The sequence below is a fragment of the Bordetella genomosp. 1 genome, from assembly GCF_002261335.1.
GTDB lineage: Bacteria > Pseudomonadota > Gammaproteobacteria > Burkholderiales > Burkholderiaceae_B > Bordetella.
On sequence record NZ_NEVL01000003.1, the window covers coordinates 388,869 to 499,212 of the forward strand.

The window sequence follows — 110,344 nt, forward strand, 5'->3', positions numbered from 1 at the left end:
GCGCGAGCCGGGCTGGCGCGCCCACATGCGTCGCCTCAGCCGCCGCACGGCCGGGCACTGGCGCGACCATGCCAACGGGCCGGACCGCCATGCCTTCATCGCGTGCGCGCTGACCCGCATGCGGCTGTGCGGTTGTGCGGGCGAGTTGCATTTCAGGGCCGCCGCCACCCCCGGCCACTGGCCGGCCGGCAGCATGCCGTGGTTCGACGCGCCGCGGCGCGCCGATCGCCGCCTGACGGTGCTGTTCGGGCACTGGGCCACGCTAGGCCTGATGGTCAGGCCCGATGCAATCTGCGTGGACACCGCATGTGTGACCGGCGGCGCGTTGAGCGCATTGCGCCTGCCGGACCTGAAGCTGGTGCAGGTGTCGAGCACGGCGGGCGGACATCCGGCGCACCCGGGCTGAACCCGACTTGCATGATGGCCAGGCGTGCGCAGGCGGGTGGCGCGGGCCCTCGCTCGGAGGGAGGGCCCGCGCCGGCGCATGTCAGTCGTCGCGGTCCGGCGTGGCGGCGGGGCGGCGCTCGGCCGCGCGTTGGGTGTCGGGACCGCCGGGCAGCGTGCCGTCGCGAGCCTCTCTTTCTTCGATCGCCTCGGCATGGTCGAAGCCGGTGCCCCGACGGCTCTGCGCTTGTGGCGGGTGGTCGATATCCGGGCCGCTCGCGTCGGCCGGCATCTTGCCGGGACGCAGGGCGCCTGCGTTGGTGTCGGGCTGGCCGGGCAGCCGGTCGGGTCGGCGGGTGTCATCGGGCATGGTTGGATTCCTCCGCATCGCGCTCGTTTCAGGAAAGCAGCGTCACCGGGCGCGTGGCCCGGCGAAAGTTGTGTGCGCAAGCATCAGCGCGTGTCGCTAGTGCCGCCCGAGCCGGACGAGGCACCCGAGCCGGGCATGCCGCCCTGGCCGGTGGAGCCCGTGGTGGCGCCCGAGCCGCCCTGGCTGCCGCGCGTGTCGCTGCCGCCCTGGTGCTTGCGGTCGGTGTTGGCGCCGTCGCGGTCCGGCCGCGCTCGGTCGGTGGGCTTGGGCTGGGTGTTGCCCACGCCCTGGTTGGCGTTGCCCGAGGCGTCGGACGGTAAGGATTGCCGCGTGCCGTCGTTTTTACCGGCATTGTTCTGGCCGGCGCCCGTGGCACCCGACTGGGTCGCGCTGCCAGCCCCGTCGGCCGCACCGGAGCCCGCCGCGCCCCCGGCGCCCTGGGCCTGCACCTGCGCCATGGGCCAGGCCAGCAGCAGCGCGCAACATGCGCCCGCCAGTTTTCGATTGTTAAACATGATTGGACCTCGCGATCGATTGGAACTAGAAAGGGACGATTGGGCCTGGGGGCCCTGCGGACGGGGTTTGCAAGCGCCATGCCGGGCAAGGGGCTTGCTGACGGGGCCCGTCCCCACACGGAGCGTGATATGGACCCGATTAAGAAGGCGTCACCCGTGATTCCCATCGTGGCGGCCGAAGCGCCCAGCCGGCCTGGTCGGCGCAACGTGCTCAAGGCGCTCACGCTCGGGGTGCCCGGCGCGTTGGCGCTGCCGGGCGCGCAGGCCCAGACCGCAGCGCCCGCAGGCGCTGCGGCCGCGCCGGCCGAGGCCGTGGCGGCGCCTTTGCGGTTTTTCAACGAGCGCGAGGCCACGCTGATGGACGCGATCGCGGCGCGCCTGATTCCGGCCGACGCGCTCGGCCCGGGCGCCAAGGAGGCCGGCGTCACGCGGTTTCTCGACGGGCAGCTCGCGGGCGCGTGGGGCGCCGGCGATCATCTCTATCGGCAAGGGCCGTTCGAGGCCGGCACGCCGGAGCAGGGATACCAGTTGTCGTTCACGCCCGCCGAGATGTACCGGCGCGGACTCGCCGCATTCGACGAGGCGGTGCGCAAGCAGGCCGGCAAAGCGTTTGCCGAGCTCGACGCGAAGGCGCAGGACGAATGGTTGACGGCGCTGCAGCAGGGCAAGCCCGACCTCGGCCCGCTGCCGGCCGCGGTGTTTTTCCAGGCGCTGCTCGAGGGCACCATGGAGGGCTTCTTCAGCGACCCGCTGTACGGCGGCAATGTCGACATGGTGGGCTGGAAGCTGGTGGGCTTCCCCGGTGCATATGCCAGCTTCTCGAACGATATCGAACGCCACGGCGTGGTGTGGCAGGGGCAGCCGGTGTCGATCGCGCAGGCGCGCGCGCATCACCATGCGCCCGGGGAGGGGCACGCGCCGCCTCCGGGCCAGGCACCCGCTGCGCAAGGAGGCCGGCATGGCTAAGACACTGCCCGCCGTCGATGTCGCCATCGTGGGCGGCGGCTGGACCGGCGCCATCATCGGCAAGGAGCTCGCCGCCAACGGCCAGCGGGTGGTCGTGCTCGAGCGCGGCGAAGCGCGCTGGCCCGCCGACGACTTCCAGGGCCCGACGGTGCACGACGAGCTCAAGTACACGCGCCGCCACGCGCTGCACCAGAACACCGCCACCGAGACCTTCACCTTTCGCAATCACGACGGCCAGAAGGCGTTGCCGATGCGGCGCTGGCAGTTTGCGTATCCGGGCACCCACCTGGGCGGCGCCGGCAACCACTGGTCGGGTGCCTACTATCGCTTCGATCCCACCGACTTCCGCATGCGCAGCCATTACACCGAGCGCTACGGTGCGAAGATCTTCGACGACGACCTCACCTGTCAGGACTGGGGCATCGGCTACGACGAGCTGGAGCCGTATTTCGACCGCTTCGATTACCTGATCGGCGCGTCCGGGGTGGCCGGCAATCTGCGCGGCCAGAAGCAGGAGGGCGGCAATCCGTTCGAGCCCTGGCGCTCGCGGCCCTATCCGAATCCGCCCATGAAGGTGCCCTATGCGCCGGCGCTGTTCGGCGAGGCGGCGCGCAGCCTGGGCTATCACCCCTACGTGCAGCCGTCGGCGCTCTGTACGCGGCCCTACGTCAACACGGAGGGGCTGCACATGAGCGCCTGCGTGTACTGCGGCTTCTGTTCCAACTTCGGCTGCGAGCACTATGCCAAGGCCTCGCCGCAGGTCTGTGTGCTGCCGGTGGCGCTCAAGCTCGACACGTTCGAACTGCGCACGGGGGCCCACGTGCTGCGGGTCGAGCTGTCGGAAGATCGCAAGCGCGCCCGCGGCGTGACCTATATCGATGCGGCCGGCACCGAGGTGTTCCAGCCGGCCGAGATCGTGGTGCTGTGCGCCTTCGGCATCAACAACGTGCGCCTGCTGCTGCTCTCGGGCATCGGCAAGCCCTACGACCCGGCGACCAACACCGGCGTGGTGGGCCGCAACTACACCCACCAGACCACCTCGGGCGTGAATCTGTTCTTCGACGAGAAGACGCACATCAACCCGTTCATGGGCGCGGGCGCCGTGGCGGTGACGATGGACGACTTCAGCGCCGACAACTTCGACCACGGCCCGCTGGGCTTCGTGGGCGGCGGCTATCTGCAGATCCAGGTGGTGAGCGGCGCGCCCATCGGCTACCACCCGGTGCCCAAGGGCACGGCGGCGTGGGGTGGCGCGTGGAAGGAGTCGGTGCGCCGCTACTACAACCATTCGGCCTCGATCACCATCACCGGTTCGGCGCAGCCGACGCGCGGCGGCTACCTGAGCCTGGACCCGACCTACAAGGATGCGTGGGGGCTGCCGCTGCTGCGCGTGACCTACGACTTCCCGGACAACGACATCCGCATGTCGGCCTTCCTGACCGCGCGGGGCGACGAGATCGGCAAGGCCATGCGCGGCGTCGTCCAGACCGAGCCGGGTCCGCGCAAGAAGCCCTTCACCGCAGCCGCGTATCAGTCCACCCACCTGACCGGCGGCGCGGCGATGGGCGCCGATCCGGCGACCAGCGTCGTCAATTGCTACGGACAGGTGTGGGACGTGCCCAATGTGTTCGTGACCGGCGCGGCGCTGTTTCCGCAGAACTCCGGCTACAACCCCACCGGCACGGTCGGCGCCACCGCTTACTGGATCGTCGACAAGATCAAGGCCGACTACCTGAAGTCGCCCGGTCCGCTGGTCACCTGAGGCCCACGCCAGGAGTGTTTCATCATGGCATCGCATCGCGGTATCACTGTGGCAGTGGCGCTGATGTTCGGCCTGCCCATCATCACGCTCATCGCCACGGCCTATCAGATGGTCGGCACGGGCGGCGACGGCCTGATCCTGCCCGCCAAGGTGGCGCAGCCGCCGGCCGTGGCGGCGCCACAGGCGTCCGGGGCGGCCGCGCCCGCTGGCCAGACGGCCTCGTCGGGGGCAGCCCAGGCCCCGGCGCTGCCGGCCGTGGTGGCGGCCGGCAAGGCCCCCGCCGTGCCGGGCCGCAGCGCGCTCGACTTCAGCACGCCGGGCCCGGCCTGGCAGGCCGGTCTCGCCAAGGGCGACATCGACGCGGGCAAGCGATTGGCGCGCGACGGCAAGCAGGTCACGCGCGATGGCAAGCAGCAGACGCCGGTGCAGGCCTGTGTGACCTGCCACGGCGCGGCGGGCATCACGCCGCTGGGCGGCGCGTTTCCGAACCTGGCGGGGCTCTCGCAGGAATACCTGGCCAAGCAGCTGTGGGACTTCCGCGAGGGCACGCGCCCGCATCCGCTCATGAGCGGGATCGCGAAGGCGCTGGACGAACAGGAGATCGCGGACCTGGCGCGCTACTACGGCAGCCTGCCCCATGCCGCGCCGGACGCGGACCGCGGGCCGGCGGCCAACTTTCCGCAGGCCGCGCGGCTCGACGTGACGGGCGACGGCCCGCGCGCCTTGCCCGCCTGCGCCAATTGTCATGGCCTGCAGGGGCGCGGCGAGGGCGTGCTGCTGCCGCGCCTGGCCGGCCAGCCGGGCGTGTATTTCGTCGATCAGATGAACGGCTTTCGCAGCGGCCAGCGCCAGAACGACGACGTGGGCGTGATGCGCGCGTTCGCCCAACGGCTCACACCGGAAGAGATCGTGGCGCTGGCGCGCTATTACGAGAGCATGGGTACGACGCAGCAGAATGCGGGCGCAGATAACCCGGGCGCGGCACCAGGGGCGGCGGGAGCGGCGCCTGCCGCAGCGGCGCCCGCCGCCGCGCGGCCCTGAGGCGCGCCGTCCTGTCATGGGGCGATGGTGTGATGGCGCAAGCGCGCCTTGTCCAATGACGCGGCGCTTTGGCGCGGGGCGCTGTCCGGCGCGGCGCTATCCAGCGCGGCGCTTTCCTCATTACACTGTCGCCCATTCATGAAACAGCGGATCACCACGATGCAACTCGACGACGCCCTCCACGAACAGATCAAGACCCTTTGCGCAGAGGGCGATGCGCACGTGGAGGCGGGCGAGCTCGACGACGCGCTGGATTGCTACGACGAGGCCTGGGACCTGCTGCCCGAGCCCAAGCAGCGCTGGGAGGCGGCGACCTGGATCCTGGTCGCGATCGGCGACACCTGCTTTCTGGCGGGCGACGGCGAGGCCAGCGCCGAGACCTTCGGCCTGGCGTTGCAGTGTCCGGGCGGCATCGGCAACCCCTTCATCCACCTTCGCCTGGGCCAGCTGGCGTTCGACGCCGACCAGCTCGATGCCGCGGCCGACGAGCTGATGCGCGCCTACATGGGTGCGGGCGCGGAGATCTTCGAGGACGAAGAGCCCAAGTACCTCGAGTTCCTGGGCACGCGCGCCCGGCTGTAGGCCCGCGCGGTCGGAAGGGCAGGAAGGCCGGGTGCGTCCCGGCCTTTGTCGTTGTGAAAGGTCGCGGCTGCGACGCTGCGCCTGTTGCGTGTGTCGCGCGTCTCGCCGGCAAGGCGGGCCGGGCGGCTCAGCGCCGGGCGGCGTAGCCCTGCAGGGTGTTGACCACGTTCACGCCGATATCGTCCACCATGTAGCCGCCCTCCATCACGAAGACCGTCGGCAGGCCGGCGCCGGCGATGAGCTCGCCGAGGCGGATGAAGTCGCCATTGGTGAGGCGGAAGTGGCTGATCGGGTCGCCCTCGAAGGTATCGACGCCGAGCGAAACCACGAGCACGTCGGGCGCGTGCTCCCGGATGCGGCCGAGGCCGTGCGCCAGCGCCTCGCGGTAGGCTTCCCATTCGGTGCCCTGCGGCAGGGGGTAGTTGGCCGTGTAGCCTGCTCCCCGGCCGGCGCCGGTCTCGCCCAAGTAGCCGGAGAAATACGGATAGCAGACGTGGGGGTCGCCGTGCAGCGACACGAACAGCACGTCGTCGCGCTCGTGGAAGATGTTCTGCGTGCCGTTGCCGTGATGGAAGTCCACGTCGAGGATGGCCACGCGCGCGGCGCCCTTGCTGAGCGCGCGTTCGGCGGCGATGGCGGCGTTGTTGAGATAGCAATAGCCGCCCATGTATTCGCGCGCGGCGTGATGGCCAGGCGGCCGACACAGGCCGAAGGCGCCCGCCTGCCCGGCCAGCACGCGGTCCATCGCGGTGAGGGCGACATTGGCGCTGGCGCTGACGGCGGCCCAGGTGCCAGCCGTGATGGGCGCGCCCGCATCCATGGCATAAAAGCCCAGCTTGCCATCGATGAAGCCCGGCTCCTCGTCGATCGCGAGGTCGCGCACCGGCCAGATCAGGGGCAGCGCGTCGTGGCTGCGGCCGGTCGCGGCCCATTCGGACCAGGCGTGTTCCAGGAACGACACGTAGCGCTCGCTGTGGGCCGCCACATAGCAGGCGCGGTCGAACGTGTCCTCGCGGATCACCTCGCCCAGGCCGCTGGCCCGCACCCGGGCCAGGATCATCTCGGCGCGATCCGGCGCCTCGAAGGAGGGCTTGACGGCGCCATCCTTGAGTTCGGAACCATGGTGCAGGCGGTGGTCGGGGCTGTAGACGGTGAGCATGGGGCGGGCAGGAGCGGGGTTGCGGGACCCGGAATGGTCGCCCACCGGCCTGGAAATGTCTTTGCTATATTCGCAGCCATCGCGCCTGTGGCGCAAAGACTCTCGCATCAAGGTTCGATATGAGCAAAGACTTTGCTTCCGAAACGCTCGACACGGTGGATCGTGCCCTGTTGGCCCGGCTTCAGCAGGACGGCTCGCTGTCGAGCTCGGCCCTGGCCGAGGAGCTGTCGCTCACCGTCACGCCTTGCTGGCGACGCCGCAAGCGCCTTGAGGAGTTGGGCGTGATTCGCGACTACCCGGCCAATCTCGACCGCCGCAAGCTCGGCTTCGACGTGCTGGCCTACGCCCAGGTGCGCTTCGGCGACCACTCCGGCGATGCCCCCGACCGCTTCGAGAAGGTGATCCAGGCCCTGCCGCAGGTGCTGGCCTGCCACAAGGTGACCGGGGAGGCCGATTACGTACTCACCGTCGTCGCGCGCGACCTGGAGAGCTACGGCCGCTTCGTCGAAGACGTCCTGCGCCGCCAACCCGGCATCGCCGCCATCCAGTCCAGCCTCGCCCTGCGCGAAGTCAAGGCCGAAACCCGCATCCCCGTCCTCCCCGACTGACCCCCGCGCCGCAGCCGCCCCAAACAAAGGTGTCAGACTGCAATTTCCCGGGCCGCGCCCCACAGAACAAAGGTGTCAGACTGCATTTTCTGAGAATGCATGCCGCCAAACAAAGGTGTCAGACTGCATTTTTCGAGTCGGCGTCCGCCCCAACAAAGGTGTCAGACTGCAATTTCCGCTGCGCCTCGCGGCGGGGCTTGTACGGCAAAAATGTAGTCTGACACCTTTGTTTTGGGGCGCGGAAATTGCAGTCTGACACCTTTGTTTGGCACCGGCGCCAGGCGGACGGCGGGCGTGCTTTCCTGGATCGGAGCCGCTGCCCGGGCGGAACAGGGTGTTCCAATTCTGTTGGTCTTGCCGGGCGCCGCGCCCCGGCGATACCCCGGCGGCGGGTGCGTGTTTTCGGTGAGAGTCGGAGGGATGCGTTACCCTTCCGACATTGCGTGCGCCGCACGGGCGATTTCGACCCGGCTGAGCGGCGCGCCAGGCGGCCGCGTGCTGCCCGCAACACCCACATCATCTCCAAGTTTTCGCCGTGACCGCTGTTACTCCGCAAATCCCCGCTCTTCCGCCGTGCGCCACCGTGCGCGCCACGGTGCAACTGCCGATCCGCCTGGAAGATGCCAGCGAAGCCTCGGCCGTCTCATTCAGCTTCGACGGGCTGGCCGATGGCAAAGAGCACGTCGCGCTGCGGTTCGGCACGCCGGGCGCCGTGCCGCTGGTGCGCCTGCACTCCGAATGCCTGACCGGCGACGTGTTCGGCTCGCTGCGCTGCGATTGCGGCCCGCAGCTCCAGGAAGCGTTGCGCGTGCTGAAAAAGGAGGGCGGTTATCTGCTCTACCTGCGCCAGGAAGGGCGCGGCATCGGCCTGTATTCCAAGCTCGACGCCTACCGGCTGCAGGAGCAGGGCCGCGACACCTACGCGGCCAACCTTGAACTGGGCCATGGCCTGGACGAACGCGACTACACGGCCGCCGCCCAGATGCTGAAGGCGCTCGGCGTGAGCCGCATCGAGCTGCTCACCAACAACCCCGACAAGCGCGCCCAGCTCGAAGCGCTGGGCATCGCCGTGGACGCCATGCGCCCGACCGGCGTGTTCTCCAGCGTCCACAACCTGGCCTATCTGCAGGCCAAGGTCGAACGCACCCGCCATCTGATCCAGCTGGACCAGGACGACTGGTAAGCACGGGCGCGCAGCCCGCGCCGTTCAGCGCATGGCCTCGGCCACCAGCACGTGCGAGCGCGCGCGCTGCGCCGGATCGTAGATGCGGCTGTCGATCATCAACTCGTCGGCGCCGGTGCGCGCCACCACGGCGTCGATCCAGGCGCGCACCTGCGCCTTGTCGCCGGCCACCGTCATGGCCAGGACCTGGTCCATGACCTGGCGTTCGTGCTCGTGCAGGCCGGCCACGTAGTTCTCCATGGGCCGCGGTAACAGGCCCATCCGGCCCATGTGCAGATTGAGCATCCACTGCCGATGCGAGCTGGCCAGGAATTCCGCCTCCTCGCGGGTGTCCGCCGCGAAGATGTTCGCGCCCACCATCACATACGGCTGCGCCAGCCACTTCGACGGCCGGAAGGTCTTGCGGTAGATGTCGACCGCCTGGTCCAGAAAGCGTGGTGCGAAGTGCGAGGCAAAGGCGAACGGCAGGCCGAACGCGGCGGCGAGCTGCGCGCCATAGAGACTGGAGCCCAGGATCCATACCGGCACCTCGTGGGTGCCGGGCACGCCGTGGGCGGCGCGCCGGCCGTTGTTGGCTAGGTAGTCCATCACCTCGGCCACGTCATCGGAAAACTCGGTCTCGGGCACGCCACGCCGCAGGGCGCGCACCGCCGCGCCCGCGCTGCCGGGCGCGCGGCCCATGCCCAGGTCGATGCGGCCGGGGTAGAGCGCGTTCAGGGTGCCGAACTGCTCGGCCACGGCCAGCGGCGCGTGATTGGGCAGCATGATGCCGCCCGAGCCGACGCGGAGGGTGCGCGTCGCCGCGGCGATCCGGTCGATGATGAGCGAGGTGGCGGCCGAGCCGATGCCGGGCATGTCGTGGTGTTCGGCGATCCAATAGCGCGTGTAGCCCTGCGGTTCGACCGCCTGCGCGAGCTGGGTGGATTCGTCGATGGCGGTGGCGAGGTCTTTGCCTTCGCCGATCATCACCAGATCGAGAATGGATAGGGCGGGCATGATGGGATTCCTGTGTTGAGTCGTGGCAATCGGGCGGCGGGCGCTGCGTCAGGCAGCGGTCCGGCTCGCGGAATAGGGGGGATAGTCGGTGTAGCCGCGCTCGCCGCCGCCATAAAAGGCCTCCTTGCCGGCCTCGGCCAGCGGCCAGTCGTGGCGGATGCGGGCGACCAGGTCGGGATTGGCGATGTAGGGCCGGCCGAACGCCACCAGATCGGCGGCGCCGGCCGCGATGGCCGCGCTTGCCGATGCCGGGGTGTAGCCGCCCGCCAGCATGAACGCGCCGCCGAAGGTCTTGCGCAGATCGCGCTGGAAGGCCGCCGGACCCAGGTCGCTGGCGTGCAGGTAGGCGATGCGCCGCTGGCACAGGGCCCCGGCCAGGCCCAGCCAGGTCGCCTTCTCGGCATCGAAGGGGCCGAGGCCGCCGAGGTGGCCGAAGGGCGTGATGCGCACGCCCACGCGGGCACGGCCGATGGCGTCGACCACGGCGTCGACCGTCTCGAGCAGGAGTCGCAAGCGGTTCGCAATGGGCGCGCCGCCGTAGGGATCTTCGCGGGTGTTCAGGCCCGCGTTGATGAACTGTTCGAACAGAAAGCCGTTGCCGGCGTGCAGCTCGACGCCGTCGAAGCCGGCCGCGACCGCATTGCGCGCGGCCTCGCGGAACTCGGCGATGACCCGGCGCATGCCGGCCAGGTCCAGCGCCAGCGGCGTGGCCACGGGCACTTGCGCCGGCGTGCCGTCGGCGCCGTAGCCATGCACCGTCGCACCGTCGGCGGCCACGGCCACCGGGCCCACGGGCGCGTGCCCGGCCGGCAGCAGGCTGCCGTGCGACAGCCTGCCCGCATGCCAGAGCTGGACGACGATGCGGCCGCCGGCCCGATGCACCGCGTCAGTGACCGTGCGCCATCCGGCGATCTGTGCGGCGGTATGGATGCCCGGCGTATCGCGCTGGCCGCGGCCCTGCGCCGACACCTGGGTGCTCTCGGTGACGATGAGCCCGGCGCTGGCGCGTTGCGCGTAGTACCGCGCCATGCTCTGCGCCGGCAACGTGTCCGGCGAGCGGGCGCGCGTCATGGGCGCCATCACCACGCGATTGGGCAACGCCAGGCCGCCGAGTTCGAACGGGCTCAGGAGGGTTGGCATGACGTCGCCTCAGCCGTGCGCCGGAAAATCCGGCGGCAGCGAGCCGGCCAGGCCGTCGACCTGGGCTGGCGTCGGGCGTGCGGGAGGGGTGTCGAGCGGCGGGAACCGGCGCGGTGTCAGCGCGGCGGGCCGCAACAGCCGGCCGAAGCCGGCGGGGTCGGCACGGTCGATGGGCGGGGGAGCGGCGAGGGAGAAAGCAGCCATGGCATGCGGATCGGTCAGGGAACTGTGACAGTCTGATTGAATCCGCCGCGGGGATAAACCCACGATCACGCCCGACACTCGGGAACCAGATTCCCCAATCAGCCCTGGGGAGCGGGGGCCGGCGGCGGAGCCGCGGTGGGTAGCCGTCGTCGGAACCCGCGAGCGCGCGGCGACGTTCACCCTGCCTGAGAGGCCGGCATTCAAGCCGCGCCGGAACGGGCACGCCGTGGTCAGGATGGGCAAGCGCAGTGCACGACGACGACACCGTGACGCCCAGGGACGAAAAGATCGTTGCGGCCGCTTTTGCGCGCCGTGCGCGACGCCTTTCGGCCGGGACCGAGCCGGCTCAGGAGGGCATCGCGGCGATGACCGCGCTGTGGCCCGCGACCTCGACCTCGACGGCGGCGCTCTCGATCCGGTTGCGCCCGGTCTTCTTGCCCCGGTAAAGCGCGGCGTCGGCCTGCCTGAGGGCGTCCTCCAGGCCATCGGCACCGCGGAACGGCGCCGAGACGCCGATGGTCACCGTGCAGCGCAAGGGGGCGTCGGCGCCCGTGACCTGGATGGCCTGGTGTTCGACGCTGGCGCGCAGCCGCTCGGCCAGTGCGAGGGCCTCGGCGCCCTGCGTCTCCAGCACGACCGCCACGAACTCCTCGCCGCCGATGCGGCCCGTGAGGTCGCCCCGGCGCACGGTGGCGCGCAGCAGATTGGCGATGTGGCAGATGACCTCGTCGCCGGCCTGGTGGCCGTGGCCGTCGTTGATCAGCTTGAAATGGTCCACGTCCACCAGCAGCAGACAGGCGGGCGCCGCGTGCCGGGTGTCGAAATACCGCTTGAGCGCATCCTGCAGGCCGCGGCGGTTGAGCAGGTCGGTCATGGGATCCCGCGCCGCCATGTTGCGCAGGCTGTCCGTGAGGCGCCGCAATACCAGCCACACGATCGCGGGCGGCAGGATGGTCGCCAGCGTCGACATATAGATGTAGAAGATCATCTGGAAGCGGCTGTCCATCTGCAGCGCGTCCAGACCGCCGTCCAGGATCTTCAGAAACTTCAGCGCGTTCAACACGCAGATGCCGCCGATCAGCAGGGCGAAGAAGAACATCTCGCCGTACAGGTCTTTGGCAAAGGTCCGCACCCCGTAGATGACGGTGAGCGCCATCACGAAGAACAGCAGGGTCGCCATCGCGGCGAGCATCGCGTAGCGGGCCGCGGGGCCGGCGGTTTCCTGCACCAGCCATTGCGCGAGCGCGTAGGCCACGGAAAACGCCAGCAGCGGCAGCCACAGCCGCACCGGGCGCCCGAAGAAACGCATGGCGCCCAGCCAGTAGGCGATCGGTGCCGCCAGCGTCAGCGTGTGATTGAGCACGCTCATCGCGCTCCACGCCGGACCGCCCTCCAATAGTTGGAGGATGTAGGCCAGCGCCAGCAACAGATTGCCCACGGCAAAGAAGTCCATCCCCATCCTGTTGCCCGGCAGGCGGCGGCTGATCAGCAGGAACATGCCCGAGAAGCACAGCAGATGTGCGCACAGCATGCCGACGAGGGTGGAGGCAACCATAAGGGCAGGGCAGGAGAGGGTCCGGTCCGCGCGCGGCCGACCCGAACAAAGGTGTCAGACTACATTTTCCAGTCCGCCCAAAACAAAGGTGTCAGACTGCAATTTCCAACAATGGTGTCAGACTGCATTTTTCGGCCGAAATTGTAGTCTGACACCTTTATGGGTGGGGCGGCGCTAGCTCATCTTCTCCCACGGCACGCCGTCCTCCCAACACGCCACCAGCAGGTCGATGAACGCGCGGGTGCGTGGCGAGAGGTGGCGCTTGCTCGGGTAGATCAGGCGGATCGGGTCGGCGGGCGGGCGATAGGCTTCGAGCACCTCGACGAGGTCGCCGCGGCGCAGGTCGTTGCCGGTGATGTAGGTGGGCAGGTGGATCAGCCCGAACCCGGACAGCGCGGCGGCGCGCAGCGCCTCCGAGCTGTCGATGTTCATGCGGCCCGGACCGTCGCAGATCTCGAGCACGCCCGCATGCTGAAAGCGCCACGGCATCGGGCGCTGGCCGCTGAGAAAGAAAATGCGGTCATGCTGCGCCAGTTCGGCCGGGGTGGCCGGCACGCCCTTGTCGGCCAGGTACTGCGGCGAGGCGCAGGTCACGAACTGCTGGCCGCCGATCGTGCGCGACAGAATGCGCGCGTCGTCCTTCACGCCGCCGATGCGAACGGCCACATCGATGCCCTCCTCGATCAGGTCCACGTAGCGATCGGTGAACCAGACGTCGGCCTGCAGGTCGGGCCACTTTTTCACGAAGGCGTTGAGCACCGGCAGGATGTGGCGCTGGCCGAACGACAGCGGCGCGGTGAGTCGCAGGATGCCGCTGGGCTGGCCGCGGCGCTGCGCCATCGTGGCGTCGACCTCGTCCAGGTCGTCGAGGATCTGCACCCAGCGCTCGAACACCACCAGGCCTTCGTCGGTCACCGCGAGCTTGCGCGTCGTGCGGTGCAGGAGCCGCACGCCGAGCCGCGCTTCCAGCCGCGCGACGCTCTTGCCGACGGCCGAACGCGTCAGCCCGAGCGCGGCGGCCGCGGCGGTGAAGCTGCCGTGCTTGACGGCCGAGATGAAGGCGAGCATGTCGCCGAAGCGGTTGGATTCCATGGAGACCCGGAGGACGGGCGGCCGAGCGCCGCATGTGCGGATCGTAGTCGAAGTGGGGCGGACGAGCGTCTGATGGCGCGCGTATCGTCGGTGATCGTGTCGGAAGGAAATCGACCAGGGATCGACAAGGAGTCGACGAAGGATCGACGGACGACCACCAACGTGCCCGTCATGCAGAACGGAAGTAGCGTGCCGGTGTGGTGCCGAACATGGCCTTGAACGCGGCCACGAAGCTGGAGGCCGATTCATAGCCGACCTCCAGCGCCACGTTCGTCACGCTCTCGCCATAGGCCAGTTGTTCGAGCGCCAGCAGCAGCCGCTGGCGCTGGCGCCAGGCGCCGAACGACATGCCGGCCTGCGCACGGAACAGGCGTTCCAGCGTGCGCGCGCTTGCGCCGGCGCGCGCCGCCAACGCGGCCAGCGGCTCGCGGTTGGCGGGCTCCCGGCGCAGGATCTCCGCCACGCGCAGCGCGCGCGCATCGTTGGGGAAGGGCAGGTCCACGGGCGACTGCGGCACCGCGCGCACCTGGTCGATCAGCACCGCCGCGAGCCGGGCTTCGGGGCTGTTGGCCGGGTAGTCCCAGCGCGCCTCGGCGCAGGCATGCACCACCTCGCGCATGAGCGCAGACACGCCCAACACCAGGCAATAGGTCTCGCGCGGCATGTCGCAGGCGGCGGGATCGATGTAGAGCACCTGCGTGTGGCAGGGCCGGCGCACGCGTGTGGCGTGCTCGGTGCCGGCGCTGATCCAGATCGCGCGCGTGCTGGGCAGCACCCATTCTCCGACCGCCGTCATCACGTGCAGCACGCCGCGGGTGGCGCACAGCAGCTGGTGGCGCCGGTGCACGTGCGGCGGCTGCTCGGTCGGCTGCCAGATCTCGGTGCGGCCTACGACCGGCGCGGGGGCGACGTCGGGGTCGGCGTCGGCGTGGGGATCGGCGGCAGGATTTGCGGCAGGATCGGCGGAACGGCGGCTCATGAAAATGCAGTCTGACACCTTTTCAAAAATGCAGTCTGACACCTTTTCGGAGGGTGTGGCGGATTATCGACATTATTCGGCTTAGTGTAGACAGAACCGCCGGCGCGTCGCGGGTAAGGTGAGGGCTGGCGTTATCGGGTATCGAGGAGTGGCAGTGGTGCAGGTCGACACCGCGCGCGGGCAGGCAGGGCCGTCCGACGCGCAGCAGGTTCAATCATTGAGGGGGCCCCGGCGGGCCACGCAGCTGGCGTTTTTCATCGCCGGCTTCGCGCTTTCGTCGTGGGCGCCGCTGGTGCCGTTTGCGCAGCAGCGCCTGCAGGCGGACGCGGCCACGCTCGGCACGGTGCTGCTGTGCCTCGGTCTGGGCGGCGTGATCGGGATGCCGGGGGCGGGCGCGCTGGCCAGCCGGCTCGGTTGCAAGGCGCTGATTCTTGCCGCGGGCGCGATGCTCACGCTGGCCTTGCCGGCCCTGGCCTGGGTCGACACGCCGCTGGCGCTGGGCGTCTGCCTGATGCTGTTCGGCGCGGCCATCGGCGCCATCGACGTGGCGGCCAACATCCACGGCACCGAAGTGCAGCACCGCGCCCGCCAGCCCCTGATGTCGGGATTCCACGGGCTCTACAGCATCGGCGGGCTGATCGGCGCGGCCGCCATGACGGGCGCCATCGCGGCCGGCGCCTCGGCGGCCGCCGCCGCCCTGGGCGCCGGCGTGATCATCGCGCTCTGCCTGATCGTGGCCGCGCCCGGCTTCCTGGCCACGCGCTCGGTGGACAAGGCGCCGCTGCTGGTCGTGCCGCGCGGCGTGGTGCTCGTGATCGGCCTGCTCGCGATGGTGATGTTCCTCGCAGAGGGGGCGATGCTCGACTGGGGCGCGTTGCTGCTGTCTCAGGCCAAGGGCGTGCACGTGGGTGTGGCCGGCGCCGGCTATGCCGTATTCGCCTGCGCGATGACGCTGATCCGCCTTGTCGGCGACCGCATCGTGGCCCGCTTCGGCCCGCGCGCGGTGCTCACGGCGGGCTTCGTGTGCACCGCCGCCGGCCTGGCCACGGCCGCCCTGAGCGGCGCGCTGCCGCTGGTCTACGCGGGCATCGCGCTGGCAGGCCTGGCCTGCGGCAACGTCGTGCCGGTGCTGTTCTCGCTGGCCGGTCAGCAGAAGATCATGCCGGCCTCGCATGCGATCGCGGCGGCCAGCATCCTGGGCTATCTCGGCGTCCTGGCCGGGCCCGCGGTGCTGGGCTACGTGGCGCACGCCGTGGGCCTGGTCGACGCCTTCGTCGGATTGGCCGTGCTGGTGCTGCTCACGGCCCTGGCGATTGCGCGCGTGAGTGGCGCGCGCGGGCGAGCCTAGTCGAGTCCGGCGCGCGGCACGCCCGCGGCGCGCATGACCGCGCCCCACAGCCGGACCCAGACGGCGCCGGTGGCCCAGAGCGCCGCCAGGCAAGCGGAAGCCCTGCAACCGCCGGTTCGCGTTCGATCCGGGCGCAAAGCGGGGCGAAGCGCGGGCAGAACGTCGGTCCGAGAGGAGGGTTGAACCGCACATGACGCGCGGTTGTGGCCGCGCCGCAACCGAGTGGCCTCCGCGCGGACGTGGCACGGCGCTCCCGCCGCCGCAATCGGCCCGCTCGGCTATGATGTCATCAGTGCGGTCGCACCCGGGATCGCGGCAGTGCCGGTCCCGTCCGGCCCCGCCCGCTCTCACGGCCGCGATTCTTCGCCTCCAACTCCTTCTGCTGCCACCCCAGCCGCCGTCTATGAAGACCATCAACAAATCGAGCAAGTTGGCTCACGTCCTGTATGACATCCGCGGACCGATCATGGATCGGGCCAAGCAGATGGAGGACGAGGGCCAGAAGATCGTCAAGCTGAATATCGGCAATCTGGCGGCGTTCGGTTTCGATGCTCCCGAAGAGGTCCAGCTCGACATGATCCGCAACCTGCCGAATTCGGCGGGCTACTCGGACAGCAAGGGCAACTTCGCGGCGCGCAAGGCGGTGATGCACTACTCGCAGGAGCAGGGCATCAAGGGCGTCACGCTCGAAGACATCTACCTCGGCAACGGCGCCTCCGAGCTGATCGCGATGGCCACCAACGCGCTGCTCGACGACGGCGACGAGCTGCTGGTGCCGATGCCCGACTATCCGCTCTGGACGGCCGTCACCAGCCTGTCGGGCGGCACGCCGGTGCACTATCTCTGCGACGAGAGCCGCGGCTGGATCCCCGACCTGGCCGACATCCGCAGCAAGATCACGCCGCGCACCAAGGGCATCGTGGTGATCAACCCCAACAACCCCACCGGCGTGCTGTATCCGGAATCGGTGTTGAAGGAGATCGTCGAGGTCGCGCGCGAGCACGGCCTCGTGATCCTGGCCGACGAGGTCTACGACAAGGTGCTGTACGACGACGTCAAGCACACCGCGCTCGGCAGCCTCTCGACCGACGTGCTGACGTTGACCTTCAACTCGCTGTCCAAGAGCTATCGCGCCTGCGGCTATCGCGCCGGCTGGCTGATCGTCTCGGGCGACAAGAGCGCGGCCAAGGACTACATCGAAGGCCTGGACATGCTGGCCAACATGAAGCTGTGCGCCAACGTGCCCGGCCAGTGGGCCATCCAGACGGCGCTGGGCGGCTACCAGAGCATCAACGACCTGGTGGGCGAGGGCGGCCGCCTGCGCAAGCAGCGCGACCTGGCCTACGAACTCATCAGCGCGATTCCGGGCGTGACCTGCGTCAAGCCGCAGGCCGCGCTCTACATGTTCCCGCGCCTCGATCCCAAGGTCTATCCGATCCAGGACGACCGCCAGTTCTTCCTCCAGCTGCTCGAGGCCACGCGCGTGATGCTGGTGCAGGGCACGGGCTTCAACTGGCATGCCCCCGATCACTTCCGCATGGTGTTCCTGCCCTACGAACACGATCTGCGCGACGCAATCGGCCGGGTGGCGGCGTTCCTCGAAGACTACCGCAACCGCCATGCGGCGGGTGCGCCGGCGGTGACGGCCGCCGAGGGCGCCGCCGTCACGCCGCTCAAGAAGGCAGCGCGCTGAGGCGCGAGCATCGTGCACGATGAAGAGGCCGCTTTCGAGCGGCCTCTTTGCTTTGGTGCACGGCGTTTGCCGGGGGGCTGACGCGCACGGGCGGGCGCGATACCGGGCCGCGTGGTGGAGGCCCGCGCGTCGCCCCGGGGATCGGGCGGCTCGCCGATCCCGTCACGCGAGCCGTTTCACGCGAAATCGTAGAGCCGGGCCGCATTGTCGACCAGGATGGCCTGCCGCTCGCGCGCGTCCACCCAACCGCAGAACGCGTTGAGCTGCAGGCCGTCGTCGATCGGGTGCAGCGGCTCGCTGGTGGCGAGCTCGCGCGGCCGGCCGGGCCAGGCGCCGCTGTGCGGCCAGTCGGTGCCCCACAGCATGCGGTCGAGCCGCGTGTCGATGAGTGCGCGCGCAACTTCCCGCGCGGCGCTCGGCGGCCGGCCGTCCTCCCAGGTGGTGAGCCGGTAGGGCGCCGACAGTTTCACGTACACGTTGCCCGCGCGGATCACGTCCAGCAGGGCTCGGAAGCCGGGCTGCGCGACGCCATGCACCGCGCTGGCTAGCGCGAAATGGTCGATGACGACCGGGACGGTGCAGGCCGCCAGCGCGTCGGCCAGCGCCGCCACCACCGGCAGGGTGGTGTAGATCTGCACGTGCCAGCCGAGATCGGCCACCTGTGCGGCGGTGCGCGCCAGGGCCTGGCGCGCCACGTCGGGGTTGGTCTGGCCGTACGACTGCAGATTGACGCGGGCCCCGCGCACCCCGGCCCGGTGCAACGCGCGCAGGCCGGCCGTGTCGATGTCGGGCGCGAGCACCGCCACGCCGCGCGAAGCATGGCCGGCCGCATCCAGCGTGGCGAGCGCATCCGTCATGCAGCGGTTGTCGGTGCCTTGCGGGCTGGCCTGCACGACCACCGCGCGCTCGATGCCCAGGGCGCGGTGCAGCGCGAGCAGCTCGTCGGTGGTGGACAGGCCGGGCGTGAACACGCGGTCGGCGGCCAGGGGATACTTGTCGAAGGGGCCGAAGATGTGCACGTGGCAGTCGCAGGCGCCGGGCGGGACGTGCGCGTTCACCGGGCTGTGCGTGACGCCAAGAACGGTGCGGGCCTTGGCGTCGAGGGTCGGGTTGCTGCTCATGGGGGAAGCGTCTCGTCAGCGGGCCGCGCGCGGCCCGGGGTCGTCGGGGTCGGCATGCCGGGGCGCGGTCAGCGCCCCGGCGCCGCTCAGCGTGCGTTCTTCAGGCCGGCCTTGTCGATCACGGCAATCCACTTTTCGCGGTCGGCCTGGTAATAGCGGGTGAACGCCGCGGGGCTGAAGTCCGACAGCGCATAGCCCTGGGCCACCAGCTTCTCGCGGACGTCGGGCAGCTCGAGCACGCGCCGCACCTCGGCGTTGATCTTCTCGACCATGGCGGGCGGCGTGCCCGCCGGGGCGATCAGGCCGAGCCAGGTCGATACCTCGAAGTCCTTCAACCCGGCCTCCGACACGGTGGGCAGCTGGGGCGCGAAGGCGGCGCGCTGCGTGCTGGTCACGGCCAGGGCGCGCAGTCGCTTGTCCTGGATGTAGGGCAGGGCGGTGGAGGCGTTGGCGAACATGAACGGCAGGCGCTCGGCCAGCATCTCCGTGATGCAGGCCTGTTCGCCGGCGAACGGAATGCTGTGCAACTCGATGCCGGCGGTCTGCGCGAACAACACGGCGGTCATGTAGGGCGAGGTGCCGATGCCGCCCGAGCAAAAGTCGATCTCGTTGGGCTTGGCCTTGGCCTGGGCGATCAGCTCGGGCACCGAATTCGCCTTGAGCAGCGGGCCGGCCAGGAGCACCTGCGGCGCGCTGCCGATCAGCGCCACGCCGGTGAAGTCCTTGAGCGGATCGAAGCTGGTCACGTTCTGCAGCGTGGGCGCCACGGCGATGGCGGTCTGGCTCGCGAGCAGCAGCGTGGCGCCATCGGGCCGTGCGCGCGCCACGTACTGCGCCGCGATCACCGAGGCCGCGCCGTTCTTGTTTTCGATCATGACCGCGCGGCCGTCCACCTTCATGTGTTGCGCCACGATGCGCGCCACGGTGTCGGGCGCGCCGCCCGGCGGGGCGCCAACCACGACGCGGATCGCGCCACCCGGCGCCTCCGGTTCGGCGTGGGCCGGCGCGGCCAGGGCGGCCGTCAGGCCGGCGGCGCACAACAGGGAAAGCAGCTTGCGTTGCGACATGGTCTCCTCACTGAAGTGAGCGCCGCCAGGCGCTGCGGGCGGGCCCGGCGCTGGCGTGCATCGTTATGTGCGGCAAGTGTCGGACGGATCCATTGATATGATCAAATATATAAATTGCGTTGTTTCATATGGGAAGCGATATGACGTGTCACGGGAAGCCGGCATGAATCAACGGGAGATGTCGCTGTTCGAGGCCGTGGCCCGCACGGGCTCGGTGACGCTGGCCGCGGCGGCGACGCGGATGTCGCAACCGGCCGCCAGCGCCATGCTCAAAGCCCTCGAAAACAAGCTCGGCTTCGCGCTGTTCACCCGCGAGAAGCGCCGGCTCGCGCTGACCGCCGAGGCGCGCATGCTGTTGCCCGAGATCGTGACCGCGCTGGCCGCGATGGACAACGCGGAGCGCATGGCGGCCAGCATGCGCGGCAGCGGCCGGCTGCGGCTGCAGGTGGGCGCGGTGGCCGCCGTGGGCGCCAGCATCCTGCCCGGCGCCATCGCGCGCGTGCAGGCGCAGGATCCCGGGCTGCGGGTGTCGGTGCGCACCGACATGACGCTGGGCGTGGCGGGGTTGGCGGCCGACGAGCGCATCGACATCGGCGTGGTGATCGGCAACGCCGTGCTGCCCAACGTCGGCCAGCGCACGCTGGGCCGGCTCGGCATCAACGCGGTGATGCGCGCGGACCATGCGCTGGCGGCGCGCGCTACGCTGTCGCTTGGCGAGCTGGCGCGGGTGCCCTACATCTCGCTCAGCCGCCACCTCCAGGTCGGCGCGCTCACCGCGCAGCATTTCGACGCGGCGCAGCTCGTGTTCGAGCCGGTGATCGAGGTCAACCAGTATTCGGCGGCCTGCGCCTTCGCCGAGCGCGGGCTGGGCGTGGCGATCCTCGACAGCCTGAGCGGCCTGTACGCGCGGCGCCACGGCCTGCACGTGGTGCCGGTGGCGATCGAGCGCACGCTGTCGTTGGACATCGTGTGGCCCCTCAATCGCGGCATGGGCCGCGCCGCGCGGCAGCTCGAGGCCGGCCTGGCCGAGGAACTGGCCGCGCTGGGCGCGCCCGACGCCGCAGGCCCTCAGGCGGCGGGCAGGGTGCCGTAGAGCAGGTGGTCGATCAGCTCGCGCACCGAGCGCATGGCCTTGCCGAACGGCAAGGTCGACGCGCCGCGAAAGAACAGGCCCCGGCCGACGTCGCCGCGCAAGGCGGCCGCGAGCTTGAGGTCGATGCAGAACTGGCCGAACCGGGCGATGCCGTCGCGCAGGCCGCAGGTGCTGAGGCAATCCATGCGCTGGCTGCAGCGGCGCGGGTCATTGCGCGTGCCGGCCTGCAGCGCGGCTTCCTGTTTGAGATAGCGCGCCAGCCAGGGCGTATTCACGGCGCGCGCCGGCAGGCCCGCCACGCTGACGAACTCGGCCATCTGTTCGGGCTCCGCGTCGATCAGCACGCGCTTGAAGTTCTCGTGCGCGTCGCCTTCCTGCGTCACCGCGAATGCGGTGCCCACCTGCACGGCGTCGGCACCATGCGAGAGCCAGTGCCGCACCTGGTCGTGACTGCCCACGCCGCCCGCCACGATGAGCCGGGGTGCGTCCTTGCCCAGGCCCAGGTCGCGGAAAACCTGCAGACAATCGCCCAGCACCCGTGCGAAATCGAAGCGCGCGTCTTGGAGGTCTTCGATGCGCGCCGCGCCCAGATGCCCGCCCGCATGTCCCGGATGCTCGATCACCACCGCCTCGGCCACGCGGCCTTTCTTGAGCCACTTGCGCAGCACGGCGGCCACGCCGCGCGCTTCCGACAGGATCGGAATGAGCGCGACCTTCGGATGGTCGGCCGTGAGCTCGGGCAGGTCCATCGGCAGGCCCGCGCCCATCACGATGGCGTGGGCGCCGCTGTCGCAGGCCTGGCGCACGAGCGCCGCGTTGTCGCGCACGGCCTTCATCACGTTCACGGCGACCAGGCCCTGGCCCTCGGCCAGCGCGAGCGCGGCGCGGATCTCGCGGTCGAGCGCCTCGCGATTGGCGGCGTCGATCAGGTCGCGGTCACGGCAGCGCAGCGTGCGCTCGAGCAGGTCGGGATGGTGGTGGCGCAGATCGACGCTGGCGATCGTGCCGACGGCGTTCTGGCGTGCGACGGCGCCGGCCAGGCGGTGGGCCGACACGCCCACGCCCATGCCGCCCTGGACAATGGGAAGCAGGTCGCGGCCGGCCAGACGCAGGGAGTTCGGGCGGTTCATGGGCGCCTCCGGGAAAGCGGTTGCGGGCGCAACGGGCCCGGGCTGATCGTGCTGGGGATGTGTCATCGGCATTCGAAGGTGGGGAAGAGGGCACGCAGCGCGTGCTGCATGGGCGTGCTCAGGCGCGCCGGCGCGGCGCGGGTGGCGTCGGTTCTTGCGTTCTGTACGGCAAAGCGGCGCACGCCCCGGCCGGACAGCTCGGTGGCGAGCGCCAGCAGGCGGGGTTCGTCGAGCCAATCGGGATGCCAGGTGATGCGGCATTCGGCGTCGCAGCCGCTCGCAAGCAGGTGCGCCAGGCTCTGCACGGCGGGCCCGGCGCTGTTGCGCCGGCCGGTGATCGCGTCGTAGCCGGCGGCGTCCGCCTTGATGTCCAGGCCGACCCAGTCCAACGCGGGCAGCAGGGCGGCCAGGCGCGCCGGATAGATGCCGGCCGTGTGCAGGCCGATGCGAAAACCCAGCGCGCGCGCCGTGTCGACCATCTCGTAGAGGCGCGGTTCGGACAGCGGTTCGCCGCCGGAGAACACGACGCCGTCGAGCAGCCCCCGGCGCGTGGCCAGGAAGCGTTGGACGTCGCGCCAGTCGTAGTCGGCGCCGCGCGTCTGCAGCGCCGGATTGTGGCAATAGTGGCAGCGCCAGGGGCACCCGGCGATGAAGACGACGGCCGAGAGGGTGCCGGGCCAGTCTGCCGTGGAGAAGGGCGTGAAGCCGCCGATCGCGGGCGCGTGGCGCGGCAGCGGTCGGGTGGCCGGGCAGGGCGGCGAAGCCAGCGCACGCCGCGGCCCCGCCACCGGGCGCTCAGCGAGGCTGTTCGACGAAGAAGCGGCGTTCATTGAACTCGCCTTGCTTGCCGGTGTTGAAGGACGACACCGGCCGGTGATAGCCCATCACGCGGGTCCAGACTTCGCAGCGCACGCGCTGGCTGTCGTCGAGCGCGGGCTTGGGGGTGTTGACGCAGGTATTCATGGATGGAGCTCCTTGAAAGAACGCGGGCGCACGGCCCGCGCGTGGTGGCGCGCTACGCGGCCGCGCAGCACGCGGTTTGCCGGGCCAGCAGCTCCCCGTCGCACTTGGGGCAGAACTCGTGGTGGCCGGAGAGATAGCCGTGCACCGGGCAGATCGAGAATGTCGGGGTGACGGTGATGTACGGCAGGCGGAAGTTCGTCAGCGCGCGCCGCACCAGCGCCTTGCACGCGTCGGCCGACGAGACCGCCTCGTTCATGTAGAGGTGAAGGACGGTGCCGCCCGTGTACTTGCCTTGCAGCGTTTCCTGCAGCGCCAGCGCCTCGAACGGATCGTCGGTGTGGCCGACCGGCAGTTGGCTGGAGTTGGTGTAGTACGGCTGCGCCGCGGTGCCCGCCTGCAGGATCGCGGGATAGCGCTTGCGGTCCTCTCGCGCGAAACGGTAGGTGGTGCCCTCGGCCGGCGTGGCCTCGAGGTTGTAGAGATGGCCGGTGGCCTCCTGGAACTCGGTCATGCGGGCGCGCACGTGGTCGAGCAGCCGCTCGGCCAGCGCCAGGCCTTCGGGCGTGGTGAGGTCGTGGGCGTCGCCGCTGAAGTTGCGCACCATCTCGTTGATGCCGTTCGCGCCGAGCGTGCTGAAGTGGTTGCGCAGGGTGCCCAGATAGCGGCGCGTGTAGGGATACAGGCCCTGGTCGATGTAGCGCTGCACCACCTTGCGCTTGGTCTCCAGCACGTCGCGGCCGAGCGCGAGCAGCCGATCGAGGCGGCGCAACAGGCCGGCCTCGTCGCCCGCGTGCAGAAAACCGAGCCGCGCGCAGTTGACCGTGACCACGCCCACCGAGCCGGTCTGTTCCGCCGAGCCGAACAGGCCGTTGCCGCGCTTGAGCAACTCGCGCAGGTCGAGCTGCAGGCGGCAGCACATCGAGCGCACCATGTGCGGCTCGAGGTCGGAGTTCAGGAAGTTCTGAAAGTAGGGCAGGCCGTAGCGGGCCGTCATCTCGAACAGCAGGGCGGTGTTGGGGTGGTCCCAATCGAAGTCGGGCGTGATGTTGTAGGTGGGGATAGGGAAGGTGAACGCGCGACCTTTGGCGTCGCCCTGCATCATGACCTCGATGTAGGCGCGGTTGATCATGTCCATCTCGGCCTGCAGGTCGCCGTAGCAGAACGGCATTTCCTCGCCGCCGACATAGGGGATCTGCTCGCGCAGGTCGGCCGGGCAGGTCCAGTCGAACGTGAGATTGGTGAAGGGCGTCTGCGTGCCCCAGCGGCTCGGCACGTTGAGGTTGTAGATCAGCTCCTGCATGCACTGACGCACCGCTTCATAGCGCATGCCGTCGCGGCGGATGAAGGGCGCCATGTAGGTGTCGAACGAGCTGAACGCCTGCGCGCCGGCCCATTCGTTCTGCAGCGTGCCGAGGAAATTCACGATCTGGCCGATCGCCGCCGACATGTGGCGTGCCGGCGTCGCCTCGACCTTGCCGGGAATGCCGTTGAAGCCTTCCACCAGCAGCTGGCGCAGCGACCAGCCGGCGCAGTAGCCGCTCAGCATGTCGAGATCATGGATGTGCAGGTCGCCATCGCGGTGGGCCTGGCCGGCTTCGGGTGCGAAGACGTTGGATAGCCAATAGTTGGCCGTGACCTTGCCCGCGACGTTGAGGATCAGGCCGCCGAGGCTGTAGCCCTGGTTGGCGTTGGCGTTCACGCGCCAGTCGCGCTGGTCCAGGTATTCCTCCATGGCGCTCTCCACGTCGACCATGGCGTGCTTCATGTCTCGCAGGCGGGCGTGCTGTTCGCGATAGACGATGTAGGCCCGCGCCGTGCGCCAGTAGCCCGCGCGCACCAGGGCTTCTTCAGCGGCATTCTGGATCGCTTCCACGTCGGGTAACGGGGTCTGCGCCACCACCTCGACCACGTCCAGCGCCACGCGCCGCGCGGTCGCGAGTTCGAATTCCCCCGTAGCCGCCCCGGCCGCCGCCAGGGCAGTGACGATCTTCTCAGGCTCGAACGCCACGTTGCGACCGTCACGCTTGCGAATATGCTTCAGATTCATCGTGGGCACCATATGTAGTTGGTGAGAGCCAATCTATCACCACATATAGCGCCCCACACGATTCAATCGCGCGCGCATCCCGTCCCACTTGACGTGCATCAAACCCACCCCCGGCAGCTCGCACCGTCCCACCCAAAACAAAGGTGTCAGACTGCATTTATCTGCATAGCCCCGAACCAAACAAAGGTGTCAGACTGCATTTGTCCGTGCGGGCGCATTCCAAACAAAGACAAAGGTGTCAGACTGCATTTTCCGGTGCAGGCCAGGGGCCGAGGAAAGGTGTCAGACTGCAATTTTTGGGACTGCCGGCGGGCTGTAAATGCAGTCTGACTCCATTGTTTTGCGTGTCGAGCCGTTGGACTCGCGATTGGCGGGAGCCGGGAATGGCTCTTGGAGACGTCGTGGGCGTTGCAGCGAGATGCGGCTGCGGAATGCGGCCGTGGCGTTGCCGCGATTGCGCGATACGCCGAAGGATTGCGGTGTGATGCGTGGTGAGCAGGATCAGCACCGCTTGCCGGCAGGCATTGACGCAGCGCGATCAGGAGGAGCAACTGCGCAGATCATGGAGTACGCGACTGACGGCGCATCGGAAAATGCAGTCTGACTCCATTGTTGGGTTCGCGCCTGCGCAGATAAATGCAGTCTGACACCTTTGTTTGGGCGGCCGGCGGCGCGAAAAATGTAGTCTGACACCTTTGTTTTGGATTGCGAGGTACGAGGGGTAAGAAGCTTGGTGGGATGGGTCGAGATCGTCTTCTGCTCCCAGGGACGAAATGCGCATAATGTATATTATGTAAAGTAGAGGTTGGACGTTGCGGAGGGATGGATTGGGGATTCGGCCTGCTCCGTCTGCTGTCCGGCTGGTACTTCAATGCGCCCTGGTCTGCCTGGTCATGCCGTCGTCCTTACGGTTCGGGTCCGGCGCTTGCTCTGGGCAGTTTTGCCGGCGTGCGATTCGGGGTGCTGCCTCGATCGTTGCGCGGCATTGGTCAGCCTTTGGCTGCTATCGCGTGCCTTGACCCTGCCCAGGGAGATCATCATGCAAATAACCTCCAGCGTTTCCCGGAATGCCGTGCGCCGCTGCGCGCTTGCCCTCGTCGTGGCGTTCGCCGTGCCGGGTGGCGCGGCGATGGCGCAAGGCGCGCCGCAGTCCATCACCGCCAAGCGCGTTGACGTGGTCGAGCTGGCCACGGGCTACCGCGCCTCCAAGTTGATCGGCGCCGAGGTGATGAACGGCGACAAGGACCAGATCGGGACGGTCGACGACGTGATCGTGAGCCCGGCGCAGGAGCCGTATGCCATTTTGTCCGTAGGCGGCTTCCTCGGCATCGGCACCCGGCTCGTCGCGGTGCCCTTCAAGGATCTGCAGGTGGCCGACAAGCGGCTGCGGATGGACGGTGCGACCAAGGACAGCCTGCGCGCCCTGCCTGAGTTCCGCTACGCGAAGGACTGACGCCGTTTCGATTCGGCGGCCTCGTCGGGCGCGGCGTCGCCACTACGGTGGCGTCGCGGCGCCGGGCCGGCCCGCCGCTGTACGCACCGCGCGCTGTTTCACCGCCCGCCTGCGCCACCACAGCCAGATGCCGCTGATGCCCACGCCACCCAATGCCAGCCCTGCCAGGGCCACGATGGCTTCGCCGGGCGCGCCGAACAGCTCGCCGGTGTGCAAGGGATAGACCACCGAGTTGATCCGGGTGCCGGCATCGAGCGCATCCCAGCGCTGCGCGGCGAGCACGCGGCCGTCGCGCGGGTCGAGCCAGACGGTGGAACGGCCGTTGGGATGGGGGTCGTCGGGCACGCGCAGGCGGATCGCCATGGGCCGGTCGAGATTGGGCGTGTAGAGGATGAAACCGATCCGGCCTTCGGGAAACGCCGCCAGCGCGGCCGCCGCCATGGCGTCCAGCGAGGCGGACGCAGGCCCGCCGCCCGTCGCGGCCGAGGGTTTCGGCGTGGCCAGCCGTTCCGGCGCGGCCGGCAGCCTCGGCGCCAGCACGCGCTGCTCGCCCGCGGCCAGCGTGATCCAGTTGCCTATCGGCCGCCAGGCCAGGTAGGCCCCGGTGGCAATGCTCACCGCCAGCAACAACGCCAGCACCGCGCCGCCGTTGCGATGCAGGTCGAACAAGGCGCGCAGCACGCCCTTGTCGAAGGCGATCCGCAGCGACGGCGGCCATTTGCGTGGCCACCAGACGACGAGACCCGAGATCATCAGCACCAGATAGGCCAGCGCCGTCACCGCGAGGATGGCCTTGCCGGTCTGGCCGAGCATCAGCGCGCTGTGCAGCGTATGGACGATGGCGACGACGCCTTCCTGCTCGCCGCGCCTGCCCTGCTCCCGGCCGCTGGCCGGATCCAGGTACAGCGTGCCGCGCCACTGCCCCGCCCTCACCCGCACCTGCAGCGTCTCGCCTGCCGCGCGCGGCGGTCCGAACGTGAAGGACGCACGCGGCCCGAACTCTGCCGCCAGCGTGCGGCGCAGCGATTCCCACGCCTGCGGCCGGGCCGCGGGATCGCCCTCGGCCACGAACAGCGCCGGATGCAGCGCCCGATCGAGCGGACGCGCCACCACCAGCAGCGCCCCGGTCAGCCCCGACAGGATCAGAATCCCGCCCAGGCCCAGCGCGAGCCAGCGATGGCCGGCGAGCCAGACGCGCCGCGCCATCAGTAGGCCAGGCGCGCCTGCACGTAGACCATGCGCGGCGCCCCAACCATGCGGCCGCCGTTGGTGTCGACGTTGCGGGTGTAGTAGCGGCGATCGAACAGGTTGTTCACGCCCACCGCCACCTCGCTGCCCTTCCACTGCGGCAGCTTGTAGCTCAGTTGCGTGTTCCACACGCTGAAGCCCGGCACCCGGCCATTGCTGGCGTCGGCCGTTTCGCGCTCGGTATTCGCCGTGTCGGAATACTGGCCGCTCTGCGCCGTGGTGTAGAGGTTGAAGGTCCAGTGGTCGCGGGTGTAGCGCCCGCCCAGCGTGCCGGTCTGGCGCGAATAGAACGGCACGTCGTTGCCTTCGAACTCGCCCGACTTCTGGATCGCCCGCACGTAGGTGTAGTTGGCGTAGAGATTCAGGCCGGCCAGCGGGCCCGCCTTGTCGAAGTCGTAGTCGATCGCGAATTCCACGCCGTTGTGCGTGGTGGCGCCGAGGTTGCGGAACACCGCCGGATTGGTGCCGGGGATCGACAGGATCTGGTTGTCGAAGCGCAGGTTGAAGACCGTGAATTCGGTGTGCGTCTGCTCACCGGAGTAGCGCATGCCGGCTTCCAGCGTCTTGGCCACCTCGGGGCTCAGCGGATTGGTGGCCGACATCGAGTTCAGCTGCGTGTACTGCACCGCGCCGAACGAGGTGCTGTAGTTGGTATAGAGCGTGAGCGCGTCGTCCACCAGATACGCCACGTTCAGCGACGGCAGGCCGCGGCTGTTGCGCACGTCGAACGGGGTGTCGTTGCCGGTGCCGCTGGGCTGGCGGTTGCTGCGAATGTGTTCGTAGCGCACGCCCGGCGTCACGCGCCAGCGGCCGAACGCGATGCGGTCGTCGAGATAGATCGACTGCGCCTCGGTTTCGTTGTCGAACACCTGGGCCGCGCCCGTGCGCAGGCCGGTCGCGAGCGACACGGCGTAGCGCCGGTCCTGGCCGGTTTCCTTGATATAGCGATAGCCCACCGTCACGTCATGCGTCGTCGGGCCCCATTCCAGGCGCTGCGTATAGCGCGGCTCGATGCCCAGCACCTGGTTGTTGCGCGGCTGGAAATCGTTGCGATTGGCCGCGGCGTTGATGAGCGAGCTCTGGCGCGAGCTGTCGTAGTGATAGACGCGCGCCTCGAATTCCTGGGTTTCCGAGATCGAATTCAGGTAGCCGACATCGACCTGGTCGCGCTGCCCCTTCCAGTAATCGGTCGTGTGCGTGTTCTGGAACGGATCGTCGCGGTACTGCGCCACCGTCAGGCCGCCCGGCGTCATCGACTTCACGTCGTAGTGCGCAAACTTGCCGTAGATCTCCGAGCTGGGCGTGAGCTCATAACGCCATTTCAGGGCGACATCGTTGTAGCGGTCGTGGCTTGCGTCGCGCCATTGCTCGCCGTTCATCCCCGAGTACATCAGCGCCACGCCCAGGCCGTTGTCGAACTGCGTGCCCAGGAAACCGGTGTACTGGGTGTTGGTGCCGCCGTGGCCGAACACGTTGTAGCGCGCCGAGGCGTCTGCCGTGATGTCGCTGGTGGTCGGGATCGCGCGGGTCTTGAAGTTGATCACGCCGCCGACGTTCTGCGGGCCGTAGCGCACCGCGCCGCCGCCGCGCACCACGTCGATGGCCTCGATGTTGCCCAGGCTCGTGGGCGACATCACGAGGTTGGGCTGGCCATAAGGCGCCATGGCCATCGGAATGCCGTCGAGCAGCATGGTGGTGCGAAAGGAGTTGCGCGGGTTGAGGCCGCGGATGCCCACGTGCAGGCCCACCGAGCTGCCGCTGGCGCTGGTGCTGCCACTGATTTGCACGCCCGGCACGCGGCGCAGCGCATCCGCCACGCTGGTGGCGCCGCTGTTCTGGATGTCTTCGCGCTTGAGCAGCGTGCGGGCGCCGCCGAAGGTCTGCACGCTGTTTTCCAGGCCCGTGCCGAGCCAGTCGCCGCTCACCTGGATCGACTCCAGCGTGTTGGCGCCGCTCGCCGCGCCATTCGAGGCCGTGGTCGCGGCCGCGGCGGCGCCGGGCGCGCGCACCACGTAGCCCTGCCCGCCCTGCGGCACGGCCACCAGGCCGGTGCCGGCCAGCAGTTTCTCGAGGCCCTCGTCCGCGCCATACCGACCTTCCAGGCCGGCCGTGCTCAACCGGCGGGTGTCTTCTGGCCGGAACGAGACCGTGATGCCGCCCGCCTTGGCGAACGCGCTCAGCGCCTGGTCGAGCGGGCCGGCCGGGATGCGATAGTCGTGGACGGCGACGGGCTCCGCCGTTTGCGCGCGCGCCTGGGGCGCCGCCGCGAACGCCGCGGCCAGGCCCAGGGTCAGGCCGGCCAGCCGCAGGAGGCGCTGCGCGTTGCGCGGCTGGGGGTAGTCTCGAAGTGCCACGGGTCACATCCCTTTCTGTTCATCAATGCGCCGTATGCCGGATGAGCGCAGGCAAAAGGGACACGCGCAGGTGTAACGCTATGAAACTGCGGGCGCGCCGCAGGCGACTCGGTTCAGGGTGCGAGCGTGACCCAGTAACGAGTGCGCGCCACCACGCGCAGGTCGAGCGTAGTGGCCACGATGGCCAGCAGCGCGTCGGTATCGTCGAGGCGGAACACGCCGGAGACGCGCCGCGCCGCAACCGCCGGGTCGCAGCGCACGAACCCGTCGCGATAGCGCGTAACCTCCGCCAGCAGCGCGTCCAGCCGCATGTCGCTGGCCTCGATCACCCCGCGCGTCCAGCCGGGTTCGGCGGCCGGGCGGATCGCGGTGGCGTCGGGATCGCGCTGGAACGCGCGCGCCGTGAAACGCAGCGACTCGCCGGCGCCCACGATGCGCGTGCCGGGGCCGTCCCGCAGTGTTACCGCGACCCGATGCTCGAGCACCGTCAGCTCGGTGCTGGGCTCGCCCGCGTCCCATTGCCGCACCACGAAGCGTGTGCCGAGCGCTCGCAGAAAGCCCTGCGGCGTCTCCACGATGAAGGGCCGCGCCCGGGCGGCCGCGTCGGGCGCCGTGCGCACGTACACCTCGCCCGCGCGCAGCTGCACCCGCCGCGTCTGCTCTGAATACTGCACCTGCATCGCGGTATCGGTGTTGAGATGGACCTGGCTGCCATCGGCCAGCCGTACTTCGCGGCGGTCGCCCACCGCGGTGCGATAGCCGCCTTCGGCCGCGCCGTTCACACGGTGCGCGACCCAGGCCGCGGCCGGCACGGTGAGCCCGAACGCGGCCAGCGTGCGCAGCACCGTGCGCCGGCTCACGCGCGCGCTCCGCGTGAGCAGCGGCACGCCGAGCGCGGCGGGCACGGCATCGAAATGCTGATTCAGGCGTTGGGCGCGCTGCCAGGCGCGCTCGCGTTCCGGGCTGCCCTCGCGCCAGCGCTGGAAGGCGGCATGGTCGTCGGGGCCGGCCTCGCCGGAGTGCAGGCGCACGAGCCAGCGGGCCGCCTCGCGTATGACGGCCGCGTCCAGCGGCCTCTGATCGGCGGCGCTCACGGCTTCAGTGCTCCATCATCGTGAGGCAGATCTCGAACCCCTGGGCCATGTAGCGCTTGACCGTGCGGTCGCTCAGCCCGGTCCGGGTGGCGATCTCCAGATAGGTGAGGCCTTCGAGCTGGGACAGCACGAACACCTCGCGCGCCTGGGGCGCCAGGTTGCCGAGCATGCGATCGAGCTGCTGCAGGGCCTGCTGCACGGCCAGCAGCATCTCGGGCGACGCCTCCAGTTCGGGCGGCATGGCCGCCACGGCCTGCATCCAGGCGCGCTCGAGCGAGCGGCGGCGCCAATGGTCGTTGAGCAGCCCGCGCGCGATCGTCGTCAGATAGGCGCGCGGCTGGCGCAGCGTGCGTACCGCTTCGGGGTTGCGCAGCACCCGCAGAAAGGTGTCGTGCGCGAAATCCGCGGCCTCGTCGCCCTGCCCGAGCTGATGCCGCCACCACTGGCAGAGCCATTCGTAGTGGTTTTCGCACAGGAGCTGCAACGGCTGGAGGGGGTTGGACATGCTATCGAGCGCCCGACGTGCGGCGCGGTGACACACAGAAAAGCCGCCTGCCCGGAGGCCGGGCCGGCGGCGAACACGGCGCAAATGATACCAATAACCGTTCGCAACTTCGAGCCCGGCGTGATCGGCTGTTGCGCGGACGCGTCTTGGTCCCGCTCAACCGGGCAAGCTTCTGCGCTGGGCGACCCGCAGCCGCATCAGTGTTCAGCGAGCCATGGGCGCGTCGCCTGCGCGCCGCCCAGTCGTTTGGCGCTGTGCGAACGCAGTCAGGACTCGTGCCGCGCCCGGCATCGATCGTGCATGCAATGGAGCGCGGAAAGCAATACGGGGACGAGGGCCAGGAAGCCCAATAACGTCGGGATCCGGGCTGCTCCAGCAATGTCCCCTGCCCGGCCGATGAACGGCAGCCAGACCAGGAGCAGCAGCCGAGTCACGGATGAGTTCAATGACTCCGCGGTGGCAAACAGGGCTTCTGACTGGGTCCGCTGGAAGCTCGCGTATAGGTGGATGTGGGCGAGCTTGATGAAGAAGAATGCCAGGCAAAGGAAGCCGGTCGATAGAACCAGCCTGAATGGACCGGCCGAGTGCGGAATCAGGAAGAAGCAAAGCGGCATTCCCAGTGAGATCATCACCATCTGCGTTCTGGATGCCGCGAGCTTTGTCGCGACGTGAGCGGCCGCGGATTGCGCCAGCAGAATGCACAGGAATACGAAGCCGTAGACGTACCCAGACCGATCAAATGCTTCCCCGCCAAACAGGATGGGCTGCCAAAATTGGATGATCACCTGAAACAGCAGCGCGGTCGTCGCGGTACTCCAAAACAGCAAGGCCGAGCCGGAAGAGAACAGTACACGCTTCAGGGCTGCGCCGAGGCCGGAGAATCGATGAACGCCGGTGACAGGGGCGCCAGCATCGATCCGGTCATCGCTAAGCAGTCCGCCAAGTCCCAGCATGGCCACGACTATGAGACCGGCAGCCCACCACCAGACGGTCGAGTGGGTTGCGGAAAATAGGGACGAACCTGCGAATGCGGCGATGCCCATCAGCAGGAACTGCCAGCGGTAGAACACGCCGATGACATTTTCGTAGTTTTTGTTGTTCTGCTCTTTCTCGTGGGTTGCCAGCAGCAGTGACGTAAACGCACCGCTGAACAAGGCCATGGACAGCGCGTTGAAGACCTCCGCAATCAGAAACGTGAGGAAAGCATCTCCCGCCGCAGTCATAGCGAGCCAGATTATCGTGAACACCGTGCTGAGCAGGACGGCAGCCTTGCGGCTGTACCTATCGGCGAAGTAGCCAAACGGGACGTCGGCGACGAGGATGACGAGCGCCTGAGTCGACTTAATGATTGCGAGATCGCCGATGCTCAAGCCCTTCGACATGAGGTAGATGCTAGAAGTTGCGCCGACCATCATCCTGATGGAGTTTGTAGTGAGGCCGTAGGCCATTGTTCCTCGGCTACCACTCAAGTTTGCGCACATGCTTGGCAGCTTCCACTCTTGTTGCAGTCCTGCACCTCGATTTGGAGACTGCGGGTGTGAATGCCGATTCGCTTGTTGGCAGATAACGGCTCAGCGTAACCGCCCAGATATCGCAGAATGTCGTTGGTCGCCATTGCTGCTGCAATGGCGTTAACCGCAACGAAGGACGGGGGCTTTGAGTTCTGATTGATCGACCCACAGTAGGCCTTCGAGAGCGTGTCGGTCAGGCTCAGGTCCTGCGTCAGGTTAGCGTTGCAACAGTAGCAACCCGTCCGGTTCGGGATGTAGAAGGGACCGAATACGGCAATATCGCCAACGTATCCAATGACCAAGTACGGAAATTTTCCCCTGATTGCATAATCGTTGACCCAAATCGCAATGCTTTCAGGGGTGTCGGCGGATAAAGCGATGACATCGGCTCGAGGAAGCAACTCAAGCGATTCAGTTCCACTGATTGCCAGCGCGATCCGATCGACTGACACCTCGCTATTTCTTTTTTCTAGCTCGCGCGCGAGCACGTCGACCTTCGGTTCGCCCAAGTCGCTTTCGCAAAACATATGCTGGCGGGTCAGATTGGATAATTCGATTACGTCGTCGTCGACCAACGTGAGGTGCCCAATGCCGGCAGTTGCCAAGTTCACTGCGAGATGATTCCCTATGCCCCCGCAGCCAAGAATCACGACATGACTCTGCGCTAGGTTCTGTTGGACGTCCGCAGGATCGTATGACCAACCGCCGTAATAGAGCAGATGCCTGTTATATCGTTCGAGTGACGCGCTCTCGGCGTCGTCGTAATAGACGACGTGATGTTTTTCGACGAGAAAATTGATTGCTTTCAATGCCGAACTCTCCGAGTGCCCCTGCTGTGCCAAATGCTGCAGGACAGCGGCAATGTGCTGCGGTTTTTTCCAGAAACTGATTGCCTGAAGAATCGGCTCGCAGTCCTTCAGTGTTGGGAAGACAGTTTGTCGTCCTCCAAGCCCGACAATGCACTGGTCACCCGAAAATCCGATGAATACGTCCCCTGCGGCTACGAATTTTTTGGGCATGAGCATGACACTCTCTCGAACAAGGGCTTCAAACAATCGGAGAAAAAGGAGGATGCGTCTGTTTAACAAGAACGCACCTCCAGGTTGCATTGATGGTTCAATTGTTGGCAGTGAAGCGCATGGCGACCTCCGTAGGTGGGTGAGAGAATCAAAAGCGAGAGTTTTCCTTTTCCACGAATTGATCGATGAAAATTCACGCTGCGAATTGAATCTACGTTTCGAGGAAAATGCGGTCAATGCGAACGAGGCTGACTTTCGAATTTTCCGGACGTGCGCACGTCAGATCTGCGTTAGAGATCCAGGATTTTCGAAGACGCTTTAGCCTGTGGCACCCAGCGCCGCACTCTCACTTTGAGCGACAGACTCGGTGGCTAGACACAGAATCCGATAAGCGCCTGTTCTGGCGAGCTCTCGGTAGCCGTCACCGTGCGAGAACCTTAGGGTCTTTGCTTTGACTATCTAACTATCGGCGGCAAGGCGAGAGCCCGCGGTGACTCATGCGACTACAGGCCGCGCGGCCCGGTCGTGCCACCACCTGCCCGTCAACTCGGGCTTGAGTTCGAAGAAGGGCCGCCAGCCCTCGATCCAGTGTTCCGGATCGCGGGCGGCCTCGAACACCGCTTACGGGATGAAGGGCACCGGCCCGGCATCGGTGCCGGCGTCGACGCGCTGGGTCACGGCACGATCCTCATTGACGCGTCCCGGCCGCTGCGGGCGTCACCGCCTGGCGCAGCAGGTCGTAGGTCGTGGCGCCGGGCAGGCGCGAGAAGAAGTCGTTGCGACTTTCGTTGTCGGCCCAGGCCGACCAGAGCGACACCACCACCAGCAGACCGTCATGCCAGGTCACCCGGGCCTCGAGGTCGCCGGCGCTCTCGCCGGCTTTGTCGGCCACGGTGAAGCGCAACCGGCGCGCGTCGATGCCCTGCTCCGCCAGCTCGGCGTCGGGCGCGTTCGATACCAGGGTCAAGGGGCGCGCATCGGGCGTCTGCTTCGAGAAATACTGCTGCAGCATCCGGGGTGCGGCGGTCTCCAGGTCCGGCGCATTGTCCATCGGTTGCATCCACAACCAGATCAGCCCCACGTCCCTGCCCTGGCTGCGCCGCACCATGTGCAGTTCGGCCGGCAGGCTGCCCTTGAAATCATTGATGGGGATCTCCCAGCCCGGCGGCACCGCGATCGTGCGGGTGCGTGCGCCCAGGCGCAGCGGCACCGCCTGCAGCCCGCCGCCGAAGTTGGCCTGCTCGCCATCCGCAAAGCGCAGCGGCCGCATGAAGGCCACCGCATGGGCGTCGACGTCGCGCAGCTGCGCCTGCCCGGCCTCCGGCGAGCGGCCCTCGCCGAGATCGGCCACGAAGTGAATCGCGAGCGCCTCCCGGCCGCGCGCGAAACAGTAGCTGATCAGCGCGCTCCGGGGCTCGCCCTGGGCCGGCTTCATGGCGTAGACCTGCGCCTCGGTCTGGTCGGGGGCGACCCGCGTGATGCGCGGCGCGTAGCCCGCCACGCGCGCCTCGTAGGTGCAGATCCGCAGCGCGGCGCCCGGCGAACGCAGTGCGTAGCCGACGATGGTGGTCTCGATGGGGAGCGCGGCGCCGGGCTGGGCGGCGATCTTGCCGATGATCTTGACGCGGCCCAGCGTGCCGGCCTCGGGCGGCTCCATCGGCACGGTTTCCACCTTGGCCTGGCCCGGCACCGCGGCGCGGAAGTTGAGCGAGGGGATGCCGAAGTCGAACGTGTGCGCGGTCCAGCCGGGGGCGATGTCGTCGCCGTCGGCTGCCACGCGCTCTGCTGCCGCGACCTGCGTCTCCGCCGCGACCTGCGCCGCGCCCGCCAGCAGCAATGCCGCGCCCACGAACGCGGCCCATGGCGACGCCGCGCGCCGTATGCGCCGAGGCACAAGCGGTGAGCGCTGCGGGCGGCTCCCGCGACGAACGCGGGCCGGGTCGGCCTGGAGTCGGTGTTGCGTCATTCCGTATCCTGGTGCGGCGCGGGCGCGCATGGCCCCTGCCCTGGGTCTTCGAGCATAACCGAGCTCGCGCGCCGCGGCCGCACGAGCGCCCCGGCTGCGGCTAAGATGCGCAAGTTGCGCGCGCAACCGCGCGTGTCCCACCCGTCGGCTCCGTCGACACGCGCGCCCGCTCGCGCCATCTCATCCAGGCACCATGACCGATTCCGATCCGCACGGCTCCGCTACCCTCGCCCGGACGCTGGCCATCGCCAGCGCCGTCGTCATCGGTCTCGCGTGGCCGCTCAATCTCACGCGCTATTGGTCCTTGCTCAGCACGGCGGACGTGCTGCGCTCGCTGGCGCCCCTGCCCGGCGCCATTGCGCTGGGCGCGGCCATCGTCTGGTGGACGAGCCGGCGCCGCCTCGCCGCGCACGGCCACCCCCGTCTGAGCGTGCGCGCCGTGCTGCCCCTGTTCCTCGTGTTCCAGCTGCTCGCCGTCGTGTTGGACGTGCTGGCCGGGGCCTCCGGGCAGCGGACGGTCGGCCCGATCATGGCGGTGCTGCGCGCGCTCGGCGCGGCCTCGTGGATGTCGGACGTCGCGTGGATGACGACGATCCTCAGCGTGCAGCAGATGCTGCTCTGCTGGCTGCTGCCCTGGCTTGCGGCGCGCGCCACGCTGGCGCTGTGCCTGCGCCGCGGCGCAGGCGGGCCGCCGAGCGCGTGGGCGCCGTCAGCGGCCGCGTTCGTCGCGTCGGCCACGGCGGTCTTCTATTTCTGGAAGCTGTTCGTCGCCAGCGCCGGCCTGAATCAGGTGGCGCTGCCCGACGCGCGCCTGGCGCCGCTGGTGGTGGACCTGTACGTCGTGCCGCTCATCACCGCCGCCATCGTCGCGGCCGTCCTGAGCCGCTGGGCGCCGCTCGCCACGCGCAGCCTGGGCGCGGGCCGGGCGGTCGCGCTGGGCAGCGCCATCTGCGCGCTGACCATCGGCTTTGCCGTGCTGCTGCTCATCGTGGCGTTGTGGCTGCTGCCCCCGCTCACCGGCCTCAAGCTGCTTTCGCTGGTGGTGGGCAAGCCGCTGCCGATGCTGGCGCTGCACGCGTCCCTGGTGTGCCTGTCGGCCGTGGTGCTGGCGCGGCTGTTGCTGCGTCCGCGGCCGCGCGCGGCACAGCCCGCCGTGGTTTGACGCGGATACGCGCGTTGCGTGTCCGGCAGCGCCCCACGGCTGCAGCCGGACCTCAGTCCCAGCAGACGGTGTAGACGGTGTAGCCCTCGGGCGTGTCGGGCGCGGCGGCGTGCTTGCCATAGGGCCAGCCGGTGATGATGCCGTCGGCCTCCAGGCCGTCGAGCCATTGCTCGGCGACCTCGGGCGGCGCGCTGGAGATCACATGGATGTTTTCGGCGGCCGGCCAGTCTTCGCATTCCAGCGCCATGACCCAGTCGCCGTGCAGTCCCACATAGACGCCGAGCACGTCCGGACGTTGCGCGATGGCCTGGAAATGCGCGTGAATCGCGGCCAGCGGCGGGCGCCCTTCGCCCCATTGATTGGGCGCGATCGACTCTTCCTGGTCGTTGCCCGTGAAGTACGCGTCGAGCGTCACGATGGGCAGATGGTCTTCGTCGCGCGCGTCCAGCGCTTCGAGTTGGTCGAGCAGGGTCTTGCGCGGGTCCATCGGGGCTCCTGTAGGCGGGCGCGCGCAGCGCGTGTCTGCGCGGCGGGGGGCCGCAAGAATACCGCAACGGCGCGGGGAATCGTGCCGCTCAGCGGCCGAAGGCCTTGCGCAGCCGTTCGGCTTCGGCCAGATTGAGCCGCCGCGCTTCCTGCTCCGCGTAGTCGCGTTCGCCGCTTTCGTAGCTGCCCTCGTGCATGCACAGGCGGCGACTGATCTTGCACTGGATATCGGCGCTCGCGGCCGAGGTGGTCGGCCCGGCGGCATCGGCCTCGCGCTTGGGACTGGACGAGCAGCCCGCCACCAGCAACACGAGCGCGGCGGCCGCGCCCAGGTGGTTCAACAGTTTTACTGCCATGCGTGGTCAACCCTGAAAAAAGGCGGTGAATCCCCGTTTATAACAAGCGTTGCGTGAAATTCGCGTCACGTTTGCGCTGCGCGCGGTCGCGGAAACGCGCTGGCAGCACGGCGGTCACTGTTCAGTGCAATACGCCGCCCGTCGCTCAGGCAGGCGAACCGCGCGGCGCGTCGGGGGACGCGGTGGCGCCCGAGGCGTCCTCGCGCAGGCTCGGCTCGAAGTACAGCACGTCGGTCCAGTACAGCCCGAGCGGATACTCGGTGCTGCGATCGCGGGTGTTGTCGCAGTCGTCGTCCAGGCGCAGGCCGTGAAACGCCTCCAGCGGGCCGGCCGTGCGCGTGGCGCAGGCCTCCCTGAGCACGCGCGCGGCGTCGCGCAGGTCGGCGGGCAGCGCGTCGAGCGCCTGCCCCGCCGCCACGCACAGCGCCAGCTCGGCCTCGGCGCGGGCCCGCAAGACATCGGGATCGCTCTCGGACATGATTTCCAGCTCGATGGTTTCGAGCTGCACGCGCCGGTCGCGGTGCTGCGCGAGAAACGCGAGGGTTTCGTCGAGCAGCCCCGGCAGCAGGTCGTATGCGCCGCGCGCAGCCTGCGGCGCCTGTGCCGGCGCGGCCGTGCCGAACCAGCGTTTCAGGCTGGCCACCAGTCCGCCAGTGTGCAAAGACGCGTGCGCAGCGGCATGCGCAGCGGTGTGCGCAGCGGCGGGCATCGTCTCTTGGGCGATGTGCTCGCGCAGGATCGCCACGAAGCGCTGGACGCGCGCGTAGCCCGCGTCGAAATCGGCATTGATGGCGTACAGCGGCACGGGCTCGTCGTCCAGGCCGTCCGACAGCAGCGAGGCCGACAGCCGGGCGTCGGCCGACGCCAGCAGGCGGAAGCTGAACGGCACGGCGTACGGCCATTCGGACAGGCCTGCGCAGCTGCGCGGCCGATCCGCGTATTCGGCGGGCTGGTTGTCGAGACTGTAGAGATATGACCGGTTGGCCATGGCGTGCTCCGGGTCGAGATCCGCGCCGGCAACCTCGCGGCCGCCCGCAGCCAGTGGCGCGCGAGGCGCCGGGGAAGCGGCGCCGTCTGGCTCGACGGCGTGCGGCGCCCATTATGCCAAAGCCGACGCTCCGGCGGCGTCACACCGGACCGGCGCCTCCACGCGGCGCACGGCGCGCATTGGCGCCGGCCGAGATTCGATGCGACGACATGGATACGTGCTGTGCAACAGGATTATTTATATCGTCATGCGACATACACTACACTCGTCCGTATGCCCCGCTCCCACCGCTCCGCATCCCGCCCGCCGCTGGCCCCCGCCGACTACGCCCTGCTCTCGGATTTCCGCTATGCCCTGCGCAACTTCATCGCGTTCAGCGAAGACGCGGCGACCGCGCTCGGTCTCACCCCGCAGCAGCACCAGGCCATGCTGGCGGTCAAGGGCGCCGGCGGCAGTCTGTACGTGGGCCAGATCGCGGAACGCCTGCACATCAAACCGCACTCCGCCGCCGAACTGGTGTCGCGCTTGGAGCGCCAGGGCCTGGCGGAGCGGCTCCCCGACGCGGAAGACGGCCGGCGCGTGAGCGTGGTGCTCACCGGTCAGGCCGAGCATCTGCTGGCCGAGCTCTCCGCCGCGCATCTGGAAGAGCTGCGCGCCATCCGCCCCTTGTTGCAGCGCCTGCTCGGCCGCACCGGCGCCGCCTGAGCCCGGGCCGTTCCCCCTCCCCCGCCCCTGCGTGCCCGCCCGGCTTGTCCGCGCGGGCCGGCGGCGCTACCGTGGGCTTGTGGCCGCGTGCCCTCCCGACCGCCATCCGCGGGGCGAAAGCGTGCGGCACGGGGCCTGCCGCGGCCCGCTGAGCGGCTTAAGGTATACTCCACCATAGTATCCACCGACATGGACGGCGAGCCTCATGCCCCATTCCCCCGAAGAAAAGAAGCGCGTGCTGGTGCGCGTGCGCCGCATCCGCGGCCAGTGCGACGCGCTCGAAAAGGCGCTCGAGGCCGGTACCGACTGCGGCCCGGTGCTGCAGCAGATCGCGGCCATCCGCGGCGCGATCAACGGCCTCATGTCGGAAGTGCTGGAATCCCACATTCGCGAGGACCTCGGCAGCCCCGCCGACTCGCAGGCGCAGCACGACGAACGGGTCAAGGACCTGCTCGGCCTCGTGCGCGCCTACCTGAAATGACCCTTTCATCCGAATCCCCCACGATTCCCCGTTCCCTCTTCTTTACGGAGCCCACCCAATGAAATCTCGCGCCGCCGTTGCCTTCGCCGCTGGCCAGCCCCTGCAAATCGTCGAGATCGACGTTGAACCGCCCCGCAAAGGCGAAGTGCTGATCAAGATCACCCACACCGGCGTCTGCCACACCGACGCCTTCACGCTGTCCGGCGAAGATCCGGAAGGCCTGTTCCCGGTCGTGCTGGGCCACGAAGGCGCCGGCATCGTGGTGGAAGTGGGCGAAGGCGTGACCAGCGTGCGTCCGGGCGACCACGTGATCCCGCTCTACACCGCCGAGTGCGGCGAGTGCCTGTTCTGCAAGTCGGGCAAGACCAACCTGTGCGTGGCGGTGCGCGCCACCCAGGGCAAGGGCGTGATGCCCGATGGCACCACCCGCTTCTCCTACAACGGCCAGCCCATCTATCACTACATGGGCTGCTCGACCTTCAGCGAATACACCGTCGTGGCCGAGGTCTCGCTGGCCAAGATCAATCCCGATGCGAATCCGGAACACGTGTGCCTGCTGGGCTGCGGCGTGACCACCGGCATCGGCGCCGTGCACAACACGGCCAAGGTGCAGGAAGGCGATTCGGTCGCCGTGTTCGGCCTGGGCGGCATCGGCCTGGCCGTGCTGCAGGGTGCGCGCCAGGCCAAGGCCGGCCGCATCATCGCGATCGATACCAACCCCGACAAGTTCGGCCTGGCCAAGGTGTTCGGCGCCACCGACTGCCTCAACCCCAAGGACTACGACAAGCCGATCCAGCAGGTGATCGTCGAGATGACCGGCTGGGGCGTGGACCACTCGTTCGAATGCATCGGCAACGTCAATGTGATGCGCGCGGCACTGGAATCGGCCCACCGCGGCTGGGGCCAGTCGGTCATCATCGGCGTGGCTGGCGCGGGCCAGGAGATCTCCACCCGCCCGTTCCAGCTGGTGACCGGCCGCCGCTGGCTCGGCACCGCCTTCGGCGGCGTGAAGGGCCGCAGCCAGCTGCCGGGCATGGTCGAAGACGCCATGGCGGGCAAGATCGAGCTGGCGCCGTTCGTCACCCACACGATGGGCCTGGACGACATCAACAGCGCGTTCGACCTGATGCACGAAGGCAAGTCGATCCGCAGCGTGGTCAACTACGCCTGAGCGGTCGCGACGCCGCATGAAAAAGCCGGGATGGTACATCACCATCCCGGCTTTTTTCATGTTGCCCTGCCCTGCGCCGCTCAGCGTTCGGGCACGTCGTAGCTCACGGCCACGCGGTTGAAGTTGGCGCCGTACTGCTTCACGTCGTACTTGTAGGGGGCGCTCTCGCCTGGCTTGAGCTTCTGCACGCGCAAGCGCTCCGAGCGCGCGCCCGTCACCTGGTTCTTGCCGTCGTAGAGCGTGAAGTAGAGCCGCACCTGCTCGACCGTCTCCTCGCTGGTGTTGGTCACGCGGCCCTCCACCGTGACGTACTTGTACTGGTAGCGCGTCGTGAAGTTGAGCGTGCCGGTGCCGATGCCCGCCTCGGTACGATCCAGGGTGATGTCGAGCTTGGGGCGGATGCCGGGCAACGGCGCCTGCCTGGCGGGCAGCCAGTCGGTCTTGGCCTCGGTCACGCGCGCGAAATTGCGCCCTTCGAGCTCCAGCGGCACGCGCTGGCCCGGGTACAGCTGTTCGGGCAAGGGCCAGTTCGGCCGCAGTTCGAGCTTCTGGGCGCCGTCGTAGATCGCGAAGCGCGGCGTGGGCGCGAGCACGATCATGTCGCTGCTGTTGTTCACCACCTCGGCGTACAGGCGCGCGCGGCCGATCTCGTCCTCGAGCCGGCGCAGCGGCGTGATCTCGAGCTGGCTGTTGTCGAACAGCTTGAAGTTGTCGTCGAGCAGCTCGGCAGCCGTCAGCCGCACGTGCTCGACCACGCGGATCTCGGCCGGCTCCACGCGCACGATGCGGCTGGGCTCCACCCGGGCCGCGGGTTTGGCCGGCTCGGCCGTGGCGGCGCCGCGCGGCGGCTGCGGCTTGAGTTGCTGCCAGCCCGCGTAGCCGGCCGCCGCCACCACGATCAGCGACACCAGGATCACGAGCCGCCGGGCCGGCGCCTGACGGGCGGGAGTGGGCTTACTTTTCACTTTGCACCATATATTCGTACGCGGCGATACGCCCTTCGCGATAAAGCTTCAAGTGCACCTCGAACGTGGTCGTGGCCTGCGGCGCCAGGCGATTGGCCTTGGCGTAGCCGGTGCCGGTGCCGATGATGCGGCCGTCCTCGCCATAGAGCACCGTCGTGATCTGCGAGCCGGTGGTCTCGGTGGTCGACTGATTGGTGAGCAGGCCGATCAGGCGCAGGCTGTTGTCGTTGCGCACCAGCTGCACCTTGCTTGCCTTCACGTCGAGCTGGTGCGAGCGCGAGGCCGTCGGCGTGTTCACCTGCAGCGTGTAGCCGCTGTGCGCCTCGCTCGGCACCGAGATCGTGACGGGCGTGTATTCGCCCGGCTGCAGCGTGCGCGCCAGCGGCGAACCATAGGCCGAACCCAGCGCGACCTCGCCCTGGCGGAACGTCGCGGTCACGCGCGGCGCGTCGATGCGACGGCCGGTCTCGTTGTGGATCATGAACAGCAGCTCGCGGCGGCCGCGCTCGCCCACCTCCTGCACCTCGCCCAGCCGGACCAGACTGGCGTCGATCGGCGGCTCGCGGTGGACCGGAGTGGGCGTCGGGCGCGAGGGGGTGAGCAGCGACACCAGCACCGGCACCAGGGTGGTGGCGGCTACGATGGCCACCAGGGCGATCAGGGCGCCCTTGCCCAGCGTGCGCGGCGCGGCGGCCGGCTGCATGTTGCGCAGGATCTTCTCGAGCCGCTGCGCGACGTCGTCTTCGACCAGGGTGGTGGCGCTGCAATGGTTGCAGCGATATTCGTTGGGGGCCAGCTTGGTGAACGCGCTGCTGCCGCAGGCCGAGCAGGTCAGCGTCACCGTGTTGATGGTGGTTGGCTTGGGCGTCATGGTCATGCGCCGCCGGGCAATCGGCGGGCAGAATGGAGTCTGTAAGCGGATCGGAGGCGCGCAAGAATAGCGCGAAGCAGGCCGGCCTGTGGCCACGCGGTGGCGCGCGGTGACAACCCCATCGCGCCCCACCCTCCCCGCCAGGCTGGCGTCGCAATGCCGTCAGGGTGCCGGAATGGCCGCGATTTCAAGGCCTTGCGACACGCGCGCCGGCCCCCCGGAGCACCGCAAGGCCGCGCCGGGGGCTGCCGCAACTGGTTGCACGTGCAACAAACCCGCGCCGCCCCGCGCCGACTCGCCGGCGTGCCGGCTCACTGGTCGCGCGACCAGCCCACGCGGTAGATGCGGCCGGTCTGCGCGCCCTCGGCGCTCTTGGCATAGGCCAGCGCCGCATCGGCCGCCGGCACCGGCTTCACACCGCGGAAGTACGGCCCGTACGAAGGCAATGCCTCCTCGATCACGGTCGGGCTCACGGCGTTGATGCGCACCCCGCGCGGCAACTCGATGGCCGCGCCGCGCACAAAGCCGTCGAGCGCGCCGTTGACCATCGCCGCCGAGGCGCCGAGCCGGATCGGGTCGTCGTTGAGCAGGCCGCTGGTGAGCGTGAAGGAGCCGCCGTCGCGGATCGTGGCCAGGCCCAGCATGACCAGGTTGACCTGCCCCATCAGCTTGTTGCGCAGGCCCACGTCGAACTCGGCTGCCGTGAATTCCGCGAGCGGGCCGAAATGCACCGAGCCGGTGGTGCTGACCAGCGCGTCGAACGCGCCGGCCTGGGCGTACATGGCGCGGATGGACGCCGCATCCGTGATGTCAACCCGCAGGTCGCCGCTGCCGCGGTTGATGCGCACGACCTCATGCAGCTGGGCGAGTTCGGCCTGCACGGCGCGGCCGATGGTGCCGCTGGCACCGACGAGAAGAATCTTCATGGAAAGGCTCCTTGGGATGAGAGGGATCAGGCGCCGATGGCGCGCTCGCGGCCGGCCAGCGCGCCCATCGCGGCGCCGATCAGCGCAAGCGCGGCGCACAGCAGCAAGGGTGCGGCCCAGCCGCCGGCGAGGTCGTGCAGCTTGCCCATCGCGATCGGGCCGGCCGCGGCAAGCAGATAGCCCACGAACTGCGCCATGCCCGACAGCGCGGCGGCCTGCGAAGCGTGGCCGGTGCGCATGGCGATGAACGAAAGGCCGAGGATGATGCCGGCGCCGGTGCCCACGCCGAACAGCACGGCCCAGAGATAGGCCAGCTGCGGCGCGCCCGCCAGCCCGGCAAGCGCCAGCGCCGAGCACAAGGCCGCGCCGGCGGCCAGGGCACGCTGGTCGCGCAGCCGCCTCATGAGGGGGCTGATCAACAGGCCCGGCACCGCCGAGGCCAGCTGCAGCGTGCCGTGCACCGAGCCCGCCTGCGCGGCCGTCATGCCGCCGGACGCCAGGATCGAGGGCAGCCAGCCGACCGCCACGTAGTAGATCGTGGAATTCAGGCCCAGATACAGCGTGACCTGCCAGGCCAGCGCCGAGTGCCACACCCGGCCGCCGTGCGGCGGCGTGGCGGCATCGCGGCTCGGCGCGGTGCGGTTGCGCAACTGCGGCAGCCATGCCACCAGGGCCACCGCGGTGAGCAGCGCCAGCAGCGCGAGCGCGCCGCGCCACGCGAAGCGCGACGCCAGCGGCACCATCAACGCCGAGCCGGCCGCGGCCGCCACGCCCATCGCCAGCGCATACGCGCCGGTGAGCGCTGGCACGTGGCCGGGGAAGTCGCGCTTGACCACGCTGGGCAGCAGCACGTTGCCGGCGGCGATGCCCATGCCGATGATCCAGGTGCCCACATACAGAAAGCCGGTGCCGCCGGCCGAGCGCAGCAGGATGCCGGCGCCGATCACCACCAGCGCGCCGAACAGCGCGCGCTCCAGGCCGTATTCGCGCGCCAGCAGCACGCTGAACGGCGACAGCAGCGCAAAGGCCAGCAGCGGCAAGGTGGTGAGCGCGCCGGCCGCCACGGTGTCCAGCCCCAGGTCGCTCTGGAGCGTGTTGAGCAAGGGCGGCAGGCCGGTGACGGGCAGCCGCAGATTGGCGGCGATCAGCAGGATGCCGGCGATCAGCAACATTGGATGGGCGGGAACACGAGAAGCAGAGGGAGTCACGGAGATGAGGGCAAGGTGCGTGGAGCCCCCACTGTACGAACACCGGGCCGTGCTGTAATAGAGAGGGATAGACAATTAATCGCTAAAACATGACAGCGCGTGCCTCGCTCACCGAATCGCTGTGCCGCTTCGACCCGGACGCCGACACCCGCGCGGCCGTGGCGCTGCGCGTGGAGGTGCCGCAGCGCGAGGCGGAGCAACCGCTGCACCGCCATCGCAAGGGGCAGCTCGTGATGGCGCTGCGCGGCGGCGTGACCTGCTCCGTGCCCAAGGCCATGTGGATGGTTCCGCCGCAGCATGCGGTGTGGATCCCGGGCGGCATGCCGCACAGCAACCGCGCCACGGATAACGCCAGCATCTGCTTTCTGTTCATCGAGCCCGGCGCGGTCGCCCTGCCCGACGAGTGCTGCACGTTGTCGATCAGCCCGCTGGTGCGCGAGCTCATCCTGCACCTGGCCGACCAGCCCACCGCGGCCGTGCCCGACGAGGCCGGCGCGCGACTGGCGCAGGTGCTGCTCGACCAGGTCGCGGCATGCCCGCTGGAGTCGCTGCACCTGCCCGTGTCGGGGCATCCGAAGATCCGCCGCATGGTGGACGCGCTGGCGGAGGATCCGGCCAACCGCATGACGGTGGCCGACTGGGCCGCGCGGCTCGCGCTCAGCGACCGCTCGCTCGCACGCCTGGTCAAGCGCGAGACCGGCCTGACCTTCGGGCGCTGGCGCCAGCAGTTGCACATGATCGTGGCCTTGCGCCAGCTCTCGGCCGGCATGTCCGTGCAGCAGGTGGCGGGCAACCTGGGCTACGACTCGGTCACCGCCTTCATCACGATGTTCAAGAAGGCGGTCGGCCAGCCGCCGGGGCAGTACTTCGCGGCCCTGCGTTAGCGCCCGCGCGCCGCCCTGCCCTCAGCCCGCCGCGGCGTCGAGGTAGGCGGCAAGCCGGGCGCGAAAGGCCGGCTCCACGACGGCGCCCACGTTGCAGCGCGACCAGGGCGAGCGCGCGGCCGGGTCGACGCTGAACACGCGCCCCGGCGCCATGATGACCTTGTGCGGCATCAGCCCCTCGGCCAGCGCCAGAGAATCGTCGAAGCCGGGATAGCGGCACCACAGATAGAGCGAGCTGGACGGTCGCGTGAACACCGTGGCGCCGAGGCCGTCGAGCACGTCGAGCGCCTGGGCCGTGGCCGCCTCGAGGCGCTGGCGCAGCCGCACCAGATGGCGCGCGTAGTGGCCCTCGCGCAGCATCACGTCGACCATGCGCTCGCTGTACTCCGAGCTGCTCACGTGGATGAGCGCCTTGAGATCGGCCAGGTCACTCGCCAGCGCCGTGCCGCAGGCGATGTAGCCCACGCGCAGCGCGGCCGAAAACGATTTGGAGAAGCTGCCCAGGTAGATCACCCGCTCGAGCTGGTCGAGCGCGGCGAGGCGCACGGCCGAGGTGGGCTTGAAGTCGGCCAGCGGGTCGTTCTCCACGATGGTCAGGTTGTAGCGCTCGGCCAGCTGCAGCAGCTTGTAGGCCTTCGCAGGCGACAGGTCGGAGCCGGTGGGATTGTGCGCGAGCGACTGGGTGAAGAACAGGCGCGGCTTGTGGCGCTGCAACTGCGCTTCGAGCGCGGCGAGGTCCGGCCCGTCGGGCAGGCGCGGCACGCCCACCATGCGCACGCCGGCCAGCTTGAGCTTGCCGAACAGCGGGTAATAGCCCGGGTCGTCGAGCAGCGCCACGGCGCCCGGCTGCAGGAAGTAGCGGATCACGAGGTCCATGGCCTCGTTGGCGCCGTGCGTGAGCACCAGTTGCGAGGGCGCGGCGCTGATGCCCACGTCGCCCAGCTTGCGCACCAGGCTTTCGCGCAAGGGCCGGTAGCCATAGCGGCTGCCGTAGCGGAACAAGGCGCCCAGGCCGGTGCGCGTCACGCGCTGCTGATAGCGGTCCATGCGCATGTCCGCCAGCCACGCCACCGGTGGAAAGCCATCGCCCGCGGCCACCGCGTCGGGCTGGGTCCTGAGCTGTTCGCGCATCAGCCACACGATGTCCATCGCGCGGCTCAGCTGGCCGCTCTCCTCGTCGGGGCGGGCCCGCGCGCCGGCATCCTGCGTGACGTAGAAACCCGCGCCGCGGCGCGGCGCCACCAGGCCCTGCGCCACCAGGATCTCGAACGCCACCACCACCGTGTTCTTGGCGTAGCGGTGCAACTGCGCGAGCTCGCGCAGCGAAGGCAGCTTGTCGCCAGGCCGGTACACGCCCTCGGCGATCTGCCGGCCGATGAGCTGCGCCAGGCCCTCCGCGATCGGGGCGCCGCGGCGCGGGCGCGCGCCGGAATGCGGGGGTGTGGAGGTGTCGTCCATGGCGATGAATTGGTGCAGTGCAGCGGTACTGTTTGCGCAAACTGTACCTCTCTAGATTGGTACAGTCTACCTAGAATCAGCCCCACGGATACCGATATGGAGACAACAAGCCGTGGCTGATTCCCGTTTGCCCAATTTCCGCGCCCTGGCGCCCGCCGAGCGCCTCGCGGCCCTCGCCGCCCGGTGCGACCTCACGCCGGACGAACAGGCCCTGCTGGCCAACCCCGGCGCGCTCGACCCCGCACGTGCGGATGGCATGATCGAGAACGTGATCGGCACCTTCGAGCTGCCGCTGGGCGTGGCGGGCAACTTCCAGATCAATGGCCAGGACGTGCTGGTGCCGATGGCGGTGGAAGAGCCCTCGGTGGTTGCGGCCGCAAGCTATATGGCCAAGCTGGCGCGCGCCGGCGGCGGCTTCCAGACTTCCAGCACGCGGCCGCTGATGCGCGCCCAGGTGCAGGTGCTCGGCCTGGGCGATCCGCGGGGCGCGCGGCTGGCGCTGCTGGCCGAGCGCGAGCGCATCGTGGCGCGCGCCAATGAGCGTGACCGCGTGCTGATCGGCCTGGGCGGCGGCTGCCAGGACATCGAAGTGCAGGTGTTTCCCGACACGCCGCGCGGCCCGATGCTGGTGCTGCACCTGATCGTGGACGTGCGCGACGCCATGGGCGCGAACACCGTCAACACCATGGCCGAGGCCGTCGCGCCCCTGATCGAAGAGATCACCGGCGGCCGCGTGCGCCTGCGCATCCTGTCGAACCTGGCCGACCTGCGCCTGTCGCGCGCCCGGGTGCGGCTCACGCCGCAGACGCTGGACACGCCCGAGCGCAGCGGCGCCGAGATCATCGAGGGCGTGCTCGACGCCTATGTGTTCGCCGCCGTGGATCCCTACCGCGCCGCCACCCACAACAAGGGCATCATGAACGGCATCGATCCGGTCATCGTGGCGACCGGCAACGACTGGCGCGCCATCGAGGCCGGCGCACACGCCTACGCCTGCCGCGACGGCCGCTACACCTCTCTCACCCACTGGGAGAAGGACGCCAGCGGCGCGCTGGTCGGCACCCTCGAAATGCCGATGCCGGTGGGCCTGGTCGGCGGCGCCACCAAGACCCACCCGCTGGCGCGCCTCGCGCTCAAGATCATGGGCGTGCAATCGGCGCAGGCGCTGGGCGAAGTGGCGGTGGCCGTCGGCCTGGCGCAGAATCTGGGCGCGCTGCGCGCACTCGCCACCGAAGGCATCCAGCGCGGCCACATGGCGCTGCACGCCCGCAACATCGCGCTGGTGGCGGGCGCCACCGGCAACGAGATCGACATCATCGCCCGCCGCATGGCCGAAGAGCACGACGTGCGCACCGACCGCGCGCTGGCGCTGCTGGAGGAGTTGCGCCAGCCCGCATGAGCAAGACCAGGGCAGCGGCGGCCGGCGCAGGAGCGGGCCGCCGCGCCCTTCCCGCGCCGCCTCGCAGAAGGCGTCCGTATAACTAGGAGACAGGCATGAAGCAAGACAAGGGGACGCCCGAGTGGCGCCTCGCGGAGGTCTGGAACGACACCGTGGATCTGCGCCAGCTGGCGTGGGCCATCGTGATCGGGGTGGGCATCAGCGTGACCGCATTTTTTCTCGCGAGCCGCTGGCTGCGCGGCGTCGTCGCATCGCCCGAGCTGGCGCATGCCTATGCCATGCTGGCGGGGCTGGCCGGCTGCGTGCTGGCCGGCGTGATCTGCGCCAAGCGCTTTCCGCCCAAACGCGTGGTCAATGAAGAAGGCGCGGTCGACGACCGGGCCTGGCGCGCCGAGGTGCTGGCCGAACTGGCCGCGCAGCCGGGCGGGCTGGGCACGGTCGCCGACCTGCCCCCCGCCACCGTGCAGGAGCTCAAGGAACTGGGCCTGTACGCGCTCTTCGCCGAGCCGGCCGACGCGCCCGCGCCCGCCGCAGCGGCCGCACCCGGGGCCCGCGCCACGCCGCCGGCCCGCACTGCGCAGAATGCCAACCCGGTCCAGGAGGCCCTGACATGAGCCCCGCCTTCATCGATACCTTTCTGGTCGCCCTGGGCATGGGCCTGCTCGGCGCCGTGGTGTTCGCCGCCATCGGTCTGGTGAGCGGCACCGACGAGACCACGACCCTGGCCCCGCTCACGCTGCTGGTGGTGCTGCTGGGCGTGCCGCCCGCCGGCGTCTTCACCTTCTTTCTCGCCGGTGCGGTCGCCAAGCACATGACCCATGCGGTGCCCACCGCCCTGCTCGGCATCCCCGGCGACACGCTGGCCACGCCGCTGCTGCAGGACGCCAACATGCTGCGCCGCCTCGGCGTGCCGCACATCGCGTTGCGCAAGATGGTGTCGGGCGCCATCGTGGCCGCCTTCGTGGCGGTGCCGCTCGCGGTGCTGTTCGCAGTGCTGCTGGCGCCGTTCGGCAGCTTCATCACGCAGACCGCGCCCTGGATCTTCCTGGTTGCGGCGATCCTGATCGCCTACTTCTCGGCCGGACGCTGGGCGGCCGTGGCCCTGCTGGTGCCGTTCGTGGTGGTGATCATCGCGCTCCAGAGCCTGACCGCCAAATACGGCGTGAAGCTGAGCATCAGCTACTTCCTGGGCATCGCGATCGGGCCGCTGATCGCGGATCTGTTCTCCGTGAGCTCGCCGCAGGGCCGCGACAAGATGCGGCGCGACAAGGTGCGCACGTTCTCGCTGGCGCCCGACGTCAAGAGCTGGTCGGGCTACTTCCCCAACCCGCTCAAGGTGATGGACGCGGCGCAGACCCGCTGGACGCTGGCCACGGCGACCATCTCGAGCGCGACCTTCGTGTTCAGCCCGGTGGCGATGACCGTGGTGCTGGGCGAGCTGGTGGGCTCGCGCATCAAGCATGCCTATCACCGCCTGACCACGGTGCTGAGCGCGCGCAACGGCGTGACCGAGGCGACCTACATCGCCGAGGCCCTGATCCCGCTCATCGCCTTCGGCCTGCCGCTCAGCCCGGTGGCCGCCGGCCCCGCCGCGCCGCTCTTCAATGCCCCGCCGCGCTTCACGGTGGATGCCGCCACCGGCCAGACCCACAACCTGCACAACCTGCTGACGCACTGGGAATTCCTGGGCTACGGCATGCTGGCGGTGCTGCTGGCCGCGGTGGTGTCGTATCCGTTCGCCATGAACTTCGCGCGCCGCGCGGCGCTGTTCGTCTCGCGCCGCGTCAGCCACGAGGCGATCATCGCCACGTTCGTCGGCCTGATCATCGTGATCAGCGTGTGGGAGGGCCAATTGCTGGGCCTGCTGGTGATTCTCACCATGGGCCTGTTCGGCGGCCTGCTGTCGCGCCGCTTCGGCTTCAACACCGGCGTGCAGTTCATGGGCTACTACACGGCCGTGCTGACCGTGCCCGCGCTCACCAGACTGTTTGCCTAGGGCTGCGGCTTGGTCCAGCGCATGCGGGTTTCGGGCTGGCGGGTGTGGGCTTCCACACTCTCGCCCGCCGGCTCGAAGCCGCACTTGCGATAAAAGCCCAGCGCGGCGGTGTTCTGCGTGAACACCGCCAGCTCGAGCCCGTCGTGGCGCGACTGCGCCTCGGCCAGCAGGCGCGTGCCGATGCCCTCGTCCTGCCAGCGCGGGTCCACGAACAGCGCCGCCACCACGCGGCCCTCGTCGACCAGGCTGCAGAAGCCTTTCACCTCGCCCTCGTGCTCCCACACGCGCGTCTCGGCCTGCGGCAGATAGATGTCGCGCATGGCGGGCAGCGCGTCGTGCCAGGATTGCTCGGGCACGAAATGATGCGCCTGGATCGAGGCACGCAGCCAGATATCCAGCACGGCATCGAAGTCGGAAGCTTGCAGCGGACGGATCATGAGACAGCCTGAAAGAAACGTGATGCCGTCGCTCACAGCGAATAGCGTGCCCGGACAGCGGCGCGTGATGGCGATCCACCCGGGCAGCGGCGCGCTGGCGTGCGGCGACGGTCCGGTCGCACGCGCGCACCCGCCTCAGTAGGTGCCGGGATACATGCCGCCGTCGATCAGCAGGTTCTGCCCCGTGATGTAGGAGGCGTGCGTGCTGCACAGAAAGGCGCACAGCGCGCCGAATTCCTCGGGCGTGCCGAAGCGGCGGGCCGGGATCTCACGCTTCTGGCCGTTGGCGATCTCTTCCTCGCTCTTGCCCGTCTTCTTGGCCGCGAAGGCGCGCGACGAGGCCAGGCGGTCGGTGTCGAACTTGCCGGGCAGGATGTTGTTGATGGTCACGCCGCGCGCCGCGATGTCGGTGCGCGCGAGCCCGGCGACGAAGCCGGTCAGGCCGCTGCGCGCACCATTGGACAACCCGAGGATGTCGATCGGCGCCTTCACCGAGCTGGAGGTGATGTTGACGATGCGGCCGTAGCCCCGCGCGGCCATGCGGTCGACGGTGGCCTTGATGAGCTCGATCGGAGTGAGCATGTTGGCGTCCACGGCCTTGACCCAGGCGTCGCGATCCCAGTCGCGGAAGTCGCCCGGCGGCGGGCCGCCCGCATTGGTGACCACGATGTCGAATTCGAAGCCCGGCCCGCCCTGCACCGAGAACACCGTCTCGCGGCCCTCGGGCGTGGTGATGTCGGCGGCCGCCGGGATCACGCGCGCCGGCGTGCCGCCCGCGGCCTTGGCCAGCGCTTCCAGCTTGGCGCAGGCGGCCGCCAGCGGCTCGGCGCTGCGCGCGTTCACCACCACGTTCACGCCGGCCTGCACCAGCGCAGCCGCGCAGCCATAGCCCAGGCCCTTGCTCGCGCCGCACACCAGCGCCCATTTTCCTGCGATTCCCAGATCCATGCGTCGTTCCTCCTTGGCATTGTGATGGCGCGCGGCCGATGCGCGCCTCTGACAAGGGGGATGGTACCGGGCTTTCGTCCCACCGGCGTGGCCGGGCCGACCGGGATTTCGCGTCCCGCCCGGGTCATAGGACGACTAGGCGCGGCCGGTTCTACTATGAAGTGAGCTTTTGCGCCGGCTGCAATGGTGATGGCTTGGCATATGTTGTACGATGACATATCGGCGGCCACCAGCCGTTATTGCCTCATCACCGTCCTGTGCCCGGGCTCTCCGGGCGCACTCACGCATCCACCTCCGGAGAATTGCATGCCCCTTACCGGCTCCATGTTGATCGGCGCCCAAGCCGTCACCGGCAGCGGCCCCGCCCTGCACGCCATCGACCCCGCGCGCCGCGCCAAGCTGGAGCCGGGCTACCCTGCCGGCACGCGCGACGACGTGGCCCGCGCCGCCGAACTGGCCCGCGATGCGTTCGACCGCTACCGCGCCGCGCCGCTGGAAACCCGCGCCCAGTTCCTCGAGACCATCGCTGAAGAGATTCTGGCCATCGGCGACGAGCTGATCGAACGCGCTCACCAGGAAACCGGCCTGCCGGTGGCCCGCCTGCAGGGCGAACGCGGCCGCACCGTCGGCCAGCTGCGCCTGTTCGCCCGCGTGGTGCGCGATGGCTACTTCCTCGACGCCACGGTGGACCCCGCCCTGCCCGAGCGCCAGCCGCTGCCGCGCCCCGACCTGCGCCTGGCCAATGTGCCGCTCGGCCCGGTCGCCGTGTTCGGCGCCAGCAACTTCCCGCTGGCGTTCTCCGTGGCGGGCGGCGACACGGCCTCGGCCCTGGCGGCCGGCTGCCCGGTGATCGTGAAGGCGCACAATGCCCACCCGGGGACCGCCGAGCTGGTGGGCCGCGCGGTGCAGAAGGCCGTGGCCAAGCACAAGCTGCCCGAAGGCACGTTCTCGCTGCTGTATGGCGCCGGCGCCGAGATCGGCACCGCGCTGGTCGAGCACCCCGCCATCAAGGCCGTGGGCTTCACCGGCTCGCGTCGCGGCGGCCTGGCCCTGGTCGCCGCCGCCAACGCGCGTCACGAGCCGATTCCCGTCTACGCCGAAATGGCCAGCATCAACCCCGTGTTCGTCATGCCCGCGGCGCTGGCCGCGCGCGGCGAGAGCATCGCGCAGGGCTTCGTCGATTCGCTGGTGGTGGGCGTGGGCCAGTTCTGCACCAACCCCGGCCTTGTGATCGGCGTGGCCGGCCCGGACCTGGAGCGCTTCAGCGCGGCCGCCGGCAAGGCCGTGGCCGCCAAGGGGGCCGCGACCATGCTGACCCCGGGCATCTACGCCGCCTATGAAGAAGGCGAAGCGGCGCTGGCCAAGCATGCCAAGGTCAGCACCGTGGGCCGCGGCGAGGCCTCCAAGCCCGAGGCCTGCGCGGCCGGCGCCGTGGTGTTCGCCACCACCGCCGAGGAATTCCTGGCGCACGACGAGCTCGAAGCCGAAGTGTTCGGCCCGGCCTCGCTGATCGTCGCGTGCAAGGACCTGGACCAGGTCCAGGCCGTGGCGGAACACCTCGAAGGCCAGCTCACGGCCACGCTGTTCGTGGACGACGCCGACGTGGCCGCCACCCGGGCGCTGCTGCCCGTGCTGGAACGCAAGGCCGGCCGCATCCTGGCCAACGGCTACCCGACCGGTGTGGAAGTGAGCCACGCGATGGTGCACGGCGGGCCCTTCCCGGCGACCTCCAATGCGGCCACCACCTCGGTCGGCGCGATGGCGATCCGTCGCTTCCTGCGTCCGGTCTGCTACCAGAACCTGCCCGACGCGTTGCTGCCGCAAAGCGTGCAGGCGGCCAATCCGCTCGGCCTGCCGCGCATGGTCGACGGCGTGCTCGAGGCCTGATGGCGCACGGCATGCGGCCCGCGCCTGAGGCGGGCCGCGTGTTGCGATGGGCGCCACCCTGGGTACCGCGGGGCGCCGGATCGCAGCGCTGGGCCGTCGCAAGGCTCGACATCCAGACGCCCTCCTTCATGGAGGGCGTTTGTCCTGGGGTAGACCTGTATGCTGTCATATCAATGGCGCGGGTATCATAGGGGCTGGTCGCCTTCCGGCGCACCGCCTACCCAGAGACACAATGGAAGAATCCCAGCGTCCCCGCCCACGTTCGCGCCTGACGGACGTCGTCATCGAAGCGCTTTCCAAACGCCTCGATGAACGCGTCTATCGTGCCGGGGACAAGCTGCCCTCCGAACATGCGCTCTGCGAGGAGTTCCAGGTCAGCCGCACCGTGGTGCGCGAGGCCGTGGCCTCGATGCGCCTGAGCGGGCAGCTCGTGAGCAAGCCCGGCATCGGCGTTTTCGTCACCGAAGATCGCGAGAAGCCGATCGACTTCGCCGTCGAGCCGACCACCGATGCGCGCTGGGCCCTGCACATCATGGAGCTGCGCGCCGGCCTGGAGGTCGAGGCCTGTGGGCTGGCGGCGGAGCGCCGCAGCGCCACCGACCTGAGCGCCATCATCGAGGCCTTCGACGCCTTCAATCGCGCCTCGCGCGACATGGGGGCCGCGGTCAAGGCCGATTACGAGTTCCACCTGGCCATCGCACGCGCGTCCAACAATCCGCACTTCGCCGCGCTGCTGCAGGCCGCGGTGCGCGACGTGATGCTCGACCTCAACATCAAGCACGGCGGCAAGACGCCCGACGAGCTCGAGGCCTACGAGCAGCGCAACGCCAACGAGCACGAGGCGATCCTCACCGCCATCGTGCGGCGCGATCCGGGCGCCGCGCGCGCCGCCATGGCGCGCCATCTCGGCGACTCCATCGCCCGCTACCGCAAGCTGCTGTCCCAGCCCGGCATCGCCGGGGGCTGAGGCCCCCTGCCCGCTTATCGGATTCGGGTATCTACTTATATGCTCACTTGTATGATGGCTGCCATCATATGAATTATGAGCTTGCAGCACGACAGAGGCGCACCGCTTTTCCCAGGCGCGCCCCTCCAATCGGTCGCATCGCCATGTCGTACGAGTGCGGCGCACCGTAGGGCCTGCCCGGTCAGAGCCCCGTTTGCCGCCCTCCCCGGCCAACCCGTCATACAACCTCTGCCCAATCGGGAGATTCCCTCCATGCGTAAGTTCCTCTGCACCGCCTTCGCGGCGGCCATGCTGTGCGCGGCGTCCGGCGCCGCCCACGCCGGCGTGACGTTCGACAACGTCAAGAAGAAAGGCTTTTTGCAGTGCGGCTTTGCCGGCATCCCCGGCTTCTCGGTGCTCGACAGCAAGGGCGAGTGGACCGGTCTGGACGTGGACATGTGCCGTGCCGTCGCCGCCGCGATCTTTGGCGACGCCTCCAAGGTGAAGGGCAATGTGCTGACCGCGCAGGCCAAGTTCACGGCGCTGCAATCCGGCGAGATCGACATGCTCTCGCGCAACACCACCCAGACCCTGACGCGCGACACCACGCTCGGCCTGATCGGCGTGGGCGTGAACTTCTACGATGCCCAGGGCATCATCGTGCGCAAGTCCATGGGCGTGAAGAGCGTCAAGGACCTCGACGGCGCCACGATCTGCGTGCAGCCCGGCACCACCACCGAACTGAACCTGGCCGACTTCTTCCGCGCCAACAACATCAGCTTCAAGCCGGTGCTGGTCGAGAACTACGACGAGAACTTCCGCCTGCTGGAATCGGGCCGTTGCGACGCCTACACCAACGACAAGTCGAACACGGCCGCCAACATGCGCACGCGCCTGGCCAATCCCGACGATTGGGTGATCCTGTCGGAGAACCTGTCGAAGGAACCGCTCGGCCCCATGGTGCGCCAGGGCGACGAGCAGTGGTTCAACGTGGTGCGCTGGACGCTCAATGCGATGCTCGAGGCCGAGGAATACGGCATCACCTCGAAGAACGTGGACGAGATGCTCAAGAGCACCAACCCCAACGTGCAACGCATCCTGGGCGTGACGCCCGGCATGGGCAAGAACCTCGGCCTGGACGACAAGTGGGCCTACAACATCATCAAGCAGGTGGGCAATTACGGCGAGAGCTATGAACGCGCGCTCGGCATGGGCAGCCCGCTCAAGCTCGAACGCGGCCTGAACGCCCAATGGAAGCAAGGCGGCCTGATGTACGGCTGGCCCGTGCGCTGATACCGCTACGCGGCTGTGCGTCGTCCAGGGACGCACAGCCGCTTTTTTTTGGCCTGCGCGCGGCGCTTTGCAGCGCAATGGCGCCGGGCCGCGTTTCCGAAGGGCTGACCCGGCCGCGCGCCGCCGGTACGCCCCACGTCATTACCCGATACCCAGCCTCAATCATGAACAGCATCGTCAATGCCCGCCTGAAACAGATCAAACCCTCCCCCAGCATGGCCGCCAAGATCGTCGTGGACGAACTGCGCCGCGAAGGTCGGGAGATTGCCGACTTCACGCTGGGCGAGCCCGACATGAGCACGCCCGCCCACATCGCGCGCGCCGGCCAGCAGGCCATCGCCGACGGCGACATCCGCTACACCAGCCCCAACGGCACCGTGGGCCTGCGCCGCGCCATCGCGAAGTCGCTGCAGGACACGCTCGGCGTGAGCTACGGCATGGACCAGATAACCGTCGGCGCGGGCGCCAAGCAGGTCATCGCGGCCGCGCTGACCGCCAGCCTGGAGCCGGGCGACGAGGTCATCGTGTGCGCGCCGTACTGGGTGTCGTACCCGGACATGGTGCTGCTCGGCGAAGGCAAGCCGGTGGTGGTGAGCTGCCCCGAATCGCAGGAGTTCAAGCTGAGCGCCCCGACACTCGAAGCCGCGATCACGCCGCGCACGCGCTGGCTGATCCTCAATTCGCCGAGCAACCCCAGCGGCGCGGTCTACAGCGCGGCCGAGATGCGCGAGATCACCGACGTGCTGCTGCGCCATCCGCAGGTCTGGATCCTGAGCGACGAGATCTACGCGCCCTTCTGCTACAGCGGCGAGGCCCATGCCTCGCCGGTGCAGGTCGAGCCGCAGCTGGTCTCGCGCACGCTGGTGGTCAACGGCATGTCGAAGTCGTATGCGATGACCGGCTGGCGCGTGGGCTACGGCGCCGGCCCGGCCGACCTCATCAAGGCGATGAGCACGGTGATGTCGCAAAGCACCAGCTGCCCGAGCGCGATCTCGCAGGCGGCGGCGCAGGCCGCGCTCGAAGGCGACCAGTCCAGCGTGGGCGAGATGGTTGCGATCTTCAAGGAACGGCGCGACCTGATCGTGCGCCGTCTCAACGCCATTCCCGGCATTTCGTGCGCGACGCCCGATGGGGCGTTCTACGTCTATGCCAACGTCAGCGGCCTGATCGGCCGCACGGGCCCGGCCGGCGAACTCAAGACCGACCTGGACGTGAGCCTGTTCTTCCTGCGCGAAGCCGGCGTGGCGGTGATCGACGGCGGCTCCTATGGCCTCTCGCCGTACGTGCGCTTCTCGTTCGCCACCTCGACCGGCATCATCGAGCAAGGCATGGACCGCCTCGCGGCCGCGGTCGGCAAGCTGATGGCGGGCTGAGCCGTGAGCGCGCCCCTCTCCCGTCCGCCCGGCACCCGACGGCTCTCCTGGAACGACCCGCGCACGCGGGCCCTGATCTATCAGGCGCTCGCGCTCGGCGCGGTCGGCCTGATGATCTGGTTCCTCGTGCACAACACGCTGGTCAACCTGTCGCTGCGCAACATCGCCACCGGCTTCGGCTTTCTTGATCGCGAGGCCGGCTTTGCCATCGGCGAGAGCCTGATCAGCTATGGCCCGGCCGACACCTACGGACGCGCCATCCTGGTCGGCCTGGTGAACACGCTGCGCGTGGCCCTGGTCGCGCTCGTGCTGGCCACCCTGCTGGGCGTGGTGATCGGCATCGGCCGGCTGTCGAAGAACTGGCTCGTGGCGAAGGTGACCTCGGTGTATGTCGAGGTCATGCGCAACGTGCCGTTGCTGCTGCAACTGTTCTTCTGGTATGCGCTCATCACCGAGAACATGCCTGCGCCGCGCCAGGCGCACCATCCCGTGGCCGGGGTGTTCATCTCCAATCGCGGCGTCAAGGTGCCGGGGCTGGAAGGCGCCTCGCTCGACTGGATGCTGGCGGGCCTCGCGCTCGCCATCGTGGCCATCATCGGGCTGGCGCACTGGGGCCGCAAGCGCCAGGACGCGACCGGCCGCGTGTTTCCGCTGGGCCGGGCGGCCCTGGGCCTGATCGTGGGCCTGCCGGTGCTGGGCTGGCTCGCGAGCGGCGCCTCGCTCACGCTCGACATGCCGGTGCTCAAGGGCTTCAACTTCCAGGGCGGCCTCACGCTGTCGCCGGAATTCGCCGCGCTGCTCGCCGGCCTGGTGATCTACACCTCGGCCTTCATCGCCGAGGTGGTGCGCTCCGGCATCCAGGCGGTGAACCAGGGCCAGTGGGAGGCCGCGGAGTCGCTGGGCCTCAAGCGCAGCCAGATGCTGCGGCTGGTGGTGCTGCCGCAGGCGCTGCGCGTCATCATCCCGCCGATGACCAGCCAGTACCTGAACCTCACCAAGAACAGCTCGCTGGCGGTGGCCATCGGTTATCCGGACATCGTGTCGGTGGTCAACACCACGCTGAACCAGACCGGCCAGGCCATCGAGGGCATTCTCATCATCATGGCCGCCTACCTCACGGTGAGCCTGTCGATCTCGATTTTCATGAACTGGTACAACACGCGCATCGCGCTGGTGGAGCGTTGACATGAGCAGTACGACGCAAACCCTGCCGCCACCCGCCGGCCAGACCGGCGCCTGGGCCTGGCTCAAGGCCCGGCTGTTTTCCTCGCCGGCCAGTACGCTGTTCACGGTGCTGCTCGCCTGGGCGGTGCTGATGGCGCTGCCCGCCGCGGTCGAATGGGCCTTCGTCAAGGCCAACTTCACCGCCACCTCGGCGCAGGAATGTCGGGCCTCCGGCGGCGCCTGCTGGGCCTTCATCGCCGAAAAGCATCGCCTGATCCTGTTCGGCACCTATCCCTACGACGAGCAATGGCGGCCGCTGATCGCGACCTTCATCCTCATCGCCGTGATCGTCATGAGCGGCATGCGCCGCTTCTGGAACATGGGCCTGGCCGTGATCTGGACCGTGGGCCTCGCGGCCGTGGCGGTCCTGATGTGGGGCGGCGTGCTGGGCCTGACCTACGTCGAGAACGCGCGCTGGGGTGGCCTGCCGCTCACGCTGATCCTCGCCACCTTCGGCATCGCCTTCGCCTTCCCGTTCGGTGTGCTGCTGGCCCTGGGCCGGCGCTCGCGCATGCCGGCGATCAAGGCGCTGTGCGTGGTGTACATCGAGCTGATCCGCGGCGTGCCGCTCATCAGCCTGCTGTTCATGTCGTCGGTGATGCTGCCGCTGTTCCTGCCCGAGGGTTTTTCGATCGACAAGCTGCTGCGCGCCCAGATCGCCATCGTGCTGTTTGCCGCCGCCTACATCGCCGAGACGATCCGCGGCGGCCTGCAGGCGATTCCCAAGGGCCAGTACGAGGGCGCCGATTCGCTCGGCCTCTCCTACTGGCAGCAGATGCGCAAGGTGATCTTGCCGCAGGCGCTCAAGATCGTGATCCCGCCGCTGGTGAGCATCTTCATCTCCTTGTTCAAGGACACCTCGCTGGTGGTCATCATCGGCATCTTCGACCTGACGCTGGCCGCCAAGGCGGCGCTGTCGGACGCGGCATGGCGCGGGTTCGGCGTGGAAGCCTATCTGTTCATCTCGCTCATCTATTTCGTCTTCTGCTATTCGATGTCCAAATACAGCCAGTCGCTCGAGAAGCGCCTGGCGCGCGGCCATCATCGCTGAGTACAACGGCCGCGCCGCCCGCCGGGCGGGCGCGGCGACCTTTACAGGAGTCCAGGCATGTCCAATGCCATCATCCGCCTGCAGGGCGTGAACAAGTGGTACGGCCAGTTCCACGTGCTGCGCAACATCAATCTGGACGTGGCGCCGGGTGAACGTATCGTGGTTTGCGGGCCTTCGGGCTCGGGCAAGTCCACCATGATCCGCTGCATCAACCGGCTCGAAGAACATCAGCAAGGTCAGATCATCGTCGACGGCACCGAGCTCACCAACGACCTCAAGCAGATCGAGACGATCCGCAAGGACGTGGGCATGGTGTTCCAGCACTTCAATCTGTTCCCGCACCTGACCGTGCTGGAAAACCTGACGCTGGGCCCGACCTGGGTGCTGAAAAAGCCCAAGGCCGAAGCCGAGGCCACGGCCATGAAGTACCTGGAGCGCGTGCGCATTCCCGACCAGGCCAACAAGTACCCCGGCCAGCTGTCGGGCGGCCAGCAGCAGCGCGTGGCGATCGCCCGCTCGCTGTGCATGCACCCCAAGATCATGCTGTTCGATGAGCCGACCTCGGCGCTCGACCCGGAAATGGTCAAGGAAGTGCTGGACGTGATGGTGACGCTGGCCCAGGAAAGCGGCATGACCATGCTGTGCGTGACCCACGAAATGGGCTTCGCGCGCAAGGTGGCCAACCGCGTGATCTTCATGGACCGCGGCGAGATCATCGAACAGAACACGCCCGACGCGTTCTTCGACAATCCGCAGAACGAGCGCACCAAGCTGTTCCTGAGCCAGATCCTGCACTGATCGGCCACGTCGCACGCGCTGTCGCAGCCCGGCCCTGGCCGGGCTGTTTTTGTTTGGACGGGGCGGTTCGGGCGCCGTTTCGCGGCGGCGGTGCGCGCAGCGACCGGCAGGGTGTCCGCCCTGTGCGGAGGGTGCGCCCTGACGGGCAGGCCGCCGGCGCCGGCCCGGCGGCGCGCGCGCCGCCGGCGATTCCCGCGGGGCCGCAGGGAAGCCGGGCACGCTACGTGCTACGCAGCCAGGGTCTGGGCCGGCAACCGTCGGCCCACGTATTCAAGGAGACCTGCATGGCTGACCATATCGTCAAGGTACTGAACCACCTGATCGAAACGTCGAAGAATGGCGAGCTGGGCTTCAAGGCCGCGGCCGACGACACGAAGGACCCGACCCTCAAGCAACTGTTTGGCCAACGCGCCCTGGATTGCGCCTCCGGCGCCGCCGAGCTGCAGCGCGTGGTGACCGAACTGGGCGGCAAACCCGAGGACAGCGGCACCGTTGCCGGCGCCGTCCATCGCGGCTGGACCAACCTGAAGGCCGCCGTGAGCAGCCGCACCGACCTGGCCATCCTGGAAGAGTGCGAGCGTGGCGAGGACGTGGCCAAGGCCGCATACGCCGACGCGCTGAAGGAAACGCTGCCGGAGAACATCCGCGTGATCGTGCAGCGCCAGCAAGAGGGCGTGATCCGCAACCACGATCAGATCCGCGACCTGCGCAATCGCTACAAAGCCGAGAAATGATCGCACCCGCACCGTCAACGCGCATGCAGCGCGTGGCCCCGGCCTGGACCGGGGCGGTGCTGGGGCCGGTGCGGCCGCCGGCCATCCCGGCCCCGGTCTGCACCGGCCCCGGACTCGACGCCCTGCTGGGGCGTTTTGTCTTGCCGCACGAGGGCCCGGCCGCCCTGCGCGAGCTGGTGAGCCAGGGCCACGGCGCCCTGCCCTTGCCGGGCCATGGCCAGACGCTGCTGCGCTGGCGCGTGTTTGCGCGCCTCGGCGCGCAGGATCTCGCGCTGGCCAAACTGTTTGAAAGCCATGCCGACGCGCTGGCGATCCAGGCGGAGCTCGGCGCCACGCCACAGGGCGACGGCACCTGGGGCGTCTGGTGCGCCGAGCCGCCCGCGCACCGCGTGCATGCCACGATCGACCCCGACGACGCCGGCCGGCTGCGCCTCACTGGCGTCAAGGCCTGGTGTTCGGGCGCCGCGCACCTGAGCCATGCCCTGGTCAGCACCTGGGACGCCGAAGGCCGGCCGCAACTGGCCGCGGTCGCGCTGGACCAGCCGGGCGTGCGCGTGACCGGCGAAGGCTGGCACGCCATCGGCATGGCCGGCACCGACAGTGTCAATGTCAGTTTTGAAGACGTCGTGGCCACGCCCGTGGGCGGGCCCGGCGAGTATGTGCACCGGCCGGGCTTTCTGCACGGCGCGGCGGGTGTGGCCGCGTGCTGGTACGGCGCGGCCGACCGCATCGCCCGCCACCTGCTGCAGGCCGCCCGCACCCGCGAAATCGACGCCCACGCCCAGGCCCACCTGGGCAGCATCGACGTGGCCCTGGTGCAGGCGCGTGCGCAGCTGCGCCTGGCGGCCGCGGAGATCGACGCGCACCCCGATATGGCCTGCGAGCTGCCGGTGCAGCGCGCCCGCCTCGCGGTGGAGCACGCCGCCAACATCGTGCTGGAGCATGCCACCCGCGCTCTAGGGGCCGGGCCGCTGTGCAAGGACGCCGGATTTGGCCGCCTGGTGGCGGACCTGCCGGTGTTCATGCGCCAGAGCCACGCCGAACGCGACCTCGCCGTGCATGGCCGCGACGTCGCCCGCCTCGCCCCGGAGCTGCCGTGGACGCTGTAGGCGCGCGCCGTATCGTCGGCGCGGGCACGCCCGAGGCCGCCTGGCAGGACTGGTTGCGCGCGCATCCGTTGCCCGCGCAATCGGCACGCGAGCTGGCCGGCGGCAGCCGCACCGTGCATGTACTGGCGCCGCATCCCGACGATGAGATCCTGGGCTGCGCCGGCATCATGCGCCAACTGGCCGGCCTGGGGCTGGACGTGCAGGTCTGGGCGGTGACCGACGGCGAGGCCAGCCATCCGGACTCGCCGCGCTATCCCGGCGATGCGCTGGCGGAGATTCGCACGCGCGAGAGCCGCCGCGCCCTGCGCGCGCTGGGCATTCCGGCGCGTCGGGCGCGCCTGCGCCTGCCCGACGGCGGCGTCAGCGCCAACGAAGCTGCCCTCACCGAGCGGCTCGCCGACCGTCTCGAGGCGGGCGACCTGGTACTCGGCACCTGGAGCCTGGATGGCCATCCCGACCACGAGGCCGTCGGCCGGGCCGGCCGTCGAGCGGCGCTGCGGGCCCGTTGCCGCTATTTCGACGTGCCGATCTGGGGCTGGCACTGGGCCGCGCCCGAGCGCGGCGAGCTGCCGGCCGATCGTGCCTGCCGCATCCCGCTGGCGCCGGAAGACCTGCAGGCCAAACGTCTGGCCGTGCAGCGCTTTCGCAGCCAGCTCGAGCCCGATCCGGACACCGGGCGTCCGCCCATCCTGCCCGCCTTCGCGCTGGAACGGCTGCTGCGCCCCTTCGAGGTGCTGCTGCGATGACGGATTTCGAGGCGATGTACCGCGCCGACCCGGATCCCTGGGACGTCGCCGACCGCTGGTACGAGCGGCGCAAGCGCGCCCTGATGCTGGCAGCCCTGCCCCGCGAGCGCTATCGCCAGGGCCTGGAGCTCGGCTGTGGCACGGGCTATGCAACCCTTGAACTGGCCACGCGATGCCAGGCGCTGCGCGCGGTGGACGGCGCGCCGACCGCCGCGGCTCATTGTCGCGATCTGCTGGCGCGGCACGGTCATCGCCATGCCGAGGTCGAGACCCGCACGCTGCCGGGCGACTGGCCGGAGGTGCCGGCGGCCGGATACGACCTGATCGTGGTCTCGGAGCTGGCCTATTACTTCGGCGCCACCGACCTGCGGCGCTGGCTGGATCGATGCGTCTCCTCGCTGGCGGTCGGCGGCGACTGGGCCATGTGCCATTACACGCCGGCGTTCCATGACCGCCGCCAGGACACGGCCGCCGTGCATGCGCTGGTCGACGCGCTGCCCGCGATGCAGCGGCGCGTGTCGCACCTCGATCCCGAGTTCCGGCTCGACATCTGGCGCAAACAGGAAGGAGCCATGCCATGATCGGCGTCTGTATTCCCGCCCATAATGAAGAAGCCGTGATCGACGCGTGCCTCGCGTCGGTATTGCGCGCGGCGCGCCATCCGGCGCTCGGCGGCGAGCCGGTGCGGATCGCCGTGGTGCTCGACGCCTGTACCGACGCGACCCCGCAGCGGGCGCGCCGCCATCCAGTTGCGCGCATCGTCACGCATCACCGCAACGTGGGGCTGGCCCGCGCGGCCGGCGCACGGCATCTGATCGAGGCCGGCGCGCGCTGGCTGGCCTTCACCGACGCCGACACGACCGTGGCGCCGCGCTGGCTCGCCGATCAGCTGGCGCTGCAGGCGGCGGTGGTGTGCGGCACGGTGGGCGTGAAGGACTGGCGCTGCCATGGCGCGAACGCGGCCGCGGCCCGCGCCGCGTTTCGCGCCGCCTACCAGGATCGCGACGGCCATCGCCACGTGCATGGCGCCAACCTCGGCATCAGCCGCGACGCCTATCTGCACATCGGCGGCTTCGAGGCGCTCGCATGCAGCGAAGACCAGGCGCTGGTCGACCGGCTCGAGCAGGCAGGCGTCGCGATCGCCTGGAGCGCCCGGCCGCGCGTCACCACCAGCGCCCGCCCCTATTCCCGGGTGGACGGCGGCTTCGCCACCACGCTGCGGCGCGCCTGGACGGACACGCCCCTCGCGCCGGTGGAGATGGCTCACACGGTGGCCGCGTAGCGCACCATGTGCGCCTCGGTCGGCACGGGCAGCTCCCAGCGGTGCAGCATGCCCAGCAAGGCCTTGTTGCTCAGCGTCGTGTCGCGGCGGCTGTTACGCCGCAGCAGCTCGGCGCGCGGCTGCTCCAGATACACGATCTCGACCTCGGCGCCATAGGCATAGCAGAGGTCGAGCGTGCGCGTGCGCATCTGGCGGCTCAGGTGCGTGGCGTTCCAGACGAAGGGTTTGCCTTCGCGCAGCAACGCACGCGCCAGGTCGGTGGCGTGATGTGCGGCCTTGCCGTCGTTCTCGCCATGCTTGAGCCCGAGGGCTTCACGCGCGTCGTCATAGGAGACGACCGGCAGGCCGGCCCGATGCGTGCGCACCCAACTATCCTTGCCCGACGCCGGCAGGCCGCACATCAATGTGACCCGCGACCCCGGCTCCTGGAACAGCGCGTAGTCGGGATGGACGTCCGCGCCGCGGAAATAGCTGAGCCGGGTGTGCGCATCGGCGAAGGCGCGCGGCTCGCCGTAGCATCCTTCCTCGCGCGCCAGCTCGCGAAACAGCTCGATGCTGTCCAGCACCCGCGCCTGGTCGGCGCAGATGCGCCCGCGCATGTCGGCCTCGGCCAGCGCGGCCAGCAGGCGCAGATCGAGCTGCCACGACAGCTCGTGCAGCGTGAAGCTCGCCGTCTGCGCACGACGCGGGTCGTCGAGCAGGTAGAACGGCACCTGGTGCACCGCGATGAGCCGGCACACAGCCTCGCGCAGGGCGAACGGCATGCCCGCCTCCCACAACAGCACGCGCGCGTCCACCGCGCCCTTGCGCGAGTGGCCAGGCTGGCCGATGCGGCCGGTGACGGGGTCCACCACCGTGGTACGGTACTTCGCCACGTCGTGCAGCAACGCGGCAAAGAACAGCACGCAACGCGCGTCGTCGTCCGCGTCGCGATAGTCCGCCGACTGCACCAGCGCGTCGATCACCATGCCGGTGTGCGTCCAGACGTCGCCCTCGCCGTGATAGCGCGGCTCCTGCGGCGTGCGCCTGGCATGCTCCAGCACCGGGAAGGCCGCCAGGCACGCCGCGGCGTCGAAGGCCGCGCCCGGCGCGGGCGGCAGCGTGTTCAGTTGATTCCAGTTCATATGATTCTCCTTGTCGGCGCCGGCGCGATTCAGGCGGCGCGGCCGGATTTCCCGGCGGCATCGGCCTGCGCGCGCAGCGCGTCCAGTCCTTCGAGCGTGCGCAGACCCAGGTCTGCCCAGGTCATCGTCAGCATCGGCGCGAACAGATCCACGCCGGCTGCAAGGCCATTGGGCAGGATCGGGCGGCGCTGATGATGCGATCCGCTGTCGAGGATGGTCTGTACGAAGTCGGGCCGCACCAGCTTGTAGCGTGCAAGCACCCGGCCCTCGTCTTCGACCTTGATGTAGAGCCCCTCCGCACGATCCGAGGTGTCGGTCTGCTGCCAGCACAGCGCGGCGGGCAGCCCTTCACGCGCCACCGTTTGCGCAAAGCCGTCACGCCAGTGCCGGCTCTTGGCCAGCGACGTGCGCACCAGTTGCCACAGCAACGCGGGCCGCGGGGGCATGGGGCCGGCATACAGCACCGGCACCGGCAGCACCGGCACGCCCGCCAGCAGCGCATGACGGCGCGGCGTGGACAGGAAGCAGTCGTCGCGCCGGTCGTAGATGTCGAACTCGTGGAAGTGATGCGGCAGGCAGTCGTAGAACACCGAATGCTTGCTGTACGTCCACTCGCCATACATCACGTAGCGGTCCTCGAGCGTCTCGAGCAGGCGCGCCTCGTGCGCGACGGCCCATTGCTTGAGCAGGTTGAACTGGCGCTCGCGACCGCCACCGGTGAGATAGTGGCCGCGGGATTGCAGCAACAGCTCGGCGGCGCCGCTGAACGACACGCCGGTGTTGGCGCCGTCGAGCTTTTCTTCGATGACGACGTGGCATCCGGCGAGCGTCTTGAGCGCCACCTGATCGCTGGCGTCGTCGCCGGGTTGCAGCCGCGACCCTTCGACGTGGGGCGTGCGGGGGTATTTCAGAATGGAAAGGGAATGCATGTTCGTCGCCCGCTGCGTTATTGGCGCAGCCGGGCCCAAAGCCAGAGAGATGGCCGACGAACGGATCGGGCGCGAGTCGTGTCGTGCCGTGCTGCAGGTGCAGAACGGAGGGACGTCGCGAGAAGTGGGAGGCGGGAGCTTCGTGCCGCGCACAGCCTCATGGCAGGCTGTCGGGGAACGGAACCAGTACCGCAGCCAACACGGGCGCAGACTGCGCCGGATCGGGCTGCTTGCAGAGCAGTCGTCGGCGACTAGCGGAGGACGATCATGCGGGGCACTTGAGGCTCCAGAGAAAAGCGGTTGCTGATGAGAGCTCGAATTCTAGCGCGAGCAAGGGACGCGGTTCAAGTGTCGGCGCGTGCGCGCTGCGCGTGATGCGGCGGGATGGCAACACGAGGTCGAGGTGCGGCCGCACGCCAAGTCCGCACGCCGCCGATGTCGTGGCGGGTCCGGCGCTCGGCAAAGATTGCGATCGAACAAAGCCAGGTGCCCCGTCCCGCGTCGTCACCAGCGCGCTGCGCACCCCCGCCCCAAAACAAAGGTGTCAGACGACATTTTTGAAGATGCGGTGTGCGCGGAACAAAGGTGTCAGACTGCATTTTTGAAGATGCGGTGTGCGCGGAACAAAGGTGTCAGACTGCATTTTTGAAGATGCGGTGTGCGCGGAACAAAGGTGTCAGACTGCATTTATCGCTGCGCGGGAAAATGCAGTCTGACACCTTTTCGGGGTATCGCCCCGTTGATCCGAGCTGGCGGGACGTTGTCCTCCCCCGTCCCGCCCCGACGCTCTCGGCGCACGGCCACGGCAGAACAAAGGTGTCAGACTGCATTTTTGATGATGCGGTGTGCGTGGAACAAAGGTGTCAGACTGCATTTATCGCGAGGCGAAAAATGCAGTCTGACACCTTTTCGGGTGACGCGACGGGGATGCGCAGGCCCGGTGAGGCCGGGCTAACAGGCGCTCAATAGTAGATGTCGACGTAGTCCGTCAGGCCGCCGCAGACCGTCATGTCTTGAAGGCGCCAGTACTTGCGTTTGCCCGTCGCTCGGAACTCGTGGTCACCGGTGCGTTCGCAGCGGCGGCCCTTCTCCGGCGCGTCCAGGATCAGGATCGTGCCGCGGAACGTGAAGCGGTCGGCCGAGATCGACACCACCTCGCCCTTGATCGACACCGAGCCCGCGTCCGTTGCGTGACCGCCCTCCAGACGCACCACGCCGTTGTCGTCCACCGCGTTCAGTTTGCCGCGCGCATCGGTCCAGAGCCATTGCAGGCCGATGCCGCTGTTGTTCAGCAGCCGCTCGTAAGCGGCGCCCGCATCATCCTTGACATCCGTGCGCTGCACGGCCGAAGCGCTCTCCGCCTTCGCCATCGACGGCTGCGCCGCCGCGGGCGCCAGGCGATTCTCGTTCGCCGAGTGCGCCCGCATCTGCCCTTGCGCGCCGCCACCGCCCTGCGGCGGCAGATCCGCCGCCGAAGCCAGCGACGCAAAGCCGCTCATCGCCACACCCAACGCCAGCGCGCGCAGGCCGGCCGAACACGTCTTTGCGGAACGGGACAGGAAACGATCAGTTTGGTTTTTCATGGTGTTCTGTAAGTGAGAAAAGGCAGCGGCATCGACAAGCCCGAGCCACGCCTGGACCGCCGCATCGCATCGCCGGACCCGCGACGCAGGCGCAGCGGTAACTTAGCACGCCACCCCGAGCCGATGAAACAGCGCCAGGTAACAGCGCGTATGCACGTCCGCGCGCTGAGCGGCGTCAAGCAACGATCGCAGACGTCGGCTCGACGGATGCGCGGGCGTGCTTATTGAAACGTGTCCCGGTTCGCGCGGAAGTGGTTCCAAAGCTCGTCCATATCCACCATTTCGAAGACGAACCATCCGGCAGTAAACAGCTGCTGATACTTCTTCGACGCGCTGGCGATCATTGCCGTCTCGTCGGCAGCTCTGGCGGCGGCGAGTTGATTGCCGGCCTCGGCAGACAAGGCTTGCAACGTGCCTTGGAGCGCGAGGATCGCCCCTCTGAATGGGTCTCGATCGACAGGATTGCCGGCGTATGCGTTCAGGGAGTCCTGCAATCGCTCGACACAATCCGGATAGTCCTCGAGCAGATCGCGCAAGGACTGAGGGACCGGGGGAGGACGAAGCGGCGGCGATGAACATGCCATTTTCCAATACCCTGCCTGCGTTTCAGTGTTCCGCGCCGGCATCCTCGTCGCTGCGCGACGCCGCCGCGATCGCGGCCGCCAGCAGCGGGCCGACGATGCGTCGCGTCTTGTAGTCATCCACGAAGTAGTTGATGCGATTCGCGAGATGTTGCGCAGACAACCATCCCAGCCCGTGCATATCGCGCAGTTCCGCCTCGTTGAGCTTCACCAGGCATTGGTAACTCACGAACGACGCCTCGCAGGCCACGAGCATGTAGCGCGCGCCCTTCTCGTCTTCGAACAGATACCAGAACCGATCATCGGTGTGATACGGCGCCTTGCCCGGACGAAATGATTTCAAGTTGGCCATCAGTAGATACGCGCTGAGAATCGGAAGATGGGAGTGATGATAACGGGCGGCGCATGACGCTTGCGAAGGCGAGCCTGCACATTATCGCCGTCCAAGGGAAAGGTACGGCGTTGAACGGCGGCGGGGTTGCAGGCGTCGGCGCCTGGCTCGGACCCAGGCGCCACGGGCTCCTGCGTTGGTGCGGCAGGTGCGCTTTGATATATTCGACCCCCCCGGGCGGCGGCCCCTGCAGTGGCACGGTACCGCCGTGCTGCCGCGGCACGCGGTCAGACGCACTCAATGTTCCCCAACAGAAGGTTCCATGTCCCGCAAAAGCCTGTTTGTCCCGCTGATCGCCCTGCTGCTGTTTTCGCTGCTGACCGCCCTCGCCTGGCAGCATCACTTCGCTAACATGCGGCCCTTGTTGCGCGACTTGGTGGGCGACCAGCTCGGGCCGGACATGCAGATCTTCGGCGATTCGCCCAGCCACGACATCCAGGCCATGCAGGCGATCGAAGCGGAAGCGAAACGCGGCGACGCCGGCGCACAGTTCATGCACGCTTTGACGCTCGAGTCGTTCGACATGAAATCCGCGCTGCGCTGGCACCAGGCCGCCGCCGACCAAGGCTACGAACTCGCGATCGCCCGCCTGGAAGAAATCCGCCTCGAACGCACGGACGCCGCCAAGCGATAAAAAGGAGTCAGACTGCAATTTCGCGGGCAGCGATCGAACCAACAAAGGTGTCAGACTGCAATTTCCCGGCCGGCGCGACTCAAAACAATGGTGTCAGACTGCATTTTCTGAAGACGTCTGGCGTGAGAGACTCACGCTGGTCCACCCGAAAAATCTGAGTCGCGCCACAATCCAGTCTCTGGTTCCTCCCTCCGCCATGTCCATTCCCTCCCCTGCCAAGCCGGCGCGCGGCCGTCCGCGCACCATCACGCGCGAGCGCATTGCCGACGCTGGCATCCAGATGGGTCTGCCGCAACTCACCTTCGTCGGCATCGCGGCGCAGCTCGGTGTGAGCCACGTGGCGCTGTACCAACATGTGCCGAGCCTGGACGCGCTGCGGCGGCTGGTGGCCGAAGCGATCTTCGAGCGCTGGCAGATGCCGATGGCGGCGCGCAGACAGGCCCTGCCCGATTACCTGGCCCGGTTCAGCGACTCCTTGCGCGGCCTGGTCGGCGCGCACCCCGGGGTGGCACCGTTCCTGATCCGTCGCGGCGCCAAGACGCCATCGATGGTGGCCAAGATCGATGCGCACCACGAACAGGTGGCGCGCACGCTCAGCCTGTCGCGACCCCGCACACATGGGTTGCCGTCGACCGTGGCATATCACTGCGTGGCGCTGGCGGATACGGTGTATGCGCAAGCAACAGAATCGCAGCCGCCGCCGCCAGCGGCATCGTCTGAAAACGTGCAAGCCGTCGAGGCGGCGATCGAAGCGGAATTCACGCTGGGGATGCGGGCGCTGATCGTGGGTGCGTTGGCCTTGCTGCATGCCTGTCGGCACGATTCCAGTCCTGACGCCACGGTGGCGGTGCCACGCAGTTTTGCGTGTGAGTGCCGAGCGCTCGCCAAGTGGCCGGATGCTTTCGATGAGTGACCAATTTTCTTCCCCCAAGTTGTCGGCGGTTCCCTCGACATTGCGCATTCCGCTTGCGGCGCGCGCGCTCGGCGGCGCGTTGTTTCCGCAGATGGCGGTAGACGACGCCCACGCCGCGGCCGCACTGCAGCGGATGGGCGACGATGGCAGCGTATGGTTACGCGACCGCCAGAGTATCTACGGCGTGTTGGCGCGCACGCAACGGTTCCGCAGCGAGGCGCAGGCATTTCTGCGTGCCGCGCCCGACGCGCAGGTGGTAAACCTGGGCTGCGGACTGAGCGACTATCTGCAGTGGCTCGACAATGGTCACATGCGCATGACCGACGCGGATCTGCCCGAGGTGATGCAGCTGCGCCGCGAATTCCTGCCAGCGCGGCATGAGCGCCATACCCTGTCGGAGCTGGACCTGACCGACCCGAGCTGGTGGGACGCGCTCGGCCTTCCCGCCACGCGGCAGGCCAGCCCGGTGTTCCTGATGAGCGAGGGGGTGTTCATGTATCTGCAGCCCGCCGAGGTGGAGCAGATCCTCGCGACCTTCGGTGAGCGCGCGCCCGCCGGATCGGTGTTCTGCTTCGACGTGATGTGCTGGCTCGCAATGGGCCGCGCCAAGATGCATCGCTCCGTCAAACAGACCGATGCCCAATTCAACTGGGGCCCACGCAAGCTGGCAGACCTCACGCGCCCGCATCCGCGCCTGCGCTTGCGCGCCGCGCATACGGTGATGGAAGGCTACAACCTGTTCTACCGACTCATGGGCCCGTCGTTCCGCACCCTCTTCGGCGTGCCCTTCTACGCCGTCTACAGCCTGGGCGCGTCGGACTGACCCAGGTCGGCGCCAGTCGCCAAACAAAGGTGTCAGACTGCAATTTTCCGTACGGCGGAATTCTGTTTTGTCGTCCGAAGGCCCTCGGGCCATGGACGAAGAAAATGCAGTCTGACACCTTTGATGCGATTGGTGCGGTCCAGGAAATTGCAGTCTGACACCTTTGATCCGGTTGGCGCGGCCCGGGAAATTGCAGTCTGACACCTTAAGTGCGGTTGCCAGCGCCTCGGAAATTGCAGTCTGACACCTTTGTTTAATGGGGCCGAACGCAGGTCGTTTAGCAGGGGCGCGACCTCGGGCGCTTCCCTGCTGGCGAGCCCGACTCAAGCAGCCGTCACCACGTATATTCCATCGTCGCGTACATCGTCCGGCCCTGCCCGTACTGGCAGCCGACCATGCTGTAGCACGATGCCACATACTTTTTGTCGAACAGGTTCGATGCGTTCAAGGACAGCGCCAGCCCGCGGCCCGGCGTGAATTCATATCGCAGCATCGCGTCGAACACCGTGTACGACGGCACCTTGAATGCGTTCTCGCGATCGCCGTAGCTGTCGCCCACATAGCGCACGCCGCCGCCCATGCGCAGCCCGTACAGCGGTCCCGAGGCGGGCAGACGGTAATCCACCCACAGCGACGCCATGTGCTCCGGCACCCGCACCGGGCGGTTGCCCTGAATCTCGGGCTCGGTGGAGCGCTTCACCTTGACCGCGTTCCAGGTGTAGCTCGCCATCAGGTCCAGGTTCTGTGCCAGGCCCACCTTCGCTTCCAGTTCCACGCCGCGCGAGCGCGTCTGCCCTTCCTGGATGTTGAAGCCCGGGTTAGCCGGATCGGGCGTGCTGACGTTCTTCTTGGTCAGGTCGAACAGTGCGAGCGTGTACATCGCATTGGACTGCGGCGGCTCGTACTTCACCCCGATCTCGTACTGCCGCCCCATCTCCGGCTTGAAGACGCGATTGTCGAAGGTGCGGCCGGTGGCGGGCAGGAAGGACTCGAAATAGCTGATGTAAGGCGCCAGGCCCGTGTCGCTCAGATAGACCAGGCCGGCGCGGCCGGTGAATTTCTCGTCGTTCTGCACCGGCGCCGAGGCCCAGGTGGCGGAGTTTTCGTTGCGCACCCAGTCGTACCGCCCGCCCAGCAGCAACACCCACTTCTTGTCGATCTTCAGCTGATCCTGCAGGTAGAGGCCCGTCTGCTGCACGGTCTGACGGTATTCGCTGGCCGGGAACATCATCATGTCGGTGTTGCCATACACCGGCGAAAACAGGTCCAGCGGCGCGGCCAGGCCCAGCTGCTGCCATTGCGAATACTTGATCCGGCTGTAGTCCAGGCCGGTCAGCAGCGTGTGATCGACCGGACCGGTGGTGAACTTGGCCTGCACCTGGTTGTCGACCGCCAACACGTCTCCGCTGCCGCGCCGCGAGTCGGCGAACCGGTTGGCCAGTCGTTGGTCTGCGTCCGCCCAGCCGAGGATGAACAGCTCGTCGCTGCGGTGGCGCACGTGCGAGTAGCGCAGGTTCTGGCGCACCGTGAGGGTGTCGTTGAAGCGGTGCTCGAACAGATAGCCGACCGAGGTCTTCTCGTTGACCGAACGATCGAAGTCCGGCTCGCCGATATACCGGTGCCGCGGCAGCTTGCCATTCGGATTGTAGAGGACCGTCCCTTGCGCAGGCAGCGCGTTGGCGAAATTGCCCGTCTGCTTCTGGTATTCCGTCAGCAGCGTGAATTCAGTCGCCGCGCTGGGCCGCCACGTGAAGGTCGGCGCGACGAAGCGGCGTTCGTTGCGGATCTCGTCGACCTGCACGTCATTGCTGCGGACGAGCCCCGTCAGGCGGTACGACCATACGCCCTCGGCGTCCATCGGCCCGCCGATGTCGAACGCCGCGTGCGAGTAGTCATGGGTGCCGCCCTGCACCTGCACCTGATATTGCGGCGTGCGCGGCGCCCGTTTGGTCACCAGGTTGATCTGGCCGCCGGGATCCGAGGAGCCGTACAGCACCGAGCTCGCCCCGCGCAGCACCTCGATGCGCTCCAGGCCATAGGGCTCGGGCGCGTCCCAGCCGAGGTAATCGCTCGGAAAGCCGCGCAGTCCGTCGCGCAGCAGACGGCCGGTGCCCTGCTGGAAGCCGCGAATGATGAGTTGATCGGCGATGATCTGGCCGCCCGCCACCTCGCTGGTGACGCCCGGCGTATAGCGCAGCGCCTGCGTGACGGTCTTGGGTTGCTGGGCCTGGATCTGCTCGCCGGTCACCACCGACACCGAGGCCGGCACCTCGATCAGCGGCGTATCCGTCTTGGTCGCCGTCGCGCTGCGGTACGCGATATAGCCGTCCGCGGGGCCGTACGCCGTGGGCACGCTGCCCTCGACCTGGACGGGCGCCAGCTGGGTCGCGCTGCCGGACGCCGCCGGTAGCGGCCGGATCGTCACGACGTTGTTCGTGATGTCGTGCGTGAAGCCGCTGCCCGCCAGCAATTCGCTCAACGCACGCTGTGCGGGCATCTGCCCCCGCACCGCATTCGCCCGCGCGGCGCGGATCGATGCGCCGTCGACCGTGACCTGATAACCCGATTGCGCGCCGAAGATCACCAGCGCGTCGGCCAGCGACTGGGCCGGAATGTCGAACGACGCCGTCTGCGCCGCCCGCGGCTGAGCTGCCGCCCCGCCCGGCAAACCCATGGTCAGGCTCGCAATGACGAGGCTGCTCGTCGCGACGCCTTGCGCCAGGCGCTTCCCCACTTTCTTCTTCATTCTCGCTTGCTCCGATTGTGCGATATCACGCCGGTCGGACATCGGTCCGTCCAGGTTCTATCGAGACAACGAAGCAGCCCGCCGATTTTTCGGTAATTCCCTACGAAGCCTAGGGGAATGCCTCATGACGCCGGCGCATCCAGCGACACGACCAGCAGCCAGGGCGTGATCTGGCGCACCCGGCCGCCGTGCGGCTGCACGATCAGCGCCGCCGCCGCGGCCGGATCACGCGTGTCGAAAATGCCCGTCACGCTGAGGTTCTGCGACGCAGCGCCCAGCAGCAGGATGCGGCCGGCGTAGCGCCGGCGCAGGTCATCGATGACATCGGGCAAGGGGCGGTCCACGGCCACCAGCCGCGTTGGCGTCCAGCTGCCCACCACCTCGGGCGCAATGGTGCCCTTGATGGCCGGCCCTTGAGCCGGCATCCGCACCCACTGCCCGCTGGTCAGCACCTCGCTCGAATCCTGCGGTTCGATCTGCTGGACCTGCACCCGGCCATGCTTGACCGCGACGTCGGTCTGGTGGTCCCCGATGCGCACGTTGAACCCCGTGCCGAGCACCGTCACCTGGGTGCCTTCGGCCACGACGCGAAACGGCCGGCGTGCATCGGGCTCGACCTGGAAGAACGCTTCGCCGGCGTAGAGCGTGACCTGCCGGCCGGCGGCACCGATCTCGGCCCGCATGGCACTGCCCGGTGCAAGGCGCACGCGGCTGCCGTCCTCCAGGCGTATCTCGGCCTGGCTTTTCGAGTCGGTGATGAAGTCGGCGCGGACCTGCAGCAACACGACCGGAACGGCCAGCCAGGCCACGACCGCCAGGCCGAGGCCGGCCGCCACGTGCCGCAAGCGCGGCCGCAGAGGCCGCGCACGAACGGGCGGCGCGATGGCTTCGGTTGGCACAGCGGCAGACTCGCGGATCAGCGCGTCGACGTGGGCGGTCTGGCGCCAGGCGCCATCGTGCAAGGGATCGGCCGCGCGCCAGGCCTCGAAGCGCGTGCGCAGATCGGGATCGTCGGGGTCGTCGTCGAGCAGAATGCTCCAGTCAACCGCAGCGCGCAGCGCGGCATCCCAGGCGGTGTCGTGGTCTTCGTGCTTCACAGGCGGCGCGACAAACGTTGGATGCAGTGCATCTTGGCTTCGGCGATCAATTGATGCGTGAAGGTCACCGACAGGCCCAGCCGCTCGGCGATTTCGCGCAGTTTCAGCCCGTCGACGGTGTGCAGCGTGAGGGCCACGCGGGAACGTTCGGGCAACTCGTCCAGGCTTTCGAGCACACGATGCAGATCCCGGCGGGCCGAGACGGTCGCTTCCGGCGAGGGCGCGTGGTCCGGGAGGGTGGCGGCCAGCTCGTTGGGATCGCTGTCGGTCTCGACGCTGTGGCGCTTGCGCGCACGCAGCCAGTCGAGCGCCAGATTGCGAACGGTGCGGTAGAAATACCCGATCGGCTCGGCCAGCGAGCGTCCCTGCTCCACCGCCTGCACGCGCTCCCAGGCGTCTTGCACGATGTCTTCGGCGCTGGCGCGATCCCGCACGAAACTGTCGGCGTAGCTTATCAGATCGCTTCGGTGCAGCTTGTAGAAGCGCACGGACTCAAGTTCGGAGCTCACGTAACGGAAGCGGTCGGTAGGCCAACGGGCGGAAAGGTCGCCGATTGTAAATGACAATGATTTCAATTTCCAGGGCGGGGCGATGTAGCCATAGGTGGGCATTGAGGCGGGATGACTTCGATCGATGGACCGGGATTGCGCGACCGGTGCTGCCGGATCGCGGGTCATGTCGCCACCGCGGCGCCGTTCAGCGTCAAGCCGTCGTCGCCCTCTTCCTCTGCCTTCAGTGCAGAACGGGCTGACCCTTCACGGCCATCCCCCAAAGCGCCCCTGAAAAGGTGTCAGACTGCAATTTTCCGATGCGCGGAATTTGATTCCGAGTCTCGCGGACCACGCTGACACGGCCGAGAAAATGCAGTCTGACACCTTTGTTTTGGTGCGGGCGAGCGGGGTAAATGCAGTCTGACTCCAGATTCTCAGATTCGACTCCAGATCCTCGACGCCAGATCGCCTGGCGCCGGGTCAGATGGTGGCGGCGATGTGGGTTTGGGGGATGCGGGCGGCGAGCTGGTGTTCGAGGGGGCCCAGGCCGATGTTGCGGCAGCCGACCAGGGTCAGGCTTTGCAGGGTGCGCAGGCGGTCCAGGGTGGTGATGTCGGTGATCTTGGGGCAGTACTGGATGTCCAGTTGCCTGAGCTGATCGAGGTTGGCGATGGCGGCGATGCGCTGCAGGGCATTCTGGTTCTTGATGCGCAGCGCGCGCAGGCCGGCGAGCGCCTGGATGCCGTCGAGTGACGCGAGGGTCCGGCCGCCGACCAGGCCGAGCGCTTCGAGCGGCAGTGCCGCGATGCGCGCGAACACGGCTTCGTCGAACGGCACGTTGAGGAGGTCGAGCTCGCGCAGCGGCAGCTGGAGCGCCCGGTCGAGCGTCGTGCCGCGCGCATCGGGGACGATGGCGAGCGACTGCAGGCTGGGGAAGTCCGCCGGGTCGAAGCGCAGCGGCCGGTCGATGAAGAGCGACAGCAGATGTGGCATCGCCCCGCCCTTCCAGGTGTGGCTGCCCTGGCCCGGCACCAGCGCGAGGTGGCGCAGCGACGGCGGGAACAGGTCTGCGCGCAAGGCGCCGATGAGGGCCGGGTCGACGCTGCCCGGGCCGATGGAGAGCGCCACCAGTGCGGGCATCTGCGCGATCAGTGCAGGGACCTCCGCGATACGCGCCAACGGCGGCGCCCACAGGTGCAGGGACCGGATCCGCGCCAGGGTCGCGGCGTCGGGCGGCGCGTCGTGGAACACCGTGGGGGTGCTGCCGGGGAACTGCGCCGCATGGCTGCTGTGCAGGCAGACCCAGCGTTCGTCATGGGCGGGCATCGGATCGGTGTACGCAATGGCCGACATGCAAGATTCCTGAATGTGGGACGTGACAGTGTAGAGGAGGCGTGCGGCGCACCATCGCGGCGCATCTTGCCGCGCGTTTCCGCTTAAGCCAAATGGTTGTGAGCGCAGACATTCAAATGACAGCTCTGGGTGCTTACAATACCCCTGTTGCATCGCAACATTCCGCTGTTTCTACCTCGCCTCACATGTCCCACTCTCCTACACAGCACCGGCCTGGCCTGGTGCTGCTCGCACTTGCTGTCGGCAGCTTCGCCATCGGAACCACCGAGTTCGCCACGATGAGCCTGCTGCCCTACTTTGCCCAGTCGCTGGGCATCGACGCCCCGACCGCCGGCCACGTGATCAGCGCCTATGCGCTGGGCGTGGTCGTGGGCGCCCCGGTGCTGGCCGTGCTCGGCGCACGCATGCCGCGGCGGCGCCTGCTGATCGCGCTGATGGCGCTGTTTGCCGTCGGCAACGGCCTGAGCGCCATCGCGCCCGACTATCACTGGATGCTGGTGTTCCGCTTCATCAGCGGCCTGCCGCACGGCGCCTATTTCGGCATCGCTTCGCTCGTCGCCAGCTCGCTGGTGCCGGCGAATCGCCGCACCATGGCGGTGGGCCGGGTGTTTCTCGGCCTCACCGTGGCCACCATCATCGGCGTGCCGATGGCCAATTGGCTGGGCCAGGTCGTGGGCTGGCGCTGGAGCTTCGGCCTGGTGTCGCTGCTCGCCATCCTCACGATGACCAGCGTCGGCATCTTCGCGCCCGACACCCCGGCCGACCACAAGGCCAGCCCGCTGCGCGAACTTGGCGCGTTGAGCCGCGCCCAGGTCTGGATCACGCTCGCGATCGGCGCGGTCGGCTTCGGCGGCATGTTCTCGATCTACACCTACCTGGCCGACACGCTGACCGCCGTCACCCACGTCGACCCCACCACCGTGCCCTTCGTGCTGAGCGTGTTCGGCCTGGGCCTGACCGTGGGCAACATGGTGGTGCCGGTGTTTGCCGATCGCGCCGTCATGCGCACGGCGGGGGGGCTGCTGGTCTGGTCGGCCGTGATGCTGGCGCTGTTCCCGCTGATGGCCCACAACGTCTGGCTCATTTCGCTCAACGTGTTCCTGGTCGGCGTCGGCGGCGCGCTCGGCACGGTGCTGCAGACGCGCCTGATGGACGTGGCCGGCGACGCGCAAAGCCTCGCCGCCGCGCTCAATCACTCGGCCTTCAACGCCGCCAACGCGCTCGGCCCCTTCCTGGGCGGCCTCGCCATCGCGGCCGGTTTCGGCTGGACCTCGACCGGCTGGGTCGGCGCGCTGCTCGCGCTCGGCGCGATGCCGCTGTGGCTGTGGGCGGTGCTGCTCGAGCGCCACCACCGCGCCGCGCGCGCCGCCCGCCTGGTCGCGAGCACCGAGTCCGCGCGCTGAGCGCCGCGCCACCGCGTCGCAAATGCAATCGGCCCAGGCAATGCCTGGGCCGATTGCATTTGCGCGCTCGCGCGACGCGGGCCGCTCAGCGCGCCGGCGCGGGTTCCGGGTCCGGCGCGGCCGACAACACCGGCTCGGCCACCTCGGTGTTCGGCACGACGTTGGTCAGGTCTTCGGTCATCTCGTGGTCGAGCGCGCCCTGCACCAGGTCGTCGGTGACGCGCAGCTCCACCCCCACCGGCGACATCTGGGCCGCGGCGGCGAACGGCGCCACGGGCGCGGGCGCGGGACGTTCGCCGCGACGCCAGACGAAGAAGCTCACCAGCCCGAGATTGAGCACCGCGAAGCTCCAGAACAGGCCCGCCGCGCCGAACTGCGTCATCACCGGCGAGATCACCAGCGGGCTGAGCGCCGAGCCGATGGAATTGATCAGCAGCAGGCCCTGGATCATGCGCACCAGCGCATCGGCCGGCGCGCGGTCGGCCGCGTGGCTGACGGCCACCGGGTAGATCGCGAACACCCCGCCGCCCAACAGGAACAGCAAGGGCATCAGCAGCCAGGAGCCCGCCGGGATCAGCAGGATCAGGAAACTCAGCGCGGCGCAGAACACCGCCAGCGCGATCAGCACGACCTGGCGATCGCGCAGGTCCGACCAGCGGCCGACCGGGTACTGCAGCACCATCGCGCCCAGGATCACCGCGCTCATCATCTTGCCGACCTGCGCCACGTCGAGGCCGATGCGCTGCAGATAGAGCGGCAGCAAGGTGTAGATCGCGGCGATGGCCACGCCCGAACCGAAGCAGCCCATCACGCCGGTCGGCGTCATGCGCGCGAGATGGTGCGGCAGCAGAGGCTCGACGCGCTCGACCAGGGGGGACACGCGCGGGATCATCGCCATGGGCATCACCGACAGCGAGGCCAGCAACCCCGCCACCATGAACGGCGCCATCTCGCCCAGCGCGGTGATGCTGCCGAGCTCGAGCTGGCCCAGCATGCCCGAGCCGTAGAGGGCGATCATGTAGAGCGCCAGCAGGCGGCCGCGCATCTTGGCGTCGCCGGCCAGCAGCATCCAGCTTTCCACCACGAGGAACACCCCGACGCTGGCCCAGCCGTTGATCAGGCGCAGCACGAACCAGGCTTCGCGATTGAAGACCAGGCCCTGCAGCAGCACGGTGACTGCGATGAGCGAGGCGAAGCAGCTGTAGGCGCGGATGTGGCCGATGCGCAGGATCAGCCGATCATTGAAGATCGCGCCCAGCGTCAGGCCGATGAAGTAGGACGACGAAATGATGCCGATGACGGTGGCCGATTCGCCGGCCGCGTCCAGTTGCAACGTCGTGAGGGAGGAGATGAAAGCGTTGCCGATGCAGACAACGAACAAGCCAAGTAAAGGCGCCAGCACCAGGGCCAGCAACTGCCGCGACATGAAAGCCTCGATTTCGAGTGAGCGCAATGCATCCGGTTCGGCCGGACTACCGATATGAAGGGTTCGAAGAAGGTGCAACGTGGCTGGCGCTGGGCCGCCTGGGCTGGGCGTGCACCGACCGTCCGGGTCGGGGATGGCGCCCTGGGTCTCCTGGGAGATGTCGGGGGTGGCAGGTCGCGCCGCGCGCGCCCGCGGGCACGGCTGTGGCCAGGGCGACGGCGCCGCGCGGTCCGCAGCGGACGGCAGCGCCTCGTTCGGACGGCCCCTGGCGCCGTGCGCCGCACGGCGGGTGGGCCTGCGTCGCGCGTCGGCGTGGCGATGAATGAAATCCGAGCCGGATTGTAGCGCCGCGCCGCGGGGCCCTGGCGCGACTGTCTCCCCTGCACGACAGACTCGAAGAGATGCCGATAATTATTGTTTCACGGTTACATCGTTTGCTACATCTGCGGACTACAGTCTTAGCATCTGCCTGCCGTTAGTAATAGCACTTGCCCGATCCTTGCACGCGCAACGATCGCCCCGCCCAGCGGGCCCCACGGCCCCTGTGCGTTTCCGGACTGGACGATGACCCGACCGCGATGACCCAACCGCTGCCCGCGCCCCTGCCCGGCCAACTGCACCGCCTGCAGCTGTGTTTCGCCGGCGCCTGCCTGTGCATCGCGGCGAGCTATCTGCTGGCGGCCGGCGCGCCGGGATTCAAGGCGCCCACCGCGCTTGCCGGCTGCCTGTTCCTGGTCACGTTCGCCCTGATCGGCGGCCACCTGTGGCTGCTGTACCGGATCGCCGCGCGGCTTGGCCGCGACGGCGCGCGCTGGCTGCTCGCCATCGTCGCCCTGCCCCTCGCGGCCCGCCTCACCGGCCACGACAACTTCTACACCCTGGTCTTGCTCCCGGCGACCCTGTGGGCCGCGGCGCACGTGATGGTGGTGCTCGCCGCGCGCGGCCGCATCGCCCACCGCGTCGGCGCTCAGCTACTGCGCTGAGCGGTCGGGCCGGCCCATCGCGCAGCGCGCCGCCGACGGTCCCTCCCGCGACGGGATGGTTGCGCCCGCAGCCATCGGCGCCCGGCGGCACGCGTGGCCGGCGCGCGCCCCGTAACAATTGCAGATCGCACGACCATTGACCGGGCGCGACCCGCGCGGATACAACCTCGTGCATCCGCCCACGCGCTCCAGGCCTTTCATGTTCATTCTCGTCATTGCCATCCTCGTGCTGGTGCCAGCGGCAGCGCTCGCGTGGCGGGTGCGGCGGCGCGGCGCGGTCGATGGCGCACGTCGCATCCTGCTCGACCTCGCGGTGGGCGCGGCGCTGTTCGGCCTGGTCGGCCCGCTGGCAGGCCTGGTCGTGTTCCTCATGCTCGTCGGCATCTCGGAGCGGGAGTTGCAGTGGCTGCGTTATCTCGCGCACTACGACATCGCCTACCAGTTCGGCGCGCTGCCGGCCGTGTTGACGGGGCTCGCCGCCGGCGCGCTCAAGCCCGCGCTCGCCGGCTGGAAGCGCTGGGCCGGCGTGCCGTTGATCGGCGCCGCGCTGGGTTTCGCCTGGCTGATCTGCCACGAGTACCTGCACTATCATCGCGGCGGCTTGCTCTCGCTGGCCGGGCCCGCCGGCCTGATCGGCGGCATCTCGCTGGTGTCCTCCTGGGCCTGCGTCATGCTCCAGGTGCGCCGCCCGCGCGCCGCGGCGCTGCCCGCGGGCTAGCCTGCCCGGACGGCGCGCTCGCACTGCATGCGGTCGCGCGCGCCGTCATTGGGTAAGATGGCGGCCCGTCCCGCGCTCCGCCTCTGCCCGCCGTGGTCTTCGTTCTGGTCTTCCTGGTCGCACTCGCCGCTGGCGGCGTGAGCGGTGTCATCGGCACCGGCTCGTCGCTGTTGCTGCTGCCGGTGCTGGTGCACGCCTACGGCCCGAAGGAGGCGATCCCCATCATGGCGGTCGCGGCCGTGCTGGGCAACCTGTCGCGCCTGCTGGTGTGGCGGCGCGAGATCGACTGGCGCGCCGCGCTGGCCTTCGCATTGGCGGGCATGCCCGCGGCCGCGCTCGGCGCCCGCACCATGCTGGCGCTGCCGGCCTGGATGGTGGACCTCGGGCTGGGCGTGTTTTTCTGGGCCATGATTCCCGGCCGGCGCGTGCTTCACGCGGGCGGCTATCGCCTGTCCCTGACCCACCTCGCCCTTTGCGGCGCCGCGATCGGGTTCCTGACCGGGCTGGTGCTGTCGACCGGTCCGCTGAGCGTGCCGGTGTTCATGTCGTACGGGCTTGCGGGCGGCGCCTTTCTCGGCACCGAGGCCGCCAGCTCGGTCCTGGTGTATCTCGCCAAGGTCGCGACCTTCGCGCTCCAGGGCGCGCTCACACCCGCCATCGCGCTGCAGGGGCTGCTGACCGGCGCCGGCATCATGGCGGGCACCGCGCTGTCCAAGCGCTTCGTGCTGGCGCTCGGCCCACGGGTGCACCTGCTGCTGCTCGATGGCCTGCTGCTCGTCGCGGGCGCCCTGTTCTTCTGGCTCGCCGTGTTTCGCTGAGCGCGCGCCGGCCGCGGCACGGCGCGCGCCCGGGTTCAGCCTTGCAGGGTGATGCCGCGCGCCTTGATCAGCTCGGCCCATTTGCGCCGCTCGTCGCGCATGAAGTCGGCGAAACGCTCGGCGCTGCCGCCACCGTCTTCGGCGCCGAAGCTCTCCAGCTGCGCCACCACGTCGGGCTGCGCCAGCGCGCGGTTGACGTCGGCGTTGATGCGCGTCACCAGCGCCGGGGCCATGTTGCCCGGCCCCACCAGGCCGAACCAGATGCTGGCCTCGTAGCCGGGATAGCCCGACTCCGCGATCGTCGGCAGGTCGGCAAACGCCTTGGCGCGTTGCGCGCCGGTCTGCGCGATGGCACGCAAGCGCCCCGCCTTCACGAAGCTCGACGTGGTGGTCATGCCCTCGATGGCGAAGTCGAGCTGGCCGCCGATCAGATCATTCATCACCGGCGCCGAGCCGCTGTATGGGACGTGCAGCGCGGAGACGCCGGCCGCCTGCTCGAACAGCGCCAGCGCGAGGTGCTGCGCCGAGCCGACGCCGGACGAGCCGAAGCTCACCTGGCCCGGCTTGGCGCGGCAGCGTGCCACCAGCGCGTCCAGCGTGGCCACCGGGCTGTCGGGCCGCGTCACCAGCAGCTGCGGGGTCTTGCCCACCAGCGCGATGGCGCTGAAATCCCGCTCTGCCGAGAATTTCAGCCCCGGGTTCAGGCCGGGCGCGATGCCCAGCGCGTTGATGTGCCCCATCATCAGCGTGTTGCCATCGGGCGCGGCGCGGGCCACCTCGGCGGCCGCGATCAGGCCGGCGGCGCCGACCTTGTTCTCGACCACGATGGGCATGCCCCATTGCGCGCTCAACTTGTTGGCGACGATGCGGGCCAGCACGTCGGTGCCTCCGCCGGCCGGAAAGCCCACCACCAGCCGCACCGGCCCGGGCGGCAGGCCGGCGGCCGCCTGCGACGCCAACGCGGCGCGGGCGGGTACAGCGCAAGCCAGGGCCGATCCGGCCATGGCGGTCATGAAGCGACGGCGGTCCATGTCTGTCTCCTTGTCATGTTGTCATGGGACCCAATCGGACGCTCAGGACACAGTGGTCCAGCGTCCGTACTTCGACACCTGCTTCTCGTCGAATCCGAAGCCCAGGCCGGGCTCCTGGTGCAACACGACCCGGCCCTTGCTGTGCGCGAGCTGGCGGTCGATCAGGCGCCGGAAGTTCAGCACCTGGTCGTCCCAGAAGTATTCGACGTAGCGCGCGTTCGGCGTGGCGGCCACCAGCGGCGCGTGCACGTCGTGGAACCAGTGCGGGCACACCTGCACGCCGTAGCCGGCCGCCAGCGCGGCGATGCGCTTCCATTCGGTGATGCCGCCGCACACGGCGGCGTCGGTCTGCAGGATGGCGGCCGCGCCCGCGTCCAGCAGCTGCTTGTGATACCAGCGGCCGTAGCCGATCTCGGCGGTCGCGACCGGGATCGACGTCAGGCGCGCCAGGCGGCCGTGGCTCTCGATGTCGTCGGGGCCGAACGGCTCTTCGATGAAGTACGGGCGGTACTGCTCGATGCGGCTCAGGTACTGCATGGCCTGCACGGTGTCGACCCAGCCGTTGTTGCAGTCGAGCATGAGCTCGACGTCGGGGCCGACCGCCTCGCGCGCGGCGCGCACGCGCGATTCCTCGCCCTGCGGCGACCAGCGCCCGGTCTTCATCTTGACCGCCTGGAAGCCGAGCTCGACGTAGCTCGCCATCTCCTCGCCCAGCATCTCGGCGGTCTTGCCCTCCACGTAGTAGCCGCCGCTGGCATAGGCGGCCACGGTGTCGGTCTGCGCGGCGCCGAGGAACTTGTGCAGCGGCAGCCCGACGCTGCGGGCGTTCATGTCCCACAGCGCGATGTCGAGCGCGCTGATGGCGCGCATCACCGTGCCGGCGCGGCCCTGCAGCAGGCTTTCCTGGTACATCTCCTGCCACAGCGCCTCCACGGCCAGCGACTCGCGGCCCAGCAGCACAGGCGCCAGCAGCTGCTCCACGGCGACGCGGAACAGCTCGCCCGCGGCGCTGCCGACGTAGCAGAAGCCGATGCCTTCGATGCCGTCGGCGCTGCGCACCTTGACCAGGCCGTAGTGGCGGTCGGTCACGGTGCGGTTGGAAAACGAGGTCACCTTGTCGAGCGGCACGGTGGCGGCGCAGACGTCGATGGACTTGATGATGGGCACGGGCGATCTCCTTGATCGATGGCTGACAGTGAAAACAGCACCACTGTGCACCGCCACCGCACTTCAAGAAACCCGTGTTGAACGTCTTCAGACCGCGTAAAATCCGTGGTCATGGATACGCGATTCCTGCAGAGTTTCGCGGCAGTGGTGGATCTCGGCTCGATTGCCGAGGCGGCCCGCCGTCTCGACCTCGCACCCACCACCGTCACGCAGCAGATCCGCGCCCTCGAGGCCGACCTGGGCGCGCGCCTGCTGATGCGCGCCGGCCGCACGGTCAAGCCCACCGCGGTCGGCTCGCGCATCCTGGCCCACGCGCACGACGTGCTGCGCGACGTGCGCGACCTGCGCTCGGCCGCCACCGAAACCGGGCTGCCGGCCGGGCCGCTGCGCCTGGGCGCCACGCCCAGCGCGTTGATGGGGCTGCTTCCGCCCATGCTGCGCGCCTGGAAGCAGGCCTATCCGGCGATCCCGATCTACATCGAGCCAGGCACCTCGGTGCGGCTGCTCGACCGGGTCAATGCCGGCGAGCTCGACGCCGCGATCCTGGTGCACCCGGCCTACGAGCTGCCCAAGACCTGCGGCTGGCGCCTGCTGCGCGAAGAGGCGCTGGTGCTGCTGGCGCCGCGCCGGCTGCGCGTCACCGATGCCCTGCAGACCGCGGCGCGCGAACCCTTCATCCGCTACGACCGCAACGTGGTGGCCGGCAAGCTCGCCGACGAGTACCTGCGGTCCCATGGCGTGCGGCCCAAGGTGCAGTTCGAGCTCGACGGCATCGAGCACATCGCCAAGCTGGTGGCCGAAGGATTCGGGGTGTCGGTGCTGCCCGACTGGCCGGTGATCGGGGCGCCCGACCCGCAACTGCGACGCTGGCCCCTGCCCGCGCCCTGCCCCTCGCGCCAGGTCGGCATGGCCTGGCTGCGCACGTCGGTGCGCTGCGCGCTGGCCGAAGAGTTTCTGCGGGTCATCCTGCGCGACACGAACTCGGACACCGACAGGCCGGCGCGGCGCGTCGCCCGCCGCTGACGGCAAGCCTGTCTGCGCGCAGAAGACGGGTCAGCCGGGCATTTGCCGCCGCGCGCCCTGTTCGACCTGGGCCTGGCGCGCGGCGATCGCCGCCGCGGTCTCGCGCATGCGCGCGATCACCGTGTCGAAGCGCTGCGGCGCAAGCCGCTCCGCCATGGCGGTGACGGTCACCGCGCCGAGCGCGCCGCCGTCCGCGGCCAGGATCGGCACGGCCACCGCGCTGGTGCCCGGCATCAGCCCGGCGGGCGCATGGGCCAGCCCCTGCGCGCGGGCGGCCTCGACGCGGGCCAGCACCTCGTCCACGCCCTCGCCCAGCACCGCCAGCCGCGCCGCGTTGTCGTGCACCAGCGCGGCGCTGTCGGCCGGCGCGAGGTTGGCCAGCAACGCCACCCCGGACACGCCCACGCCCAGCGGACGCCGCACGCCCACCTCGATGGACAGCACCTGGATCGGATGATGGCCGGTGCGCCGGCCGATGCAGATCGAGTCGTGGCCATGGCGGATGCTGAGGAACACGGTGTCGCCCACCTGGTCGGCCAGCTCGGCCAGATAGGGATCGGCCAGCGTCAGCAGCGGAAAACGGCGAGTGCGCGCCAGCCCCAGCAGGCTGATCTCCGGGCCGATCAGATAACGGCGGGTCGCGGCGTCCTGCTCGACCGCACCCTCCTGGATCAGGGTCTTGAGCAGCCGGTGCACCGTGGGCCGGTTCAGGCCCGACATGCGCTCCAGGTCCACCAGCCGCACCCCGCGCTCCTGGCCACAGGCCACCAGGCGCAGCAGCGCCAGTGCGCGGCGCACGGTCTGCGCACCGCCGCCCGCGTCGTCGGCCGGCACGCTCATGGCGCCTCCGCGTTCATCACGGATTTCGGCGTCTGGCGGATCGCCCGTTTGGTGACGATGGGGCCGAGCGTGGCGTAGTTGGGCCCGCCGATGCGGCACACCGGGCGCAACCGGGTGGTGTCGATCTTGCCGTCCTGCAGCAGGCCGTCGCGGATATGGAAACGCACGACCTCGCCCACGAAGAACTCCGCGCCGGTGGCGCCGAAGGGCGTGACGCTGTGATAACGGCACTCGAGACTGATCGGCGCGTCGACCAGGCGCGGCGTGGCGATGAGGTCGCCCGGCGTCACGGCCAGGCCGAGCAGGTCGGCTTCGCTGATCTCGGGCGGATGCTCCTCCGCGCTGGCGTGGATGGCGTCGAGCAGCGACTCGTCGCCGATGTTCACCACGAAGTGGCCCTGCGCCAGGATGTTGCTCGCGGTGTCCTTGCGCTGGCCGGCCTTGCGGCCGATGTTCACGCCGATCATGGGCGGCGTATTCGACACGAAGGTGTAGCAGCTGAACGGCGCCAGGTTCACCCCGCCGTTCGGGTTGAGGCTGCTGATCCACGCGATCGGCCGCGGCACCACGATGCCGCTCATCAGCCGGTAGGTCTGTTCGGGGTTCAGGTCGTGTGCGTCCAGGTGCATGGCTGTCTCTTGGTAGTCCGGATATTGAACCATCGTTGCGCGCGGCCGCCGACGCGGACGCACGAACACAGCCTTATTTTGCGTTCCGCAGCCACGATCCGCATGCCCGTCCGCCAAGGCTTTGCCGACAAAAGTCCAACATCCGGAACTTTTACTCAAATCGGCATTGTCCGGCCGCCGCCATGTTCCTAGAGTTTCATCACACAAGAAAAAACGTGATTCACCGATCCAGGAGACAAACCATGAAACGCAATCCGCTGCGGCTGTGCGCCGCGCTGGCGCTCAGCGCCTTTGCCACCCTGGCCCAGGCGGCCTGGCCCGAGAAGCCCGTCAAGATCGTGGTGCCCTACCCGCCCGGCGGCAACGTGGACGTGGCGGCGCGGCTGATCGCGCCCGGCCTGCAACAGGCGCTGGGCCAGCCCTTCATCGTGGAGAACAAGCCCGGCGCCGGCGGCATGATCGCCGGCGAACAGGTGGCGCGCAGCGATCCCGATGGCTACACGCTCTTCATGGCGGCCAATGGCCCGTTGCTGTTCTCGCCCCTGATCTTCAAGCGCGAGGCCTACAAGTGGGACCGCGATTTCGCGCCCATCAGTTCGATCTCGTACACCCCGCTCGTGCTGCAGGTCAAACCCGATCTGCCCGCCAAGTCGCTCAGCGACCTGATCGCACTGGCAAAGAAGGAACCCGGCAAGCTCAACATGGCGTCGCCGGGCGCCGGGACCACCAATCACCTGGTGAGCGAGCTGCTGCAATCGCTCACCGGCGCGCGCTGGACGACGGCGCAGTACAAGGGCAACGCGCCCGCCACCACGGACCTGCTGGGCGGCCAGGTGGACTTCAACTTCGACCAGATCTCGGTTGCGCTGCCCTACGTGAAGGAAGGCCGCCTGCGTGCGCTGGCCGTCACGACCGCCAAGCGCGTGCCCTCGATGCCGGATGTGCCGACCTTCGCCGAGGCCGGCGTCCAGGGCATGGAGGCGGCCACGTTCACCGGCCTGCTGGCGCCCAAGGGCACGCCGCCGGAGATCCTGGCGAAGCTGAGCGAGGCGCTGACCCGCATCCTGGCCGAGCCCACCATCATCAAGCGCTTCGAGGAACTCGGCGCCGAAGCCCGCGGCAGCTCGCCCGAGGCGTTCACCCGCTATCTGGCCGCCGAAGACGCGCGCTGGACCCCGATCATCAAACGCGCCGGCATCACCGCCAACTGAGGCCGCGCGCCTCCCTCACCACGGACATCGCCATGAGCAGACGCAGCATCTATGCCGAAGGCTTCAGCCACAAGAACCCCATCCCCGCCGCGTGCCGCATCGGCCCGATGCTGTATTCGGGCAGCATCCAGGGCACCGATCCCGCGACCGGCGCCTATGGCGACACGCTCGAACGCCAGTGCCGGCTCATGTTCGACCACGTGCGGCGCATCGTCGAGGCAGGCGGCGGCACGGTGGCGCACATCGCCAAGATGACGGTGTGGATGCGCGACCGCAGCCAGCGCGCCGCGCTCAACGCCGTGTGGCTGGAGCTGTTTCCCGATCCGGCCGACCGCCCCGCGCGCCACACCATGCAGGCCGATCTCGACGGCGACAAGCTGATCGAGTGCGACTTCGTCGCCGTGATCGGATAAGGAGACCCCCATGACGCAGTACCAGGCCTTCCAGCCCAATCCCAGCGTGCCGGCCACGCGCCTGCCGCCCGGCGCCTGCGACAGCCAGTTCCACGTGTTCGGCCCGGCCGAGCGCTATCCGGTCCGCGCCGGCGCGGCCTACGAGATGCCGACCGCCACCATCGAACGCGCGCTCGCGCTGCACCGCCTGCTCGGCATCGAACGCGGCGTGATCGTGCAGGCGACCACCTATGGCGCCGACCATCAGGTGGTGCTCGACGGCCTCGCCGCCGCCGGCCCGAACTATCGCGGCTGCGCCAACGCCGTGGTGCTGGCCGAGCGCGACGACGCCTATATCGCCCGGCTGCACGACGCCGGCGTGCGCGGCGCGCGCTTCACGCGCCAGGGCCTGGGCATCAGCATGGCGCCCGCGGTGTTCGAGCGCGCCATTGCGCGGCTGCGCGAGCTCGGCTGGTACGCCAAGTTCCAGCCCGAGCCCGACGGCATGATGGCGCAGGCGGCGCAGTTCGAGCGGCTCGACATCCCGGTGCTGCTCGACCACATGGGCCGCGCCGATCCGGATAAAGGCGCAAGCGATCCCACCCGCACCCTGCTCGAGTCGCTGCTCGGGCGCGGCAACTTCTGGGTGATGCTGTCGCTCACCGAAAAGATCTCGAAGCACGGCCCGCCCTGGGACGACGTGACGCCCCTGGCGCAGGCGCTGATCGCGGCCAATCCCGATCGCGTGGTCTGGGGCAGCGACTGGCCGCACCCCGTGTCGGTGAAGGCCACGCCCGACGAGGGCCGCCTGGTGGACCAGCTCGCGCGCTATGCGGGCGACGCCGCCACCCTCAAGAAAATCCTGGTCGACAACCCGGCCCGCCTGTTTGGATTCGACGCATGAAGCTGCTCACCTACACCCATGATGGCCGCGAGCGCTTCGGCGCCCTGCGCGGCGAGCACGAGATCGTGGCGCTCGACGGCCTGGGCCACGCCAGCCTGCAGGCCGCGATCGCCGCCGATGCGCTTGCGGCGCTGGCACGGCAGGCCGAGACGCTGCCGGTCACCCATGCGCTCGCCGACGTGCGCCTGTTGCCGCCGATTCCCGCGCCCGAGAAAATCATCTGCGTGGGCGTGAACTACGGCAAGCGCAACGAGGAATACCGCGATGGCAGCGCGCCGCCCGCCTATCCCAGCGTATTTCCGCGCTTTCCGGGCTCGTTCGTGGGCCACGGCGCGCCGCTGTTGCGCCCGCCCGAATCGGAACAGCTCGACTACGAGGGCGAGATCGCCATCGTGATCGGCCGGGCCGGCCGCCGGATCGCCGCCGCCGACGCCTGGCGCCACGTGGCCGGCCTCACCTGCCTCAACGAGGGCACGGTGCGCGACTGGCTGCGGCACGGCAAGTTCAACGTGACGCAGGGCAAGAACTTCGACGCGAGCGGCAGCATGGGCCCGTGGCTCGTGACGGCGGACGCGTTCGATCCGGCCGCGCCGCTCACGGTGCGCACCCGCGTCAACGGCGAGCTGCGCCAGGAGGACAGCACCGACAACCTGATGTTCCCGTTTGCCGAGCTGATCCGCTACATCTCGATCTGGACCACCCTCAAGCCCGGCGACGTGATCTCGACCGGCACCCCGATCGGCGCCGGCGTGCGCTTCGACCCGCCGCGCTTTCTCAAGCCCGGCGACGTGGTCGAGGTCGAGGTGCCGGGCATCGGCGTGCTGTCGAACCCGGTCGCCGACGAACCCACCGCACGCCACTCCGGAGCCCGCCATGCTGAATGATGCCGAGCGCGATCGCGCCGCCGCCCTGCTGCTCGAGGCCGAGCGCAGCGGCGTGCCCACCACCCAGCTCGACCAGGTATTTCCCGCCATCGAGATCGCCGACGCCTACGCGATCCAGCAGCGCAACATCGACCTCAAGCTGGCCGCCGGCGCGCGCCTGCGCGGCCACAAGATCGGCCTCACCTCGAAGGCCATGCAGAGTACCGTGGGCATCGACGAGCCCGACTACGGTCATCTGCTCGACAGCATGTTCTTCCAGGACGGCGAGACGATTCCCACCGACAGGCTGATCGTGCCGCGCGTGGAGGTGGAGCTGGCATTCGTGCTGGGCAAGCCGCTGCGCGGCCCGGGCGTGAGCCTGTTCGACGTGCTGGACGCCACCGATTACGTGGTGCCCGCGCTGGAGCTGATCGATGGCCGCAGCAAGTATCCGCGCCGCATCGTCGACAACATCGCCGACAACGCGGCCTGCGCCGGCATCGTGCTGGGCGGCCGGCCGGTGCGGCCGCTCGACATCGACCTGCGCTGGGTCGGCGCGCTGCTGTTCAAGAACGGCGTGATCGAGGAGTCGGGCGTGTCGGCCGCGGTGCTCGGCCACCCGGCCCTGGGCATCGCCTGGCTGGCCAACAAGCTCGCGCTGCACGACACCGGGCTCGAGGCCGGCCACATCGTGCTGGCCGGCTCGTTCACCCGCACGGTCGCGGTGGCGCGCGGCGACACGCTGCACGCGGACTACGGCAAGCTCGGCAGCATCTCGGTGCATTTCTCCTAGGACGCGACGGATGGATCTCCCGATCAATACCTTCAAGCGCGCGTTGCGCGCGCAACGACACCAGACGGGGCTGTGGGTCACGCTGGGGCACGCCAACAGTACCGAGATGGTCGCGGCCAGCGGCTTCGACTGGCTGCTGCTCGATACCGAGCACACGCCGGTGGTGCTGCCGACGGTCATGGCGCAGCTGCAGGCCGCGGCCGCCTACGGCAGCCATGCCGTGGTGCGGCCGTCGTGGAACGACAAGGTCCAGATCAAGCAGTACCTGGACATCGGCGCCCAGACGCTGCTGCTGCCCTACGTGCAGAATGCCGAGGAGGCCGCCAGCGCGGTGGCCGGCATGCGCTATGCGCCGCGCGGCATGCGCGGCGTGAGCGGCACGATGCGCGCCACCCGCTACGGCCGGGTCGCCGACTACATGCGCCGCTGCGAAGACGAGCTGTGCCTGCTGGTGCAGGCCGAGACCGGCGAGGCGCTGGAGAACCTCGACGCCATCATTGCCGTGGACGGCGTGGACGGGGTATTCATCGGTCCGGCCGACCTGGCGGCCAGCCTGGGCCATCCGGGCGAGCCGGGCCATCCGAAGGTGGTGGCGGCGGTCGAGGGCGCGATCGCGCGCGTGCGCGCCGCCGGCAAGGCGCCCGGCGTCCTCACGCCGGACGAAACGCTGGCGCGGCGCTACATGGCGGCCGGCAGTCTCTACACCGCCGTGGGCGTGGACGCCGCCATCCTGGTGAAGCACTGCGACCAGCTGGCGCATCGCTTTCGCGCCGGCTGAGCGGGGGTCGCACCCCGGCCGTGGGCGGGCCCCGCGCAGCGTCGCGGCGGCCCGCGATTTGCTTCTTGACGATCCACACGAATCCTCACAAACTTATGTCCATGCGACCCCCGTCGCTTCGCTTGTGCCCATCAATAAGCTTGTTGGCAGTACGAACGCAAGAAACGAGGTCGGTCGCATGTCTTTGCTACGTCGTGGTTCGTCGTCTGTTTGCCTCGCGGCCCTGTGTGCGCCGGCCGCGCTACTCCCGCTCTCTGCCCACGCCACCGAAGGCGCGCTCGGCCGCCAGGTCTCCGGCGCCTCGGTGCAGCCGAACATCGGCGTCGTCTCCCCCGAACCCATCACCGTCATCAATCTGAGCGAGATCTATCTCGACGGCAAGATCAAGGGCGGGCGCGAGACGCCGGTGGGCGGCAACACCACGCTCGGGCTCGACGGCAAGGTGTCGTTTACGCTCGCCACGCTGATGAAGACCTGGGACACCGGCGAAGGCCGCTGGAATTTCGCGTCCAGCGTCACCGTGCCCTACGTCTGGACCAAGGTCTCGGCCACGCTGACCGGCCCGCGCGGCGCCTCGGGCAAGACCAGCGATACCGCGTCGAATCTGTTCGACCTGTATTTCACGCCGCTGATCGCGGGCTATCACTTCTCCAAGACCCAGCACATGGCATTGAGCCTCAACATCTGGGCGCCCACGGGCAAATACGATGAGAACCGGCTCGCCAATCCCAGCCTGAACAACTGGACCTTCGTGCCGCAGGTGGCCTACACCGGCATCTTTCCGGACTCGGGCCTGCAGCTCGACGCGGTGGGCAGCGTGCAGTTCTACACGCGCAACCGCGCCACCGACTACCGCAACGCCCCGATCTTCGGTCTGGACGTGATGGGCCGCAAGATGTTCGGCAACGGCGTCGGGCTCGGCCTGGTGGCCGGCACGCAGGTGCAGCTGGGCGACGATAAGGGCCCCACCGCCGACCGCCTCGACGGCTTTCGCGGCCATGACTTCGCGCTCGGGCCCATCCTGACATATGACCGCAAGCTGGCCGACAAGCGCTCGCTGTCGTTCAGCCTGCGCTGGGTGCCGACCGTGGCCAGCACGCGCCGGCTCGACAGCGACACCACCTTCATGGGCACCGCCGCCCTGATCTTCTGACCGGAGCCCGGCGCATGCGTATCTCGCTCTCGGCGGGCGTGGGTCTGGCGGGCATGGTCGTGGCGGCCGCGGCCGGCGCGCAATCGGCGGAAGATGCCAACAAGGCCAACAATCCGCTCAACCTGGCGCCCTCGCTCGGCCTGCAGAATTACTACACGCCGCGCCTGTTCGGCACCCGCGCGCACACCAATGATTTCCTGTTGCGGCCGACCTTGCCGATCGCGCCCGGCGACTGGGTCGGGGTGCCGCAGATCCTGCGCCCCACGGTGCCGATCTCCACGCGGCCCCGCGCCGACGGGGGCTACCGCAGCGGCCTGGGCGACATCAGCGTCTTCGACATCTTTCTGCTCTCCGAGGGCGAGGTCAATCTCGGCGTGGGGCCGATGCTGACCCTGCCGACGGCGACCGACGCCGAACTGGGCGCGGGCAAATAGTCGGGCGGCCTGTCGGCCGTCGCCGTGCACAGCAGCCCGCGCGGCCTGTTGGGTGGCCTGGTGCAGTGGCAGCACTCGTTCGCGGGCCAGAGCCAGCGCGAAACCGTGCATTCCGCCACGCTCCAGCCCTTCCTGATCCACAACCTGCCGGGCGGCTGGTATCTGCGCTCGACCGCCACCTGGACCTTCGACCTGCAGCACGGCCAGTACTACATTCCCCTGGGCGCCGGCGCGGGCCGGGCCTGGCGCGTAGGCAAGACCATCGTCAACGCCTTCGTCGAGCCGCAATGGACCGTGGCCCACCGGGGCGACGGCCTGCCGCAGTTCACGGTATTCGCCGGTTTGAATTTCACGTTCGGGCACTGAACGCGGCCACCGCCGTGGCCGTGCCCGCTCCGTCGTCGCATCGCTCGTGTTTCCGGAGCCTCACGTCATGCAACCGAATCGCCGCACCCTGATTGCCTTGCTCGGCGCCGCCGCGCTTCCCGTGCGCTGGGCCGCCGCGGCGTCGGGCGCGCCCGACGCGCGCACGATCGAACAGGCCTACCTCTATCTGCTCGGCCGCATGCTGGTGCTGCGCCAGGAGCATGCCGACCGCGCGGTGCCCGACTTCGCCTACAACCAGATCCGCTACAACCCGCTGGGCTCGGCGGACTTCGTCAACCCCAATTTCGACGTGGCCTACCTGGAAGCGTGGGTCGCCGTCGACGAGCGCACTCCCGTGCTGCTCACGGTGCCGCCGGTCAGCGGGCGCTATTACACCGCGCAGATCCTGGACGAATGGGGCGAGGTGATCGCCAACATCAACGAACGCAATTTCGCCTCCCAGCCTTCGGGCACGTACGCACTCGTCGCGCCGGGCTGGCAAGGTGACCTGCCGGCCGGCGCCGCCCGCATCGTGCTGCATTCGCGCAAGGCCAAGCTGCTGGGTCGCATCGAGCTCAAGGACGATCCGGAGGGCGCCGTCAAACTGCAGCGCGCCTTTGCGCTGCGCGCGCTCGGCACGCCGCTCATCGCGCCGCCGCCTGCCGTGCCCGCGTTCGACAACAAGACGCTGCTGGGCGCGGAAATCTTCGACGCCGCCGACGCCTGGATCGCGAGCGCGTTCGACGTGTCTCCGGTCGCAGCGCAGATGCAGCAGCAGGTGCGCGCCGTGGCGGCCCATGTGGCCGCGTCGCGCGAGGCACGGGCCGCCGTCGACACCCAGCTGCGCGATCAGGTGGTGCCGCGCTTCATCGAGTACGCCTTCACCAAGAGCGCGCCCTACCGCAATCACTGGGTCGGCGGCAGCGCCACCGGCAACTACGGCAGCAACTACCTGCTGCGCACGGTGGTCAACTACGCCGGCATCTGGGCCAACACGGTCGACGAAGTGATCTACTTCGTGGCGACCCGCGACGCCGACGAGGCGGTGCTGAACGGCAGCAACAGCTACGTGATCCACTTTCCCGCCGACCGGCTGCCGCAAGCCGCGGTCGACGCCTACTGGTCGGTCATTCTCGTGAGCGTGCCGGATTACCGCGTCGTGCCCAACGACCTGAAACGCTACAACTTCAACAACCATTCCGGCCTCGCGCCCGAGGCGGATGGCTCGCTGAAGATCGCCATCGGCCCGCAGGCCGTCTCCGGCGTGCCCGCGTCGAACTGGCTGCCGGCGCCGCCGGGCAAGGCCTTCTCCCTGACCTTCCGCACCTACGTGCCGAAGGACAGCGTGAAGAACGGGACCTGGACGCCGCCGCCCGTGACCCGTCTCTGATCGCGCTCCCCACTTTGCACCATGCCGACCACCGAGGTTCGTCCATGAAGATCCGTTCCGCCTTGCTCGCCCTGAGCTGCATCGCCTCCGCGCAAGCCCACGAGGCCCTGGCGCGAGCGCGTGATCCAGCAGGAGCCGGTCTATCCACGACAAGCAATGGAAGCCGGTGATTTCGAACGGCAGTCGCGTTGAACCGCGCCGAAGCCTCGGCGCGAGATCCCTTTGTGAGAGGTGCCTCATGAACGATCGCAGTGCAGGTCTCACGCAGTCGCGCCGCGGCGCGCTGCCCCTGGCCATGGCACTGACCGCCGCGCTCGCCGCCGCGCTCGCGCTGGGCGGCTGCGCCGGCTCGCCGTCATCCCAGCGCAGCACGGGCGCGCAAGGCAGCAGCGCGGCGCAGATGACGCGCGAGGCCGAGACGGCGTTGCGCCAGCTTTACGCACAGACACCCAGCGCGCGCACGCTCGGCGACCGCGCCGTGGCCGTGCTGGTGTTCCCGTCCATCGTGAAGGCCGGCGTGCTGGTGGGCGGCGAGCACGGCACGGGCACCCTGCTGCGCAAAGGCAAGGAGCTGGGGCATTACGACATTTCGGCCGGCTCGTTCGGCCTGCAGGCAGGCATGCAGACCTTCAGCTACGCGCTGTTCTTCATGAACGAGGCCGCGCTGCGATATCTCGACCAGAGCGACGGCTGGGCCATCGGGGCCGGGCCCAGCGTGGTGGTCTGGGACCAGGCCGCGGCCGCCAGCGTGACCAGCACCACGCTGTCGCAGGACGTCTACGCCGTGCCGTTCGGACAAAAGGGGCTGATGGCCGGCATCGGGCTGGAAGGCTCGAAGATCACCCGGATCCACCCGCAATGAGCGCGGTGCCCCTGGTTGTGTGCGCAAGCAATCCGGCGCGCCCGCGCCCGCCCGTCCTCGGAGGAATCGCCATGTTCAGACTGGCTTGCACCGCCGCGGCGCTGACCCTCGCGCTGCTCGGCGCCGCGCAGGCGCAGCCGGCCGTGCCCGAGGCGCGGGCACCGGCGGCCGAGGCGCGCGCGGTGGACCCGGCCGCCGTGCAGGCGCTGGCCCGCATGGGCGCGGCCCTGCGCGCGCTGCCCGCGTTTCATGTGCACGCGCAATCATCGACCGACGCCGTGCTCGACACCGGCCAGAACGTGGCGGTGATCCACCGGACCGACCTCGACGTGCGCCGCCCGGACCGCGCCCGCGCCCGCATCCAGGGCAATGGCGCCGACAAGGGCATGGTGTACGACGGGCGTCACTTCACGCTCTACACCGCGGGCGCACCGGGCCGGCCCGGCTACTTCAGCACCCTGCCCGCGCCGCCCGACCTGGAGGCGCTGGTCGACTGGCTGGCGCGCGACTACGGCATCGAGCCGCCGCTGGCCGATCTGGTCTACTGGGGCCGATCGCCCGACGACGCCAGCCAGCTGGTCGACGCGCAGGCGCTGGGCGTGGACCGCATCGGCGGCCAGCTGTGCCATCACTATGCGTTCCGCCAGCCCGGGGTGGACTGGGAGCTCTGGGTGCAGGCGGGCGCGCGGCCACTGCCCTGCCGGCTGGTGTTGACCGACCCCTCGATGGTGTCGCGGCCGCGCCATCAGGTCGACTACACCTGGACCCTCGCGCCCGGCTTCGCCCCGGGCGCGTTCACCTTCCGGCCCGAGCCCGGCGCGCGCGCGTTGCCGCTGGAGGGCCCGACGCCGTCCGAACCGGGAGCGCCGCAATGAAGAAACCGGCCCTGATGCTTTGCGCCGCCAGCGTGGCGGCGGGCGCCCTCAGTCCGGACGCGGCTGCGTTCCGGGTGGTGGGCGGCGCGCGCAGCAGCCTGCACGGCGCGGGCGGCTATCACCACTTCGAGGGCGGCGGCGCCCATTTCAACGGCGCGAGACCGGCGCATTTCGGCGGTGGCGGCGCACAGCCGCATCCGGGTTTCCAGCCCGAGCCGCGCCCCATGCCCACGCCCGGCCCGCATCCCACGCCGCAGCCGGGACCTCACCCCGGCCCGCATCCGGAACCAGGCCCGCATCCCGGGCCGCATCCTGGGCCGCATCCTGGGCCGAATCCCGGCCCGCATCCTGGCCCGCATCCTGGCCCAAATCCGGGCCCGCCGCCCGGCCCGCATCCGGGCCCCCAGCCCGGACCGCCGCCCGGACCAGGACCGGGACCGCACCCCGGCCCGCCGCCCGGGCCCGGGCCGCACCCGCCGGGTCCCTATCCGTACTATCCGCCTCCGCCGCCCGACCCCTGGGGCTGGGGCTGGTACGACCCGGTGGCGGTGGGCGTGACGGTCGGCGTGACTGCGGCCGTGATCGGCGCCATGGTGGCGTCGCTGCCGCCCGGGTGCACGAGCGTGCAGGTCAACGGCATCGCCTACCAGCAATGCGGTTCGACCTGGTACCAGCCGGTCTATGTGGGCACGACCGTGCAGTTCAAGGTGGTGGCCGCACCGCGCTGAGCGATGCGGCGCGCAACGGGCAGCGCGCTAGCGCCAGGCGCTGCCCACCTGGATGTAGAAGGCGTTCTGCTGGCTGCTGTGCGCCACGTCCACGCCCACCGACAGCCCGAGCTTGCGCGCGATCAGGTAGCGAAAGCCGGCGCCCACGCTCGACACGCTGGAGGCCTCGCCGAAGGTCTTCCAGTTGCCATAGGCCTTGCCCACGCCCGTGAAGCCCAGCAGCGACCAGCGCGGCGTGAGGGCGTAGCGCAGCTCCACTTCGCCGGTGAGCACGCTGCGATCCTGGTAGCGGCCGCGCGCCACGCCGCGCAGGTCGATGTAGGGCTGCGCGTAGAACGGCACCGTGCCCGAGGTGGTCTGGCCGTCGCCGCGCAGCCCCAGCGTCCATTTCTGCGCGATCGGCAGCCAGGTATAGGCGCGCAGCCGGTAGCTTTCGTAGTCCTGGTCGCTGCCGGCCCAGCCGCGCGCGAACTGGGCCTCGAACTCGCCGTAGCTGCCGCGCGTGGGATAGAACATGTTGTCGCGGTTGTCGTAGTCGATCACCAGGCCGGCCTTGCCGATGTGCTTGTCGAGCTCGGCGCGCGACAGCTCGGTGGCGCGCTCCCCGGTGAAGCGGGTCTCCGAGCGCATGTAGGTGTAGCGCGGGCCCACGTACCAGTGGCTGTCGCCGATCCGCGCCAGCAGCTGCTGCACCAGGAACGTGCCCTTGATCTCGTAGCTGCGGCCGCGGTTGAGCATGCCGTAGTAGTCCAGGTTCATGCGGCCCTGTGCCAGCGCGCCGAGATAGCGGTAGCGATCGCCATCCCAGGTGTGGAAGTGGAACAGGCCGCCGCCGCGCGAGCCGTTTTCGGTCATCATGCCGCCCACGCCGGTGATGTTGGGCGGCGCGACCGACTCGCCGCGCGCCTTGGCCTGCGCGCCCGCCTCGGCCATGGATTCGGAGAAGTACAGCAGCATCAGGCCGCCGCCATAGCCGACCGCGGGCTCGGTGATGAGCGCCGGCACCGGCATCACGCCGCGGTGATGCAGCAGGAAGTCGCTGATGTCGAAGGCGCCATCCTCCGGATCGCGCCACGACAGGCCTTCCGCCGCGGCGCCTTGCACGGCCAGCGCGGCCATCAGCGCGGCGACGCGCCGTGCCCGCCGCGCGGCCGGCCGCCCTGCCCGCGCCGTCATGGCGCCTCCCGGCGCGACTGCCCGGCCAGGAACCAGTTCACGTAGGGGTTGTCGCCGGCGCCCCGCCCCAGCGCCACCGCGTCGCGCGCCCAGGCCTCGCGGTCGCCGCGGTAGGCGGACAGCGCGGCGCGATACAGCAGGTCCAGCACCGCGCGTTCGCGTTGCATCGCCGTGTCCAGCGCCGGGTCCGCGCCCAGCAGCGGCGGCGGCTCGCGCAGGGCCAGCAGCGCCGGCAGGCTGCGGGTCAGCTCGCGCGGCCGGACCCAGGTCGCGTATTCGATGGCGGGCCGGTCGTCGGTCACGGCCGCCGTGCCGGCGGCGAATCGCTCGAGCCCCGCGCGGCCCGTGACCCAGGTGGCCAGCAGCCCGGCCGCGCCGTTCACGCCCACCTCCGCGAGCGCGTCGCGCAGCGCCGGCTGCGCCATGCGGGCCGCGATCCGCCGTGCGTCCAGCGGCATCGGCTGCATCGATCCGACCAGCAGCATCTCGTGCACCTCGGTACTCCACAGCGTGGCGTGCGGGAACACGGCAAGAAAGCTGGCGACCAGCGCCTGGGTGTCTTCGAGGTTCTGCGTGGGCAGGGGCAGCCACTGCGCCACGATGCCGCCGGGCTGCAGGCGTTGTGCGGCCAGCGCGTAGAAATCCTGTGAATACAGGTTCACCACGCCTGCGGCCGAGGGCGGCGGCGGCTCCAGCGTGATGAGGTCGTAGCGCTCGCGGCTCGCCAGCAGCTCGCGCCGGCCGTCGCGCAGCCGGATCTCCAGCCCGGGATCCTGGCTCGCCCCATAAGTGCCCTTGAACAACGGCCCGGCCGCCACCACGCCGGGCAGCAGCTCGGCCACCACGCGCTTGCGCAGATCGGGATGGCGCGACAGCGCGCCCGCGGTGATGCCGGTGCCATAGCCGATCACCAGCGCCGAGCGCGGCTCGCCCGTGTGCACGATGAGGGGCAGCAGCGCCTGCAGCCGCATGTAGCGCAGCGACGGCATCGCGTCGCCCGAGTTCGACACGCCCTGGATGTAGAGGCGGCGGAAACGCCGATCGCCCTCGCCGCGCTCGACCACGGCCACCGTGCCGCCGTGCGTCTCCTGGTAGAACAGCAGCGCCGCGCCCTGCCCGCCCGGCAGCAGCCGCGCCAGATGATCCGGCGGCAGGGTCCAGCCGATCATGGCGACGGCGGGCACCAGCGCCAGCGCGATGCCGCGCGCCTGGGCCGCCGTGCCGCCGGCGCGCCAGACCGCCGCGGCGCCGACCAGGCAGGCGGCCAGCGCCAGGCCGGCCAGCGTGCGCACCACGCCGAACACCGGCAGCAGCACGAAGCCGGTGAGCAGCGAGCCGGCGATGCCGCCCAGCGTGTTGGCGGCCAGCAGCGCGCCGGCCGCCCGGGCCGCGCTGGCGCGCGCGGCCACGATGCGCAGCACCGCCGGAAACGCGGCGCCCAGCAGGAAGGTGGGGACGAACACCACCACCAGTCCCGCCAGCGCGAAGCGCGCGCTCATGCCGGCCATCCGGCTGTCGGTGGCGCGCCACGCGGCCATCTCAGCCCAGGTCTGCGCCTGCACCAGCCAGCGGCCCAGCAGCGCGACTTCGACCAGCGCCACCACCCCGGCGAGGGCGACCAGGAAGCCGAACACGCGCCATGGATCGCCCAGGCGGTGGCCGACGCGCGCATGCACGGCCGCGCCCAGCGCCAGCCCGGCCAGGTAGACCGCCAGCACGATAGAGAAGGCAAAGGCGCGGGTGCTCATGAACGGCACCACCATCTGCGACCACAGGATCTCGTAGCCCAGCGCGAGCGCGCCGGCCGCGCCGTACAGGGCGATCGCGAACCGCGCCTCGCCGTCCAGCGGCCCGACCGGCGCGGCGGGCGCTGCCTCCGCGGCCTGCGCCCGCCGGCTCCAGAGCCAGGCGCCGGCGCCGGCCGCCAGGTTGAACGCCGCGGCCGCCCAGGCGGTGCCGGACACGCCGAGGGCCGGGATCAACACGAAGGCGGGCAGCAAGGCGCCCGCGATGGCGCCGGCCGTGTTGGCCGCGTACAGCGTGCCGCCGGCACGCGCGGCCGCCGCGCCGCCCACCGCGCGCAGCATGGCGGGCACGGTCGCGCCCATCAGCAGCGGCGTGATGCCGACCACCACGAACAGCAGCACCCAGGCCAGGATGCCGTCGTAGGCCGCAAAGGCCGGGGCGGCGCGCGCCAGCACCGCCGTCACGACGACGCCCAGCCCGGCCGCGCCCAGCTCGAGCGCGGCAAAGAAGCGCAGCGGCCGGGCGCTCGCGGCGGCGCGGCGGCCGAGCCGCCACGCGCCCAGCGCCAGGCCGAGAAAAAAGGCGCTCACGGCGACGGCGATGGCATGTGCCTCGACCCCGACGATGAGCGAAAGCTGCTTGATCCAAAGGATCTGGAAGATCAGCGACGCGGTGCCCGACAGGGCCAACAGGCCGCCTGCCACGACCATCCCGGCCCCGGCCCGGTCATGCCGCAACGCCGTGCCACTCATGATGCTCGCACCCTGCATGTGTTCCCCTGGATGGTGCGCGCCCGGGCCGGGCCCGGACGCGCGTGCCGCTTACTTGGCCTGCTTGGCCTGTTTTTCCTGCTCTTCGAAGTGCTTTTCCATCGACTTCTTCACGCGTTCCTGCACCTGGTCCACGCTGAAGCTGGCCGGCCGCTGGCTGGGCGGATAGGTCACGAAGGTCTCGAGGAATTCCGAGGCCTTCATGGTCGCGATCGCGGTCAGGTAGGAGTTGGTGGCGAGCCAGTCGTTGTACTGGTCGGACGTGATGTCGGCCCGCTCATACGGGTCCATGCGCAGGTTGAAGATCTTCGGCACCCGCAGGCACACGAACGGGTCCTGCCAGATGTTGAAGTTGCCGGGCGCGCGCTGTTCGCAGAACACCGCCTTCCAGTTGCCCCAGCGCATCCCCACCAGCATGCCGTCGTCGTTGAAGTAGAAGAACTCGTCGCGCGCGCTCTTCTCGCTCTTGCCCTTGAGGTAGTCGAGCTGGTTGAAGCCATCGAGGTGGACGCGGAAGTTGGTCTTGCCCCCCTGCGGCGTCCAGCCCTTGAGCAGACGATCCTTGATGTCGGTATCGCCCACCGCGGCCAGCAAGGTCGGGAACCAGTCCATGCCCGAGACCATCTCGTTCTTCACCACCCCGGCCGGGATCTGGCCCGGCCAGCGCACCATGGCCGGCACCCGGAACGCGCCCTCCCAGTTCGAGTCCTTCTCGCTGCGGAACGGCGTGGTCGCGGCATCGGGCCAGGTGAACGCATTGGGCCCGTTGTCGGTGGTGTAGATCACGATGGTGTTGTCGGCGATGCCCATGTCGTCGAGCTTCTTGAGCAGCTTGCCCACGTCCTGGTCATGCTCCCACATGCCATCGGCGTAGTCGTTGCCCGGCATGCCGCTCTTGCCCTTGTGCTCGGGCCGGATGTGCGTGTAGATGTGCATGCGCGTGGTGTTCATCCACACGAAGAACGGCGTGTCGCTCTTGCCGTGCTTGTCGATGTAGTCGAGCGCGGCGCCCACGGTCTCGTCGTCGATCGTCTCCATGCGCTTCTTGGTGAGCGCGCCGGTGTCCTCGACCTTTCCGTCGGCGCTGGCCTTCACCACGCCGCGCGGCGAGAAGTTCTTCACGTAGGGATCGTTGGGGTCCTTGGGCCAGTACGGCCGCTCCGGCTCTTCCTCGGCGTTCAGGTGGTACAGATTGCCGAAGAACTCGTCGAAGCCGTGGTTGGTCGGCAGGTACTCGTCCTTGTCGCCGAGGTGGTTCTTGCCGAACTGCGCGGTGTTGTAGCCGTGCGATTTCAGGGCCTGGGCGATCGTGATGTCGCCCTTCTGCAGGCCGACCGAGGCGCCGGGCGCGCCCACCTTCGACAGGCCGGTGCGCAGCGGCGACTGGCCCGTGATGAACGACGAGCGCCCCGCCGTGCAGCTGTTTTCCGCGTAGTAGTCGGTGAACATCGCCCCTTCCTTGGCGATGCGGTCGATGTTGGGCGTCTTGTACCCCACCAGGCCGTGGGTGTAGGCGCTGATGTTCGACTGGCCGATGTCGTCACCGAAGATGACGAGGATGTTGGGCTTCTTGGCCGGGCCGCCGTCCTTGGCGGCGGGTTGCGTCTGCGATTGGGCGTGCGCCGCGCAGGCCAGCATGGCCCCGCCCAGCGCAAGCACGGTCTTGCCTATCAAGTGTCTGACTCTCATGACTGCTCTCTCCTTGCCCCGCGGGCATCACCTTCCAACAATCATTGCTGCTCAAACGCGTAAACACGACTCCATGCTTCTTGCATATCGACCACCAGCCAACCCTGCTGGCGTGCCAGATCCAATGCCTTGTCCAGGCGGCCGATCTTCGACTCGCGGTCATAGGCCCATTCGCGCGCCGCGTCGGTGTGGTGCACCAGCGCGGCCAGGCGCTTGCCCGAGCCGCCCATCGTCCACTGCAGCATCTCCAGGTCGCCGTCGGAGTTGCCGAAGGCCAGGATGGGCCGCTTGCCGATGTGGCGCTGGATCGCCACCGGCTTGCCGGGGCCATCGTCGTTGAAGTCCAGGCGCGGCTGGCGCGTCAGGGTGGGCACGCCGTTCTCCACCGAATACGCCAGGCCGAAGTGGCTGCCGATCACCTGTTGCGGCGGGATGCCATAGGCCTGCTGGGTCCAGGCCCGCATGAAGTCGGTGTCGCCGCCCGACACGATGTAGGTCTGGAATTGATGCGCGCGCAGGTAATCCAGCAGCGCGTGCATTGGCGCGTACGTCATCTGCGTGTAGGGCTGGCCGGTGCGGGGATGGCGCGCGCTGGCGGTCCAGTGCTGCACCCGCTGCGTGAAGACCTCGGTGCTCATGCCCGAGTGCGTCACGCCCACGATCTGCATCAGCCCCTTCTCGCCGCTGCGCGCCACGCCCGCCATGTCGCCGGCCAGCACGCTCTTGAAGGGCTCCTGCGTGGTCCAGGCGGGATGCTCGGGCGCCATGCGCCGCACCTCGTCCAGCGCGAACTGGACCTGGAAGTACACCGGCTGCTCCGACCACAGCGTGCCGTCGTTGTCGAACACCGCGATGCGGTCGGCCGGCGCGACATAATCGGGCCCCGGCGTGGTGACGGCCTGCACGAACGCCACCAGCGTGCTGCGCGCGGGGCCGGGCTTCCAGCCCTCGAGCGCGCTCTCCGGGGTGTCGGAGGGTTTGCTGGCGCCGCATGCGGCCAGCAGCAGCAGGCTGGCGAGGGCCAGCGTGGCGGCGGCGCGCTGCGCCAGGGAGCGGACAGGGGTCATGAGCGGTCTCCAGGGGCCGGCGCGGCGGCCGGATTGAGGTCGGGCAATGCCGGGGTCGGCGCCGCGTGACGGCGCCATGCGCGGCGCCATCGCGGTGTCTGCGCCCGCAACAATGCGAGCGCACCGGCCGGATCGGGCCGAGGCCCGAAGTCGGCCGCCAGTATCTGGTCGCCGGCGGCGGTATCGTTCACCGCGGCGGCGGCCTGGCGCAGGCTGCCGAAGGCGCCGGCGCGCGCCAGCCAGCGATACAGCGCGCCGTAGCGATCCGGCGCCTGGCCGCGCAGCGCGTGGCGCAGGCGGCCCCAGGCATAGCGCTCGCTGGCGCGCCAGCGCGCCAGCCGCCGGCGCGTGGCCGCCCGCAGGCCCATGGCCGCGCGCCGCAGCGCCGGCCAGCCCAGCCAGGCCGCCAGCGCCAGCAGCAGCCCGGCCGCGCCCGCATGGAGCCAGGCGCGCGGTACGTGCAACCCGCCCGCCCCGGCTTGCGGAGCCGACGCCAGCGGAAACGGATCGGCCCGTGCGGGTGCGGCCGTCACTTCGAAGCTGGCGCCGGCCAGCGTCAGCGTGCGGGGCTGCCCGGCCGCGTCGCGCCATTGCACGCTGAGCGGCGGCAGCGTCACGGTGCCGGCCCGTTCGGCCACGTAGTCGACGCTGTCCGTGCGCTCGCCGCCATTGAAGCCGCCGTGCCCGTCGGTCAGGTTGCGCACCTCGGCCTCGCGCGGATAGCGCCGCAGGCCGGCGATGTCGCCGAACACCGTGGGCGGGATCAGCATGGCCTGGGCGCCGTCGGCCCGCAGCGTGACGCTGCGGCGGATGCGCCCGCCCTGCGGCAGCGGTTGCGCCGAGGGCGTGAATGACTGCGTGGCGTGCAGCGTCTGCGCCACCACGCCCGTGCCCGCCGCGGCCCCGACGCGCAGCGTGAGCGGCGCGCTGCTCGCCGTGACCGGCGCGCTGGCCTGCCCCAGCCCCGCCGTGACGGCCAGCGCCGGAATCGTGAATTCGCCGGCCTGCGTGGGCGAAAGCACATAGACGTACTGCAGCCCGTTGAGCGCGACCCCGTCGGCCTCGCCGCGCACGATGCGCGCCTGCCCGCCGGGCGGCGTCACGAGCACGCCGGGCAGCGTGAGCGCGGGCAGCTGCGGCGGCTGCACGAACCAGGTGGAGGTCATCACGTCCAGCGTCAGGCGCACCGTGCCGCCGGCCACCACGGCGCCATCGAGGCTGGCGCGCACCTGCAGGCGGGGCGCGGCGTCCTCCGCACGCGCGCCAGACGGCCCGGCCACTGCGACGCAGAGCAGGAGCAGGATGGCGAGTCGCATCATGGCGTCGCTCCCGCCGGCGCGTTGCCTCGGTGCGCGGCCTCGATCGCGAACTTGTCGCGCAGGAACTGGGCCGGCGACACCGAGAGATTGCGCAGCCAGTCGGCCTCCGACGGCGCGCCGGCGCCCGCGGCCGCGATGGGCTTGCCCTTGGCGGCCGCCGCGTCGGCAATGGTCTGGTCGGGCGGCTCGGCGCCCTGCTGGGTGTCCTCCTGCTGCATGGCGTCGATCAGGCCGTCGACGATGCTCAGGTTGAAGCGGGCCGGCGCCCACTCGGGCCGCAGCCGCAGGGCCTCGCGGTAGGCCGCGCGCGCCGCGTCGTAGTGATGCAGCCGCACCTGGGTATTGCCCTGGTAGAAGTAGCCCTCGGCGGTGCGCAGCCGGGCGAAGGCGGCCAGGGCGGTGGCGTAGTCGCCAGCGGCATAGGCGGCGCGCCCCTTCCAGTACGGATCCTGGAAATGCGCGGCCGCCTCGCCGTAGGCGCCCCGGTCGTAGGCGATGCGGCCTTGCTGGTCGGGCGTGAGAAAGGCGTCGGCGAGCGGACCCGCGCGCACCGGCGTGGGCAGGCCGCCCGCGCATGCCAGCAGGAGCGCCGCGCCCGTCACGCTCCAGGCCACCGTGTAGCCGCGCCGCACGCAGGCCAGCGCCAGCAGCGCGAGCGGCAGGCACAGCCAGTAGCCCGCGTCCTTCCACTGCGCCGCGCCGCTGTCCTGCACGCTGGCGAAATGTTGTTGCGCGTGCAAGCGTATCCAGCGCAGGTCGGACGCGTCGCCGGCCAGGCTGCCCAAGGGCGCATCCAGGGCCTGCGCCATGGTCTTGAGCGCCGCCGCGTCGAAGTCGTCGGCCACCGGATTGCCGCGCGCGTCCAGCCGCGGTCGGCCGGCGCCGTCGAGCACGGCGCCCACGTTCTGCTGCCCGACCGCCAGCACCAGCACCTGCGGCCCGGCCGCGTTGCGGCGTACCGGGCCGGCGCCATCGGTGAGCAGCAGCACGGTGCCCGCGCGCGCGGCGTCGCCGAACAGCGAGGCCGCCAGCGCGACTACGCCGTCCACGTCGCGGCCCGGCGCGGCGATCATGCCGGGTGCCAGCGCATCGATGAACACGTTCAGCATGTCGCTGTCGTCGGTGGGGGGCAGCACCAGATGGGCCGTGCCGGCGTAGGCGACCAGGCCGGTGCGGGCGCCGCGCCGCTCGGCGACCAGGTCGCGCAGCTTGTGCTGCACCGCTTCGAGACGGCTCGGCGCCACGTCGGTGGCCGCCATCGAGGGCGAGAGATCCACCGCGGCCACGAGCGGCGCGCGGTTCTCCTGGAAGTCGGGCGCGTCGCGCTGCCACGCCGGGCCGGCCGCCGCGACGCCGCCCACGATGAGCAGCAAGGCGGCCGCGTCGATGGGCCGCATGCCGCGGCTCGCCGGACCATCCACCCGCAGATACGGCAGCAGCGCGGCGTCGATGGCCGCGTGCGCATCGCGGGCGCGACGCCGCATCCGCCAGGCCAGCCATAGCAGCGCGCCGGTCAGCGACACGAGCAGCCAGGCCGGGCGCAGCAGGTGCAGCGCGCTCAGGTCGAGGTCCATGCGCCCTCCTCCCCGCGTGCACGCGCCGGGGCCCGCCCGGCCAGCAGGTAGGCCAGCCCCTGGCCCGCCGCCAGCAACAGCAGCGCCAGCCCCAGCGGCACCCAATAGAACTCGTGCTGCACCTGGTGCCGCAGCACCTGCACCGCGCGCGGCGTGATGCGGTCGAGCTCGGCATAGACCTGCGCCAGCGCGCCGCGGTCGGCGGCCGCGTAGAAGCGGCCGTGCGTGGCGGCGGCGATGGCGCGCAAGGCGTCGAAGTCGACCTTGTCCTCGCCGCTGGCCTGCGGGTCGCCGATGCCGATGGTGTGTATGGTGATGTGATGCGCCGCCGCCAGCGCGGCCGCGCGGTCGGGCGGCACCACGCTCGCGGTGTCGTTGCCGTCGGTGAGCAGGATCAGCAGCTTGTCGGGGCCCGGCGCGGCATCGAGCAGGCGGATGCCCAGGCCGATCGCGTCGCCGATGGCGGTGTGCGGCCCGGCCATGCCCGGCTCGACCTGCGCCAGCAGCCGTTGCAGCGTGGCGTGATCGAGCGTGGGCGGCGCCTGCGGATAGGCGCCGCTGCCGAACACGATCAGGCCGAGCCGGTCGTCGGCGCGCTGCCGCAGAAAGCCCGCCACCACGTCCTTGACCGCGTCCAGGCGGGACTGGACCCGGCCCTGCGGATCCTTGAAGTCGGTGGCCTCCATCGACTGCGACAGGTCGATGGCCACCATCAGGTCGCGCAAGGGGCGCTCGCGCGTGGTCGGCGGCTCGACGAACTGCGGGCGCGCGAGCGCGAGCACCAGCAGCAGCCAGACGAGCAGATTGAGCCAGCGTTGCAGGCCGTGTCCGCGCGGGCGGCCCGGCCGCAGGCCGGTCGCGCGCAGCAGCTCGGGGAAGAACGGCACGCGTAACGCGCCCTGTGCGTTCACGTAGGCGGGCAGGTAGCGCCAGGCCGCGAATGCGAGCGGCGCGAGCAACAGCAGCCAGGGGTACTCAAGCCGCCACATGATGTCGCTCCATCCAGCGGCGGCTGGCGCCGAACAGGCCAGCCAGCGTCTCGCGCGGCAGCGCGGCGGCGGCCGGCGGCGCATAGGCCAGCGCGCGCAGGCCTTGCGCGCTGCCCGTCGCGAAGGCCGGCGCCGGCACCTGCGCGTTGAGCCAATCGACCCAGGCCTGGCCCTCGAGCGCGGCGACCCGGCTGCGCGCCGCTGCCGGCAGGGCCGCGAGCGCGGTGCGCTTGAGCAAGGCGGGCAAGGCGCGCGCCGCGGCGGCGTCGGCGCCGGCCTGGCGCTCGAGCGCGTCGAGCGCCGCGAGCGCGGCGCGGCGGTAGCGATCGCGCCGCCACTGGCGCCACGCGCGCCATCCGAACGCGCCCGCAAGCAGCAGCACGACGGCGGCCAGCGCGGCCCAGCCCCAGGTCTGCGGCCACAGGCCCACGGCCGGCGGCAGCGGCAATTCGCGCAGATGGTCCAGGCCCGGCGCGCTCATGGGCGGCCTCCGCCCAGGCCGCGGCGCAACTGCGCCAGCGGCGCCTCGGCGGTGGTGAACGGCAGCAGCGGCACCTGGGCTCGGCGCAGCCACTGCGCAACGGCGTCGAGCCGCCGCGCCGCCGTGTCGGCCAGGGGCGTGCGTACGGACGCGCGTCCGAGCGGCAACTCGACCTGGGCCTCGCCCTGCGACACCCACACGCGGCCGCGATCGGGCAGTGCGCGTGCCAGCGGATCGCTCACGAGCATGGCGATCACGTCGTTGTGGGCGCTCAGCTGGCGCAGGCGCCGCAGCGTCTCGTCGTCGGCGCCGGCGAAGTCGCTGATCACGCAGATCAGCCCGTCGTGCGGGGCATGCGCGGCGAGCCACGCCAGCGCCTCGTTGAGCCGGCCGGTGGCGTCGCGGGCGGGCCGCCGGGCCGACAGCGCCGCGTTTTCGCGCGCCACCGCGGCAAGCAACGCCTGCACCTGCGCACGACTGCGCAAGGGGCGCAACGTCGTCAGCCCGGTATCGGCCAGCACCACGCCGCCGACCCGGTCGCCGTGGCGGTACGCGGTCCACGCGCTCAGCGCCGCCAGCCGCGCGGCGACCGCGCACTTGAAGGCGCGCACGGAGCCGAAGTACATGTCCATGCGCTGGTCCACCGCCAGCATCACCGGCCGGTCGCGCTCCTCGGTGTAAGAACGCACGAACGCCTTGCCCAACCGCAGCGAGGCGCGCGCGTCGAGCTGGCGCAGGTCGTCGCCCGGCACGTAGCGGCGCAGTTCCGCGAAATCGAGCCCGCGCCCGCGCAGCCGCGAGCCATGCTGCCCGGCCAGGACACTGGCCAGTCTGCGCGCCGCAGAGAACTGCAGGCCCGCGGCCGCGCCTTCGAGCGCCGTCAGCTCGGCCAGCGGCACATACACGGGGGGCTCGGTGCGCGTGTCCATGCTGCGTCCTAGGCCGGCACGGCCACGACCTCGAGCAGCCGGTCGATGACCTGGTCTTCGCCCACGCCGTCGGCCACGGCATCGTAGGAGAGCCGCAAGCGATGGCGCAGCACCGGGTGG

At 69.4% G+C, this 110,344-nt stretch carries 108 protein-coding genes (2 of these 108 only partly in view); 52 read left to right on the top strand and 56 right to left on the bottom strand.

Features of this window, described 5'->3' with window-relative positions:
* Positions 1-406, top strand: the 3' end of a protein-coding gene (locus tag CEG14_RS10245; protein WP_094826271.1) for a symmetrical bis(5'-nucleosyl)-tetraphosphatase. It extends 431 nt beyond the left edge of the window; only the last 406 of its 837 coding nucleotides appear in the window; its start codon lies beyond the left edge, outside the window; the stop codon is at positions 404-406.
* Positions 407-487: 81 nt separating this feature from the next.
* On the opposite strand, the gene CEG14_RS10250 is transcribed toward CEG14_RS10245, so the two are convergent.
* Positions 488-754, bottom strand: a complete 267-nt coding sequence (locus tag CEG14_RS10250) for a hypothetical protein (RefSeq protein WP_094826272.1) — start codon at positions 752-754, stop codon at positions 488-490.
* 83 nt (positions 755-837) lie between these two features.
* A complete protein-coding gene (locus tag CEG14_RS10255; protein WP_094826273.1) occupies positions 838-1,269 on the bottom strand; it encodes a hypothetical protein in 432 nt (143 codons plus the stop codon).
* A gap of 129 nt (positions 1,270-1,398) precedes the next feature.
* Between CEG14_RS10255 and CEG14_RS10260 the strand changes: the two genes are divergently transcribed.
* The 4 genes from CEG14_RS10260 to CEG14_RS10275 all read left to right on the top strand — a co-directional run bounded on the left by CEG14_RS10260 (position 1,399) and on the right by CEG14_RS10275 (position 5,620).
* Positions 1,399-2,235, top strand: coding sequence for a gluconate 2-dehydrogenase subunit 3 family protein (locus tag CEG14_RS10260; RefSeq protein WP_176461454.1), 837 nt, complete (start codon positions 1,399-1,401; stop codon positions 2,233-2,235).
* Positions 2,228-3,997, top strand: coding sequence for a GMC family oxidoreductase (locus tag CEG14_RS10265; protein WP_094826274.1), 1,770 nt, complete (start codon positions 2,228-2,230; stop codon positions 3,995-3,997). The genes CEG14_RS10260 and CEG14_RS10265 overlap by 8 nt, the downstream gene beginning before the upstream one ends.
* A gap of 24 nt (positions 3,998-4,021) precedes the next feature.
* Positions 4,022-5,038 carry a c-type cytochrome gene (locus CEG14_RS10270; RefSeq protein ID WP_143277188.1) on the top strand — a complete coding sequence of 339 codons (1,017 nt, stop codon included), beginning with the start codon at positions 4,022-4,024 and terminating at the stop codon, positions 5,036-5,038.
* Positions 5,039-5,197: 159 nt separating this feature from the next.
* A complete protein-coding gene (locus CEG14_RS10275) occupies positions 5,198-5,620 on the top strand; it encodes a hypothetical protein (RefSeq protein WP_094826275.1) in 423 nt (140 codons plus the stop codon).
* A 127-nt stretch (positions 5,621-5,747) separates the two neighbouring features.
* Here the strand turns inward: CEG14_RS10275 and CEG14_RS10280 are convergent, their stop codons facing one another.
* Positions 5,748-6,779 carry a histone deacetylase family protein gene (locus tag CEG14_RS10280; protein ID WP_094826276.1) on the bottom strand — a complete coding sequence of 344 codons (1,032 nt, stop codon included), beginning with the start codon at positions 6,777-6,779 and terminating at the stop codon, positions 5,748-5,750.
* Between the two features lie 119 nt (positions 6,780-6,898).
* Between CEG14_RS10280 and CEG14_RS10285 the strand changes: the two genes are divergently transcribed.
* A complete protein-coding gene (locus tag CEG14_RS10285; RefSeq protein ID WP_094826277.1) occupies positions 6,899-7,387 on the top strand; it encodes an Lrp/AsnC family transcriptional regulator in 489 nt (162 codons plus the stop codon).
* A gap of 601 nt (positions 7,388-7,988) precedes the next feature.
* Entirely contained in the window at positions 7,989-8,570 is a 582-nt protein-coding gene (locus CEG14_RS10290) for a GTP cyclohydrolase II (protein ID WP_256985778.1), read from the top strand.
* A gap of 24 nt (positions 8,571-8,594) precedes the next feature.
* Here the strand turns inward: CEG14_RS10290 and CEG14_RS10295 are convergent, their stop codons facing one another.
* The 6 genes from CEG14_RS10295 to CEG14_RS10315 form a co-directional block, all read right to left on the bottom strand.
* A complete protein-coding gene (locus CEG14_RS10295) occupies positions 8,595-9,566 on the bottom strand; it encodes an LLM class flavin-dependent oxidoreductase (RefSeq protein WP_094826278.1) in 972 nt (323 codons plus the stop codon).
* A gap of 48 nt (positions 9,567-9,614) precedes the next feature.
* Positions 9,615-10,706, bottom strand: coding sequence for an alkene reductase (locus CEG14_RS10300; RefSeq protein ID WP_094826279.1), 1,092 nt, complete (start codon positions 10,704-10,706; stop codon positions 9,615-9,617).
* Between the two features lie 9 nt (positions 10,707-10,715).
* Positions 10,716-10,910 (bottom strand): hypothetical protein, encoded by a 195-nt coding sequence (locus CEG14_RS25685; protein ID WP_143277190.1) that lies wholly within the window; start codon positions 10,908-10,910, stop codon positions 10,716-10,718.
* A gap of 346 nt (positions 10,911-11,256) precedes the next feature.
* A complete protein-coding gene (locus CEG14_RS10305) occupies positions 11,257-12,465 on the bottom strand; it encodes a GGDEF domain-containing protein (RefSeq protein WP_094826280.1) in 1,209 nt (402 codons plus the stop codon).
* Positions 12,466-12,639: 174 nt separating this feature from the next.
* Complete coding sequence (locus tag CEG14_RS10310; protein WP_094826281.1) at positions 12,640-13,557, bottom strand: LysR family transcriptional regulator; 918 nt, start codon at positions 13,555-13,557, stop codon at positions 12,640-12,642.
* A gap of 169 nt (positions 13,558-13,726) precedes the next feature.
* Positions 13,727-14,536 (bottom strand): AraC family transcriptional regulator, encoded by an 810-nt coding sequence (locus CEG14_RS10315; protein ID WP_094826282.1) that lies wholly within the window; start codon positions 14,534-14,536, stop codon positions 13,727-13,729.
* Positions 14,537-14,690: 154 nt separating this feature from the next.
* Here CEG14_RS10315 and CEG14_RS10320 point away from each other — a divergent pair, with 154 nt between their 5' ends.
* Positions 14,691-15,884 (top strand): MFS transporter, encoded by a 1,194-nt coding sequence (locus CEG14_RS10320; RefSeq protein WP_094826283.1) that lies wholly within the window; start codon positions 14,691-14,693, stop codon positions 15,882-15,884.
* A gap of 403 nt (positions 15,885-16,287) precedes the next feature.
* Positions 16,288-17,577: a pyridoxal phosphate-dependent aminotransferase gene (locus tag CEG14_RS10325; RefSeq protein WP_094826284.1), complete on the top strand. Its 1,290-nt coding sequence runs from the start codon at positions 16,288-16,290 to the stop codon at positions 17,575-17,577.
* 176 nt (positions 17,578-17,753) lie between these two features.
* Here CEG14_RS10325 and CEG14_RS10330 read toward each other — a convergent pair whose 3' ends face one another.
* Both CEG14_RS10330 and CEG14_RS10335 read right to left on the bottom strand, forming a co-directional pair.
* Positions 17,754-18,698: an amidohydrolase family protein gene (locus CEG14_RS10330; RefSeq protein WP_094826285.1), complete on the bottom strand. Its 945-nt coding sequence runs from the start codon at positions 18,696-18,698 to the stop codon at positions 17,754-17,756.
* A gap of 86 nt (positions 18,699-18,784) precedes the next feature.
* Positions 18,785-19,765, bottom strand: a complete 981-nt coding sequence (locus CEG14_RS10335) for a tripartite tricarboxylate transporter substrate-binding protein (RefSeq protein ID WP_094826286.1) — start codon at positions 19,763-19,765, stop codon at positions 18,785-18,787.
* A 163-nt stretch (positions 19,766-19,928) separates the two neighbouring features.
* On the opposite strand from CEG14_RS10335, the gene CEG14_RS10340 reads away from it, so the two are divergent.
* Entirely contained in the window at positions 19,929-20,858 is a 930-nt protein-coding gene (locus tag CEG14_RS10340; protein WP_179280576.1) for a LysR family transcriptional regulator, read from the top strand.
* On the opposite strand, the gene CEG14_RS10345 is transcribed toward CEG14_RS10340, so the two are convergent.
* The 4 genes from CEG14_RS10345 to CEG14_RS10355 form a co-directional block, all read right to left on the bottom strand.
* On the bottom strand, positions 20,834-21,988 hold the full coding sequence (locus tag CEG14_RS10345; RefSeq protein ID WP_094826288.1) for an NAD(P)H-dependent flavin oxidoreductase: 1,155 nt from the start codon (positions 21,986-21,988) through the stop codon (positions 20,834-20,836). The two genes, CEG14_RS10340 and CEG14_RS10345, sit on opposite strands and share 25 nt — an antisense overlap.
* A 62-nt stretch (positions 21,989-22,050) precedes the next feature.
* Positions 22,051-22,818 carry an anaerobic ribonucleoside-triphosphate reductase activating protein gene (locus tag CEG14_RS10350; protein ID WP_094826289.1) on the bottom strand — a complete coding sequence of 256 codons (768 nt, stop codon included), beginning with the start codon at positions 22,816-22,818 and terminating at the stop codon, positions 22,051-22,053.
* The gene (gene nrdD, locus CEG14_RS25690) at positions 22,784-22,951 is read right to left on the bottom strand and encodes an anaerobic ribonucleoside-triphosphate reductase (RefSeq protein WP_143277191.1); all 168 of its coding nucleotides are present in this window, start codon (positions 22,949-22,951) and stop codon (positions 22,784-22,786) included. Before nrdD ends, CEG14_RS10350 begins: the two co-directional genes overlap by 35 nt.
* A gap of 52 nt (positions 22,952-23,003) precedes the next feature.
* Positions 23,004-24,998, bottom strand: coding sequence for a ribonucleoside triphosphate reductase (locus CEG14_RS10355; RefSeq protein ID WP_094827482.1), 1,995 nt, complete (start codon positions 24,996-24,998; stop codon positions 23,004-23,006).
* Between the two features lie 1,039 nt (positions 24,999-26,037).
* On the opposite strand from CEG14_RS10355, the gene CEG14_RS10360 reads away from it, so the two are divergent.
* Complete coding sequence (locus tag CEG14_RS10360; protein ID WP_094827483.1) at positions 26,038-26,451, top strand: PRC-barrel domain-containing protein; 414 nt, start codon at positions 26,038-26,040, stop codon at positions 26,449-26,451.
* Positions 26,452-26,493: 42 nt separating this feature from the next.
* On the opposite strand, the gene CEG14_RS10365 is transcribed toward CEG14_RS10360, so the two are convergent.
* The 7 genes from CEG14_RS10365 to CEG14_RS10395 all read right to left on the bottom strand — a co-directional run bounded on the left by CEG14_RS10365 (position 26,494) and on the right by CEG14_RS10395 (position 36,031).
* Positions 26,494-27,657 carry a PepSY-associated TM helix domain-containing protein gene (locus tag CEG14_RS10365; RefSeq protein WP_094826290.1) on the bottom strand — a complete coding sequence of 388 codons (1,164 nt, stop codon included), beginning with the start codon at positions 27,655-27,657 and terminating at the stop codon, positions 26,494-26,496.
* On the bottom strand, positions 27,657-30,053 hold the full coding sequence (locus CEG14_RS10370) for a TonB-dependent siderophore receptor (RefSeq protein WP_094826291.1): 2,397 nt from the start codon (positions 30,051-30,053) through the stop codon (positions 27,657-27,659). The genes CEG14_RS10365 and CEG14_RS10370 overlap by 1 nt, the downstream gene beginning before the upstream one ends.
* Before the next feature lie 113 nt (positions 30,054-30,166).
* Positions 30,167-31,147 (bottom strand): FecR domain-containing protein, encoded by a 981-nt coding sequence (locus CEG14_RS10375; RefSeq protein ID WP_094826292.1) that lies wholly within the window; start codon positions 31,145-31,147, stop codon positions 30,167-30,169.
* 4 nt (positions 31,148-31,151) lie between these two features.
* Entirely contained in the window at positions 31,152-31,652 is a 501-nt protein-coding gene (locus CEG14_RS10380) for a sigma-70 family RNA polymerase sigma factor (RefSeq protein ID WP_094826293.1), read from the bottom strand.
* Between the two features lie 266 nt (positions 31,653-31,918).
* Complete coding sequence (locus CEG14_RS10385; RefSeq protein ID WP_094826294.1) at positions 31,919-33,100, bottom strand: MFS transporter; 1,182 nt, start codon at positions 33,098-33,100, stop codon at positions 31,919-31,921.
* Between the two features lie 17 nt (positions 33,101-33,117).
* Positions 33,118-34,188, bottom strand: coding sequence for a HesA/MoeB/ThiF family protein (locus tag CEG14_RS10390; protein ID WP_179280577.1), 1,071 nt, complete (start codon positions 34,186-34,188; stop codon positions 33,118-33,120).
* A gap of 682 nt (positions 34,189-34,870) precedes the next feature.
* Entirely contained in the window at positions 34,871-36,031 is a 1,161-nt protein-coding gene (locus tag CEG14_RS10395; protein ID WP_143277192.1) for a hypothetical protein, read from the bottom strand.
* Between the two features lie 310 nt (positions 36,032-36,341).
* Between CEG14_RS10395 and CEG14_RS10400 the strand changes: the two genes are divergently transcribed.
* Positions 36,342-37,310 (top strand): hypothetical protein, encoded by a 969-nt coding sequence (locus tag CEG14_RS10400; protein ID WP_094826297.1) that lies wholly within the window; start codon positions 36,342-36,344, stop codon positions 37,308-37,310.
* Between the two features lie 52 nt (positions 37,311-37,362).
* Here the strand turns inward: CEG14_RS10400 and CEG14_RS10405 are convergent, their stop codons facing one another.
* The 3 genes from CEG14_RS10405 to CEG14_RS10415 all read right to left on the bottom strand — a co-directional run bounded on the left by CEG14_RS10405 (position 37,363) and on the right by CEG14_RS10415 (position 39,140).
* Positions 37,363-37,797: a hypothetical protein gene (locus CEG14_RS10405; RefSeq protein ID WP_094826298.1), complete on the bottom strand. Its 435-nt coding sequence runs from the start codon at positions 37,795-37,797 to the stop codon at positions 37,363-37,365.
* An 88-nt stretch (positions 37,798-37,885) separates the two neighbouring features.
* Positions 37,886-38,152: a hypothetical protein gene (locus CEG14_RS10410; RefSeq protein ID WP_255032221.1), complete on the bottom strand. Its 267-nt coding sequence runs from the start codon at positions 38,150-38,152 to the stop codon at positions 37,886-37,888.
* A 145-nt stretch (positions 38,153-38,297) separates the two neighbouring features.
* Entirely contained in the window at positions 38,298-39,140 is an 843-nt protein-coding gene (locus CEG14_RS10415) for a DUF7822 domain-containing protein (protein WP_094826299.1), read from the bottom strand.
* A 273-nt stretch (positions 39,141-39,413) separates the two neighbouring features.
* On the opposite strand from CEG14_RS10415, the gene CEG14_RS10420 reads away from it, so the two are divergent.
* The 3 genes from CEG14_RS10420 (at position 39,414) to CEG14_RS10430 (ending at position 41,497) form a co-directional block, all read left to right on the top strand.
* Entirely contained in the window at positions 39,414-39,845 is a 432-nt protein-coding gene (locus tag CEG14_RS10420) for a MarR family winged helix-turn-helix transcriptional regulator (protein ID WP_094826300.1), read from the top strand.
* A 205-nt stretch (positions 39,846-40,050) separates the two neighbouring features.
* Positions 40,051-40,326 (top strand): formaldehyde-responsive transcriptional repressor FrmR, encoded by a 276-nt coding sequence (gene frmR / locus CEG14_RS10425; RefSeq protein WP_094826301.1) that lies wholly within the window; start codon positions 40,051-40,053, stop codon positions 40,324-40,326.
* Positions 40,327-40,384: 58 nt separating this feature from the next.
* Complete coding sequence (locus CEG14_RS10430) at positions 40,385-41,497, top strand: S-(hydroxymethyl)glutathione dehydrogenase/class III alcohol dehydrogenase (protein ID WP_094826302.1); 1,113 nt, start codon at positions 40,385-40,387, stop codon at positions 41,495-41,497.
* A gap of 80 nt (positions 41,498-41,577) precedes the next feature.
* Here CEG14_RS10430 and CEG14_RS10435 read toward each other — a convergent pair whose 3' ends face one another.
* The 4 genes from CEG14_RS10435 to CEG14_RS10450 all read right to left on the bottom strand — a co-directional run bounded on the left by CEG14_RS10435 (position 41,578) and on the right by CEG14_RS10450 (position 45,431).
* Positions 41,578-42,462: an FxLYD domain-containing protein gene (locus CEG14_RS10435; RefSeq protein WP_094826303.1), complete on the bottom strand. Its 885-nt coding sequence runs from the start codon at positions 42,460-42,462 to the stop codon at positions 41,578-41,580.
* The gene (locus CEG14_RS10440; RefSeq protein WP_094827485.1) at positions 42,452-43,333 is read right to left on the bottom strand and encodes an FxLYD domain-containing protein; all 882 of its coding nucleotides are present in this window, start codon (positions 43,331-43,333) and stop codon (positions 42,452-42,454) included. Before CEG14_RS10440 ends, CEG14_RS10435 begins: the two co-directional genes overlap by 11 nt.
* Positions 43,334-43,644: 311 nt before the next feature.
* Entirely contained in the window at positions 43,645-44,259 is a 615-nt protein-coding gene (locus tag CEG14_RS10445) for a short chain dehydrogenase (protein ID WP_094826304.1), read from the bottom strand.
* Between the two features lie 26 nt (positions 44,260-44,285).
* Positions 44,286-45,431, bottom strand: coding sequence for an MFS transporter (locus tag CEG14_RS10450; protein ID WP_094826305.1), 1,146 nt, complete (start codon positions 45,429-45,431; stop codon positions 44,286-44,288).
* 125 nt (positions 45,432-45,556) lie between these two features.
* On the opposite strand from CEG14_RS10450, the gene CEG14_RS10455 reads away from it, so the two are divergent.
* Positions 45,557-46,351 carry an AraC family transcriptional regulator gene (locus CEG14_RS10455; protein WP_094826306.1) on the top strand — a complete coding sequence of 265 codons (795 nt, stop codon included), beginning with the start codon at positions 45,557-45,559 and terminating at the stop codon, positions 46,349-46,351.
* 21 nt (positions 46,352-46,372) lie between these two features.
* Here CEG14_RS10455 and CEG14_RS10460 read toward each other — a convergent pair whose 3' ends face one another.
* The gene (locus CEG14_RS10460) at positions 46,373-47,809 is read right to left on the bottom strand and encodes an aminotransferase-like domain-containing protein (RefSeq protein WP_094826307.1); all 1,437 of its coding nucleotides are present in this window, start codon (positions 47,807-47,809) and stop codon (positions 46,373-46,375) included.
* A gap of 112 nt (positions 47,810-47,921) precedes the next feature.
* Between CEG14_RS10460 and CEG14_RS10465 the strand changes: the two genes are divergently transcribed.
* The 3 genes from CEG14_RS10465 to CEG14_RS10475 all read left to right on the top strand — a co-directional run bounded on the left by CEG14_RS10465 (position 47,922) and on the right by CEG14_RS10475 (position 51,204).
* Positions 47,922-49,208, top strand: a complete 1,287-nt coding sequence (locus CEG14_RS10465; RefSeq protein ID WP_094826308.1) for a hydroxymethylglutaryl-CoA reductase, degradative — start codon at positions 47,922-47,924, stop codon at positions 49,206-49,208.
* Positions 49,209-49,303: 95 nt separating this feature from the next.
* The gene (locus CEG14_RS10470; RefSeq protein WP_094826309.1) at positions 49,304-49,822 is read left to right on the top strand and encodes a hypothetical protein; all 519 of its coding nucleotides are present in this window, start codon (positions 49,304-49,306) and stop codon (positions 49,820-49,822) included.
* On the top strand, positions 49,819-51,204 hold the full coding sequence (locus CEG14_RS10475) for a tripartite tricarboxylate transporter permease (protein WP_094826310.1): 1,386 nt from the start codon (positions 49,819-49,821) through the stop codon (positions 51,202-51,204). The genes CEG14_RS10470 and CEG14_RS10475 overlap by 4 nt, the downstream gene beginning before the upstream one ends.
* Here the strand turns inward: CEG14_RS10475 and CEG14_RS10480 are convergent.
* Positions 51,201-51,641, bottom strand: a complete 441-nt coding sequence (locus CEG14_RS10480) for an N-acetyltransferase (protein WP_094826311.1) — start codon at positions 51,639-51,641, stop codon at positions 51,201-51,203. The two genes, CEG14_RS10475 and CEG14_RS10480, sit on opposite strands and share 4 nt — an antisense overlap.
* Before the next feature lie 135 nt (positions 51,642-51,776).
* The gene (locus CEG14_RS10485) at positions 51,777-52,589 is read right to left on the bottom strand and encodes an SDR family oxidoreductase (protein ID WP_094826312.1); all 813 of its coding nucleotides are present in this window, start codon (positions 52,587-52,589) and stop codon (positions 51,777-51,779) included.
* Positions 52,590-52,895: 306 nt separating this feature from the next.
* Between CEG14_RS10485 and CEG14_RS10490 the strand changes: the two genes are divergently transcribed.
* The 12 genes from CEG14_RS10490 (at position 52,896) to CEG14_RS10545 (ending at position 65,032) form a co-directional block, all read left to right on the top strand.
* Positions 52,896-54,476, top strand: coding sequence for an aldehyde dehydrogenase (NADP(+)) (locus CEG14_RS10490; protein ID WP_094826313.1), 1,581 nt, complete (start codon positions 52,896-52,898; stop codon positions 54,474-54,476).
* A gap of 232 nt (positions 54,477-54,708) precedes the next feature.
* Positions 54,709-55,443: a FadR/GntR family transcriptional regulator gene (locus CEG14_RS10495; RefSeq protein WP_094826314.1), complete on the top strand. Its 735-nt coding sequence runs from the start codon at positions 54,709-54,711 to the stop codon at positions 55,441-55,443.
* 252 nt (positions 55,444-55,695) lie between these two features.
* Positions 55,696-56,715: an amino acid ABC transporter substrate-binding protein gene (locus CEG14_RS10500; RefSeq protein WP_176461457.1), complete on the top strand. Its 1,020-nt coding sequence runs from the start codon at positions 55,696-55,698 to the stop codon at positions 56,713-56,715.
* A 164-nt stretch (positions 56,716-56,879) separates the two neighbouring features.
* Positions 56,880-58,088 carry an aminotransferase class I/II-fold pyridoxal phosphate-dependent enzyme gene (locus CEG14_RS10505; RefSeq protein ID WP_094826315.1) on the top strand — a complete coding sequence of 403 codons (1,209 nt, stop codon included), beginning with the start codon at positions 56,880-56,882 and terminating at the stop codon, positions 58,086-58,088.
* Between the two features lie 111 nt (positions 58,089-58,199).
* Complete coding sequence (locus CEG14_RS10510; RefSeq protein ID WP_256985779.1) at positions 58,200-59,273, top strand: amino acid ABC transporter permease; 1,074 nt, start codon at positions 58,200-58,202, stop codon at positions 59,271-59,273.
* Between the two features lies 1 nt (position 59,274).
* Complete coding sequence (locus CEG14_RS10515) at positions 59,275-60,363, top strand: amino acid ABC transporter permease (protein ID WP_094826317.1); 1,089 nt, start codon at positions 59,275-59,277, stop codon at positions 60,361-60,363.
* A 57-nt stretch (positions 60,364-60,420) separates the two neighbouring features.
* Entirely contained in the window at positions 60,421-61,161 is a 741-nt protein-coding gene (locus tag CEG14_RS10520; protein WP_094826318.1) for an amino acid ABC transporter ATP-binding protein, read from the top strand.
* Positions 61,162-61,445: 284 nt separating this feature from the next.
* A complete protein-coding gene (locus tag CEG14_RS10525; protein WP_094826319.1) occupies positions 61,446-61,895 on the top strand; it encodes a PA2169 family four-helix-bundle protein in 450 nt (149 codons plus the stop codon).
* Complete coding sequence (locus CEG14_RS10530; protein WP_179280578.1) at positions 61,892-63,004, top strand: acyl-CoA dehydrogenase family protein; 1,113 nt, start codon at positions 61,892-61,894, stop codon at positions 63,002-63,004. Before CEG14_RS10525 ends, CEG14_RS10530 begins: the two co-directional genes overlap by 4 nt.
* Positions 62,992-63,750 carry a PIG-L deacetylase family protein gene (locus tag CEG14_RS10535; protein ID WP_094826321.1) on the top strand — a complete coding sequence of 253 codons (759 nt, stop codon included), beginning with the start codon at positions 62,992-62,994 and terminating at the stop codon, positions 63,748-63,750. Before CEG14_RS10530 ends, CEG14_RS10535 begins: the two co-directional genes overlap by 13 nt.
* Positions 63,747-64,331: a class I SAM-dependent methyltransferase gene (locus CEG14_RS10540; RefSeq protein ID WP_094826322.1), complete on the top strand. Its 585-nt coding sequence runs from the start codon at positions 63,747-63,749 to the stop codon at positions 64,329-64,331. The genes CEG14_RS10535 and CEG14_RS10540 overlap by 4 nt, the downstream gene beginning before the upstream one ends.
* Positions 64,328-65,032, top strand: a complete 705-nt coding sequence (locus tag CEG14_RS10545; RefSeq protein WP_094826323.1) for a glycosyltransferase — start codon at positions 64,328-64,330, stop codon at positions 65,030-65,032. The genes CEG14_RS10540 and CEG14_RS10545 overlap by 4 nt, the downstream gene beginning before the upstream one ends.
* Here CEG14_RS10545 and CEG14_RS10550 read toward each other — a convergent pair.
* From CEG14_RS10550 to CEG14_RS10570, 5 genes are all read right to left on the bottom strand, one after another.
* Positions 65,014-66,156 (bottom strand): AAA family ATPase, encoded by a 1,143-nt coding sequence (locus CEG14_RS10550; RefSeq protein WP_094826324.1) that lies wholly within the window; start codon positions 66,154-66,156, stop codon positions 65,014-65,016. The genes CEG14_RS10545 and CEG14_RS10550 overlap by 19 nt on opposite strands.
* 29 nt (positions 66,157-66,185) lie before the next feature.
* Positions 66,186-67,085 (bottom strand): RNA ligase family protein, encoded by a 900-nt coding sequence (locus CEG14_RS10555; protein ID WP_094826325.1) that lies wholly within the window; start codon positions 67,083-67,085, stop codon positions 66,186-66,188.
* 962 nt (positions 67,086-68,047) lie between these two features.
* Entirely contained in the window at positions 68,048-68,668 is a 621-nt protein-coding gene (locus CEG14_RS10560) for a hypothetical protein (RefSeq protein WP_094826326.1), read from the bottom strand.
* Positions 68,669-68,889: 221 nt separating this feature from the next.
* Positions 68,890-69,204, bottom strand: coding sequence for a hypothetical protein (locus tag CEG14_RS10565; RefSeq protein WP_143277193.1), 315 nt, complete (start codon positions 69,202-69,204; stop codon positions 68,890-68,892).
* Positions 69,205-69,274: 70 nt separating this feature from the next.
* Positions 69,275-69,601, bottom strand: coding sequence for a hypothetical protein (locus tag CEG14_RS10570; protein ID WP_094826328.1), 327 nt, complete (start codon positions 69,599-69,601; stop codon positions 69,275-69,277).
* Positions 69,602-69,902: 301 nt separating this feature from the next.
* On the opposite strand from CEG14_RS10570, the gene CEG14_RS10575 reads away from it, so the two are divergent.
* The 3 genes from CEG14_RS10575 (at position 69,903) to CEG14_RS10585 (ending at position 72,010) form a co-directional block, all read left to right on the top strand.
* A complete protein-coding gene (locus CEG14_RS10575) occupies positions 69,903-70,274 on the top strand; it encodes a hypothetical protein (RefSeq protein WP_094826329.1) in 372 nt (123 codons plus the stop codon).
* Between the two features lie 196 nt (positions 70,275-70,470).
* The gene (locus CEG14_RS10580; RefSeq protein WP_218831323.1) at positions 70,471-71,187 is read left to right on the top strand and encodes a TetR/AcrR family transcriptional regulator; all 717 of its coding nucleotides are present in this window, start codon (positions 70,471-70,473) and stop codon (positions 71,185-71,187) included.
* Positions 71,180-72,010, top strand: coding sequence for a class I SAM-dependent methyltransferase (locus CEG14_RS10585; RefSeq protein WP_094826330.1), 831 nt, complete (start codon positions 71,180-71,182; stop codon positions 72,008-72,010). The genes CEG14_RS10580 and CEG14_RS10585 overlap by 8 nt, the downstream gene beginning before the upstream one ends.
* Positions 72,011-72,344: 334 nt before the next feature.
* Here CEG14_RS10585 and CEG14_RS10590 read toward each other — a convergent pair whose 3' ends face one another.
* The 4 genes from CEG14_RS10590 to CEG14_RS10605 all read right to left on the bottom strand — a co-directional run bounded on the left by CEG14_RS10590 (position 72,345) and on the right by CEG14_RS10605 (position 77,697).
* Entirely contained in the window at positions 72,345-74,756 is a 2,412-nt protein-coding gene (locus CEG14_RS10590) for a TonB-dependent siderophore receptor (protein WP_094826331.1), read from the bottom strand.
* A gap of 122 nt (positions 74,757-74,878) precedes the next feature.
* Positions 74,879-75,853 carry a FecR family protein gene (locus CEG14_RS10595; protein WP_094826332.1) on the bottom strand — a complete coding sequence of 325 codons (975 nt, stop codon included), beginning with the start codon at positions 75,851-75,853 and terminating at the stop codon, positions 74,879-74,881.
* Positions 75,850-76,530: an RNA polymerase sigma factor gene (locus CEG14_RS10600; protein ID WP_094826333.1), complete on the bottom strand. Its 681-nt coding sequence runs from the start codon at positions 76,528-76,530 to the stop codon at positions 75,850-75,852. The genes CEG14_RS10595 and CEG14_RS10600 overlap by 4 nt, the downstream gene beginning before the upstream one ends.
* Positions 76,531-76,824: 294 nt before the next feature.
* Positions 76,825-77,697: a leucine-rich repeat domain-containing protein gene (locus CEG14_RS10605; protein ID WP_094826334.1), complete on the bottom strand. Its 873-nt coding sequence runs from the start codon at positions 77,695-77,697 to the stop codon at positions 76,825-76,827.
* A gap of 185 nt (positions 77,698-77,882) precedes the next feature.
* Between CEG14_RS10605 and CEG14_RS10610 the strand changes: the two genes are divergently transcribed.
* Complete coding sequence (locus CEG14_RS10610) at positions 77,883-79,100, top strand: MFS transporter (RefSeq protein WP_094826335.1); 1,218 nt, start codon at positions 77,883-77,885, stop codon at positions 79,098-79,100.
* Positions 79,101-79,185: 85 nt separating this feature from the next.
* On the opposite strand, the gene CEG14_RS10615 is transcribed toward CEG14_RS10610, so the two are convergent.
* Entirely contained in the window at positions 79,186-80,526 is a 1,341-nt protein-coding gene (locus CEG14_RS10615; RefSeq protein ID WP_094826336.1) for an MFS transporter, read from the bottom strand.
* Between the two features lie 578 nt (positions 80,527-81,104).
* On the opposite strand from CEG14_RS10615, the gene CEG14_RS10620 reads away from it, so the two are divergent.
* From CEG14_RS10620 to CEG14_RS10630, 3 genes are all read left to right on the top strand, one after another.
* Positions 81,105-81,509, top strand: coding sequence for a hypothetical protein (locus CEG14_RS10620; protein ID WP_094826337.1), 405 nt, complete (start codon positions 81,105-81,107; stop codon positions 81,507-81,509).
* A 199-nt stretch (positions 81,510-81,708) separates the two neighbouring features.
* Positions 81,709-82,227, top strand: a complete 519-nt coding sequence (locus CEG14_RS10625) for a hypothetical protein (RefSeq protein WP_143277194.1) — start codon at positions 81,709-81,711, stop codon at positions 82,225-82,227.
* A gap of 92 nt (positions 82,228-82,319) precedes the next feature.
* Positions 82,320-83,045 carry a sulfite exporter TauE/SafE family protein gene (locus CEG14_RS10630; RefSeq protein ID WP_094826339.1) on the top strand — a complete coding sequence of 242 codons (726 nt, stop codon included), beginning with the start codon at positions 82,320-82,322 and terminating at the stop codon, positions 83,043-83,045.
* A 35-nt stretch (positions 83,046-83,080) separates the two neighbouring features.
* Here CEG14_RS10630 and CEG14_RS10635 read toward each other — a convergent pair whose 3' ends face one another.
* Together CEG14_RS10635 and CEG14_RS10640 are read right to left on the bottom strand one after the other, a co-directional pair.
* The gene (locus CEG14_RS10635; RefSeq protein ID WP_094826340.1) at positions 83,081-84,076 is read right to left on the bottom strand and encodes a Bug family tripartite tricarboxylate transporter substrate binding protein; all 996 of its coding nucleotides are present in this window, start codon (positions 84,074-84,076) and stop codon (positions 83,081-83,083) included.
* 42 nt (positions 84,077-84,118) lie between these two features.
* Complete coding sequence (locus CEG14_RS10640) at positions 84,119-85,243, bottom strand: mandelate racemase/muconate lactonizing enzyme family protein (protein WP_094826341.1); 1,125 nt, start codon at positions 85,241-85,243, stop codon at positions 84,119-84,121.
* Between the two features lie 111 nt (positions 85,244-85,354).
* Between CEG14_RS10640 and CEG14_RS10645 the strand changes: the two genes are divergently transcribed.
* Positions 85,355-86,266 (top strand): LysR family transcriptional regulator, encoded by a 912-nt coding sequence (locus tag CEG14_RS10645; RefSeq protein WP_094826342.1) that lies wholly within the window; start codon positions 85,355-85,357, stop codon positions 86,264-86,266.
* Between the two features lie 30 nt (positions 86,267-86,296).
* On the opposite strand, the gene CEG14_RS10650 is transcribed toward CEG14_RS10645, so the two are convergent.
* Positions 86,297-87,106 carry an IclR family transcriptional regulator gene (locus CEG14_RS10650; RefSeq protein ID WP_094826343.1) on the bottom strand — a complete coding sequence of 270 codons (810 nt, stop codon included), beginning with the start codon at positions 87,104-87,106 and terminating at the stop codon, positions 86,297-86,299.
* Entirely contained in the window at positions 87,103-87,735 is a 633-nt protein-coding gene (locus tag CEG14_RS10655; RefSeq protein WP_094826344.1) for a flavin reductase family protein, read from the bottom strand. The genes CEG14_RS10650 and CEG14_RS10655 overlap by 4 nt, the downstream gene beginning before the upstream one ends.
* A 242-nt stretch (positions 87,736-87,977) precedes the next feature.
* On the opposite strand from CEG14_RS10655, the gene CEG14_RS10660 reads away from it, so the two are divergent.
* The 13 genes from CEG14_RS10660 to CEG14_RS26345 all read left to right on the top strand — a co-directional run bounded on the left by CEG14_RS10660 (position 87,978) and on the right by CEG14_RS26345 (position 98,484).
* Positions 87,978-88,946: a Bug family tripartite tricarboxylate transporter substrate binding protein gene (locus CEG14_RS10660; protein WP_094826345.1), complete on the top strand. Its 969-nt coding sequence runs from the start codon at positions 87,978-87,980 to the stop codon at positions 88,944-88,946.
* A gap of 32 nt (positions 88,947-88,978) precedes the next feature.
* A complete protein-coding gene (locus CEG14_RS10665; protein WP_094826346.1) occupies positions 88,979-89,359 on the top strand; it encodes a RidA family protein in 381 nt (126 codons plus the stop codon).
* A gap of 10 nt (positions 89,360-89,369) precedes the next feature.
* Positions 89,370-90,242 (top strand): amidohydrolase family protein, encoded by an 873-nt coding sequence (locus CEG14_RS10670; protein WP_094826347.1) that lies wholly within the window; start codon positions 89,370-89,372, stop codon positions 90,240-90,242.
* Entirely contained in the window at positions 90,239-91,126 is an 888-nt protein-coding gene (locus CEG14_RS10675) for a fumarylacetoacetate hydrolase family protein (RefSeq protein WP_094827487.1), read from the top strand. Before CEG14_RS10670 ends, CEG14_RS10675 begins: the two co-directional genes overlap by 4 nt.
* A complete protein-coding gene (gene hpaH, locus CEG14_RS10680) occupies positions 91,116-91,898 on the top strand; it encodes a 2-oxo-hept-4-ene-1,7-dioate hydratase (RefSeq protein ID WP_094826348.1) in 783 nt (260 codons plus the stop codon). The genes CEG14_RS10675 and hpaH overlap by 11 nt, the downstream gene beginning before the upstream one ends.
* Positions 91,899-91,908: 10 nt before the next feature.
* A complete protein-coding gene (locus CEG14_RS10685; RefSeq protein ID WP_094826349.1) occupies positions 91,909-92,676 on the top strand; it encodes an HpcH/HpaI aldolase family protein in 768 nt (255 codons plus the stop codon).
* 178 nt (positions 92,677-92,854) lie between these two features.
* The gene (locus CEG14_RS10690) at positions 92,855-93,829 is read left to right on the top strand and encodes a SphA family protein (protein ID WP_094826350.1); all 975 of its coding nucleotides are present in this window, start codon (positions 92,855-92,857) and stop codon (positions 93,827-93,829) included.
* A 14-nt stretch (positions 93,830-93,843) separates the two neighbouring features.
* Entirely contained in the window at positions 93,844-94,263 is a 420-nt protein-coding gene (locus CEG14_RS26595) for a hypothetical protein (protein WP_256985633.1), read from the top strand.
* Positions 94,264-94,287: 24 nt separating this feature from the next.
* Complete coding sequence (locus CEG14_RS26600) at positions 94,288-94,629, top strand: hypothetical protein (RefSeq protein WP_256985634.1); 342 nt, start codon at positions 94,288-94,290, stop codon at positions 94,627-94,629.
* A gap of 67 nt (positions 94,630-94,696) precedes the next feature.
* The gene (locus CEG14_RS10700; protein WP_094826351.1) at positions 94,697-96,019 is read left to right on the top strand and encodes a DUF1214 domain-containing protein; all 1,323 of its coding nucleotides are present in this window, start codon (positions 94,697-94,699) and stop codon (positions 96,017-96,019) included.
* Positions 96,020-96,257: 238 nt separating this feature from the next.
* Positions 96,258-96,881 (top strand): YSC84-related protein, encoded by a 624-nt coding sequence (locus CEG14_RS10705; protein ID WP_256985635.1) that lies wholly within the window; start codon positions 96,258-96,260, stop codon positions 96,879-96,881.
* A gap of 71 nt (positions 96,882-96,952) precedes the next feature.
* A complete protein-coding gene (locus tag CEG14_RS10710) occupies positions 96,953-97,756 on the top strand; it encodes a DUF2092 domain-containing protein (protein ID WP_179280579.1) in 804 nt (267 codons plus the stop codon).
* Positions 97,757-98,310: 554 nt separating this feature from the next.
* Positions 98,311-98,484 (top strand): DUF6515 family protein, encoded by a 174-nt coding sequence (locus CEG14_RS26345; protein WP_179280580.1) that lies wholly within the window; start codon positions 98,311-98,313, stop codon positions 98,482-98,484.
* 27 nt (positions 98,485-98,511) lie between these two features.
* Here the strand turns inward: CEG14_RS26345 and CEG14_RS10720 are convergent, their stop codons facing one another.
* The 10 genes from CEG14_RS10720 to CEG14_RS10765 all read right to left on the bottom strand — a co-directional run.
* Positions 98,512-99,660 carry a BamA/TamA family outer membrane protein gene (locus tag CEG14_RS10720; RefSeq protein WP_143277195.1) on the bottom strand — a complete coding sequence of 383 codons (1,149 nt, stop codon included), beginning with the start codon at positions 99,658-99,660 and terminating at the stop codon, positions 98,512-98,514.
* Positions 99,657-102,116 carry a spermidine synthase gene (locus CEG14_RS10725; protein ID WP_256985636.1) on the bottom strand — a complete coding sequence of 820 codons (2,460 nt, stop codon included), beginning with the start codon at positions 102,114-102,116 and terminating at the stop codon, positions 99,657-99,659. The genes CEG14_RS10720 and CEG14_RS10725 overlap by 4 nt, the downstream gene beginning before the upstream one ends.
* 111 nt (positions 102,117-102,227) lie before the next feature.
* Positions 102,228-103,865: an arylsulfatase gene (locus tag CEG14_RS10730; protein WP_179280581.1), complete on the bottom strand. Its 1,638-nt coding sequence runs from the start codon at positions 103,863-103,865 to the stop codon at positions 102,228-102,230.
* 41 nt (positions 103,866-103,906) lie between these two features.
* Complete coding sequence (locus CEG14_RS10735; protein WP_094826354.1) at positions 103,907-104,932, bottom strand: HAD family hydrolase; 1,026 nt, start codon at positions 104,930-104,932, stop codon at positions 103,907-103,909.
* Positions 104,929-106,251, bottom strand: a complete 1,323-nt coding sequence (locus CEG14_RS10740; RefSeq protein ID WP_094826355.1) for a BatD family protein — start codon at positions 106,249-106,251, stop codon at positions 104,929-104,931. The genes CEG14_RS10735 and CEG14_RS10740 overlap by 4 nt, the downstream gene beginning before the upstream one ends.
* Positions 106,248-107,825: a VWA domain-containing protein gene (locus CEG14_RS10745; protein ID WP_094826356.1), complete on the bottom strand. Its 1,578-nt coding sequence runs from the start codon at positions 107,823-107,825 to the stop codon at positions 106,248-106,250. The genes CEG14_RS10740 and CEG14_RS10745 overlap by 4 nt, the downstream gene beginning before the upstream one ends.
* A complete protein-coding gene (locus tag CEG14_RS10750) occupies positions 107,810-108,814 on the bottom strand; it encodes a VWA domain-containing protein (protein WP_094826357.1) in 1,005 nt (334 codons plus the stop codon). The genes CEG14_RS10745 and CEG14_RS10750 overlap by 16 nt, the downstream gene beginning before the upstream one ends.
* Positions 108,801-109,295 (bottom strand): DUF4381 family protein, encoded by a 495-nt coding sequence (locus tag CEG14_RS10755; protein WP_094826358.1) that lies wholly within the window; start codon positions 109,293-109,295, stop codon positions 108,801-108,803. Before CEG14_RS10755 ends, CEG14_RS10750 begins: the two co-directional genes overlap by 14 nt.
* Positions 109,292-110,224 (bottom strand): DUF58 domain-containing protein, encoded by a 933-nt coding sequence (locus CEG14_RS10760; RefSeq protein WP_094826359.1) that lies wholly within the window; start codon positions 110,222-110,224, stop codon positions 109,292-109,294. Before CEG14_RS10760 ends, CEG14_RS10755 begins: the two co-directional genes overlap by 4 nt.
* Positions 110,225-110,232: 8 nt before the next feature.
* Positions 110,233-110,344: the end of an AAA family ATPase gene (locus CEG14_RS10765; RefSeq protein WP_094826360.1), read on the bottom strand. The gene runs 860 nt beyond the window's last position; 112 of the gene's 972 nt are visible here — the last part of the coding sequence; the start codon falls outside the window, past its right edge; it ends in the stop codon at positions 110,233-110,235.

What these genes read in the sequence shown, in the direction of transcription:
- CEG14_RS10250 (WP_094826272.1), bottom strand. Translation starts at nt 754, where the DNA reads ATGCCCGATGACACCCGCCGACCCGACCGGCTGCCCGGCCAGCCCGAC.
- CEG14_RS10255 (WP_094826273.1), bottom strand. Translation starts at nt 1,269, where the DNA reads ATGTTTAACAATCGAAAACTGGCGGGCGCATGTTGCGCGCTGCTGCTG.
- CEG14_RS10260 (WP_176461454.1), top strand. Translation starts at nt 1,399, where the DNA reads ATGGACCCGATTAAGAAGGCGTCACCCGTGATTCCCATCGTGGCGGCC.
- CEG14_RS10265 (WP_094826274.1), top strand. Translation starts at nt 2,228, where the DNA reads ATGGCTAAGACACTGCCCGCCGTCGATGTCGCCATCGTGGGCGGCGGC.
- CEG14_RS10270 (WP_143277188.1), top strand. Translation starts at nt 4,022, where the DNA reads ATGGCATCGCATCGCGGTATCACTGTGGCAGTGGCGCTGATGTTCGGC.
- CEG14_RS10275 (WP_094826275.1), top strand. Translation starts at nt 5,198, where the DNA reads ATGCAACTCGACGACGCCCTCCACGAACAGATCAAGACCCTTTGCGCA.
- CEG14_RS10280 (WP_094826276.1), bottom strand. Translation starts at nt 6,779, where the DNA reads ATGCTCACCGTCTACAGCCCCGACCACCGCCTGCACCATGGTTCCGAA.
- CEG14_RS10285 (WP_094826277.1), top strand. Translation starts at nt 6,899, where the DNA reads ATGAGCAAAGACTTTGCTTCCGAAACGCTCGACACGGTGGATCGTGCC.
- CEG14_RS10295 (WP_094826278.1), bottom strand. Translation starts at nt 9,566, where the DNA reads ATGCCCGCCCTATCCATTCTCGATCTGGTGATGATCGGCGAAGGCAAA.
- CEG14_RS10300 (WP_094826279.1), bottom strand. Translation starts at nt 10,706, where the DNA reads ATGCCAACCCTCCTGAGCCCGTTCGAACTCGGCGGCCTGGCGTTGCCC.
- CEG14_RS25685 (WP_143277190.1), bottom strand. Translation starts at nt 10,910, where the DNA reads ATGGCTGCTTTCTCCCTCGCCGCTCCCCCGCCCATCGACCGTGCCGAC.
- CEG14_RS10305 (WP_094826280.1), bottom strand. Translation starts at nt 12,465, where the DNA reads ATGGTTGCCTCCACCCTCGTCGGCATGCTGTGCGCACATCTGCTGTGC.
- CEG14_RS10310 (WP_094826281.1), bottom strand. Translation starts at nt 13,557, where the DNA reads ATGGAATCCAACCGCTTCGGCGACATGCTCGCCTTCATCTCGGCCGTC.
- CEG14_RS10315 (WP_094826282.1), bottom strand. Translation starts at nt 14,536, where the DNA reads ATGAGCCGCCGTTCCGCCGATCCTGCCGCAAATCCTGCCGCCGATCCC.
- CEG14_RS10325 (WP_094826284.1), top strand. Translation starts at nt 16,288, where the DNA reads ATGAAGACCATCAACAAATCGAGCAAGTTGGCTCACGTCCTGTATGAC.
- CEG14_RS10330 (WP_094826285.1), bottom strand. Translation starts at nt 18,698, where the DNA reads ATGAGCAGCAACCCGACCCTCGACGCCAAGGCCCGCACCGTTCTTGGC.
- CEG14_RS10335 (WP_094826286.1), bottom strand. Translation starts at nt 19,765, where the DNA reads ATGTCGCAACGCAAGCTGCTTTCCCTGTTGTGCGCCGCCGGCCTGACG.
- CEG14_RS10340 (WP_179280576.1), top strand. Translation starts at nt 19,929, where the DNA reads ATGAATCAACGGGAGATGTCGCTGTTCGAGGCCGTGGCCCGCACGGGC.
- CEG14_RS10345 (WP_094826288.1), bottom strand. Translation starts at nt 21,988, where the DNA reads ATGAACCGCCCGAACTCCCTGCGTCTGGCCGGCCGCGACCTGCTTCCC.
- CEG14_RS10350 (WP_094826289.1), bottom strand. Translation starts at nt 22,818, where the DNA reads ATGAACGCCGCTTCTTCGTCGAACAGCCTCGCTGAGCGCCCGGTGGCG.
- nrdD (WP_143277191.1), bottom strand. Translation starts at nt 22,951, where the DNA reads ATGAATACCTGCGTCAACACCCCCAAGCCCGCGCTCGACGACAGCCAG.
- CEG14_RS10355 (WP_094827482.1), bottom strand. Translation starts at nt 24,998, where the DNA reads ATGAATCTGAAGCATATTCGCAAGCGTGACGGTCGCAACGTGGCGTTC.
- CEG14_RS10360 (WP_094827483.1), top strand. Translation starts at nt 26,038, where the DNA reads ATGCAAATAACCTCCAGCGTTTCCCGGAATGCCGTGCGCCGCTGCGCG.
- CEG14_RS10365 (WP_094826290.1), bottom strand. Translation starts at nt 27,657, where the DNA reads ATGGCGCGGCGCGTCTGGCTCGCCGGCCATCGCTGGCTCGCGCTGGGC.
- CEG14_RS10380 (WP_094826293.1), bottom strand. Translation starts at nt 31,652, where the DNA reads ATGTCCAACCCCCTCCAGCCGTTGCAGCTCCTGTGCGAAAACCACTAC.
- CEG14_RS10385 (WP_094826294.1), bottom strand. Translation starts at nt 33,100, where the DNA reads ATGGCCTACGGCCTCACTACAAACTCCATCAGGATGATGGTCGGCGCA.
- CEG14_RS10390 (WP_179280577.1), bottom strand. Translation starts at nt 34,188, where the DNA reads ATGCTCATGCCCAAAAAATTCGTAGCCGCAGGGGACGTATTCATCGGA.
- CEG14_RS10400 (WP_094826297.1), top strand. Translation starts at nt 36,342, where the DNA reads ATGACCGATTCCGATCCGCACGGCTCCGCTACCCTCGCCCGGACGCTG.
- CEG14_RS10405 (WP_094826298.1), bottom strand. Translation starts at nt 37,797, where the DNA reads ATGGACCCGCGCAAGACCCTGCTCGACCAACTCGAAGCGCTGGACGCG.
- CEG14_RS10410 (WP_255032221.1), bottom strand. Translation starts at nt 38,152, where the DNA reads ATGGCAGTAAAACTGTTGAACCACCTGGGCGCGGCCGCCGCGCTCGTG.
- CEG14_RS10415 (WP_094826299.1), bottom strand. Translation starts at nt 39,140, where the DNA reads ATGGCCAACCGGTCATATCTCTACAGTCTCGACAACCAGCCCGCCGAA.
- CEG14_RS10420 (WP_094826300.1), top strand. Translation starts at nt 39,414, where the DNA reads ATGCCCCGCTCCCACCGCTCCGCATCCCGCCCGCCGCTGGCCCCCGCC.
- frmR (WP_094826301.1), top strand. Translation starts at nt 40,051, where the DNA reads ATGCCCCATTCCCCCGAAGAAAAGAAGCGCGTGCTGGTGCGCGTGCGC.
- CEG14_RS10430 (WP_094826302.1), top strand. Translation starts at nt 40,385, where the DNA reads ATGAAATCTCGCGCCGCCGTTGCCTTCGCCGCTGGCCAGCCCCTGCAA.
- CEG14_RS10440 (WP_094827485.1), bottom strand. Translation starts at nt 43,333, where the DNA reads ATGACGCCCAAGCCAACCACCATCAACACGGTGACGCTGACCTGCTCG.
- CEG14_RS10445 (WP_094826304.1), bottom strand. Translation starts at nt 44,259, where the DNA reads ATGAAGATTCTTCTCGTCGGTGCCAGCGGCACCATCGGCCGCGCCGTG.
- CEG14_RS10450 (WP_094826305.1), bottom strand. Translation starts at nt 45,431, where the DNA reads ATGTTGCTGATCGCCGGCATCCTGCTGATCGCCGCCAATCTGCGGCTG.
- CEG14_RS10455 (WP_094826306.1), top strand. Translation starts at nt 45,557, where the DNA reads ATGACAGCGCGTGCCTCGCTCACCGAATCGCTGTGCCGCTTCGACCCG.
- CEG14_RS10460 (WP_094826307.1), bottom strand. Translation starts at nt 47,809, where the DNA reads ATGGACGACACCTCCACACCCCCGCATTCCGGCGCGCGCCCGCGCCGC.
- CEG14_RS10470 (WP_094826309.1), top strand. Translation starts at nt 49,304, where the DNA reads ATGAAGCAAGACAAGGGGACGCCCGAGTGGCGCCTCGCGGAGGTCTGG.
- CEG14_RS10475 (WP_094826310.1), top strand. Translation starts at nt 49,819, where the DNA reads ATGAGCCCCGCCTTCATCGATACCTTTCTGGTCGCCCTGGGCATGGGC.
- CEG14_RS10480 (WP_094826311.1), bottom strand. Translation starts at nt 51,641, where the DNA reads ATGATCCGTCCGCTGCAAGCTTCCGACTTCGATGCCGTGCTGGATATC.
- CEG14_RS10485 (WP_094826312.1), bottom strand. Translation starts at nt 52,589, where the DNA reads ATGGATCTGGGAATCGCAGGAAAATGGGCGCTGGTGTGCGGCGCGAGC.
- CEG14_RS10490 (WP_094826313.1), top strand. Translation starts at nt 52,896, where the DNA reads ATGCCCCTTACCGGCTCCATGTTGATCGGCGCCCAAGCCGTCACCGGC.
- CEG14_RS10495 (WP_094826314.1), top strand. Translation starts at nt 54,709, where the DNA reads ATGGAAGAATCCCAGCGTCCCCGCCCACGTTCGCGCCTGACGGACGTC.
- CEG14_RS10500 (WP_176461457.1), top strand. Translation starts at nt 55,696, where the DNA reads ATGCGTAAGTTCCTCTGCACCGCCTTCGCGGCGGCCATGCTGTGCGCG.
- CEG14_RS10505 (WP_094826315.1), top strand. Translation starts at nt 56,880, where the DNA reads ATGAACAGCATCGTCAATGCCCGCCTGAAACAGATCAAACCCTCCCCC.
- CEG14_RS10510 (WP_256985779.1), top strand. Translation starts at nt 58,200, where the DNA reads ATGATCTGGTTCCTCGTGCACAACACGCTGGTCAACCTGTCGCTGCGC.
- CEG14_RS10515 (WP_094826317.1), top strand. Translation starts at nt 59,275, where the DNA reads ATGAGCAGTACGACGCAAACCCTGCCGCCACCCGCCGGCCAGACCGGC.
- CEG14_RS10520 (WP_094826318.1), top strand. Translation starts at nt 60,421, where the DNA reads ATGTCCAATGCCATCATCCGCCTGCAGGGCGTGAACAAGTGGTACGGC.
- CEG14_RS10525 (WP_094826319.1), top strand. Translation starts at nt 61,446, where the DNA reads ATGGCTGACCATATCGTCAAGGTACTGAACCACCTGATCGAAACGTCG.
- CEG14_RS10530 (WP_179280578.1), top strand. Translation starts at nt 61,892, where the DNA reads ATGATCGCACCCGCACCGTCAACGCGCATGCAGCGCGTGGCCCCGGCC.
- CEG14_RS10540 (WP_094826322.1), top strand. Translation starts at nt 63,747, where the DNA reads ATGACGGATTTCGAGGCGATGTACCGCGCCGACCCGGATCCCTGGGAC.
- CEG14_RS10545 (WP_094826323.1), top strand. Translation starts at nt 64,328, where the DNA reads ATGATCGGCGTCTGTATTCCCGCCCATAATGAAGAAGCCGTGATCGAC.
- CEG14_RS10550 (WP_094826324.1), bottom strand. Translation starts at nt 66,156, where the DNA reads ATGAACTGGAATCAACTGAACACGCTGCCGCCCGCGCCGGGCGCGGCC.
- CEG14_RS10555 (WP_094826325.1), bottom strand. Translation starts at nt 67,085, where the DNA reads ATGCATTCCCTTTCCATTCTGAAATACCCCCGCACGCCCCACGTCGAA.
- CEG14_RS10560 (WP_094826326.1), bottom strand. Translation starts at nt 68,668, where the DNA reads ATGAAAAACCAAACTGATCGTTTCCTGTCCCGTTCCGCAAAGACGTGT.
- CEG14_RS10570 (WP_094826328.1), bottom strand. Translation starts at nt 69,601, where the DNA reads ATGGCCAACTTGAAATCATTTCGTCCGGGCAAGGCGCCGTATCACACC.
- CEG14_RS10575 (WP_094826329.1), top strand. Translation starts at nt 69,903, where the DNA reads ATGTCCCGCAAAAGCCTGTTTGTCCCGCTGATCGCCCTGCTGCTGTTT.
- CEG14_RS10580 (WP_218831323.1), top strand. Translation starts at nt 70,471, where the DNA reads ATGTCCATTCCCTCCCCTGCCAAGCCGGCGCGCGGCCGTCCGCGCACC.
- CEG14_RS10585 (WP_094826330.1), top strand. Translation starts at nt 71,180, where the DNA reads ATGAGTGACCAATTTTCTTCCCCCAAGTTGTCGGCGGTTCCCTCGACA.
- CEG14_RS10590 (WP_094826331.1), bottom strand. Translation starts at nt 74,756, where the DNA reads ATGAAGAAGAAAGTGGGGAAGCGCCTGGCGCAAGGCGTCGCGACGAGC.
- CEG14_RS10600 (WP_094826333.1), bottom strand. Translation starts at nt 76,530, where the DNA reads ATGACCCGCGATCCGGCAGCACCGGTCGCGCAATCCCGGTCCATCGAT.
- CEG14_RS10605 (WP_094826334.1), bottom strand. Translation starts at nt 77,697, where the DNA reads ATGTCGGCCATTGCGTACACCGATCCGATGCCCGCCCATGACGAACGC.
- CEG14_RS10610 (WP_094826335.1), top strand. Translation starts at nt 77,883, where the DNA reads ATGTCCCACTCTCCTACACAGCACCGGCCTGGCCTGGTGCTGCTCGCA.
- CEG14_RS10615 (WP_094826336.1), bottom strand. Translation starts at nt 80,526, where the DNA reads ATGTCGCGGCAGTTGCTGGCCCTGGTGCTGGCGCCTTTACTTGGCTTG.
- CEG14_RS10620 (WP_094826337.1), top strand. Translation starts at nt 81,105, where the DNA reads ATGACCCAACCGCTGCCCGCGCCCCTGCCCGGCCAACTGCACCGCCTG.
- CEG14_RS10625 (WP_143277194.1), top strand. Translation starts at nt 81,709, where the DNA reads ATGTTCATTCTCGTCATTGCCATCCTCGTGCTGGTGCCAGCGGCAGCG.
- CEG14_RS10635 (WP_094826340.1), bottom strand. Translation starts at nt 84,076, where the DNA reads ATGGACCGCCGTCGCTTCATGACCGCCATGGCCGGATCGGCCCTGGCT.
- CEG14_RS10645 (WP_094826342.1), top strand. Translation starts at nt 85,355, where the DNA reads ATGGATACGCGATTCCTGCAGAGTTTCGCGGCAGTGGTGGATCTCGGC.
- CEG14_RS10650 (WP_094826343.1), bottom strand. Translation starts at nt 87,106, where the DNA reads ATGAGCGTGCCGGCCGACGACGCGGGCGGCGGTGCGCAGACCGTGCGC.
- CEG14_RS10655 (WP_094826344.1), bottom strand. Translation starts at nt 87,735, where the DNA reads ATGCACCTGGACGCACACGACCTGAACCCCGAACAGACCTACCGGCTG.
- CEG14_RS10660 (WP_094826345.1), top strand. Translation starts at nt 87,978, where the DNA reads ATGAAACGCAATCCGCTGCGGCTGTGCGCCGCGCTGGCGCTCAGCGCC.
- CEG14_RS10665 (WP_094826346.1), top strand. Translation starts at nt 88,979, where the DNA reads ATGAGCAGACGCAGCATCTATGCCGAAGGCTTCAGCCACAAGAACCCC.
- CEG14_RS10670 (WP_094826347.1), top strand. Translation starts at nt 89,370, where the DNA reads ATGACGCAGTACCAGGCCTTCCAGCCCAATCCCAGCGTGCCGGCCACG.
- CEG14_RS10675 (WP_094827487.1), top strand. Translation starts at nt 90,239, where the DNA reads ATGAAGCTGCTCACCTACACCCATGATGGCCGCGAGCGCTTCGGCGCC.
- hpaH (WP_094826348.1), top strand. Translation starts at nt 91,116, where the DNA reads ATGCTGAATGATGCCGAGCGCGATCGCGCCGCCGCCCTGCTGCTCGAG.
- CEG14_RS10685 (WP_094826349.1), top strand. Translation starts at nt 91,909, where the DNA reads ATGGATCTCCCGATCAATACCTTCAAGCGCGCGTTGCGCGCGCAACGA.
- CEG14_RS10690 (WP_094826350.1), top strand. Translation starts at nt 92,855, where the DNA reads ATGTCTTTGCTACGTCGTGGTTCGTCGTCTGTTTGCCTCGCGGCCCTG.
- CEG14_RS26595 (WP_256985633.1), top strand. Translation starts at nt 93,844, where the DNA reads ATGCGTATCTCGCTCTCGGCGGGCGTGGGTCTGGCGGGCATGGTCGTG.
- CEG14_RS10700 (WP_094826351.1), top strand. Translation starts at nt 94,697, where the DNA reads ATGCAACCGAATCGCCGCACCCTGATTGCCTTGCTCGGCGCCGCCGCG.
- CEG14_RS10705 (WP_256985635.1), top strand. Translation starts at nt 96,258, where the DNA reads ATGAACGATCGCAGTGCAGGTCTCACGCAGTCGCGCCGCGGCGCGCTG.
- CEG14_RS10710 (WP_179280579.1), top strand. Translation starts at nt 96,953, where the DNA reads ATGTTCAGACTGGCTTGCACCGCCGCGGCGCTGACCCTCGCGCTGCTC.
- CEG14_RS10720 (WP_143277195.1), bottom strand. Translation starts at nt 99,660, where the DNA reads ATGACGGCGCGGGCAGGGCGGCCGGCCGCGCGGCGGGCACGGCGCGTC.
- CEG14_RS10725 (WP_256985636.1), bottom strand. Translation starts at nt 102,116, where the DNA reads ATGGTCGTGGCAGGCGGCCTGTTGGCCCTGTCGGGCACCGCGTCGCTG.
- CEG14_RS10730 (WP_179280581.1), bottom strand. Translation starts at nt 103,865, where the DNA reads ATGAGAGTCAGACACTTGATAGGCAAGACCGTGCTTGCGCTGGGCGGG.
- CEG14_RS10735 (WP_094826354.1), bottom strand. Translation starts at nt 104,932, where the DNA reads ATGACCCCTGTCCGCTCCCTGGCGCAGCGCGCCGCCGCCACGCTGGCC.
- CEG14_RS10740 (WP_094826355.1), bottom strand. Translation starts at nt 106,251, where the DNA reads ATGATGCGACTCGCCATCCTGCTCCTGCTCTGCGTCGCAGTGGCCGGG.
- CEG14_RS10745 (WP_094826356.1), bottom strand. Translation starts at nt 107,825, where the DNA reads ATGGACCTCGACCTGAGCGCGCTGCACCTGCTGCGCCCGGCCTGGCTG.
- CEG14_RS10750 (WP_094826357.1), bottom strand. Translation starts at nt 108,814, where the DNA reads ATGTGGCGGCTTGAGTACCCCTGGCTGCTGTTGCTCGCGCCGCTCGCA.
- CEG14_RS10755 (WP_094826358.1), bottom strand. Translation starts at nt 109,295, where the DNA reads ATGAGCGCGCCGGGCCTGGACCATCTGCGCGAATTGCCGCTGCCGCCG.
- CEG14_RS10760 (WP_094826359.1), bottom strand. Translation starts at nt 110,224, where the DNA reads ATGGACACGCGCACCGAGCCCCCCGTGTATGTGCCGCTGGCCGAGCTG.